Origin of the sequence: Bradyrhizobium pachyrhizi (assembly GCF_029714545.1) — a bacterium.
Taxonomy (GTDB): Bacteria; Pseudomonadota; Alphaproteobacteria; order Rhizobiales; family Xanthobacteraceae; genus Bradyrhizobium; species Bradyrhizobium pachyrhizi.
On record NZ_CP121667.1, the window covers coordinates 1,591,214 to 1,701,377 of the forward strand.

General features: G+C 65.4%; 111 protein-coding genes, 1 pseudogene and 1 riboswitch (2 of these 113 cut by a window edge). Of the genes and pseudogenes, 49 read left to right on the plus strand and 63 right to left on the minus strand.

Features of this window, described 5'->3' with window-relative positions; genetic code table 11:
* Positions 1-699, plus strand: the 3' end of a protein-coding gene (locus tag QA639_RS07195; RefSeq protein ID WP_028333008.1) for an FAD-linked oxidase C-terminal domain-containing protein. Its footprint begins 795 nt before the window's first position; 699 of the gene's 1,494 nt are visible here — the last part of the coding sequence; the start codon falls outside the window, past its left edge; its stop codon occupies positions 697-699.
* On the opposite strand, the gene QA639_RS07200 is transcribed toward QA639_RS07195, so the two are convergent.
* Positions 696-1,109 carry a hypothetical protein gene (locus tag QA639_RS07200; protein ID WP_157344550.1) on the minus strand — a complete coding sequence of 138 codons (414 nt, stop codon included), beginning with the start codon at positions 1,107-1,109 and terminating at the stop codon, positions 696-698. The two genes, QA639_RS07195 and QA639_RS07200, sit on opposite strands and share 4 nt — an antisense overlap.
* Before the next feature lie 319 nt (positions 1,110-1,428).
* On the opposite strand from QA639_RS07200, the gene QA639_RS07205 reads away from it, so the two are divergent.
* On the plus strand, positions 1,429-2,574 hold the full coding sequence (locus tag QA639_RS07205; protein WP_244978567.1) for an acyltransferase family protein: 1,146 nt from the start codon (positions 1,429-1,431) through the stop codon (positions 2,572-2,574).
* A gap of 46 nt (positions 2,575-2,620) precedes the next feature.
* Here QA639_RS07205 and QA639_RS07210 read toward each other — a convergent pair whose 3' ends face one another.
* Positions 2,621-3,103: a putative quinol monooxygenase gene (locus tag QA639_RS07210; RefSeq protein WP_225162242.1), complete on the minus strand. Its 483-nt coding sequence runs from the start codon at positions 3,101-3,103 to the stop codon at positions 2,621-2,623.
* A gap of 198 nt (positions 3,104-3,301) precedes the next feature.
* Between QA639_RS07210 and QA639_RS07215 the strand changes: the two genes are divergently transcribed.
* From QA639_RS07215 to QA639_RS07235, 5 genes are all read left to right on the plus strand, one after another.
* A complete protein-coding gene (locus tag QA639_RS07215) occupies positions 3,302-3,991 on the plus strand; it encodes an ArsR/SmtB family transcription factor (protein ID WP_050384237.1) in 690 nt (229 codons plus the stop codon).
* A gap of 32 nt (positions 3,992-4,023) precedes the next feature.
* Complete coding sequence (locus tag QA639_RS07220) at positions 4,024-5,262, plus strand: FAD-binding protein (protein ID WP_283089444.1); 1,239 nt, start codon at positions 4,024-4,026, stop codon at positions 5,260-5,262.
* Positions 5,259-6,575 (plus strand): glycolate oxidase subunit GlcF, encoded by a 1,317-nt coding sequence (gene glcF, locus QA639_RS07225; protein WP_028333014.1) that lies wholly within the window; start codon positions 5,259-5,261, stop codon positions 6,573-6,575. Before QA639_RS07220 ends, glcF begins: the two co-directional genes overlap by 4 nt.
* Before the next feature lie 215 nt (positions 6,576-6,790).
* The gene (locus QA639_RS07230; protein WP_028333015.1) at positions 6,791-7,219 is read left to right on the plus strand and encodes a hypothetical protein; all 429 of its coding nucleotides are present in this window, start codon (positions 6,791-6,793) and stop codon (positions 7,217-7,219) included.
* Between the two features lie 393 nt (positions 7,220-7,612).
* Positions 7,613-8,608, plus strand: a complete 996-nt coding sequence (locus QA639_RS07235; RefSeq protein ID WP_283089445.1) for a TorF family putative porin — start codon at positions 7,613-7,615, stop codon at positions 8,606-8,608.
* Between the two features lie 164 nt (positions 8,609-8,772).
* Here QA639_RS07235 and QA639_RS07240 read toward each other — a convergent pair whose 3' ends face one another.
* Positions 8,773-10,518 carry an ABC transporter ATP-binding protein/permease gene (locus QA639_RS07240; protein ID WP_028333017.1) on the minus strand — a complete coding sequence of 582 codons (1,746 nt, stop codon included), beginning with the start codon at positions 10,516-10,518 and terminating at the stop codon, positions 8,773-8,775.
* A 310-nt stretch (positions 10,519-10,828) separates the two neighbouring features.
* On the opposite strand from QA639_RS07240, the gene QA639_RS07245 reads away from it, so the two are divergent.
* Positions 10,829-12,499 (plus strand): L-lactate permease, encoded by a 1,671-nt coding sequence (locus QA639_RS07245; RefSeq protein ID WP_028333018.1) that lies wholly within the window; start codon positions 10,829-10,831, stop codon positions 12,497-12,499.
* A gap of 156 nt (positions 12,500-12,655) precedes the next feature.
* On the plus strand, positions 12,656-13,072 hold the full coding sequence (locus tag QA639_RS07250) for an META domain-containing protein (protein WP_028333019.1): 417 nt from the start codon (positions 12,656-12,658) through the stop codon (positions 13,070-13,072).
* Between the two features lie 60 nt (positions 13,073-13,132).
* Here the strand turns inward: QA639_RS07250 and QA639_RS07255 are convergent, their stop codons facing one another.
* Positions 13,133-13,759: a hypothetical protein gene (locus QA639_RS07255; protein WP_283089446.1), complete on the minus strand. Its 627-nt coding sequence runs from the start codon at positions 13,757-13,759 to the stop codon at positions 13,133-13,135.
* Positions 13,760-14,014: 255 nt separating this feature from the next.
* On the opposite strand from QA639_RS07255, the gene QA639_RS07260 reads away from it, so the two are divergent.
* Together QA639_RS07260 and QA639_RS07265 are read left to right on the plus strand one after the other, a co-directional pair.
* Positions 14,015-14,590, plus strand: a complete 576-nt coding sequence (locus tag QA639_RS07260; protein WP_050384269.1) for a bifunctional transcriptional activator/DNA repair enzyme AdaA — start codon at positions 14,015-14,017, stop codon at positions 14,588-14,590.
* A 19-nt stretch (positions 14,591-14,609) separates the two neighbouring features.
* Positions 14,610-15,077 (plus strand): PaaI family thioesterase, encoded by a 468-nt coding sequence (locus tag QA639_RS07265; protein WP_028333022.1) that lies wholly within the window; start codon positions 14,610-14,612, stop codon positions 15,075-15,077.
* 193 nt (positions 15,078-15,270) lie between these two features.
* Here the strand turns inward: QA639_RS07265 and QA639_RS07270 are convergent, their stop codons facing one another.
* Positions 15,271-15,735 carry an ester cyclase gene (locus QA639_RS07270; protein ID WP_028333023.1) on the minus strand — a complete coding sequence of 155 codons (465 nt, stop codon included), beginning with the start codon at positions 15,733-15,735 and terminating at the stop codon, positions 15,271-15,273.
* A gap of 248 nt (positions 15,736-15,983) precedes the next feature.
* Between QA639_RS07270 and QA639_RS07275 the strand changes: the two genes are divergently transcribed.
* Entirely contained in the window at positions 15,984-16,181 is a 198-nt protein-coding gene (locus QA639_RS07275) for a hypothetical protein (RefSeq protein ID WP_028333024.1), read from the plus strand.
* Between the two features lie 17 nt (positions 16,182-16,198).
* Here QA639_RS07275 and QA639_RS07280 read toward each other — a convergent pair whose 3' ends face one another.
* Both QA639_RS07280 and QA639_RS07285 read right to left on the minus strand, forming a co-directional pair.
* Entirely contained in the window at positions 16,199-17,398 is a 1,200-nt protein-coding gene (locus tag QA639_RS07280) for a hypothetical protein (RefSeq protein WP_283089447.1), read from the minus strand.
* Between the two features lie 108 nt (positions 17,399-17,506).
* Positions 17,507-17,983: a MarR family winged helix-turn-helix transcriptional regulator gene (locus QA639_RS07285; RefSeq protein ID WP_283089448.1), complete on the minus strand. Its 477-nt coding sequence runs from the start codon at positions 17,981-17,983 to the stop codon at positions 17,507-17,509.
* Positions 17,984-18,082: 99 nt separating this feature from the next.
* Here QA639_RS07285 and QA639_RS07290 point away from each other — a divergent pair, with 99 nt between their 5' ends.
* Positions 18,083-18,451: an antibiotic biosynthesis monooxygenase family protein gene (locus tag QA639_RS07290; RefSeq protein WP_283089449.1), complete on the plus strand. Its 369-nt coding sequence runs from the start codon at positions 18,083-18,085 to the stop codon at positions 18,449-18,451.
* A 31-nt stretch (positions 18,452-18,482) separates the two neighbouring features.
* Here QA639_RS07290 and QA639_RS07295 read toward each other — a convergent pair whose 3' ends face one another.
* The 3 genes from QA639_RS07295 to QA639_RS07305 form a co-directional block, all read right to left on the minus strand.
* The gene (locus tag QA639_RS07295; protein WP_028333028.1) at positions 18,483-18,773 is read right to left on the minus strand and encodes a hypothetical protein; all 291 of its coding nucleotides are present in this window, start codon (positions 18,771-18,773) and stop codon (positions 18,483-18,485) included.
* 92 nt (positions 18,774-18,865) lie between these two features.
* Complete coding sequence (groL, locus tag QA639_RS07300) at positions 18,866-20,512, minus strand: chaperonin GroEL (protein WP_050384228.1); 1,647 nt, start codon at positions 20,510-20,512, stop codon at positions 18,866-18,868.
* A gap of 176 nt (positions 20,513-20,688) precedes the next feature.
* Complete coding sequence (locus tag QA639_RS07305; RefSeq protein ID WP_018269780.1) at positions 20,689-20,985, minus strand: co-chaperone GroES; 297 nt, start codon at positions 20,983-20,985, stop codon at positions 20,689-20,691.
* Between the two features lie 318 nt (positions 20,986-21,303).
* Between QA639_RS07305 and QA639_RS07310 the strand changes: the two genes are divergently transcribed.
* Entirely contained in the window at positions 21,304-21,822 is a 519-nt protein-coding gene (locus QA639_RS07310) for a hypothetical protein (RefSeq protein WP_026192247.1), read from the plus strand.
* Between the two features lie 236 nt (positions 21,823-22,058).
* Here the strand turns inward: QA639_RS07310 and QA639_RS07315 are convergent, their stop codons facing one another.
* The 3 genes from QA639_RS07315 to QA639_RS07325 all read right to left on the minus strand — a co-directional run bounded on the left by QA639_RS07315 (position 22,059) and on the right by QA639_RS07325 (position 24,289).
* Positions 22,059-22,337, minus strand: a complete 279-nt coding sequence (locus QA639_RS07315) for a hypothetical protein (RefSeq protein ID WP_244978575.1) — start codon at positions 22,335-22,337, stop codon at positions 22,059-22,061.
* A 187-nt stretch (positions 22,338-22,524) separates the two neighbouring features.
* Positions 22,525-23,004, minus strand: coding sequence for a hypothetical protein (locus tag QA639_RS07320; protein ID WP_244978569.1), 480 nt, complete (start codon positions 23,002-23,004; stop codon positions 22,525-22,527).
* Positions 23,005-23,512: 508 nt separating this feature from the next.
* Positions 23,513-24,289: a protein phosphatase CheZ gene (locus QA639_RS07325; RefSeq protein WP_157344565.1), complete on the minus strand. Its 777-nt coding sequence runs from the start codon at positions 24,287-24,289 to the stop codon at positions 23,513-23,515.
* A 309-nt stretch (positions 24,290-24,598) separates the two neighbouring features.
* On the opposite strand from QA639_RS07325, the gene QA639_RS07330 reads away from it, so the two are divergent.
* Entirely contained in the window at positions 24,599-25,405 is an 807-nt protein-coding gene (locus QA639_RS07330) for a L,D-transpeptidase family protein (RefSeq protein ID WP_050384226.1), read from the plus strand.
* Between the two features lie 229 nt (positions 25,406-25,634).
* Here the strand turns inward: QA639_RS07330 and QA639_RS07335 are convergent, their stop codons facing one another.
* The 5 genes from QA639_RS07335 to QA639_RS07355 all read right to left on the minus strand — a co-directional run bounded on the left by QA639_RS07335 (position 25,635) and on the right by QA639_RS07355 (position 30,892).
* The gene (locus QA639_RS07335; protein WP_283089450.1) at positions 25,635-26,516 is read right to left on the minus strand and encodes a DUF2076 domain-containing protein; all 882 of its coding nucleotides are present in this window, start codon (positions 26,514-26,516) and stop codon (positions 25,635-25,637) included.
* 205 nt (positions 26,517-26,721) lie between these two features.
* On the minus strand, positions 26,722-27,567 hold the full coding sequence (locus QA639_RS07340) for a ChbG/HpnK family deacetylase (protein ID WP_283089451.1): 846 nt from the start codon (positions 27,565-27,567) through the stop codon (positions 26,722-26,724).
* Positions 27,564-28,610: a glycosyltransferase family 2 protein gene (locus QA639_RS07345; RefSeq protein WP_016848036.1), complete on the minus strand. Its 1,047-nt coding sequence runs from the start codon at positions 28,608-28,610 to the stop codon at positions 27,564-27,566. The genes QA639_RS07340 and QA639_RS07345 overlap by 4 nt, the downstream gene beginning before the upstream one ends.
* Before the next feature lie 141 nt (positions 28,611-28,751).
* Complete coding sequence (gene hisG / locus QA639_RS07350; protein WP_028333035.1) at positions 28,752-29,729, minus strand: ATP phosphoribosyltransferase; 978 nt, start codon at positions 29,727-29,729, stop codon at positions 28,752-28,754.
* Positions 29,726-30,892 carry an ATP phosphoribosyltransferase regulatory subunit gene (locus tag QA639_RS07355; protein ID WP_028333036.1) on the minus strand — a complete coding sequence of 389 codons (1,167 nt, stop codon included), beginning with the start codon at positions 30,890-30,892 and terminating at the stop codon, positions 29,726-29,728. The genes hisG and QA639_RS07355 overlap by 4 nt, the downstream gene beginning before the upstream one ends.
* A gap of 170 nt (positions 30,893-31,062) precedes the next feature.
* On the opposite strand from QA639_RS07355, the gene QA639_RS07360 reads away from it, so the two are divergent.
* Entirely contained in the window at positions 31,063-31,380 is a 318-nt protein-coding gene (locus QA639_RS07360) for a type II toxin-antitoxin system ParD family antitoxin (RefSeq protein ID WP_283089452.1), read from the plus strand.
* A gap of 61 nt (positions 31,381-31,441) precedes the next feature.
* Positions 31,442-31,684 carry a type II toxin-antitoxin system RelE/ParE family toxin gene (locus QA639_RS07365; protein ID WP_283090549.1) on the plus strand — a complete coding sequence of 81 codons (243 nt, stop codon included), beginning with the start codon at positions 31,442-31,444 and terminating at the stop codon, positions 31,682-31,684.
* Between the two features lie 142 nt (positions 31,685-31,826).
* Here QA639_RS07365 and QA639_RS41845 read toward each other — a convergent pair.
* A pseudogene (locus QA639_RS41845) lies at positions 31,827-32,590 on the minus strand (IS5 family transposase).
* Between the two features lie 68 nt (positions 32,591-32,658).
* The gene (locus QA639_RS07380; RefSeq protein WP_283089453.1) at positions 32,659-33,411 is read right to left on the minus strand and encodes a 16S rRNA (uracil(1498)-N(3))-methyltransferase; all 753 of its coding nucleotides are present in this window, start codon (positions 33,409-33,411) and stop codon (positions 32,659-32,661) included.
* Between the two features lie 449 nt (positions 33,412-33,860).
* On the opposite strand from QA639_RS07380, the gene QA639_RS07385 reads away from it, so the two are divergent.
* Entirely contained in the window at positions 33,861-34,592 is a 732-nt protein-coding gene (locus QA639_RS07385; protein WP_283089454.1) for a hypothetical protein, read from the plus strand.
* A gap of 10 nt (positions 34,593-34,602) precedes the next feature.
* Positions 34,603-35,535 carry a 4-hydroxybenzoate octaprenyltransferase gene (gene ubiA, locus QA639_RS07390; protein WP_028333041.1) on the plus strand — a complete coding sequence of 311 codons (933 nt, stop codon included), beginning with the start codon at positions 34,603-34,605 and terminating at the stop codon, positions 35,533-35,535.
* Between the two features lie 351 nt (positions 35,536-35,886).
* On the opposite strand, the gene QA639_RS07395 is transcribed toward ubiA, so the two are convergent.
* Positions 35,887-36,411, minus strand: coding sequence for a DUF6101 family protein (locus tag QA639_RS07395; protein ID WP_283089455.1), 525 nt, complete (start codon positions 36,409-36,411; stop codon positions 35,887-35,889).
* A gap of 274 nt (positions 36,412-36,685) precedes the next feature.
* On the opposite strand from QA639_RS07395, the gene QA639_RS07400 reads away from it, so the two are divergent.
* The 6 genes from QA639_RS07400 (at position 36,686) to lpxK (ending at position 42,301) form a co-directional block, all read left to right on the plus strand.
* The gene (locus QA639_RS07400; RefSeq protein WP_028333043.1) at positions 36,686-38,074 is read left to right on the plus strand and encodes a TldD/PmbA family protein; all 1,389 of its coding nucleotides are present in this window, start codon (positions 36,686-36,688) and stop codon (positions 38,072-38,074) included.
* Positions 38,061-38,870, plus strand: a complete 810-nt coding sequence (locus QA639_RS07405) for a 3'(2'),5'-bisphosphate nucleotidase CysQ (RefSeq protein ID WP_028333044.1) — start codon at positions 38,061-38,063, stop codon at positions 38,868-38,870. The genes QA639_RS07400 and QA639_RS07405 overlap by 14 nt, the downstream gene beginning before the upstream one ends.
* 160 nt (positions 38,871-39,030) lie before the next feature.
* Complete coding sequence (locus tag QA639_RS07410; protein WP_016848023.1) at positions 39,031-39,279, plus strand: DUF4170 domain-containing protein; 249 nt, start codon at positions 39,031-39,033, stop codon at positions 39,277-39,279.
* The gene (locus QA639_RS07415) at positions 39,276-39,989 is read left to right on the plus strand and encodes a lysophospholipid acyltransferase family protein (protein WP_016848022.1); all 714 of its coding nucleotides are present in this window, start codon (positions 39,276-39,278) and stop codon (positions 39,987-39,989) included. Before QA639_RS07410 ends, QA639_RS07415 begins: the two co-directional genes overlap by 4 nt.
* A complete protein-coding gene (locus QA639_RS07420; RefSeq protein WP_283090552.1) occupies positions 39,952-41,286 on the plus strand; it encodes a 3-deoxy-D-manno-octulosonic acid transferase in 1,335 nt (444 codons plus the stop codon). Before QA639_RS07415 ends, QA639_RS07420 begins: the two co-directional genes overlap by 38 nt.
* Positions 41,279-42,301 (plus strand): tetraacyldisaccharide 4'-kinase, encoded by a 1,023-nt coding sequence (gene lpxK / locus QA639_RS07425; RefSeq protein WP_283089456.1) that lies wholly within the window; start codon positions 41,279-41,281, stop codon positions 42,299-42,301. Before QA639_RS07420 ends, lpxK begins: the two co-directional genes overlap by 8 nt.
* A gap of 14 nt (positions 42,302-42,315) precedes the next feature.
* Here the strand turns inward: lpxK and QA639_RS07430 are convergent, their stop codons facing one another.
* Entirely contained in the window at positions 42,316-42,543 is a 228-nt protein-coding gene (locus tag QA639_RS07430; protein WP_016848019.1) for a DUF2093 domain-containing protein, read from the minus strand.
* 207 nt (positions 42,544-42,750) lie between these two features.
* Between QA639_RS07430 and QA639_RS07435 the strand changes: the two genes are divergently transcribed.
* Entirely contained in the window at positions 42,751-43,560 is an 810-nt protein-coding gene (locus QA639_RS07435; RefSeq protein WP_428841170.1) for a dienelactone hydrolase family protein, read from the plus strand.
* Here QA639_RS07435 and xseA read toward each other — a convergent pair.
* Positions 43,557-45,179 carry an exodeoxyribonuclease VII large subunit gene (gene xseA, locus QA639_RS07440; protein WP_283089458.1) on the minus strand — a complete coding sequence of 541 codons (1,623 nt, stop codon included), beginning with the start codon at positions 45,177-45,179 and terminating at the stop codon, positions 43,557-43,559. The genes QA639_RS07435 and xseA overlap by 4 nt on opposite strands.
* A gap of 165 nt (positions 45,180-45,344) precedes the next feature.
* Between xseA and purD the strand changes: the two genes are divergently transcribed.
* Both purD and QA639_RS07450 read left to right on the plus strand, forming a co-directional pair.
* A complete protein-coding gene (gene purD / locus QA639_RS07445; RefSeq protein ID WP_050384214.1) occupies positions 45,345-46,622 on the plus strand; it encodes a phosphoribosylamine--glycine ligase in 1,278 nt (425 codons plus the stop codon).
* A gap of 46 nt (positions 46,623-46,668) precedes the next feature.
* Positions 46,669-47,994, plus strand: a complete 1,326-nt coding sequence (locus QA639_RS07450) for an adenylate/guanylate cyclase domain-containing protein (RefSeq protein WP_050384213.1) — start codon at positions 46,669-46,671, stop codon at positions 47,992-47,994.
* Between the two features lie 134 nt (positions 47,995-48,128).
* On the opposite strand, the gene QA639_RS07455 is transcribed toward QA639_RS07450, so the two are convergent.
* Positions 48,129-49,361 carry an acyl-CoA dehydrogenase family protein gene (locus tag QA639_RS07455; protein ID WP_038388024.1) on the minus strand — a complete coding sequence of 411 codons (1,233 nt, stop codon included), beginning with the start codon at positions 49,359-49,361 and terminating at the stop codon, positions 48,129-48,131.
* Positions 49,362-49,483: 122 nt separating this feature from the next.
* Here QA639_RS07455 and QA639_RS07460 point away from each other — a divergent pair, with 122 nt between their 5' ends.
* The gene (locus QA639_RS07460) at positions 49,484-50,389 is read left to right on the plus strand and encodes an alpha/beta fold hydrolase (RefSeq protein WP_028333052.1); all 906 of its coding nucleotides are present in this window, start codon (positions 49,484-49,486) and stop codon (positions 50,387-50,389) included.
* 139 nt (positions 50,390-50,528) lie between these two features.
* Here QA639_RS07460 and QA639_RS07465 read toward each other — a convergent pair whose 3' ends face one another.
* On the minus strand, positions 50,529-50,975 hold the full coding sequence (locus QA639_RS07465) for a nucleoside deaminase (RefSeq protein ID WP_283089459.1): 447 nt from the start codon (positions 50,973-50,975) through the stop codon (positions 50,529-50,531).
* Positions 50,976-51,115: 140 nt separating this feature from the next.
* Here QA639_RS07465 and QA639_RS07470 point away from each other — a divergent pair, with 140 nt between their 5' ends.
* Positions 51,116-53,134, plus strand: a complete 2,019-nt coding sequence (locus tag QA639_RS07470) for a pseudouridine synthase (protein WP_028333054.1) — start codon at positions 51,116-51,118, stop codon at positions 53,132-53,134.
* Positions 53,135-53,140: 6 nt separating this feature from the next.
* Positions 53,141-53,704 carry a 16S rRNA (guanine(966)-N(2))-methyltransferase RsmD gene (rsmD, locus tag QA639_RS07475; protein ID WP_283089460.1) on the plus strand — a complete coding sequence of 188 codons (564 nt, stop codon included), beginning with the start codon at positions 53,141-53,143 and terminating at the stop codon, positions 53,702-53,704.
* A 199-nt stretch (positions 53,705-53,903) separates the two neighbouring features.
* On the opposite strand, the gene mutL is transcribed toward rsmD, so the two are convergent.
* Complete coding sequence (mutL, locus tag QA639_RS07480; protein ID WP_283089461.1) at positions 53,904-55,721, minus strand: DNA mismatch repair endonuclease MutL; 1,818 nt, start codon at positions 55,719-55,721, stop codon at positions 53,904-53,906.
* 232 nt (positions 55,722-55,953) lie between these two features.
* Between mutL and QA639_RS07485 the strand changes: the two genes are divergently transcribed.
* The gene (locus tag QA639_RS07485; RefSeq protein ID WP_016848007.1) at positions 55,954-56,274 is read left to right on the plus strand and encodes a ribbon-helix-helix domain-containing protein; all 321 of its coding nucleotides are present in this window, start codon (positions 55,954-55,956) and stop codon (positions 56,272-56,274) included.
* A gap of 277 nt (positions 56,275-56,551) precedes the next feature.
* On the opposite strand, the gene QA639_RS07490 is transcribed toward QA639_RS07485, so the two are convergent.
* From QA639_RS07490 to QA639_RS07505, 4 genes are read right to left on the minus strand one after another with little or no spacing between them, the layout of a single operon-like run.
* A complete protein-coding gene (locus QA639_RS07490; RefSeq protein ID WP_283089462.1) occupies positions 56,552-58,120 on the minus strand; it encodes a GMC family oxidoreductase in 1,569 nt (522 codons plus the stop codon).
* 18 nt (positions 58,121-58,138) lie between these two features.
* On the minus strand, positions 58,139-58,687 hold the full coding sequence (locus QA639_RS07495) for a gluconate 2-dehydrogenase subunit 3 family protein (RefSeq protein ID WP_283089463.1): 549 nt from the start codon (positions 58,685-58,687) through the stop codon (positions 58,139-58,141).
* A gap of 53 nt (positions 58,688-58,740) precedes the next feature.
* Positions 58,741-59,136 carry a VOC family protein gene (locus tag QA639_RS07500; protein ID WP_050384205.1) on the minus strand — a complete coding sequence of 132 codons (396 nt, stop codon included), beginning with the start codon at positions 59,134-59,136 and terminating at the stop codon, positions 58,741-58,743.
* A complete protein-coding gene (locus tag QA639_RS07505; RefSeq protein ID WP_050384266.1) occupies positions 59,137-59,457 on the minus strand; it encodes a c-type cytochrome in 321 nt (106 codons plus the stop codon).
* A gap of 390 nt (positions 59,458-59,847) precedes the next feature.
* Between QA639_RS07505 and QA639_RS07510 the strand changes: the two genes are divergently transcribed.
* Positions 59,848-60,153, plus strand: a complete 306-nt coding sequence (locus tag QA639_RS07510) for a hypothetical protein (RefSeq protein ID WP_157346834.1) — start codon at positions 59,848-59,850, stop codon at positions 60,151-60,153.
* 163 nt (positions 60,154-60,316) lie between these two features.
* On the opposite strand, the gene arfB is transcribed toward QA639_RS07510, so the two are convergent.
* The 8 genes from arfB to QA639_RS07550 all read right to left on the minus strand — a co-directional run bounded on the left by arfB (position 60,317) and on the right by QA639_RS07550 (position 70,105).
* The gene (gene arfB, locus QA639_RS07515) at positions 60,317-60,736 is read right to left on the minus strand and encodes an alternative ribosome rescue aminoacyl-tRNA hydrolase ArfB (RefSeq protein ID WP_050384204.1); all 420 of its coding nucleotides are present in this window, start codon (positions 60,734-60,736) and stop codon (positions 60,317-60,319) included.
* A 228-nt stretch (positions 60,737-60,964) separates the two neighbouring features.
* Positions 60,965-62,329 (minus strand): M16 family metallopeptidase, encoded by a 1,365-nt coding sequence (locus tag QA639_RS07520; RefSeq protein ID WP_428841142.1) that lies wholly within the window; start codon positions 62,327-62,329, stop codon positions 60,965-60,967.
* Positions 62,326-63,717 (minus strand): M16 family metallopeptidase, encoded by a 1,392-nt coding sequence (locus tag QA639_RS07525; protein ID WP_028333064.1) that lies wholly within the window; start codon positions 63,715-63,717, stop codon positions 62,326-62,328. The genes QA639_RS07520 and QA639_RS07525 overlap by 4 nt, the downstream gene beginning before the upstream one ends.
* 151 nt (positions 63,718-63,868) lie before the next feature.
* Complete coding sequence (locus tag QA639_RS07530; RefSeq protein WP_028333065.1) at positions 63,869-64,600, minus strand: hypothetical protein; 732 nt, start codon at positions 64,598-64,600, stop codon at positions 63,869-63,871.
* A gap of 101 nt (positions 64,601-64,701) precedes the next feature.
* Complete coding sequence (gene lspA / locus QA639_RS07535; protein WP_028333066.1) at positions 64,702-65,199, minus strand: signal peptidase II; 498 nt, start codon at positions 65,197-65,199, stop codon at positions 64,702-64,704.
* A gap of 161 nt (positions 65,200-65,360) precedes the next feature.
* Positions 65,361-68,375, minus strand: a complete 3,015-nt coding sequence (ileS, locus tag QA639_RS07540) for an isoleucine--tRNA ligase (protein ID WP_157346828.1) — start codon at positions 68,373-68,375, stop codon at positions 65,361-65,363.
* Between the two features lie 210 nt (positions 68,376-68,585).
* Positions 68,586-69,137 (minus strand): sugar O-acetyltransferase, encoded by a 552-nt coding sequence (locus QA639_RS07545; RefSeq protein WP_198400249.1) that lies wholly within the window; start codon positions 69,135-69,137, stop codon positions 68,586-68,588.
* Positions 69,134-70,105, minus strand: coding sequence for a bifunctional riboflavin kinase/FAD synthetase (locus tag QA639_RS07550; RefSeq protein ID WP_050384202.1), 972 nt, complete (start codon positions 70,103-70,105; stop codon positions 69,134-69,136). The genes QA639_RS07545 and QA639_RS07550 overlap by 4 nt, the downstream gene beginning before the upstream one ends.
* A gap of 213 nt (positions 70,106-70,318) precedes the next feature.
* On the opposite strand from QA639_RS07550, the gene QA639_RS07555 reads away from it, so the two are divergent.
* Positions 70,319-70,714 carry a response regulator gene (locus QA639_RS07555; protein WP_016844467.1) on the plus strand — a complete coding sequence of 132 codons (396 nt, stop codon included), beginning with the start codon at positions 70,319-70,321 and terminating at the stop codon, positions 70,712-70,714.
* 450 nt (positions 70,715-71,164) lie between these two features.
* Here QA639_RS07555 and QA639_RS07560 read toward each other — a convergent pair whose 3' ends face one another.
* From QA639_RS07560 to uvrC, 7 genes are all read right to left on the minus strand, one after another.
* The gene (locus tag QA639_RS07560; RefSeq protein ID WP_050384201.1) at positions 71,165-72,019 is read right to left on the minus strand and encodes a TIGR01459 family HAD-type hydrolase; all 855 of its coding nucleotides are present in this window, start codon (positions 72,017-72,019) and stop codon (positions 71,165-71,167) included.
* 15 nt (positions 72,020-72,034) lie between these two features.
* Positions 72,035-73,447, minus strand: coding sequence for an EAL domain-containing protein (locus tag QA639_RS07565; protein WP_050384200.1), 1,413 nt, complete (start codon positions 73,445-73,447; stop codon positions 72,035-72,037).
* Between the two features lie 165 nt (positions 73,448-73,612).
* Positions 73,613-74,572: a 50S ribosomal protein L3 N(5)-glutamine methyltransferase gene (prmB, locus tag QA639_RS07570; protein ID WP_283089464.1), complete on the minus strand. Its 960-nt coding sequence runs from the start codon at positions 74,570-74,572 to the stop codon at positions 73,613-73,615.
* Entirely contained in the window at positions 74,572-75,039 is a 468-nt protein-coding gene (locus tag QA639_RS07575) for a molybdenum cofactor biosynthesis protein MoaE (protein ID WP_028333073.1), read from the minus strand. The genes prmB and QA639_RS07575 overlap by 1 nt, the downstream gene beginning before the upstream one ends.
* An 8-nt stretch (positions 75,040-75,047) precedes the next feature.
* Positions 75,048-75,299 (minus strand): molybdopterin converting factor subunit 1, encoded by a 252-nt coding sequence (gene moaD, locus QA639_RS07580; protein WP_028333074.1) that lies wholly within the window; start codon positions 75,297-75,299, stop codon positions 75,048-75,050.
* Positions 75,296-75,910 (minus strand): CDP-diacylglycerol--glycerol-3-phosphate 3-phosphatidyltransferase, encoded by a 615-nt coding sequence (pgsA, locus tag QA639_RS07585; protein WP_016844474.1) that lies wholly within the window; start codon positions 75,908-75,910, stop codon positions 75,296-75,298. The genes moaD and pgsA overlap by 4 nt, the downstream gene beginning before the upstream one ends.
* A gap of 193 nt (positions 75,911-76,103) precedes the next feature.
* The gene (gene uvrC / locus QA639_RS07590; RefSeq protein ID WP_028333076.1) at positions 76,104-78,203 is read right to left on the minus strand and encodes an excinuclease ABC subunit UvrC; all 2,100 of its coding nucleotides are present in this window, start codon (positions 78,201-78,203) and stop codon (positions 76,104-76,106) included.
* 266 nt (positions 78,204-78,469) lie between these two features.
* Here uvrC and QA639_RS07595 point away from each other — a divergent pair, with 266 nt between their 5' ends.
* A complete protein-coding gene (locus QA639_RS07595; RefSeq protein ID WP_016844476.1) occupies positions 78,470-79,093 on the plus strand; it encodes an outer membrane protein in 624 nt (207 codons plus the stop codon).
* Positions 79,094-79,368: 275 nt separating this feature from the next.
* On the opposite strand, the gene QA639_RS07600 is transcribed toward QA639_RS07595, so the two are convergent.
* The 4 genes from QA639_RS07600 to QA639_RS07615 form a co-directional block, all read right to left on the minus strand.
* Positions 79,369-79,581 carry a cold-shock protein gene (locus QA639_RS07600; protein ID WP_016844477.1) on the minus strand — a complete coding sequence of 71 codons (213 nt, stop codon included), beginning with the start codon at positions 79,579-79,581 and terminating at the stop codon, positions 79,369-79,371.
* A 261-nt stretch (positions 79,582-79,842) separates the two neighbouring features.
* Positions 79,843-80,703 carry a 23S rRNA (adenine(2030)-N(6))-methyltransferase RlmJ gene (locus QA639_RS07605; protein ID WP_157346823.1) on the minus strand — a complete coding sequence of 287 codons (861 nt, stop codon included), beginning with the start codon at positions 80,701-80,703 and terminating at the stop codon, positions 79,843-79,845.
* A 223-nt stretch (positions 80,704-80,926) separates the two neighbouring features.
* Complete coding sequence (locus tag QA639_RS07610; RefSeq protein ID WP_038377299.1) at positions 80,927-81,613, minus strand: ribonuclease T2 family protein; 687 nt, start codon at positions 81,611-81,613, stop codon at positions 80,927-80,929.
* 114 nt (positions 81,614-81,727) lie between these two features.
* Positions 81,728-82,204 carry a hypothetical protein gene (locus QA639_RS07615; RefSeq protein ID WP_028333079.1) on the minus strand — a complete coding sequence of 159 codons (477 nt, stop codon included), beginning with the start codon at positions 82,202-82,204 and terminating at the stop codon, positions 81,728-81,730.
* A gap of 166 nt (positions 82,205-82,370) precedes the next feature.
* On the opposite strand from QA639_RS07615, the gene QA639_RS07620 reads away from it, so the two are divergent.
* From QA639_RS07620 to QA639_RS07630, 3 genes are all read left to right on the plus strand, one after another.
* The gene (locus QA639_RS07620; protein ID WP_028333080.1) at positions 82,371-82,670 is read left to right on the plus strand and encodes a hypothetical protein; all 300 of its coding nucleotides are present in this window, start codon (positions 82,371-82,373) and stop codon (positions 82,668-82,670) included.
* Positions 82,671-82,713: 43 nt separating this feature from the next.
* Positions 82,714-83,244, plus strand: coding sequence for a DUF3617 domain-containing protein (locus QA639_RS07625; RefSeq protein ID WP_028333081.1), 531 nt, complete (start codon positions 82,714-82,716; stop codon positions 83,242-83,244).
* An 828-nt stretch (positions 83,245-84,072) separates the two neighbouring features.
* Positions 84,073-86,052, plus strand: coding sequence for a TonB-dependent siderophore receptor (locus tag QA639_RS07630; RefSeq protein WP_283089465.1), 1,980 nt, complete (start codon positions 84,073-84,075; stop codon positions 86,050-86,052).
* A 169-nt stretch (positions 86,053-86,221) separates the two neighbouring features.
* On the opposite strand, the gene QA639_RS07635 is transcribed toward QA639_RS07630, so the two are convergent.
* From QA639_RS07635 to QA639_RS07645, 3 genes are read right to left on the minus strand one after another with little or no spacing between them, the layout of a single operon-like run.
* A complete protein-coding gene (locus QA639_RS07635) occupies positions 86,222-87,607 on the minus strand; it encodes an ATP-binding protein (protein WP_028333083.1) in 1,386 nt (461 codons plus the stop codon).
* 9 nt (positions 87,608-87,616) lie between these two features.
* A complete protein-coding gene (locus QA639_RS07640; protein ID WP_038377300.1) occupies positions 87,617-88,321 on the minus strand; it encodes a response regulator in 705 nt (234 codons plus the stop codon).
* Between the two features lie 19 nt (positions 88,322-88,340).
* Entirely contained in the window at positions 88,341-88,886 is a 546-nt protein-coding gene (locus QA639_RS07645; RefSeq protein WP_028333084.1) for a MarR family winged helix-turn-helix transcriptional regulator, read from the minus strand.
* A gap of 330 nt (positions 88,887-89,216) precedes the next feature.
* On the opposite strand from QA639_RS07645, the gene QA639_RS07650 reads away from it, so the two are divergent.
* From QA639_RS07650 to QA639_RS07665, 4 genes are all read left to right on the plus strand, one after another.
* Positions 89,217-90,296, plus strand: a complete 1,080-nt coding sequence (locus tag QA639_RS07650; RefSeq protein ID WP_028333085.1) for a branched-chain amino acid aminotransferase — start codon at positions 89,217-89,219, stop codon at positions 90,294-90,296.
* A 107-nt stretch (positions 90,297-90,403) separates the two neighbouring features.
* Positions 90,404-91,918 carry a histidine--tRNA ligase gene (gene hisS / locus QA639_RS07655; protein ID WP_283089466.1) on the plus strand — a complete coding sequence of 505 codons (1,515 nt, stop codon included), beginning with the start codon at positions 90,404-90,406 and terminating at the stop codon, positions 91,916-91,918.
* A gap of 119 nt (positions 91,919-92,037) precedes the next feature.
* On the plus strand, positions 92,038-92,241 hold the full coding sequence (locus tag QA639_RS07660) for a tautomerase family protein (protein WP_018269806.1): 204 nt from the start codon (positions 92,038-92,040) through the stop codon (positions 92,239-92,241).
* A 116-nt stretch (positions 92,242-92,357) separates the two neighbouring features.
* Positions 92,358-92,768, plus strand: a complete 411-nt coding sequence (locus QA639_RS07665) for a thioesterase family protein (RefSeq protein WP_283089467.1) — start codon at positions 92,358-92,360, stop codon at positions 92,766-92,768.
* A gap of 122 nt (positions 92,769-92,890) precedes the next feature.
* On the opposite strand, the gene proC is transcribed toward QA639_RS07665, so the two are convergent.
* Positions 92,891-93,769, minus strand: coding sequence for a pyrroline-5-carboxylate reductase (gene proC, locus QA639_RS07670; protein ID WP_283089468.1), 879 nt, complete (start codon positions 93,767-93,769; stop codon positions 92,891-92,893).
* A gap of 130 nt (positions 93,770-93,899) precedes the next feature.
* Positions 93,900-94,400, minus strand: coding sequence for a type III secretion system chaperone family protein (locus QA639_RS07675; RefSeq protein WP_028333089.1), 501 nt, complete (start codon positions 94,398-94,400; stop codon positions 93,900-93,902).
* A 441-nt stretch (positions 94,401-94,841) separates the two neighbouring features.
* Positions 94,842-94,995: riboswitch (FMN riboswitch) on the plus strand.
* Positions 94,996-95,073: 78 nt separating this feature from the next.
* Here QA639_RS07675 and QA639_RS07680 point away from each other — a divergent pair.
* Both QA639_RS07680 and QA639_RS07685 read left to right on the plus strand, forming a co-directional pair.
* Entirely contained in the window at positions 95,074-95,655 is a 582-nt protein-coding gene (locus tag QA639_RS07680) for a 6,7-dimethyl-8-ribityllumazine synthase (RefSeq protein ID WP_050384190.1), read from the plus strand.
* A 104-nt stretch (positions 95,656-95,759) separates the two neighbouring features.
* Positions 95,760-96,566, plus strand: coding sequence for an SDR family NAD(P)-dependent oxidoreductase (locus tag QA639_RS07685; RefSeq protein ID WP_283089469.1), 807 nt, complete (start codon positions 95,760-95,762; stop codon positions 96,564-96,566).
* Positions 96,567-96,724: 158 nt separating this feature from the next.
* Here QA639_RS07685 and QA639_RS07690 read toward each other — a convergent pair whose 3' ends face one another.
* From QA639_RS07690 to QA639_RS07720, 7 genes are all read right to left on the minus strand, one after another.
* A complete protein-coding gene (locus tag QA639_RS07690; protein WP_198400248.1) occupies positions 96,725-97,678 on the minus strand; it encodes a ribose-phosphate pyrophosphokinase in 954 nt (317 codons plus the stop codon).
* 179 nt (positions 97,679-97,857) lie between these two features.
* Entirely contained in the window at positions 97,858-98,466 is a 609-nt protein-coding gene (locus QA639_RS07695; protein ID WP_283089470.1) for a hypothetical protein, read from the minus strand.
* Between the two features lie 102 nt (positions 98,467-98,568).
* Positions 98,569-99,501: a MerR family transcriptional regulator gene (locus tag QA639_RS07700; protein WP_283089471.1), complete on the minus strand. Its 933-nt coding sequence runs from the start codon at positions 99,499-99,501 to the stop codon at positions 98,569-98,571.
* 136 nt (positions 99,502-99,637) lie between these two features.
* A complete protein-coding gene (pgeF, locus tag QA639_RS07705; protein ID WP_157346813.1) occupies positions 99,638-100,405 on the minus strand; it encodes a peptidoglycan editing factor PgeF in 768 nt (255 codons plus the stop codon).
* Positions 100,402-101,460: a class I SAM-dependent methyltransferase gene (locus QA639_RS07710; protein ID WP_050384262.1), complete on the minus strand. Its 1,059-nt coding sequence runs from the start codon at positions 101,458-101,460 to the stop codon at positions 100,402-100,404. The genes pgeF and QA639_RS07710 overlap by 4 nt, the downstream gene beginning before the upstream one ends.
* A 99-nt stretch (positions 101,461-101,559) precedes the next feature.
* Positions 101,560-102,402, minus strand: coding sequence for a prolipoprotein diacylglyceryl transferase (lgt, locus tag QA639_RS07715; RefSeq protein WP_157346811.1), 843 nt, complete (start codon positions 102,400-102,402; stop codon positions 101,560-101,562).
* 15 nt (positions 102,403-102,417) lie between these two features.
* Complete coding sequence (locus QA639_RS07720; protein WP_157346809.1) at positions 102,418-103,152, minus strand: dienelactone hydrolase family protein; 735 nt, start codon at positions 103,150-103,152, stop codon at positions 102,418-102,420.
* 177 nt (positions 103,153-103,329) lie between these two features.
* Between QA639_RS07720 and QA639_RS07725 the strand changes: the two genes are divergently transcribed.
* The 4 genes from QA639_RS07725 (at position 103,330) to ychF (ending at position 106,535) form a co-directional block, all read left to right on the plus strand.
* A complete protein-coding gene (locus QA639_RS07725; protein WP_028333099.1) occupies positions 103,330-103,590 on the plus strand; it encodes an accessory factor UbiK family protein in 261 nt (86 codons plus the stop codon).
* A gap of 331 nt (positions 103,591-103,921) precedes the next feature.
* Entirely contained in the window at positions 103,922-104,644 is a 723-nt protein-coding gene (locus QA639_RS07730) for a 50S ribosomal protein L25/general stress protein Ctc (RefSeq protein ID WP_028333100.1), read from the plus strand.
* Between the two features lie 55 nt (positions 104,645-104,699).
* On the plus strand, positions 104,700-105,314 hold the full coding sequence (pth, locus tag QA639_RS07735; protein WP_283089472.1) for an aminoacyl-tRNA hydrolase: 615 nt from the start codon (positions 104,700-104,702) through the stop codon (positions 105,312-105,314).
* Between the two features lie 123 nt (positions 105,315-105,437).
* Positions 105,438-106,535 carry a redox-regulated ATPase YchF gene (gene ychF, locus QA639_RS07740; protein ID WP_028333102.1) on the plus strand — a complete coding sequence of 366 codons (1,098 nt, stop codon included), beginning with the start codon at positions 105,438-105,440 and terminating at the stop codon, positions 106,533-106,535.
* Between the two features lie 212 nt (positions 106,536-106,747).
* Here the strand turns inward: ychF and QA639_RS07745 are convergent, their stop codons facing one another.
* On the minus strand, positions 106,748-107,023 hold the full coding sequence (locus QA639_RS07745; protein WP_018269815.1) for a metal-sensitive transcriptional regulator: 276 nt from the start codon (positions 107,021-107,023) through the stop codon (positions 106,748-106,750).
* Positions 107,024-107,088: 65 nt separating this feature from the next.
* Here QA639_RS07745 and QA639_RS07750 point away from each other — a divergent pair, with 65 nt between their 5' ends.
* Complete coding sequence (locus QA639_RS07750) at positions 107,089-109,482, plus strand: heavy metal translocating P-type ATPase (protein ID WP_283089473.1); 2,394 nt, start codon at positions 107,089-107,091, stop codon at positions 109,480-109,482.
* Positions 109,483-109,646: 164 nt separating this feature from the next.
* On the opposite strand, the gene QA639_RS07755 is transcribed toward QA639_RS07750, so the two are convergent.
* Positions 109,647-110,164 carry the 3' portion of a 4-hydroxy-tetrahydrodipicolinate synthase family protein gene (locus QA639_RS07755; RefSeq protein ID WP_283089474.1) on the minus strand. It continues 397 nt past the right edge of the window, so only the last 518 of its 915 coding nucleotides appear in the window; the start codon falls outside the window, past its right edge; the stop codon is at positions 109,647-109,649.

The following is a 110,164-nucleotide window of genomic DNA, read 5'->3' on the forward strand; positions in this document are numbered from 1 at the left end:
GACAAGCCCGCGATCCACGCCGCGGAGGCGTTCGTTCACGCCGGTTATCCGCTGGACGTCGAGGCGCTGTTGATCATCGAGCTCGACGGCCCCCAGGTCGAGGTCGACGAGCTGATCAAGCGGGTCGAGGCGATCGCGCAGGGCTGCGGCTCGACCTCCTGCCAGATCTCGACTTCGGAGGCCGAGCGCAATCTGTTCTGGGCCGGCCGCAAGGCGGCGTTCCCCGCGGTCGGCCGCATCTCGCCGGACTATCTGTGCATGGACGGCACCATCCCGCGCGGCGCCTTGCCGAAGGCCTTGGCGCGGATCCGCGACCTCTCGGAGAAATACGGCCTCGGCGTCGCCAACGTGTTCCACGCCGGCGACGGCAATCTGCACCCCTTGATCCTCTATGATGCCAACAAGCCGGGCGAGATCGAGAAGGCGGAGGCGTTCGGCGCCGACATCCTGCGCTGCTGCGTCGAGCTCGGCGGCGTGCTCACCGGCGAGCACGGGGTCGGCATCGAGAAGCGCGACCTGATGCCGGACATGTTCACCGAGATCGACCTCAACCAGCAGCAGCGGCTGAAATGCGCCTTCGATGCCGGGGGCCTGCTCAACCCCGGCAAGGTGTTTCCGACCCTGCACCGCTGCGCCGAGCTCGGCCGCGTGCATGTCCACGCCGGCAAGCTGGCGTTCCCGGACATCCCGCGGTTCTAGTATTGTCTGAGCAGCCCCGACGCCGTGCCGCTATCGCCATAGGCGGCGCAGGCCCCTTCCGGGTCTCTGATCAACGCCGTCCGGACGCGCATGAAGGTCCTGCCGGCCGCTTCGGACACCTCGGGGCGGAATTTGCGCGGATCGTAGTCATTGCCGTCGTGAGCCTTGATGGCCGCGTCGAACGCATTGATCATCGCCATCGCGGCGTCGGGGCTGCCGAGAAGTCTGGCGCCCGTTTGAACGCCGCCGGCACCATTGGCCTCATAGCCGGTGCATCGTTGTTCGAGCACCGCGGCTGCGGTAGCGAGCTGGTCGAGGAACGACGCCTCGGCGTCGCTGAGCATGGCGGCACCCGCCTGTCCCGGCGCGATCACGGCGAGCAGCGCGATGGCTGTCAGTTTGATGTGCATCGTGGTGGTTCCTCCTGGCGGAGCCGCGATCAAAGCAACGGTTGCCGAATGACGATACCAAGTCTGCTTCTAGGGCATCAGGAGCCACGCCAGCTATTGGCCCCGACGCCAACATACGTGAGCGTGCGCCCAGGGCCACCAACGCGCGAGGACCAGTCGATACAATTCGACGCATCGCCCTAGCCGGCCGATAACCTTAACCGATCCTTGCGCGGTGGCCGCCGTCGCGCGTCGCTGCAATTACAGCGCGGACCCATTTACACGGCCTTAGACTGTTGCTCGGTATTTTCCGCAGATGCATGTCTTCGGGAGCACATCGATGCCCAGCCTGGCCGATCAGCTGGCGCTTTCGCGCAATCGGCCCGCGGGTTTCGACTACATGCGGATCGCGCTGGCGGCGTCGATCATTGGCCTGCACAGCACGAACGTGACGCTCGGGCTCGGCCGCGCGCTGGAAATCCAGAGCACGCTGCGCATCGGCGTCGCGATGATCCTTGCGCTGTTCTTTGCCCTGAGCGGCTTTTTGGTGACCGCAAGCCTGCTCCGGTGCAAGAGCCTGATTTCCTTCCTCGGCCTGCGCGTGCTGCGGATCGGGCCGGCGCTCGCGGTCGAAACCACGCTATCGGCAATCATCATCGGCTCGGTCTTCACCGAGCTGCCGTTGACGCAATATGTCGCCGATCCGAAATTCCACGCCTATTTTCTCAATATCGTCGGCGACATCCATTACGAGCTGCCGGGCGTGTTCCTGCACAATCCGCTGCCGGATCTGGTGAACGCCCAGCTCTGGACCGTGCCGTATGAGCTGTGGTGCTACGTCATCCTGGCGCTGCTCGCCGTGCTCACGATTTGCTTCAACCGGGTGGCGTTCCTGGGCTTCATGGTGATCGCCCAGATCGGGCTCATCGCCTACGACATCTGGCGCTGGGACGAGGTACCGATCCAGCTTCGCCCGCACCTTCTGGTGTTCTGCTTCCTTGCCGGCGTCGGCTTCTACCTCTGGCGCGACAGGGTGCCGTTCAACCGCACTGTGTGCCTGCTGGCGCTGGTGCTGTGCGCCGCCGGCATGGCGACCGGACGCGGCGACGCGCTGGCTCCCGTGCCGGCCGCCTACGTCGCCTGCTATCTCGGCCTGATGAACCCGCGGCGGAGCTGGATTGTCTCGTCAGGCGATTACTCCTACGGGCTTTATCTCTACGGCTTCGTCATCCAGCAATGCGTCGCCACCTTCGGCCCGCCGGTTCAGCACTGGTATCTGAACCTCCTGATCAGCCTGCCGCTCGCCTTCGGCGTTGCCGTCGCGTCGTGGCATCTCGTCGAGAAACGCGCGCTTCGGCTCCGAACCCGGGTCGAGAGCCTCGAGGCGGCGGTGCTGTCGCGGATCTCGATCGTCGGGTTCTGGCGCAGGCCGCCCGAGCGGGCCGGCTTGCGCGCAACGCTCGGCAACAGCGGCGCGTCGATCTGACCCGCGCCGGCGGGAAGGATTTGCATCCTCCCCGCCGCGCTTTTCTTCACAGCAGCGCGTATTGCGACCGCTCGCGCTTGGCGAGCAGCGGCAGCGCTTGCTCCGCGATGTAGGTCTTGAAAGCCGCGCTGTCCTGATGTGCCTTGAACGCGGCTTCATCCTGGAACAATTCGTAGAACAGGAATTGCGCCGGATTGTCCTTGCCGCGGCCGATCAGGAACAGCTTGGTGCCGGGGTCCTTCTGCGCCTCTGGCAGGAAGCCGTCGAGGATTTCCGCGACCTTGTCGGCCTGTCCCTCCTTGGCTTCCCATTGCGCCACAACCAGAAGGCCTGATGTGTTGATCGCGTCGCTGATGGTTCTCGTGCTCATCGCATAGTGCTTCATTGGCATTCCTCCGTTGCTGTGCTCCGATCGAGCTTGCGATCCGGCCCAGGGCGAGACGCCGGCGATCGCCATGATCGCGAACGAGCCGATGGCCGATCGTCGGGTGAGGATCATCGTCGTGGTCGAAACTTCCGAACGTTTCATGTTCGCCTCCAGATGATTCGTGCCAACCGTCCTGCCGGCCGAACCGCAACGCGAGAGATAGTCGATCGTTCGGCGAACTCGGTTAGGCGACGATCGAAGTGTCGATGTCGTGAACATTTCGATCATGATCGAAGCGTTGCAGCGGCGTGACGTGCGACAAGTGCAAGGGGCATATTTCGGTCGATAGCGGAGCCGGCCATGCAGACCATCGCACCGGAGCTTGCCGAACTCGCCGGGCTGATCGCCGATCCCGGCCGCGCCAGCATCCTGTCGCGGCTGATGGACGGGCGGGCGCAGACTGCGAGCGAGCTGGCGCTGGTCGCGGGCGTGACGCCGCAGACGGCGAGCTGGCACCTTTCGCGGCTTGTCGAACGGGCGCTGCTCAAGGTCGAGCGGCGCGGCCCGCGGCGCTTCTACCGGCTGGCCACCCCGCTGGTTGCGCAGATGCTCGAGGGCATGATGACGGTTGCCGCGATCGATCCGGACCCGTCCCGGCCACCGCCGCGCATCGATCCCGAGATGCGCCGGGCCCGGACCTGCTACGACCACCTTGCCGGCGAGCTCGGCGTCGCCGTCACCGACGCGATGCTGGACCGTGGCCATCTCAATCTCGACCAGGAGGCCGGCGAGCTGACTGCTTCCGGCCGTGCTTTTCTCGGCGATCTCGGCATCGACCTGCGTTCGCCGGCGCGGAGCCGGCGGGTCCTGTGCCGGCCGTGTCTCGACTGGAGCGAGCGGCGTCCGCATCTGGCCGGGCGGGCAGGGGCAGCGGTTGCCGACCTTGCATTGCAACGGGACTGGATCCGGCGCCGGCCGCAGGGCCGCTCCGTCGAAATCACCGACGCCGGACTCCTCGCATTCAGAAATTTGTTCGGCGCGCGCATTTGATTTCGGAGCCGAATTTGGCTACCGGCTAGGGCGTGGATACGCTCAAGGTCAGAGACGCAAAAGACGTCGAGGAAGTGGTGCGCGCGGCGGTCGCCGGCGAGCAGCCGCTTGAGGTCATTGGACATGGATCGAAGCGCGCCATCGGCCATCCGATGGCAACCAATGCGCTGCTCGACGTCTCGGCGCTGAATGCGGTCACCTCCTATGAGCCGAACGAGCTGATCATCACCGTACAGGCCGGCGCGCCGCTCGCCGATGTGCAATCCCTGATCGATGCCAAGAACCAGCAATTCGCCTTCGAGCCGATGGACACGTCTGTGCTGTTCGGCACCGCGGGTGCCGGCACGATCGGCGGCATGATCGGCGCCGGACTGGCCGGTCCCCGCCGCATCAAGGCCGGCGGTATCAGGGATCATCTGCTCGGGGCGCACGCAGTGTCCGGGTTCGGCGACAGCTTCAAGACCGGCGGGCGGGTGGTGAAGAACGTCACCGGCTACGATCTCTGCAAGCTGCTGACGGGTTCCTGGGGCACGCTCGCGGTCATGACCGAGGTCACGCTTAAGGTCATGCCGAAGCCGGAAGCCGAGCGGACGCTGCTGCTGCGCGGGCTCGACGACGTCACCGCCAACAAGGCGATGACGGCGGCGCTGGGTTCGCCCTTCGACGTCTCCGGCGCCGCGCATCTGCCGGGTTCGGCGTTGCGGTCCGGGGGCGGTGCGCTGGCCGGCCTCGCAGCCTCAGGCCAGCCGGTCACGCTGGTGCGGCTCGAGGGGATTTCGGCGTCGGCGGCACATCGGGCGGCCTCGCTGAGCCAGACGCTCTCGTCCTATGGCACGGTCGACAGCCTCGCCGACGATGCGTCGGCCGCAATCTGGAGCGCGCTGCGCGACGTGGTGTCGTTCGCGGCGAACGGCGCGCTCGGGGCCTGGCCGGTGTGGCGTATCGTTTGCCCGCCGGCCTCTGGCGGCACGCTGGGCCAGGCGTTGTCGCGCGCCACCGGTGGCGACGTGATCTACGATTGGGGCGGGGGGCTGATCTGGGCCGCGGTGCCGCCGGGCGCCGACGCCCAGGCCACGCTGGTCCGCGGCCAGGTCGAGGCGATCGGCGGGCACGCTACCCTGATCCGCGCCACCGAGGATGTGCGCCGGGCGGTCGATGTGTTCCAGCCGCAGGCGGCCGGGCTTGCCGCGCTCGGTGAACGGGTCCGGGCGAGCTTCGATCCGAGGTCCGTCCTCAACCGCGGCCGGATGATGCGAGGCGGGGCTGCATGAAGACCGAGTTTTCCCTGGCGCAGCTCGCCGATCCCGACATCAAGGAAGCCGACAAGATCCTGCGCGCCTGCGTGCATTGCGGCTTCTGCACCGCGACCTGCCCGACCTATGTGCTGCTCGGCGACGAGCTCGATAGCCCGCGCGGCCGCATCTACCTGATCAAGGAGATGCTGGAGAAGGACAAGCCGCCGACGGCCGACGTGGTCAAGCATATCGACCGCTGCCTGTCGTGCCTTGCCTGCATGACCACCTGTCCGTCGGGCGTGAACTACATGCACCTCGTCGACCAGGCCCGGGTCCGGATCGAGCGGGATTACCGGAGACCGCTGACCGAGCGGCTGCTGCGGTCGGTTCTCGCCCTTGTGCTGCCGCGGCCGGGCCTGTTCCGAATCAGCATGATCCTGGCCGGGCTCGCACGTCCGTTCGCCGCACTGCTGCCGACGCCGTCGGTCGGAGCGTCGAGTCCGGGTCTGCTGCGGCGGATCAAGGCGATGCTGGCGCTCGCGCCGCGCGGCCTGCCGCAGCCGGGGCCGGCTGCGGGAACCGTGTTTGCGCCGATCGGCCGGCGGCGCGGCAGGGTCGCGCTGCTGCAGGGCTGCGCCCAGCAGGTGCTGGCGCCACGCATCAATCAGGCCGCGATCAATGTCCTGACCAGGCACGGCGTCGAGGTGGTGCTGGTCAAGGACGAGCAATGCTGCGGCGCGTTGACCCATCACATGGGACAGGACGGCGACGCGCTGGCGCGCGCGCGGGCCAACATCACGGTGTGGCAAAGGGAAGCGGACAGAGAAGGGCTCGACGCCATCCTGGTGACGACCTCGGGCTGTGGGACAGTTGTCAAAGACTACGGCTACCTGCTGCGCGAGGACAAAACATTCGCGGAGCCGGCCAAGCGAATCTCGGCGCTGGCAAAGGATATCACCGAGTATCTTGCTGGCCTCGAGCTCGCGCCTTCAACGCAGAAAGGCGACATCACCGTCGCCTATCACTCCGCTTGTTCGTTGCAGCATGGACAGAAAATCACTCAACTTCCGAAAGAATTGCTTTCCAAGAATGGATTCGTGGTGAAAGATGTGCCCGAGAGCCATTTGTGTTGCGGTTCGGCGGGGACCTACAACATTCTCCAGCCCGACATTGCGAGCAGATTGCGCGATCGCAAGGTCGCCAATATTGCGCTTGTCAAACCGGACATGATCGCTGCGGGCAATATTGGCTGCATGGTTCAGATTGCCGGCGGTACGTCAGTTCCTGTGGTGCACACGATTGAGCTTCTCGATTGGGCGACAGGAGGTCCCCGGCCAGGATTGAATTGATCGACTGCCACTCGAGCATGATCCGGACCTCAGCCTTGCCCTGACGCAACGTGAAAGGACCGGCGCTTCCTTGCCACAGACGCGAAGCGATCGCGCGGCCATCATGCCCGACAAGCGAAGTGGAGAGTGCCTCTCCTCGAGGTGCAGCCAACGTCCGGCAAGCGATCAGTTCAATACGCCCGGTGGACTCAGATAGCGGCAACAGGAGGACCACGATGGCGAAGTCGAAGAAGGCGAAGAAAAGCAAGAAGGCCAAAAAGGCCAAGAAGGTGGTAGCGGCGAAGAAGAGGTCCGCGAAGAAGTCGGCCAAGAAGGCTGCGAAGAAATCCGCCAGGAAGACTGCAAAGAAATCGGCGAAGAAGTCGGCCAAGAAAGCTGCAAAGAAAACGGCAAAGAAAGCTGCCAAGAAGGCTGCACCGAAGAAGGCCGCCAAGAGGGCTGCCAAGAAAGCCGCCGCCAAGAAGAGCGCGCCGAAGAAGGCCGCTGCTCCGAAGAAGGCTGCTGCGTCGAAGCCGGCTGCCCCGGTCGCGGCACCCCCGGCGCCCGAGCCCGAGCCGCAGCCGGCTCCGAGCTGGGCCACACCGAGCCACGAACCGGCGCCGGGCTGGATTGCCGGGTCGGCCGACGGGGGCGAGCACCACTAAGCCGCTGCCACATTGCCGAGGTTCAACTGATCGAAGCCGCAGCGCGCCACGCTGCGGCTTCTTCCGTAGATGCGATGACCATCCGTGCTTTTGCGGGCACGGCGATTCGCGCCGATGCTCTTCCGCCGAGCCGACTGTTGCTGTTTCCCTGTCCTGGTGACCCATTCAACCGGTGCGGGAGCAGAGGTCTTGTGGTGCAAATGCAACACCCGCAAATCAACATGCGGCAATATGGCTAGAACGCCTAAAAAGGCGGCACATGCATGTCTTTTTGGCTTCACGGTACCGTGCACGAGCCTCAGATTGGCCACACGCGATTTAGTTGCAGTCCGTTATCGCGCGCCCTGGGGGCCACCGGAGCCGGGCTGTCTGAACAAGTAGATGGGGATCGTCATGAAGAAACTGGCTTTGTTAGCAACGGCGCTAGCAATGATTTCGAGCTCGGCAATGGCAGCTGACATGGCGGTGAAGGCCGTCAAGGCGCCGCCGCCGGCTCCCTTCGATCCCTGGGATGTCGCCTTCGGCAGCGCCATCATGAGCGACTACATCTTCCGCGGCGTCACCCAGTCCAACCACAATCCTTCGGTCTCGGCCTATTTCGAGCCGCGCTACAACGTCAACAAGGACCTGCAGCTCTATGTCGGCGTGGCCGGCGAGAGCATTTCGTTCCCGAACCGCGCCGCGGCCGAAATCGACGTCTACGGCGGTATCCGCCCGACCTTCGGCGCGTTCGCCTTCGACATCGGTGTCTGGGGCTACCTGTATCCGGGCGGAACCTGCTACTACGGCGGCGGTGCGGTGGCCGACTTCGCCGGCAATCCGCTGAGCTCGGACTGCCAGGCCAACACCCTGACCAACCTCAACGTGATGAAGAAGGACGTCTCGTTCTTCGAAGTCTACGGCAAGGTGACCTACACCGTGAACGACAACTGGGCGTTCACCCTGAACGAGTACTACTCGCCGAACTTCCTCAACACCGGCGCCTGGGGCAACTACTCCTCGATCATCGGCAAGTACACCGCGCCGAGCACCGTGTTCGGCACCAGCGGCGTCGGCATGTACGTGTCGGGCGAGTTCGGCCGGCAGTGGTTCGGCACCTCGGACAGCTTCTACGGCGTTCCGGCATTCCCGGGCGGCATCAAATATGCCGACTACAACACCTGGAACATCGGCATCGGCTTCACCTACAAGGTGTTCACGCTCGATCTGCGCTACTCCGACACGGATATGTCGAAGGGTGATTGCAACGCCTTCACCAGCGACTACACCGCGGGCGGGACCGCCAATGTCACCCCGATCAATCCGTCGGGCCTCGGCTCCAACTGGTGCGGCGCGGCCGGCATCGCCAAGCTCTCGGTCGACCTGACCGCGATGTCCAACCTGAAGTAATCTCTCCTTCCGGGGATCGAGGGGCGGTAGAGCAATCTGCCGCCCCTTTTGTTTTTGCGGATAGGTCTGATCGGCGCAGAGCAGACAATAGCGAAAGGCGTTCGCGAAACCTGTGCCCCCGCCGGGGTCAGCCGCAAGCCGTGGCGGCTGACCTGTCATGCTGCTTACGACGCGGCGACCTTGGCCGCGTCGCGCAGGGTGAAGCGGTCGCCGTCGCGGACCAGCGTGACATTGCGCTGATGGAAGGTGTCGAGCGTCGAGCGGTGGCCGATCGAAACCACCGTGGTGCCGGGCAGCTTCTCGGCAATCAGCCTGTACAGCGCGGCTTCCGACGGCTCGTCGAGCGAGGCCGTCGCCTCGTCCAGGAACAGGAACTGCGGCGCATGCAGCAGCGCCCGCGCGATGCCGAGCCGCTGCTGCTCGCCGAGCGACAGCATCCGGTTCCAATGCGCCTGCTCCTCGAGCCGCGACGCAAGCTGCGGCAATCCGACGGCGGTGAGAACCTCGCGGACCCGTCCCGCATCGAATTGCGTGGCCTCGCCCGGATAGACGACGGCGTCATGCAGCGAGCCGATCGGCAGATAGGGACGTTGCGGCAGCATCATCAGGCTGGCATTGGCCGGGATATCGACCGCGCCGTCGCCGAACGGCCAGATGCCGGCGATCGCGCGGAATAGCGTCGACTTGCCGGCGCCGGAGGGGCCGGTCATCAGCGTGCGCTCGCCCTTGCGGAAGCCGAACCGGTCCGCGTTCAGCAGCGGCGTGCCGTCCGGCAGCCGCAGCACCAGATCCTGCAGGCTGACGGCGCCGTCGCCCGGCGTCGCCGTGACATGAATTCGGTCGTCGCGTTTGGCGAGCTTTGATGCCGCCGCGATCCCTGCCTCGAATCCATCGAGCCGGTTCACCACCGCCTGCCATTCGGCCAGTTGACGATAGATGGTGACGAAGTACGAGAACGCGCCCTGGACGTTCGAAAACGCCGATGCGGTCTGCATCATGCCGCCGAGCTGGATCTTTTGCGCAAAGTAGGCCGGCGCCACCAGCACATAGGGGAAGATCACCGAGGCCTGATTATAGCTCGCCGTGAACGCCGTGATCTTCTTGGTCCGGTTCATGAGGGCGATCCAGTTCTCCACCACGCGTCCGAAGCGAACGCGCAGGCGCTCGCGCTCGGCCGGTTCGCCCTGCAGCAGCGCGATCTGCTCGGAGTTTTCCCGCACGCGCACCAGGTTGAAGCGGAAATCGGCCTCGTATTGCTGCTGCTTGAAATCGATGCCGACCAGCGGCCAGCCGATCAGATGGGTCAGCACGGTGCCGAGCACCGAGTAGATCAGCGCGCACCAGACAAGGTAGCCGGGAATTGAATATTCCGTGCCGAACAAATGCAGCGGTGCCTCATTGGAAAGGCCCCACAACAGGGTGAGAAAAGACGCCAGCGTGACGACCGAGCTCAACAGGCCGAGGCCGAGCGTGAGCGTGCGATCGACGAACAGCTTGACGTCGTCGGTCATGCGCTGGTCGGGGTTGTCGGCAGCGTCGCCCTGGAGCTGCATCCTGTAGTGATTGGCCTGATGCAGCCAGTCCCCGAGATAGTGTGTCGTCATCCATTGCCGCCAGCGGATCTGCAGCCATTGATTGAGGTAGAGCTGGTAGACCGCCAGCAGGATGAAGAACGCGACGACGACGCAGAAATAGATGATCTCGCTGACGAAGGAGTCCCAATTGCGTTCCTGCAGCGCGTTGTAGAAGCGGTTGTTCCACTGCGTGATCAGAACGTTGATGCCCACGATCGCCAGTTCGATCGCGATGACCGCCGCAAGCAGCCCGCGGCCCGCCCATTTGTCCTCGGAGTTGAAGTAAGGCGAGGCGATGCGCCACACCGTCGCGAGCGTCGAGCGAATGTTGTTCACAGATTATCGTCTCCGGGGAAGGGGCCGCAAAGGCCTGAAGAATCGGGACAATCGGGGTAATCCTCGACTAAAGTCGTAGGTCTGGCATGCAAGCGTTGGCTTGTCCCGGCAATCGAGTCAACCCTAGCATGAGGACAACGGCGAGGGGCGGGGGACCTTCGATTTTTCGCGAGGATGTGAGCGATCCTTACCGATCGTTCATTCGCGAGCCGGGGCTGCAGCTTTTCCGACGGACTCCCGCAATCGCACCAGTCGCGCCTGCCCGCATGCAGGCCGGCGCGCTGCATAAAAATGTGGGAAGGATCCCGAGATGAACACCTGGAATCAAATCTACAACCCGCTGGGCAATGCGGCGCTGTCGACGGTCGCGGCTGCCATTCCCGTGGTCACGCTGCTGGTGCTGATCGCCAGCGGCAAGGTGAAGGCGCACATTGCGGCCATCATCGCCGTGATCGTGACCAACCTGATCACGATCTTCGTCTTCACCATGCCGGCCAACATGTCGATCCGCGCCACCCTGCTCGGCGTGATCACCGGGTTCTTCCCGATCGGCTGGATCGTGCTCAACGTCATCTTCCTCTACCAGGTCACGGTGAGGTGCGGGAAGTTCGAGCTGCTCAAGCGCGCGGTCGGCGGCGTCACCGAGGACCGGCGGTTGCAGCTGCTGTTGATCGCGTTCTCGTTCGGCGCCTTCTTCGAGGGCGCCTCGGGCTTCGGCACGCCGGTCGCGATCACCGGCGCGGTGCTGATCGGGCTCGGCTTCTCGCCGCTCGCCGCTTCCGGCCTGTCGCTGATCGCCAACACGGCACCCGTTGCCTACGGTGCGCTCGGCACGCCGATCCAGGGCCTCGCCTCGGTCACCGGGCTCGACCCCTATATCCTCGGCGCGATGGTCGGCCGGCAGCTGCCGCTGTTCTCGCTGATCGTGCCGTTCTGGGTGGTGTGGGCGTTTGCCGGCTGGCGCGGCATGAAGGAGGTGTGGCCGGCGATCCTGGTCACCGGCGTGTCGTTTGCGGTCCCGCAATTCGTGATCTCGAACTACATCAACCCCTGGATCGTCGACATCGGCGCCTCGCTGATCTCGATGGGCGCGCTGATCCTGTTCCTGAAGGTCTGGCAGCCGCGGCAGCTCTGGCTGTCGCCGGCGCTGCGCGGCCGCGATGAATCGGCGGCGACGATGGCCGCCGCACCGCCGCTCGACAAGACGCCGCTGACCCAGGGCGAAATGTGGAGCGCGCTGCTGCCGTGGATCATCGTCTGCATCCTGATGCTGATCTGGGGCAACGGTGCCTTCAAGGCTTGGGCGAACGCCAACTTCGTCTGGAACTATCCGGTCCCCGAGCTCGACAAGCTGATCTTCAAGGTGCCGCCGGTGGCCGCCAAGCCGACGCCGGAAGGCGCCGTGTTCGGCTTCACCTATCTGTCGTTCACCGGCACCGGCATGCTGATCGCCGCGATCATCTCGGGTTTGTTGATGGGCTTCTCGCCGCTCAAGCTGATCGCCGAGTATGGCCGTACCATCCGCATCTGCGCGATCTCGCTGATCACGATCTCGGCGATGCTGGCGATCGGCACGCTGACCCGGCTGTCCGGCGTCGACGCCACGCTCGGCCTCGCCTTCGCGGCGACCGGCGTGCTCTATCCGTTCTTCGGCACCTTGCTCGGCTGGCTGGGCGTGGCGCTGACCGGATCGGATACCGCGTCGAACGTGCTGTTCGGCAATCTGCAGAAGATCACCTCCGAGCAGCTCGGCCTGTCGCCGATCCTGATGGCGGCGGCGAACTCCTCGGGCGGCGTGATGGGCAAGATGATCGACGCGCAATCGATCGTGGTCGCCTCGACCGCGACCAACTGGTACGGCCACGAGGGCTCGATCCTGCGCTACGTGTTCCTGCACTCGATCGTGCTGGCGTGTCTGGTCGGCCTGTTCGTGACCCTGCAGGCCTATGTCTATCCGTTCACGACGATGGTGCTGAAATAGCGCCACGACGTGTCCGTCGAACCAGGGATCCCCGCGGGCGAACGGCTCGCGGGGATTTGCTTTTCAAGCCCATTTTCCGGCGATGCCAATCTGGCCAATCGAGTGCTGTTCCCATAGAAGGGGCCCGCAGTTGCGCGTCGCATTTCGAGGATTGGCATGATTTCGATGAGGCGAAATTGGAACGGCGGCATCGCCGCGTTGACGCTGGTTGCCGCGACTCTCGGCGCGGATGCGGCGCGGGCCCAGGAGGAATTCCCGTTCGGCTTCGTGATGACGCTCGATGCCGCGCGCATGCCGGGCTCCAAGCGGATTCCTTCGATCGAGGTCGGCGACAATGGCGAGGTGATCCTCGAGCTGTGGTGCGACGGCGGCAAGGGCCAGTTCTCGGTGGCCGGCAACACCATCGTCTTCGTTCCCGGCGCGATGGAGAATCGCACCTGCACGCCGGAGCGGGCGCAAGCGGACAAGGATCTGCTGGCGGCGCTCGGCGACGTGACGAGCTGGCGGCGGCACGGTGACGAGGTGACCTTCACCGGCAGCAAGTCGCTGCGTTTCGTGATCAACAGCAACTAAAGCGTTATCGAGCGAAGCAGACGGCGGTTCGCGTCAAGGAAACGCGTCAAGACAAAACGCTCAGGGCGTTGCGACCAACCCGCTCGCGGTGGCAACGATCCAGCGGTTGCCCCAGCGCACGATGGAATCGACCCGTCCAAGGCCGGGCACGACGTCGCCGCGCGCGGCCATCTTGACGCCCTCCGGCCCCTCGAGCACGGCGGTGCCGTCGCGGACTTCGACCACCGACCATCCCGGGATGGTGCTCGGCCGCGTTTCCGGCGCCGCCGCCGGCGGCTGCTTCGGCCCCAATGCGGCGGCCTGTGCATTCAAGGTCGTCGGCGCGGCGCCCAGGGCGAGCGGGCGCGGGCTGGCCAGCGCGGTCCTCGGAATGCTGCCGGTGACGAGGGGGTCGGCGTTGGACGCGGCCCGGCGCGGGCTCTCCTTTCGGCTCGGCGCCACCTCCGCAATGTGCGGGGCCGGCGCTTCCTTCTGGGCCACCGGGACCGGGGCGGGAGCTGCAAGGTCGTGCCAGTTGGCTCCGCCGGTCCATCCCAGTACGAAGCTTGCGGCGAGTGCGGTCGCTGCCAGGAGCGCGGTGCCGATGCGGTCGGCAAACGGCTCCCGCAGCAGCAGGGCGGCGTCGTGGTTCTCGCCGGTGACATCCCAGAGGTCCGCCGTCTGTGCCGGCGAATGACCCTCCGTCACATCTGTCGGCCAGATGCTCGCAGCGTTGATCGGCTCGCGGTCTTGCATGGCGTGACCTGTGTTCGATGGCGCGAAGCATGATCCTCGAAACTAAATCGAGCCTTAATTTTCGGTGACCGAACTGCGGCGGCACGAAGTCTTTTGGTCGCAGGCCCCCGTAGATGCCCGGGTATCTTCCGCATGCAGCGGTCGTTTCCGGACGTCGTCTCCGCAAAGCGGGTCGTCGCGGCGCGCGGGCGGGGCTATAGCGGTCGCATGCTCGATTTCGCCGCACAATATGCAGCCTTTCAGCGCCGCGACCCGGCCTGGGACGGCGTCGTGTTCGTCGCGGTCAAGACCACCGGCGTGTATTGCCGCCCGGTCTGCCGGGCGCGCACGCCGCTCGCGCGCAATGTGCGGTTCTATGGCAGCGCGGCGTCGGCCGAGCGTGCTGGCTTCAGGCCCTGCCTGCGCTGCCGTCCCGAGGCGGCGCCGTTCTGCCCGGCCTGGAAAGGCACCAGGACGACCGTCGAGCGCGCCCTGGCGCTGATCGAGGAAGGCGCGCTCGACCGCGGCAATGTCGAAGCGTTGGCGGTGCGGCTCGGCGTCGGCGCGCGGCATCTGTCGCGTCTGTTCGCCGAGCATCTCGATGCCTCGCCGCTCCAGGTCGCGCTGTCGCTGCGCGTGCAGCGCGCCAAGCGCCTGATCGACGGCAGCGAGCTGCCGCTTGCGTTGGTGGCGCGGCACGCCGGCTTCTCCAGCGCGCGGCGCATGAATGCCGCATTCGCAAAACTCTACGGTCGCTCCGCCGCGTCGCTGCGGCGCAAGCGGCCAACCGTCGCGATGCAATAAACCCCGATGGAGATCGGCAATGGCCAAGAGCTACGGCACCGTCAGTGCGGAACAGAAGCTTAAGATGAGCGGCCTCGCATTCGTGCAGGGCCTCGCCAGCGGCGCATTGCCGCTCAACACGATCGCGCGGACACTCGGTTATGACGTCACCGAAGCCGAGCGCGGCCGCGTCGTCGTCACGCTGGTGCCGACCGACGCGCATCTCAATCCGGCAGGCACCGTGCATGGCGGCCTCACCGCGACGCTGCTCGATAGCTGCATGGGGCTTGCGGTGCAGTCGACGCTTGATGCCGGCACCAGCCAGACAACTCTCGAGTTCAAGATCTCGCTGGTGCGTCCGATCACGCCCGACACTGGTCCGATCAGGGCCGAGGGCCAGGTGCTCAATTGCGGCCGCCGCATCGGCACCGCCGAAGGCAGGGTCACCGACGGGAAGGGAAGATTGCTCGCGCACGGCACGACGACGTGCCTGATCTTTCCGGCTTGATACTGAGTTGCTGTGGAGAGAATCCGCCGGCACCGCCTCGCGAGATGCCGTGCGGGCGCGGCTACATTGGAATCTGTCCAGCGAGCCTGCGCGTTAGAGAGCTTCGATTTCACTGAGCTGTTCGATTGCGTTACCCGAACGCACGAAACGTGCGTTCGGGTAGCCGTGATGCGATCGTCGATGAAGCCGCCGGTCAACCGGCGTAGCCGCTCTGTTCAGGCAAGCGAATGAGGCCGAGCTGAAACATGGCGGTCAGCGCATCTTCCTGGCCGAGCTCCTCGGCGATCCGTCCGTCCCGCACGCGTAGCACGGTGGTGCCGGCGAACGTCATCTTGCGTCCGGAGGCCGCCGGCAGCGAGCCGAGCCGGAAGTCGCTGAACGCAGGCCCGGTGTGGGTGCCGCCGCCTTCCCAGCGGCCGACCACGAGGTCGCCTTCCGCGACGAGATCGCCGACGCCCCAGAAATTCAGATCCGGAAACGCCTCGCGAAACTCGGTGATGAATTGCGTGACCGCGGCGCGGCCCTTCTTCGGTTCATGCATCGGGTAGTGCACGACAATGTCTGGCGTCGCGAGCTCTTCGATGATGCGCGGATTCCACGGGTTTCCCCAAAAGCCCTCGAACCAGCGGCCTACAACCTTCTTGTTTTCCTCTGACATCTCTTCGTCTCCATTTGCATGTTGCCGGCATCGCGACCGGCGTTGTGTCGATGCGCGCATTAGGCATTTTGAGACGCGTGTCGGACCACCCGATTCCAGATCGGGCGTGCAGCCGGCTTTCGGACGAGATTCCGCTTTGTCGATATGGCGCTTAGCGCCGCTTCTCGAACGTCGTCGCGCTATCGGGAAGCGGGTGGCCCGCGCAACACGCTCGCGAAAACCTGTTCGCGATCACACAGGAGACCATCATGCGCAACTTCGATGCGATCGCCGCGCTGCGCGGTGACGGGCTTCGTCCCGAGCTGCGGGCGTTGCTCGATCGTGCCGCGACCGATCCTCGTTCCGAATTGTTCGTCAGAAGCGACGGGATGCTTCAGTCCGGCCCGGACGCAGCTCCACAGCCGGTGCGCGACAACGTCGTGCTGCTGAAGACGAGGGCTGCCTAATCAGGAGAGCGGCGGCCTTACCGCCACACCGACTTGTCGGCGTCCCAGCGCTGGCCCTTGAATTCCTTGAGCAGCGCGTCGATCGCGCCATTGTCGTCCCTGGTCTCGCTGCCTTCCTCGTCGCTGCTGGAATCGTCGGACAGGTTCAGCTTGGCGCCGGCGCTGTCGTCCGATGTCGAGACGGTGGGGCTCGAGACCCACAGCATCAGCCGGTCAGAGCTTCCGGGCTTGTCGGGCGAGACCAGGGCAGTGACCTCGTAATTCTGGGTGAGGCCGAGTGCCGGGTAGATCGTGCTGGGCCGCTTCAGCACCAGCTTGAGCTTGCCGGTGTTCGCGTTCCATGTCGCCGAGCCGGGCTTTGCGGCAAGCGTCTTCGCCAGCACGCCCGCGATCGCCGATGCCAGCTTGTCCTTGTTGATCTTGTCGCCCTCGCGCCAATCGGCGGCGGCAAAGCGGATGGTGCGGTCCATCTCGACCACGCCGCTGGTCCAGCCGGCAGCGGTGACGCCGGGCGCCGATTTCGCCTTGGCGAGCAGCGCGCCGGCGCGCTCGGGATCGACGGTGAGGTTGATGGTCTGCTCGCCGGAGCGCATCGCATCGCAGGTCACCGCGAGGCTGGAGGTGCCGATCTCGACGGCCTCGCCCTTCAGGCTCTTGAGGAAATCCGCCGCCGCATCGAGCTTCACCCGCACACCGATCGATTCCGGCGAAACGTCGGTGAAATCCTTCGGCTGCGGAGTGATGCCGTCCTCGGTGGCCTGGTTGTCCTGGAATTCCTTCTCGCTGAGATCGGAATTGTCCGTCGAGGCGACCTCGGTCACGGTCTGGCCGATCGTGATCTGGCCGCGGAACTCAAAGCCGTCGCCGGTTTGCTTGCGGTTCAGTTTGACGGTGACCGGCTGCTTGTCGGCGACGCTCTGGGCGGTGCCGGAAAGCGTCTGGCCGCTGACGGTCAAGTTGGCGACGAAGCGGTCTTTGCGGTCGGAGCTCTTGTCGGCGGGATAGCAGACGTCGAGCACGGCCGCGGTCACGGTCTTGCCCTGGCGGGTTTCCTTCAGGACGACGTCGGCATTGCCGTCCATCAGGCCGTCGATCGAGGTGAAATAGCGCGTCTCGGGGCCGCTGGCGGGCGCCGCCTTCGATTGCAGCTTCATCTGGGCGAAAGCAGGCGCCGAGGCGACAGCAAGGCCGAGCAGCAGGAGCGGGAGCGCGCGCATACGATAAGTCCTCGAAGGGCAGAATCGGTTCCGTCGTAACTAGCAAACCTCCATGTCATTGGCCAAAAAAGAAGGCCGCCTAACGGCGGCCTCGCGCCGCGATCGCGGTCATGTGCGTTGGTCAGGTTCCTCGCCGCTCTCCAGCCGGCCGCGCAGCACCGTCACGACCCGGCTCACGGTTTCGAGGTCCTTCATCGACAGCCCGTCGGCGAGGCCGTTCACCCAGGGCAGCTGCAGGCGCATGGCCGCGTCGAAGCTTTGCCGCCCCTTGGCGGTCAGCACCACGAGCTGGGCACGGCGGTGATGCGGGTTGGTCTCGAAGGCGACGAGCCCGTCCCGTTCGAGGTCGTTGACGATCCGCTGCACGTTCTGTCTGGCCGCGCCAAGGTCGCGTGCCAGCCAGGCGACCGGCTGTGGGCGCTCGGCGGCGACGATCGCGCCGAGGATCTGCCAGCGCGCGCTGGTCAGCCCGAGCCCGGCCACCAGCCGGTCGCCTGATGTGAACAGCAGGCTGTTGAGCCTGAACAGGTCGGGAATCAGGGAGCTCAGGGCTTCGCCCGCCAGCGTTCGTCTTGCATTAGGCATTTGTCACCATGTAAACGTGTTGACATCATAATGTCAATATCTATATGTATCGCATCAGCGCGAAATGACATCATAACACCATATCGAACGGAGCCAACCATGCCGCAGATGCGCCCCCTGGACCCCGCTTTCCCGATCGACCGCCAGCTCGCGGTCGATGCCAGCAACGTCGTGCTCGTCAACCTCTTCACCCTCGATGCGGCCGACGAGGACACCTTTCTCAAGGCCTGGCAGGACGACGCCGCCATCATGAAGCGGCAGCCGGGTTTCATCTCGACCCAGCTGCACCGCGCGATTGGCGACAGCCCGGCCTATCTGAACTACGCGGTCTGGGAATCCACCGCCGCCTTCCGCGCCGCCTTCATGAACCCCGAGTTCAGGGCCAAGCTCTCGGCCTATCCCGCCTCGGCGACGGCCTCGCCGCACCTGTTCCAGAAGGTCGCGGTCCCGGGTGTTTGCGTGGGGTAACAGCCTGTCAGGCCGTCGCGTCAAGGATCGCTCAGCTGCGGACCAGCATGCCGACCCCGAGCGTGGCGGCAGCGGCCAGAAACGAGATGTCCAGAAACCGCAGCGGCGCCTTTGGACGATGACCGACAGAACCGGAAATGACGTAATAGACGCCATAACCCGCGCCGAGGACGGCGAACGTCAACGTTTGCTTGATCCAGAACGTCAGAACGACCGCAAAATCATCGATGCTGTTCGAGGAATAGGTGCCTAACGCAAGCAACGCGCCGATCGCGTAGAACAGCACAAGCGTCAACGTCAGTGATTTGGCGTCGCGGGACATCAGATGATCCTTGCACCCCGATCGTAATCAAACTGCAAAAAAGGCCGCCCGGAGGCGGCCTTCGATTGCGATGCGGATTGCGCGGGTAAGGCTTAGAAGCCGCCCATGCCGCCCATTCCACCCATGCCGCCGCCGCCCGGCATTGCCGGCGCTGCGTCCTTCGGCAGTTCGGCGACCATGGCCTCGGTGGTCACGAGCAGACCGGCCACGGAGGAGGCGTCCTGCAAGGCGGTGCGCACCACCTTGGCGGGGTCGATGATGCCCTTGTCGACCATGTCGACATAGTCCTCGGTCTGCGCGTCGAAGCCGAAGGTCTCCGACTTGTTTTCGAGGATCTTGCCGACCACGATCGAGCCCTCGACACCGGCGTTCTCCGAGATCTGGCGGACCGGAGCTTCGAGCGCCTTGAGCACGATGTTGATGCCGGCTTGGACGTCGGCATTCGGGTTGGTGAGCCGGCCGACCGCCTTCTTGGCGCGCAGCAGCGCGACGCCGCCGCCGGGCACGATGCCTTCCTGCACCGCGGCGCGGGTCGCGTTCAGCGCGTCCTCGACACGGTCCTTCTTCTCCTTGACCTCGACCTCGGTCGCACCGCCGACCTTGATCACCGCAACGCCGCCCGCGAGCTTGGCAAGGCGCTCCTGCAGCTTCTCGCGGTCGTAGTCCGAGGTGGTCTCCTCGATCTGCGCCTTGATCTGGCCAACGCGGGCGTCGATGTCCTTCTTCTTGCCGGCGCCCTTAACGATCGTGGTGTTCTCCTTGTCGATCACGATCTTGCCGGCGCGGCCGAGCATGTTCACCGTGACGTTCTCGAGCTTCATGCCGAGGTCGTCGGAGATCAGCTGACCGCCGGTCAGGATCGCGATGTCCTCCAGCATCGCCTTGCGGCGATCGCCGAAGCCCGGCGCCTTGACGGCGGCGACCTTGAGCCCGCCGCGCAGGCGGTTGACGACCAGGGTCGCCAGCGCCTCGCCCTCGACGTCCTCGGCGAGGATCAAGAGCGGACGGCCCGACTGCACCACGGCTTCCAGCACCGGCAGCATGGCCTGCAGACCGGACAGCTTCTTCTCGTGCAGCAGGATGTAGGCATCCTCGAGTTCGGCAGTCATCTTCTCGGCGTTGGTGATGAAGTAGGGGCTGAGGTAGCCGCGGTCGAACTTCATGCCCTCGACGATATCGACCTCGGTCTCGAGCGACTTGTTCTCCTCGACGGTGATCACGCCCTCGTTGCCGACCTTCTGCATTGCCTGCGCGATCATCTTGCCGATCGCGGCATCGCCATTGGCCGAGATGGTGCCGACCTGGGCGACTTCGGACGAGGAGGCGACCGGCTTGGCGCGCTTCTCGATGTCCTTGATCACGGCCGATACTGCCGTGTCGATGCCGCGCTTGAGGTCCATCGGGTTCATGCCGGCGGCGACCGACTTGGCGCCCTCGCGGACGATGGCCTGCGCCAGCACGGTCGCGGTGGTGGTGCCGTCACCGGCGGTGTCGTTGGTCTTGGAAGCAACCTCGCGCAGCATCTGCGCGCCCATGTTCTCGAACTTGTCGTCGAGCTCGATCTCCTTGGCGACGGTGACGCCGTCCTTGGTGATGCGGGGAGCGCCGAAGCTCTTCTCGATGACGACGTTGCGGCCCTTGGGGCCGAGCGTCACCTTCACGGCGTTGGCGAGCACGTCGACACCGCGCAGCATGCGGTCGCGGGCGTCTCCGGCGAATTTTACGTCCTTGGCAGCCATTGATTTGAACTCCTGGAATGTTTCGGTGCGGGCGCCGGCATCTGCGATCGTCGTTGCCGGGCTTGACCCGGCAATCCATCGTCCTTGCGAGAATCTTGCGAAGATTGATGGATGCCCGGGTCAAGCCCGGGCATGACAGCTAGAGGGTGCGGCGGGTTCTGGAATTGCCGGCCTTATTACGCCAGCACGCCCATGATGTCGGACTCCTTCATGATCAGGAGCTCCTGGTTGTCGAGCTTGACCTCGGTGCCCGACCATTTGCCGAACAGCACGCGGTCGCCGACCTTGAGGTCGATCGGGATCAGCTTGCCGGCCTCGTCGCGGCCACCCGGGCCGACGGCGACGATCTCGCCCTGGGACGGCTTCTCCTTCGCCGAGTCCGGAATGATGATGCCGCCCTTGGATTTCTCCTCGGCATCGATACGCTTGACCACGACGCGGTCGTGCAGGGGGCGGAAGGTGGATTTAGCCATGACGTTCCCTCTTGGAGGCTCGGTTTCAGGTCCGGTTCATCGGGACCGGCGTTGGATGCCGGCCCGGTCGGCGCTGGGCAGGACGCCCGACGCTTTTAGCAATCGTGGTGCAAGAGTGCTAATTGTGGGCCGGGAAATATGGCTTGGCGCAGTTTCTGTCAAGCAAACGGGTTAAGGCCTTGGTGAGGCCAATATAGGATGGTGGACCAGAAACCAAATCGTAGCGATGACGTAATTTTGTCAGACGTCATTGCTCCGTCTTAAGTTTTACGCTTGGCTGCGGGACGGGTGCGGCCGGGACATAGTCGGGGGATGCATATGATCAGGTCATTCAACGCGCGATTGGTCGCACGGTTCGCGGCTGTTTCGGCGCTGACGACACTCTTGGGGGCGTGCGGCAGCATGAGCCTGCCGTCGTTGTCGTCGAACCCTGAGCCGGCGCCAGCCGAGCCGGGGGTCGCCCCCGAAATGCCCGCGAGCATCCGCGCCGACGAGATCGTCGGCCGCTGGGGTCTCGCCTCGTTCCAGAATCCCGCCGATCGCGCCCGCACCGAGGCCGCCGCGCGCGGCCAGTGCAAGCAGCCTTACGTGATCGGCGCCGGCCAGAACGGCGGCGTGATCATGCATCTGGCCGACCAGGCCACCCCGCAGGAACTGCGGCTGAAGGGTTCCCCGAGCGGCAAGAACTATATCGGCCCGCCAGGACCGACGCCCGGCGAGCAGGACCGCGAGATCGTCTCGTTCGACGGCCGCGTCATGATCACCCGCTTCGTCGACAAGGACGCCGGGGTCCGCTACGGCAACATGGTCTATGTCCGCTGCGCCCCGAGGGCGTAAAAGCGAGCAATCAGTTTTTGGCCGATCTTTGACCTGACCGCACAGCGCGGTGCGCCTCTTCCCTTGTGGGAGAGGCCGGATTGCATCGTCAGATGCAAAGCGGGTGAGGGTCTTCCTCCGCGCGTGACCCTCTCTCGTTTGCTGGCTCGCGGATAGAACCCCTCATCCGGCGCGGATTGCGTCCGCGCCACCTTCTCCCACAAGGGGAGAAGGCAAGGAGACCCGCAAACACGGCCTTATCGCCGCACGCCAACCCGATTGACGCCGCCATTCAAATTGCCGCCCGCATTGTGGCGGACCGCAGCGCGCGCCACCGGACGAGGCCTGAGCACAACGCCTGCCCGCGCCACGCAGCCTGCCGGATAACCGACATACGTGCAGTAGATCACCGCGTTGGCCGGTGCTGGACTGAGAGCGGCGCCTGCAAACCCCAACATCAGGCTCGCCGCTATTCCCGCAAACGTCACTGACTTGGTCGAAACAATGTTCGTCCGACGCATGGTGATCCTCCTCATCGCACGTGAACCGAAGGTGATGGAGCCCGCTTCAGATGCGGCCCAAGGTATCGTCAGTGGCAAGGGGGGAGGCGATGTTGACGTAGATCAACGCCGCGCGCGACCCGTCGCCGCGTGAGATCGATCTGCTTCATCGTGAAAGAGGGCGGCTCGTTGAGCCGCCCTCTGCGATGCCGTTGCGCCGACGTCACTGGCAGACGTACATGCGGCCGTCAGACATTTTCGTCATCGTGCCAGGCTCGCAGCCGATACCGTTGGCTGCCTTGTACTCCGTCCATCCGGCATAGCCGTAATACGGACTGATCCTTTGGTAGGCTCGTGCCGGATAGTAGGGCTGGCCAAAGTAGGGATCCGTCTGGGCGGCATACGAATTGGTCCAATCGTTTGTGCCCCAGCCGGAATAGGCCGGCGCAGTAGCGGCAGCCGCAGCGACAGCTGCCGTAGCGGCGACGCCCGCGCCAACCCCGTATCCGTACGCGGCGCGCCGGGTCTGACGACGCGCAACGCCCGCGACGCTCACGGGCGTCAGCGGTCGGCCCACACGCGCCTGGGCGCTTTCGACCGAAGCCGAAATGCCGCCCTGCTCAGACCAGGTGACGGAGAACAGTGTCGCACAAACGAAAGTCGAGAGCGCAATTGCAGTATTCCTGACAATTCCTTGCGTCATGTTCAATCTCCAGTGTTGAGTACTCCAGTGGCTCCCCCCAAAATCAGTGATCCGATAACAAGGCGTACGCGATCAGCGCGAATGAAAGAAATCCGCCGCTGATCGTCACAGCTACAAAAGGCGGCCTCGCGCTTCGGCAGCGTGCGAAAGATGGCAGTCCGCCCTCGTTGGATACGCACGGCGAATGGCTGCGAACCTGCGATTGTGTGATGAGTGGACGTGCAAGCCCCGCGCGGGGACGACCGGATTTACTCCGGAAGTCCCATGCAACCGGCACCCTGTTGGCTCCCGGCATACGCATGACAATTTCCCCTCACGCACAGTATGCGTCAGCGATGCCAAAGCTGCCAGTAACTTTCCAATTGTCGCAATTGGCACAAACTGCATGTGGTGGCCGCAATTTGCGTGGTTCGTCTATCGCCGGTGACCCGCTGCGAGCGCTGGCCCATGGCTCAAACAAAAACGCCGGCCCGAGGGCCGGCGTTTTGTATTCTGCCGATGCGATCGCTCAGTTGAACATCGCGTCGATGTCGTCCTGCGAGGCGTGGCCGGCGTCGCCGTCGAGCTTCGGACCGTTGAGCAGGCGGGCATCGCCCTCGCGGGTGTCGACGATCGCCGGGACGTGGGACTTGATCGCGTCGACGCCGCCCCAGATGTTCATCATCTCGTTGATGTGCTGTTCGATGAACTTCATCGTCTGCATCACCTTGCTGATGCGCTGGCCGGTGAGGTCCTGGAAGTTGCAGGCCTCGAAGATCGAGACCACGCGCTCCTGAATATCTTCGCTGAGCCGCTTTTGCTGGTCGGGCGTGACGTTGTTGGCCAGCGCGGTTGCGGCCTGGTCGATCGCCTCCACCGCCTCGAGGATCTGCTGGGTGGCCTGTTCGGTGCCGCCGACCACGGCGCCGAGCTCGCCATTGACCTTGGCCATCTCCTCGCCGTTGAAGCTCTTGCCGTGCAGCACGGCGATCTCGCGCTTGGTGCGGCTGATCGCGTCGTGGATCAGGTCGAGCTCGACCTTGAGCTTCTCGCACTGTTCGACCTGCGCACGGTAGGTCTCGAGCAGTGCGTGGGTCTCGGCGACTTCGCGGGCGACCGCGGCATCGACGCTGTCGCCGGTGCGCTGTGCCGGTGCTGCGGCCATCTGGGCGCGGATCGAGCGAAGCTCGGCCATGATCTCGCGATGCATCGGACCGAGATCGGGGCCGCTGGAAACATCCTGCTCCGGCATCACCACCTCGCCCATCGCCTGCTCGACACGAAAACGCTTGCGCTTCACTGACATGATTTCATTCCCGCCCCTTCACTGAAGTCCGTTCTAGACGGAGCGGATTTAACGTCAGGTTCACGCCGGAACTGTTGGCGCGGATAGCGCGCAAGCGCGGCGACACCGGCGATTAACCATGTCGCCGCGCCGTTCACGCAAAATAAACGCTGTCGGGGAAAACCGCGCTCCATTGCCGATGTGGTGAATCGAAACGGCCGCTCCGTTTACCAAACCGATGCGGTTTTCATTGCTTATTGACCACGTGCAACGGCGCAAAGTCGGCGCCGCGCGCATCACGTCACGACGAAACCAGTACAGAGTACGTCGATGTTCAGGAAAACCACGCTTGCGCTGCTCGCCGGCGCGTCTTCTCTTATTGCCGTTCCCCATCACGCCATGGCGATCGACGCGGCAGCGCCCGCCGGGCCCGCCGTCATCTACGCCAATCAGGGCGCTCCGCAGCCGCCGATGCGCACCGCCTATGTGCAGCCGCAGCGCCCCAACATGGGCGGCGGCTTCATCGAATTCCTGTTCGGCGATGCGCCGTCGTCGCAGGGTTATTCGCCGCAGCCGATGTATCAGCAGCAGCCCGGCTATTACGGCAACCGTCAGCTGCCGCCGATGGATCCGCAGCAGCAGATGCTCCGGCAGCAGGAGGAGGCCGCGGGCGATCCGGCGCAGCGTCCGTTCGATCCGAGATACGAGAAGCAACTGGTCGACTATAGCGGCAAGGAAAGCGCCGGCACCATCGTCGTCGATACGCCGAACAAGTTTCTCTATCTGGTGCAGGGCGACGGCCGCGCGCTGCGCTACGGCATCGGCGTCGGACGGCCCGGCTTCACCTGGGCGGGCGTGAAGACGATCTCGGCCAAGAAGGAGTGGCCGGCCTGGACGCCGCCGCCGGAAATGCTGGCGCGCCGTCCCGACCTGCCGCGGCACATGGAAGGCGGCCCGGAAAATCCGCTCGGCGCCCGCGCGATGTATCTGGGCTCCTCGCTCTACCGCATACACGGCTCCAACGAGCCCTGGACGATCGGCACCAACGTCTCGTCCGGCTGCATCCGGATGCGCAACGAGGACGTCATCGACCTCTACGGCCGCGTCAATGTCGGCGCCAGGGTTGTCGTGATGTGAAGTTGTAGCCGAGCGCGAAGCGGGTACGACGATTACGAAATCTGCGTCGTCCCGGCGCAGGCCGGACCCATACGCCGCGGCTTCTCGGTTCGAGGCGGTGTGGGTTGCCGATCGTGCGCAACAATCGAGATCGGTGGTTATGGGTCCCGGCCTGCGCCGGGACGACGTCGGAATCAAAACGGCCGCTCGGTGAGAGCGGCCGTTTGTCGTTCAGGCGACACGCCTGCGCTTACGCGTAATTGCTGTCGTCACCGTCTCCGCCGCCGTCGAAGCCGCCGTCATCGTCATCATTATCGAAGTCGTCGGAATCGTGGTCGTTGTCGTTGTTGTTGTCGTTGTTGTTGTTCTCATTGTTGTTGTTCGACGCCTGGTCGAACAGGCCGGAGCGCGAGCCGCTATCGCGGTTGGAGCCGATGTCGTTGACCCCGGCGTCACGCGCGAGGTCGCTGGACGACTGGTCGCCGCCCCAAGGACGCGACCCGCCACCGAGGCCGCTGGAATCGGCCAGCGACTGGTGGCTTCCGCCACCCATCATGCCGCGGATGCTGGAGAGCAACAGTCCGCCGCCGACCACGCCGGCGGCGGCCGCCGCCGCGGTGCCGAGGAACGAGCCGCCACCGCCGCCCGGCGCGCCGCCGAACGCCGGCGGCTGCGGGCCGCCATAGCCCTGGCCGTAGGGTTGCGCGGGCTGGCCGTAAGGCTGGCCGTAGCCGCCGCCGGCCTGTTGCATCGCCTGGCCCGAGTTCCAGACCGGGCGGCTGCCCGGATCGCGGCCGCCCATGTCGGGCGCCCGCACCGGCGGCACCGAACCATGCTGCTGGCCCTGTCCGCCGAAGATCGCATCGCGCATCGAGTCGAGGAAACCGCCGCCCTGCTGCTGGGCTCCCTGCTGCTGGCCGACCGCGGCCTCGAGTTCCTGGATCCGGTCGTGGGCGCGCTTCAGCGCCTCGTCCTGCACCAGCGCGGTCTGCACCAGCGCGTAGACCGCATTCGGCGCGCTGCGCAGGCCCTGTATGATCGCGGACATGGCCTCGCCGTCGCGCGGGGCATTCTCCAGCTTGGCGAGCCGGTCGAAGAGATCGTCGATCAGTTGGCGTTCTTGCGGTGTCATGGCGTTCTCCATCGCGTCGATCGAATCGGCGCGTCCGAGATGTAGGACGGGGTTTGTGGCGCAAGGAGTGGGGGCCAGAATTAAATTTATGTATGCGACAATACGACCGGCGGCTTTTCGTGAACCTTAAAGCGTTTTCGAGCGAAGCGGGGGCCGGTTCGCGTGAAGAAAACGCGTCAAAAACAAGGGTCAGGCAAGTGTAACTTTATTCGAGTGTAACTTTATTCAGGGCCAGCAGGGCGGCGAAATCGTCGCCTGCCAGATAGGCATGCTCGGTCTCGCGCTGCGTCGTCAGAGGGTCGAGGCTCTTCAGCGTTTCATCGACGAAACCGGGATGGCACATCACGAGCCCGTCCTCCGGCATGCCGTCGAGGAAGCCCTGCATCAGCGCCGCGAAATCATTGCCGCGCGTAAAATCATAGGCGCCGGCGAAGGCCGGATTGAACCGCAGGCTTGCGCGCTGCGCCTTGATCCGGAACTGCGTGCTGAGCACGTTCAGCACCAGCGCCTTCGGCGCCGCCGCCAGCTGGCGCGCCAGCGGGCCTTCGCGGCCGCACTGCCGCACCCAGGCGTTGGGCGCGCGCTCCTTCACGGCGCGCAGGAAGCCGTCGCGCACCTGCGGGAACAGCTGCGCGTGCTGATGACCGTCGACGAAGTCGGGTGCGCGGCCGAACAGATCGTGGAAGGCGTCGAGCTGCGCCAGCACCTCGGCATGGACCAGTTCGGCGTCGAGCCGATGCATCAGCCCGGCGCGCAGCAGCCGCGGGAAGGGCAGGAACATGTCGCCGTCGAGCGGGCGGAAATGCATCGTCAGCGGCCGGAACGGTGCGGTCAATGTCACATGCAGCCCGATCGCGCAACGCGGGCTGCTCGCCACCGATGCCGTGAGTGCGCTGGCCGCATCGCGGCCGATCGCCGGCGTCACGGTCATCACCGATGTCGCATTGAGGCGGCCGCGCTCGATCAGGTCGCGGATCGCGCGGTTGACGCCGTCGCTTAAGCCATAATCGTCAGCACACAGCCAGATCCGGCGCGGCGTATCGGTGTTCATTCCGCGGCGGTCCGCTCGGAGGCATTTTGCGCCGCGCCGCCGTCGGCGTGCTTCTCGGTGTGCTCGGCGACGAAGTAGATCGGCCGCGCCTTCAGCTCGGAGAGGATCTTGCCGATATATTCGCCGACGATGCCGATCATGATCAGCTGCACGCCGCCGATCGTCATCATGCCGATCATCAGCGACGGATAGCCGGGGACCTGCTTGCCGGTGGTCAGCACTTCCCACAGGATCGAGAGGCCGAACAGGAACGCCGCGCCGGCGAGCAGCGCGCCGAGCAGGCTGGCAAAGCGCAGCGGTGCCACCGAGAACGAGGTCAGGCCCTCGATCGACAGGCCGATCAGCCGGCCGGCGTTGAAGGTGGTGACGCCGTGCGCGCGCGGCGCGGGCTCGTAGTCGACGCGGATCTGCCTGAAGCCGATCCAGCTGGCGAGGCCCTTGAAGAAGCGGTTGCGCTCAGGCAATTGCCGCAGGGCCGCGGCCGCGCGCGGCGACAGCAGGCGGAAGTCGCCGGCATCCTCCGGGATCTGCTGCCGGGCGCCCCAGTTGATCAGCGCGTAGAAGCCCCGCACGGCCAGCCGCCGCGCGGCCGATTCATTGTCGCGATGCGCCTTCGCCGTGTAGACCACGTCGTAGCCGTCATCGATCCAGTGCGCGACCAGTTGCTCCACCAGCGTCGGCGGATGCTGGCCGTCGCCATCCATGAACAGCACCGCGCCGCGGCGGGCGTGGTCGAGGCCGGCCATCAGCGCCGCCTCCTTGCCGAAATTGCGCGACAGCGACACCACCTGCAGGTCGAGTCCGTCGGCGGGCAGGCCGCGCGCGATCATCAGCGTGTTGTCGGCGCTGCCGTCATCGACATAGATCACCTCGCAGGCGAGGCCATAGCGGGCGCGCAGCGTCTTGGCGAGGTTGATCAGCCGCTCATGCAACGCAGCAAGCCCGGCCGCCTCGTTGTAGACGGGCACGACGATCGACAGACCCTGCCCGGCGGCGGTCTTGGCGGTCGTGGTCAGGCTGGAAACGTCAGAGCCCAGCATCATCGGTCAGGTTCCAGATCTAGAGCGTTTTCGAGCGAAATGGCCTTCCGCCTCGCACGAAGACACCGCGTCAAAACGAGAGATCCCTCGAACACAATATGGTACCGCAGGGCAGCTGTCGCCAACATGAACGGCGTGGCCGCCTCATTGTCGCAGGAACGCCTCGAGCCTGGCGAACAGCGGGTTCTCGCGGTCGAACACATAGTCCAGCGACACCACCGACACGGTTTCGGCGCCGTGCTCGCGCAGGAAGCTGCCGAGCGCGTAGAGCTTGCCCGGTGGGCAGTGCAGCGTAAGCATGCCCGACGAGGTCGGGCCGCCGAACGGGGCGACCACGCCGAAGCGGTTATGCGCCTCCGACAGCAGTGCATCGTTGCAGCCGGCGAAGCGGGTGCGGACCTCGCGATACTTGCTGGCACGGGCGCGCGCCGCGATATGGTCGAGGATCACGCGCGCGGTCTCGCGGGCGCCCTTCGACCAGTCGGCATCCTTCGACGCCACCAGATTGGCCTGGCTGCGCAGCATGACGCCGTCGTCGAGCACCTTGAGCCCGTTGGCGGCGAGCGTCGCCCCGGTGGTCGTGATATCGACGATCAGTTCGGCGGTTCCGGCGGCGGGCGCACCCTCGGTGGCGCCGGCGCTTTCGACGATGCGGTAGTCGCCGACGCCGTGTTTGGCAAAGAAGCCGCGCGTCAGATTGATGTATTTGGTCGCCACCCGCATGCGGTGATTGTGCTGCTCGCGGAAGCCCGATGCGACGTCATCGAGGTCGGCCATGGTGCGCACGTCGATCCAGGCCTGGGGCACCGCGACCACGACATTGGCATAGCCGAAGCCGAGGCCTTCGATCATCAGCACGCGCTTGTCGGCATCGGGAATGCTCTCGCGCACCAGGTCCTCGCCGGTGACACCGAGATGCACCGAGCCGCGGGCCAGATTGGCTGCGATCTCGCTCGCCGAGAGATAGGCGATCTCGACATTGTCGACGCCGGCGATGGTGCCGCGATAGTCGCGGGCGCCGCCGGCCTTCGACAAGGTCAGCCCGGCGCGGGCGAAGAAGCTTTCGGCGTTTTCCTGCAGCCGCCCCTTGGAGGGAACGGCGACGACGAAGGGCGTGCTCATTGGGCGGCTCCGAAGGAGGTGGCCTGGCCATGCCGGGTCATCGCCTCGATCCAGACCGAGAAGCCGACCGCAGGGATCGGGGCCGCCGAGCCGAGCTGCGTCATCAGCCCGTCATAGCGGCCGCCGGCGACCAGCGGTTCGGCGCCGTTGCCCTTGGCGTGCAGCTCGAACTCGAAGCCGGTGTAGTAGTCGAGGCCGCGGCCGAACGCGGTGGAGAACCGGGTCTTTCGGATGTCGATGCCGCGCGCGGCCATGAAGCCGATCCGGCTCTCGAGCTGGTCGATCGCGGCGGCAAGGTTCAGCTTGGCCTCGCCAGCTAGCGCGCGCAGCTGCGCGACCGCGTCGTCGGGATCGCCGGTGATCGCCAGGAAGCGCTTGATGGTCGCGACCGCATCGCGCGGCAGCGCGCCGCCCTTCAGCGTCGATTGCTCGAGGAAACGGTCGGCGATCTCGGCGACCGTGCGGCCGCCGACATTGGTGGTGCCGGCGATCGACATCAGATCGGTGACCAGCGCCAGCGCCGCCTTGCGGTCGGAGCCGGCCAGCGCAGCGAGCACGCCCTCATATTCGTTGCGGCCCGGTGCGGTCTTGAGCGTCAGCTGCTCGATGTCGTCGGTCAGCGAGACCTTGCGGTTGAAGTCCTTGATCAACCGGCGCCGCCACACCGGATAGAGGTCGAGCGCATCGATCAGCGCGTTGAACAGCGCGACGTCGCCGGTGCGGATCTCGACGTCCTTCAACCCGAACGCCGTGGTTGCCTCCAGCGCCAGCGCCAGCATCTCGGCATCGGCCGCGGCGCGGTCCTGCCGCCCGAACGATTCGATGCCGGCCTGCAGGAACTGGCTCGGCGCACCGCCGCGATAACGGAACACGGGTCCGAGATAGCTGAAGCCGGCCGGCTGGCCGGCGCGGGCAGAGGCGAGGTAGTCGCGCGCCACCGGGATCGTGAGGTCCGGGCGCAGGCAGAGCTCCTCGCCGCTCGGGTCCGTCGTCAGGTAAAGGCTCTTGCGGATGTCCTCGCCGGAGAGATCAAGGAACGGCTCGGCCGGCTGCAGGATCGTCGGCTCGGACCTTTGATAGCCGGCCTGCGCGAACGAGGCCAGCAGCGCATCCGCCCAAACGGCGGATCCGGCGGCGGATCGTGGTGCGGCAGCTTCGGTCATCTCGACGTCCAATAGGTCCGGACCAGGTTCCGGCGCGGGTTCCAAGGGTGGTTCGGGGCAGCCCTTACCATGGCCGGATCGGGGTTTCGACCGCGATCGGCCAAGTGGCTTAATGATTGCGTGCGTTAACGATTTTACGACGGCTTGGCTAGGCGAAACCGGAACGTTCGATGCTGATGGCAAGTATTGCTAAAGTCTGTGGTCGTTCCCATAATTGGGGTAGGGAGAGTTCCACCATGAACATGAACGTCTCATTGACCGATGAGCTGAGCGAGTTCGTCAAAACCAAGGTTGCGAGCGGCCGCTACACCTCGGCAAGCGAGGTCGTGCGGGAGGCGCTGCGGATCATGGAGCAGACGGAAGAGGCGCGATTGGCGTTCCTTCGCAATGCCTGGGCGGCGGGACAGGCAAGTGGCGACGCTGGACCGGCTGATTTTGCCGAGATCAAGGCGCAGGGGCGAGCCCGGTTGAAGGCAGCGGGCAAGTAAATTGGGAGAGGTTCGCCTTTCCCGGCTCGCGTAGAGCGATCTCGTCGAAATCTGGCTTCTCATCGCATCCGACAAGGGGCCCGCGACGGCAGACCATTGGATCGATCGTATTGAAGCGCGGTGTGGTCAGTTGGCGCAATTCCCTGAATCGGGGCCGGCGCGTCCCGACATCGCCGATGGTGCGAGGATGCTGGTGATTTCGCGCTGGCTGGTGCTGTACGAGATGGTGCCAGGCGGCGTGCGCATCATGCGCGTCATCGATGCCGCGCGGTCTCTTGGGGAGCTGGATTTGTCCGGCGAATAGACGGATTGCGGACCGCCATTCCGGCTAAAGCGCGATGAGATTAGGTTGAATCGTCATCGCGCCTTAGCTCTTTGTTTGAGCATGATCTTTCCGGAAAACCGCTTCGCACTTTTCCGGATCATGCTTTAGGTGGTGTTGACACTTATCGCATCCATAGGACGATTGCAGCGAGCGTGACGATGGCTCGGTAATTTCGGGCGGTCTTTTCGAAGCGGGTTGCGACGCGACGGAACTGCTTGAGCTTGCTGAAGCAGCATTCCACGAGGTGGCGCTGGACATAGAGATGCTTGTCGAGCGGATGTTTGAGGGCTCGCGAGGGGTTGTTGGGGATGACGGCGATCGCGCCTTTGGCTGCGATGGCCTGGCGCAAATGATCGGCGTCATAGGCTGCATCGGCCATGACGACCTCGGCGGGCAATCCCTCGATCAACGTGGCGGCTTGCGGGGCATCGCCCTTCTGGCCTGCGGTGAGGGTGAACCGCACGGGACATCCCAAACCTCGAACGGCCATATGTATCTTGGTGCTCAAGCCGCCGCGCGAGCGCCCGATCGCTTGATCTTCAGACCCCCTTTTTTTGCCCCGGCGGCGTGCTGATGCGCCCGGACGATGGTGGAATCGACGATCAAATATTCGAAGTCCGGATCATCGGACATCGCCTCGAAGATCCGCAACCAGACACCCTTGGTGCTCCATCGACTGAAGCGCCGGAACACGCTGTTCCAATCCCCAAACGCCTCCGGAAGATCACGCCAGGGAGAGCCCGTGCGAACGATCCAGAGCACCCCTTCCACGAACATCCGGTTGTCGCGTCCGGTCGAACCTTTCTGGTCGGGCCGGCCAATGATGAGCGGCGCCATGCGCTCCCAAGCCGCGTCGCTCAACACCAAACGATCCATCACACCCAAGGCCGCCTCCCAAAAGAAGCCTTGAATCTGATTTGGCCTCAAAAGGGAATCCCTAGAGTCCACACCGCCTAGCCGTTACCTCTCCAGTCCCCCAGTGCGGCCTGCACCAGCGCGAGCGCGGCGACCGCGGCGGTGTCGGCGCGCAGGATGCGCGGGCCGAGGGCGAGGCGGAGGATGGTGGGCTGGCGCAGCAGCAGCGCGCGCTCCTCCTCGGCGAAGCCGCCTTCCGGGCCGATCAGGACATCGATCCCGGCATTCGCGGCCTTGGCTCCCTGCAGCGCCTGCACCGGGCTTTCGACCTCGGCCGCCTCATCGCAAAACACCAGCAGCCGCGCCGGGTCGCGGCCCGCCAGGAAACGTTCGAGGGGCAGGGGGTCGGCGACCTCGGCGAGCGAGATGATCCCGCATTGCTCGGCGGCCTCGACCACATTGGCGCGCATCCGCTCGCCGTTGACCCGCGACACCTGGGTGAAACGCGTCAGCACCGGCACCAGCCGCGCGGCGCCCATCTCGACCGCCTTCTGCACCATGTAATCGAGCCGCGCATGCTTCAGCGGCGCGAACACATAGGTGACGTCGGGCAGACGGTCCTGTGCGCGGGTCTGTGCCGCGACCGTCAGCGTGTCGGGGCGCTTGCGGCCGGAAATCCCGGCGCGCCATTCGCCGTCACGCCCGTTGAACACCAGCACGCTGTCGCCGGCGCCGAGCCGCAGCACGTTGCCGAGATAGTTGCTCTGATCGCGTTCGAGCGGAACGGTTGCGCCGGCGCCGAGCGGGGCGTCGACAAACAGGCGGGGGCTGCGGAAATCGAGTCCAGGCATGTCCGAGGCGGCTTCATTGCGGTGTGGCAAGTTTACCAAACTGCGCGACACCGTAATCCCGCGGACTCCTCAGGAACTCGCCAGCCAGGTAATATTGAGCGTCGATATATTGCTTCTGTCACCAAGTCATTTCTTTAGTCCAAGGGGCCGCTTGCACGCGGTCCCTTTTGCATTTCGGTCGCCCGCGGCGTGGGCCCATAAATCCAAACCGGGGCCTTGCCGAAAATCCTGTTCAGGCAAATTTGATGGTCCATTTTACCGCCGTTCGTAGCCTAAAGGCTTAGAATCGGGGAACAATTTAATGTGGCCAGTGTGGCCCTACGCCGCGCTGTCGCCCAAATCCACGGGTTGTTAAGGCCTCACAGGAATCGTAAAACGCCCCCAAAATTGGTTGCTTCGTTTTTGTTGCGCTGGGGTTGCCTGGACCTTTTGCCGGAGAAACACCCTCGATGATCCGCCGACTGATCGTGCTGACCGTTGCCGCGACCGTCCTGTCCGTGGGGCAGGCCGCTGCGCAGAGCGCCTTTCCGGCCCCGTTGCCCAATCAGCAAGGGAAGGCCGGCACCGCCTCGGATCCCGCGTTTCCGCCGGTCAATGGTATGCGTCCAAGCCAGGCCGGAACCGCCTCCGATTCCGCATTCCCGCCGGTCAACGGCGCGCCGGCGGCCAGGGTCGGTGCCACGCCCTCGGCATTTCCGAGCAATGGCGCGGCCCCCATCGCCGGTGGCGGGCTGTCGTCGCCGCCCCCGCCGGGTGCAGCTGGTGGTGCCGGCGATGCCTGCATGAAGAATTTCACTCCGCTGCGTGAGGATGCGGAGAAGCGCGGCAAGGCGATCAAGGCGGCGAGCGATCGCCACGCCAGCCCCCAGGAGGCCTGCAAGCTGATCGGCAATTACAGCCAGGCCGAGATCAAGATGATCAAATATGTCGACACCAACGCGGCGAAGTGCGGAATTCCGCCGCAGATCGCCGACCAGCTCAAGGCCGGGCACAAGAATACCGAAGCGCTGCTGAAGAAGGTCTGCAACGTCGCGGAGCAGGCGGCGGCGCAGCCGCGTGGGCCTGCTGGGCCGACCTTGAGCGACGTGCTCGGTTCGTCCGCCTCGCTGCCGGAAGCGACGCCGACCAAGAAGGGCGGCAGCACCTTCGATACGCTGAACGGCAACGTCCTCACCCGTTGATGGATCACCCATGAGCGATGTCTCCACCCGCGTTGCCGACTCCACAGGCAACTGGGTGGATACCCATGCGCCGGTCTGGACGCGGCCCTATCTGCGGCTTGCGCGCTACGACCGGCCGATCGGCTCCTGGCTGCTGCTGATGCCGTGCTGGTGGTCGGCGGCGCTTGCCGCCGGTGTCGCGCACGATGTGCGCTCGCTGCCGCTCGTGGTCCTGCTGTTCTTCATCGGCGCCTTTGTGATGCGCGGCGCCGGCTGCACCTGGAACGACATCACCGATCGCGATCTCGACGCCAAGGTCGAACGCACGCGGTCGCGGCCGATCCCCGCCGGGCAGGTCACGGTGACGCAGGCGGTGGTCTTCATGGTCCTGCAGGCGCTGATCGGGCTTCTCGTGCTGCTGCAGTTCAACCGCTTCGCGGTGTTGACCGGCATCGCCTCGCTTCTGATCGTCGCGATCTACCCGTTCATGAAGCGGATTACCTGGTGGCCGCAGGTCGTGCTCGGCCTTGCCTTCTCCTACGGCGCGCTGATGGGATTTGCGGTGACGCTCGAGCGCATCGATGCGACCGCGATTGCGCTCTACGCCGGATCGATCGCCTGGGTGATCGCCTACGACACCATCTACGCCCATCAGGACGCCGAGGATGATGCGCTGATCGGCGTCAAATCCACCGCGCGCCTGTTCGGTGCACGCACCCATCGTGCGCTCGTGATCTTCTATGGTCTCGCCGTGCTCTTGATCGGCGTGGCGTTCGCACTCGCGGGGGCGCGCTGGCCGGCCTGGATCGGGCTAGCGGCGTTTGCGATGCATCTCGCCTGGCAGGTCCGGCGGCTCGACACCAGCGATGGCGCGCTCTGCCTGCGCATCTTCAAGTCCAACCGCGACGCCGGCTTGATCCTGTTCGCGAGCCTGGTCGTCGACGCGGTGCTGCGCGCGGCGTGATGACTTCGCAGGATGGGTGGAGCGGAGCGATACCCATCATTCTCGCCGCAGGACAAGAGTTGATGGGTTTCGCTTCGCTCTACCCATCCTACGCAGCTCGAAAATGACGGCGAGAGGTGCGACAAATCACGCATGCGCGGATGATGACACCGCGTGGTGTGAGACGATGAATCGAGACCCATCCTCATCGTCGTCCCTGCGAAAGCAGGGACCCATAACCACAAATGGTTATTGGTTGACGATGCCGGAACGACGAGTCCCTTCAACAACGAAAGCCGCGGCGTATGGGTCCCTGCTTTCGCGGGGACGACAGCCGTTGTGAGGCAAGCTGCGTGCGAAGAAACGCCGAACTCAATCCCGCGCGATGATCTCGCGTTCGCCGCGATGTGCGCTGGTGCCGTTACGGCTGACGCCGGCGCGGCGGCGGACCAGGAATTTCGGCCTCCGTGCGCGGATCGCGTTGCGGCGACGGCGGCGCGGGGAGGGCGTCCGCGGCGCCGGCTCGGTCAGTTGCGGGAGACGGAAGATGTCGCTCCACATCTGCCAGGCGGAGCTGATCTCCTCGGCGTCAGAACTGGAGCCGAGCGGAACGCTGAGCGCGGGATCGCGGTGAACCAGCACCAGCATCTGCGCGTCGTCGATGCCGCGCACCGCGACGCCGAGAAAGTCGCTGACGCGAACATTGACCGCCATCCGCATGCCGAGAACGGCACGGCGCAGCACGACATGTTCGCGATGAAGCTCGACCTGCCGCACGCCGCCATCCGCGCGCGCATCCTGCGCGTGGAAGCTGAGCGGAAGGGAAAGAGGGTCGAGCCGCAATGCGCAGCTCGACCCGGCGGAATTGATTCCGCTTGTTGGTGTTTGACGCCTCAAAGCTCTGTCTCCCCGCCGGGATTTTGTTCCCGGTCGTTGGGTGAGAGCCTAGCCGAGCGATGTCCGTTCCCCCTTAAAAAGCCTGGTTAATCCCTCCTCACCTCGTGCCATGATTGACAAGAGGTTGGCCCGCATGATTGACGAAGCCTTGCCCCGATCACTCAAATCTTTGTTGCCTGCCGGCGCAAAGTGCTTGAAATCCCTGTGAAACCGGCACATCTGGTGGATCTGTCGACCTCGTTCCGGGCCCCCCTCAATCCGCAGGAATTCGTTCGTGAACTCTTCACCATCTGCATCGCGACACGGCGATAGCTCCGATCTGTTCGACCAATCGGGCCTGAGCGACCTTGCACAGCGCCTGGTCGATGCCGCAAAGCGCGCGGGGGCCGATGCGGCCGATGCCATCGCGGTGCGCGGCGTCTCGCAGGGCGTCGAGGTGCGCGACGGCCGCGTCGAGGAAACTGAGCGCTCGGAAGGCGATGACGTCGGCCTGCGGGTGTTCGTCGGACACCGCCAGGCGGTGGTGTCGACCAATGACGTCAGCGGCGACGGGGTCGCCAAGCTTGCCGAGCGTGCGGTCGCGATGGCGCGCGTGGCGCCGGACGACAAATATGTCGGTCTTGCCGATCCGGCGCTCCACGCCCACGATTTCCCCGATCTCGATCTGCTCGATCGCAAGGTTCCGAGCACGGCCGAACTGGAGCAGCGCGCGATCGAAGCGGAGGCTGCGGCGCTCGCGGTCAAGGGTGTCACCAAGTCCGGCGGCGCGTCGGCCTCGACCGGCATCGGCGGCATGGTGCTGGTGACGTCGACCGGCTTCCACGGTTCTTATCTGCGCTCCAGCCACGGCATCTCGACGACGGCGATTTCCGGTGAGGGCACCGGCATGGAGCGCGACTATGATTTCACCAGCGCGCCGCATGCCTCCGATCTCGATTCACCTGCTACCGTTGGTCGCAAGGCCGGCGAGCGCGCAGTGGCGCGGGCCAATCCGCGCAAGGTCGAGACCTGCAAGGTGCCGGTGGTGTTCGATCCACGGGTCGCCGGCTCGATCGTCGGCCATCTGGTCGGCGCCATCAACGGCGCCTCGATCGCCCGCAAGACCAGCTTCCTGAAGGACAAGCTCGGCGAGCAGCTGTTCTCCAGGGATATCCGCATCATCGACGATCCCTTGCGCGTGCGCGGCCTGCGCTCGCAGACCTTCGATGCCGAGGGCGTCAGGGTAAAGAAGACGGCGCTGATCGATGCGGGCGTGCTCACCACCTGGGTGCTGGATTCTGCGACCGCACGCGAGCTCGGGCTTGTTACGACTGGTCATGCGCATCGCGGCGTGTCGTCCTCGCCGTCGCCCGGAACCTATAATCTGCATCTCGAGCCGGGTGCGATGACGCCGAAGGAGCTGATCTCCGACATCAAGCAGGGCTTCTATGTCACCGACCTGATCGGCTCCGGCGTCAACGGCGTGACCGGCGATTACAGCCGCGGCGCGTCCGGCTTCTGGATCGAGAACGGCGAGATCACCTATCCGGTCAGCGAAGTGACCATCGCCGGCCATCTGCTGCCGATGTTCAAGTCGCTGGTCGCAGCCAACGATCTGGAATTCCGCTACGGCGTCAATTCGCCGACGCTGCGCATCGAGGGCCTGACGCTTGGCGGACGCTGATACGGACGACTGGACCAAGGCGCGCGATGCCGCCTTGCTGACCAGATCGGTGCAGGAAGCGGGCCGGCTCGCATCGTCGCTGTTCCGCACCGAATTGAAGAACTGGATCAAGGGCGCGTCCTCGCCGGTCTCCGAGGCCGACATCGCGGTCAACGACCTGCTGGAGCAGCAGCTGCGTGCGGCAACGCCCGGCTACGGCTGGCTGTCGGAAGAGAGCGCAGACAACGACGCCCGCCTCGGCAGGCGCTTCACCTGGATCGTCGATCCGATCGACGGCACCCGCGCCTATCTCGCCGGCCGCGAGGACTGGTGCGTCAGTGTGGCGCTGGTTGAAAATGCATCGCCGGTGCTCGCGGCAGTGTATGCGCCGGTCAGCGAGGAATTCTTCTTCGCCGCCCGCGGACAGGGCGCCACCCTGAACGACGGCGCGGTGCATGCAACCGCAGGCAGCGATTTCAACTTTCCGCGGATGGCGGGACCGAAGCCGCTGGTGCAGCGGCTCAGCCCGACGCCGGACGAGATCACGCTCTATCCGCGGATCGGATCGCTGGCGCTGCGGCTGTGCCGTGTAGCACAAGGTCGACTTGACGCGGCCTTTGCAGGCGGGCAAAGCCGCGACTGGGATCTTGCCGCCGCGAATTTGATCGTGCAGGAAGCGGGTGGTAGGATGACTGCGCTCTCGGGGGACGCGATTGAGTACAATCGCCGGGAGGTGACGCATGGGGTGCTGGTGGCAGCAGGACGCGAACGTCATGCACGCATTGTCGAGCATTTTCGCAGCCGTCCTTTGCCGTGAGGCCTCGCCGATCCGCGCCGCGTTTCCGATTGTGACGACCAGACCTGTTGCGACAGCCTTGTGACGACCAGCCTTGTGACGACCAGCCTTGTGACGACCAGACCTGTGACGACCACGACTTCATTTGTTTGCCGGGCATCTCGTTAGGAAAAGCACCATCATGTCAGACAATGCCCAGCCCCAGCTGCTTCACCTCGTGATCGGCGGCGAGTTGACCGATCTCGAGCACAACACCTTCAAGAATCTGGACGAAGTCGAGATCGTCGGCGTCTACCCGAACTATGCGACCGCCTATGCAGCCTGGAAGGCGAAGGCGCAGCAGACCGTGGACAACGCCCAGATGCGCTATTTCGTCGTTCATCTCCACCGGTTGCTCGATCCTGAGCAGGACACAAAGCATTCCCATTGAAACGACTTTTTCGCGATCTGCTGCGCAGCGGCTTCGTGCAGCGCGCGCTGGGTGTGCTTGCGGCCGAGTATCTGCGGCTGGTGTGGTACACCAACCGCTTCAGCTACCAGCCGCATGACGTGTACGGGATCGTCGAGCCCCTGATGCCGGCGATCTTCGTGTTCTGGCACGGCCAGCACTTCATGACGCCGTTCATCAAGACCAAGGAGAGCTACCGCGCCAAGGTGCTGATCTCCCGCCACCGCGACGGCGAGTTCAACGCCCTCGCGGTGGAGCGGCTCGGCATCGGCACCATCAGAGGTTCCGGCGATCACTCCGGCGCGTTCCATCGCAAGGGCGGTGTCGGCGCCTTCCTGGAGATGGTTCGGGCGCTGGAAGACGGCTGCAACATGGCCACCACGGCCGACGTGCCGAAGCGGGCGCGGGTGGCGGGCCTCGGGGCCATCATGCTGGCGCGGGAAACCGGCCGGCCGATCGTCCCCTTTGCGATGGTCACCAGCCGATTCATCCGGTTGAAAAACTGGGATTCGACCACCATCAATTTGCCATTCGGGCGCGGCGCAGTGGTAGGTATTGAGCCGGTCTATGTGCCGCCCGACGCCGACGCCGCGACGATGGAAAAGCTTCGGCAGCACGTGGAGGAACTTCTCAACGAAGCGACCCGACGTGCCTATGCAGCGGTCGGGCGGCCGGAGGCAGCGCTTGGCTAGCTCGCTACCGATGACGTTGCGTGTGTACCGCAAGCTGTCGTCCGCGATGGTGCCGCTTGCGCCTGCCCTGATCAAGCGGCGGCTCAAGCTCGGCAAGGAAGATCCCGAACGCGTCGGCGAGCGGCGCGGCGTGAGCGCCGATACCAGGCCGCAGGGCCCGCTGGTGTGGATTCACGGCGCCAGCGTCGGCGAGGTGCTGGCGGCGGCCGGGCTGATCGAGCGGCTGCGCGCGCTCAATTTGCGCATCCTGCTCACCTCGGGCACGGTGACCTCGGCGGCGATCGTCGCCAAGCGCTTCCCGCCCGACGTCATCCATCAATACGTGCCGTACGATTCGCTGCGTTATGTGACGCGCTTCCTCGATCACTGGCATCCGTCGCTGGCGCTGTTCATCGAATCCGATTTGTGGCCGAACCTGATCCTGTCGAGCGCCGCGCGGCGGCTGCCGATGGTGCTGATCAACGGGCGGATGTCGCAGCGCTCCTTCCCGCGCTGGCGCCGGGTCTCCAACACCATCGGCGCGTTGCTCGGCCGGTTCGACATCTGCCTCGCGCAGTCGAATACCGACGCCGAACGCTTTGCCGCGCTCGGCAGCCACAACGTCGTCGTCACCGGCAACCTCAAGCTCGACGTCGCGGCGCCGCCGGCCGATCCGGCCAAGCTGGAGCGGCTGATGTCGGTGACGCGCGGCCGCGCCATCGTGGTTGCCGCGTCGACCCATCCCGGCGAGGAAGAGATCCTGATCGAGGCGCACAAGTCGCTCGCGGGTTTCTTCCCCGGCCTGCTGACGGTGATCGTGCCGCGGCATGCCGCGCGCGGCGAGGCGGTGGCGCGGCTGGTGACGGAGGCCGGCCTGCGCCCCGGCCTGCGCTCGCACGAGGATCTGCCGGTCGCGACAACAGATATCTATGTCGCCGATACGATGGGCGAACTCGGCCTGTTCTATCGCCTCGCGCCGATCGTGTTCATGGGCGGCTCGCTGGTTGCGCATGGTGGCCAGAATCCGATCGAGGCGATCAAGCTTGGCGCGGCCATCGTGCACGGCCCGCACGTGTTCAACTTCACCGATGTCTATGAGGCGCTCGATCGCGCCGGCGGCGCGCGCCGCGCCGATGACCGGGAGGCGCTGGTCAAGCAGCTCGGCCAGTTCCTCGCGGATTCCGCGGCACGCGACAATTCGCTGGCGGCCTCCGAGCGCGTCGTCGAACAGCTCGGTGGCGCGCTGGAGCGCACGGTGACCGCTCTCGAGCCCTATCTGTTGCAATTGCGGCTCGAGATGGGAGCCGCCAATGCGTGAGCCGGCCTTCTGGCACCGGCCGTCGTCTTGGACATCGCAACTGCTCCAACCGCTTGCCGCGCTTTACGGCGCGGTCGCCGCACGGCGGATGCGGCAATCCGGCGTCGACGCCGGCATTCCCGTGATCTGCGTCGGCAATTACCATGTCGGCGGCGCCGGCAAGACGCCAACGGTGCTGGCGCTGGCAAAATTGCTGCGCGAAATTGACGAGCGGCCGGTGGTGCTCAGCCGCGGCTATGGCGGCGGGCTCGCTGGCCCGGTCAAGGTCGATCGCGACAGCCACACGGCGGCCGATGTCGGCGACGAGCCGCTGATGATGGCGGCGTGCTTGCCGGTCGTGGTGTCGCGCGACCGCGCCGCAGGCCTGGCGCTGGCGCGCGCGCAGGACGCAAGCGTGATCCTGATGGATGACGGCTTCCAGAATCCCTCGGTGGCGAAGGATGCCTGCCTGATCGTGATCGACGGCACGCGCGGCGTCGGCAGTGGCCGCGTGATTCCGGCGGGACCGTTGCGCGCGCCGCTGGTGCCGCAGCTGGAACGGACCGACGCGCTGATCGTGGTCGGCGAGGGGAGCGCGGCGCAAAGGATTGCGGCCGATCTGGCGTCCCGCGGCAAGCCGGTGCTGTCGGCGCATCTGAAGCCGGACCAGGCTTCGCTGGCGGCGCTGAGCGGAACGCGTGCGCTCGCCTTTGCCGGCATCGGCGATCCCGCGCGCTTCTTCAACACGTTGCGCTCAAGCGGCGTCGACGTCGTGCGCAGCAAGGCTTTCGCCGATCATCACGCCTTCACGAAGGAGGAGATCGAAGCGCTCGTTGCCGAGGCGCGTGGCGACGGACTGACGCTGGTGACGACGGAAAAGGATCTCGCGCGGTTGCGTGGTCCGGACGGGATGCCGGCCTGGGCGCAGGCGATCGTGCCGTTCGCGGTGACGCTGCAATTCGACGATGGCGACGCGCTGCGGCGCCTGGTGGCCGATCAGCTGTTCAGGGCGCGGGACAGGAGGCTGCGCAAATGAACCCGGCGTCGAGCCTAGGCCTGCGGCTTGAGGACGCCGGGATGGTGGCGCTGCAGCACGGCCGTCGGGGTGGCGTAGGCTTCCTGCAGATCGACGCTCCAGTACTTCAGCTCGTCGAGCGGAATCCGGACGTCGGTGATGGCACAGCGCACAAAGGTGCCGGGCGAGATCACGCGGAAATCGCCGTCGAGATATTGCACCTGCGCTTCGCCATGGCCCGAGGGACCGAACTTGTTCAGCACGATTGAGCTCTCCGCCTTGCCTCCGACGAGGCCATCTGGATGTCGATGAAACCGTCTATCACAGATAGGGTGTCATGTCCGCCCGTTAAACCACCGACTTGTGATGATTTGGCGGCAGACGCGCATGGTAGCCTTGCGGCCGTGGTCCGCTATGTTTGCGGCGCCATAACGAGCCGGCCGGATCGGATGCGCCTCAAGCCAGTTTTCATGTGCCTCGCCATGCTTGCCGTGCCGGCCGCGGCCGCTTCGCCACTCCCGGCCCCGCATCAGGTCGAGATCCCCGAAGGCAATATCACGCTGCACGCGCAGCTCTACCGGCCCGATGGCGACGGCCCGTTCCCGACCGTGATCGCGCTGCATGGCTGCGGCGGTCTCGCCGGCCGTTCCGAACCGGTCCTGCCGCGCTATCGCGACTGGGCCGAGCAATTGCTGACCACCGGCCATGCGGTGCTGCTGCCGGACAGCTACGGCTCGCGCGAGCTGGGCCCGCAGTGCCGCATCAGGGAGCATCAGGTCCAGACCCGCCGCGCACGGGTCGCCGACATCAACGCGGCGCGGCAGTGGCTGGTCCAGCAGAAATGGGTGGCGAAGCGCCGCATCAGCCTGATCGGCTGGGGCAACGGCGCCGCCGCTTTGCTGTGGGCGGTGCGGCCGCAGTTGTGGTCGCGCAACATCGAGCCGGATTTTCGCTCGGCGGTCGCATTCTATCCGGATTGCCGCGCCTCGTTCGGCCTCGGCTGGAGCGCGCGGGTGCCGACGTTGGTCCTGATCGGCGCGCGCGACGACGTGACATCGTCATCGGCCTGCCACCAGATGGTCGACGGCGCCCGCGGCCGCAGCGCGCTGGCGCGGATCGTGGTCTATCCCGAGGCCTATCACGACTTCGACCGGCCCAACCTGCCGCTGCACGCGGTCGCGGCCTCCGATGCCGAGATCGCCGAGCGTGGTCACATCGGCACCGATACCGGCGCGCGCAAGGATGCGCAAAAGCAAGTCGCCGAGTGGCTGTCGCGCTAGAACAGACTGCCCTGGTCGACCGGCTTGGTGACGCGCTTCGGCGCCGCGGGTTTCGCCTCGCGCGGCTGAGGCTTCGGCTGGCTCTCGGGCGCTAGCGTTGCCGGGGGCTGATCGGCGTCAGCGGTGGCGGCGACGCGGCCATCGGCGAACTCGATCGACAGGCCGGCGTTCGGGCCGACCGCCGCGGCGGAGTGCAGGGCGTGGCCGTGCGCGTCGCGCACCAGCGCAAAGCCGCGCGCCAGCACGCCGCGATAGGACAGCGCCGACAGCAGTTGTCCGCTATGGGCGACACGTGCCTCGAGCCGCTGCATCGTCGTCACCAGCGCGCGGCGGGCGCGCTCGGCGAGGCGGTGGGTGCGTTCGAGATCGCGGGCGATGGCGTTGCGCTGGGCCTTGGCGTTGGCGAGCTTCGAGGCCTTGAGCCGGATCTCGAGCCCGCTGAAGCGCTCGCGGCGGCGATGCAGCAGCGCGCGCGCCGATAGCGTGATGCGCTCGCCGGATGCGGTGAGCCGCTGCCGCGCATGCGCGATCTGGCCGCGGAGCACGCCGATGGTGAGGCGCGAACTGCTGGCGGCAAAGCGGCGGAAATGTGCGTGCGTATTGGCCTTCAGCCCGCGCGGCAATCCCGCTGCGAGATGATCGAGCCGCTGCCGCGGGATCGCCAGCAGCTCGTGCGCCGCCGGCAGCGCCCGCGCCGCGGCACGCAGCTCGTTGCGGCGGGCCTCCTGGGCGCGCTGCCAGCACACCATGGTGCGGCGGGCGAGCGCCTGAACCTCGACGAACAGCTCGCTGCGCACCGGCACCGCCATCTCGGCGGCAGCGGTCGGCGTCGGTGCGCGCTTGTCGGCGACGAAGTCGATCAGCGTGATGTCGGTCTCATGGCCGACCGCGGAGATCAGCGGGATATGGCTTTCGGCCGCGGCGCGGACCACGATCTCCTCGTTGAACGACCACAGGTCCTCCAGCGAACCGCCGCCGCGCGCGACGATCAAGAGATCGGGCCGCGGGATCCGGCCGCCCTCCGGCAGCGCGTTGAAGCCGCGGATCGCGGCCGCCACCTGTTCGGCCGAACCGTCGCCCTGCACCTTGACCGGCCAGACCAGCACGCGGCGGGGGAAGCGGTCCTCCAGCCGGTGCAGAATGTCGCGGATCACGGCGCCGGTCGGCGAGGTGACGACGCCGATCACCTCGGGCAGCCAGGGCAAAAGCTGCTTGCGGGCCTCGTCGAACAGGCCCTCGGCGGCGAGCTTCTTCTTGCGCTCCTCCATCAGCGCCATCAGCGCGCCGACGCCGGCGGGCTCCAGCGAATCGATGACGATCTGGTACTTCGAGGAGTTCGGATAGGTGGTCAGCTTGCCGGTGGCGATGACCTCGAGGCCCTCTTGCGGCTTGAAGCGCATCCGGGCGTGGGCGAACTTCCAGATCACGGCCTCGATCTTGGCGCTCTCGTCCTTCAGGGCGAAATAGCAGTGGCCGGAGGAATGCGGGCCGCGAAAGCCGGAAATCTCGCCGCGGACACGGACATGGCCGAAGCGGTCCTCCACCGTCCGCTTCAGGGCGGAAGAGAGTTCCGAGACGGTGAATTCAGGCGCGTTGACGAGATTCGGAGCAGCGGTCATCTGATCTATAGAATCGGGGTTTTCGACCCCGTGTGCAAGGTCCGGACGCCGCGTTTCAGGCGTCGAATCACATATCCACATCTGATCGAACCGCGTGTTGCTGCGGTTCGGGAGCGTGCTAAACCGGACGAAATGGCGTTACAACCCCTCTGATCGGCGACACAGATGAACATCCTCCTGCTCGGTTCCGGTGGCCGCGAACATGCGCTGGCGTGGAAGATCGCCGCATCCCCGCTGGTGACGAAACTCTGGTGCGCGCCGGGCAATGCCGGGATCGCGCGCGAGGCCGAATGCGTTGCGCTCGATGTCGCCGACCATGCCGCGGTGATCGAATTCTGCCGGGGCAATGCGGTCGAACTGGTGGTGGTCGGTCCGGAGACGCCGCTCGCCGCCGGGATCGTCGACGACCTCGTCGCGGTCGGCATCAAGGCGTTCGGGCCGAGCAGGCAGGCCGCCCAGCTCGAGGGCTCCAAGGGCTTCACCAAGGACCTCTGCAGCGAGTTCGACATTCCGACCGGCGCCTATCGCCGCTTCGACAATGCGAAGGACGCGGTGGCCTATGTCCGCGCCCAGGGCGCACCGATCGTGGTCAAGGCCGACGGGCTTGCGGCCGGCAAGGGCGTCGTGGTGGCGCAGACGCTGCCCGAGGCCGAGGCCGCGATTGCGATGATGTTCGAGGGTGCGTTCGGCTCGGCCGGCGCCGAGGTCGTGATCGAGGAATTTTTGTCGGGCCGCGAGATCAGCTTCTTCGCGCTGTGTGACGGCGAGACCGCAATTCCGCTGGCCTCGGCGCAGGACCACAAGCGGGTGTTCGATCACGACAAGGGGCCGAACACCGGCGGCATGGGCGCCTATTCGCCGACGCCGTTCGTGACGCCTGAGGTGCACGACCAGATCATGGCGCGGATCATCCTGCCGACGGTTGCCGGGATGAAGAGCCGCGGCACGCCGTTCAAGGGAGTGCTCTATGCCGGCGTGATGCTGACCGCGCAGGGCCCAAAACTGTTCGAATACAATGTCCGCTTCGGCGATCCCGAGTGCCAGGTGCTGATGCTGCGGATGATGTCGGACATCGTGCCGGCCTTCCTCGCCTCGATCGACGGGCAGTTGAAGAATTTCGACCTGCGCTGGTATCCGGACCCGGCGCTGACGGTGGTGATGGCGGCGAAGGGCTATCCCGGCGACTACATCAAGGGCACGCGGATCGGCGGCCTCGATGACGCGGCCAAGGTCGAGGGCGTCGAGATCTTCCACGCCGGCACGGTGGCGAAGGATGGCGCAATCATCGCCAATGGCGGCCGGGTGCTGAACGTGTGTGCGATGGGCAAGACGGTCACCGAGGCGCGCGACCGCGCCTATCAGGCGATCGATCGCATCAAATGGCCGGACGGATTCTGCCGTCGCGACATCGCCTGGCAGGCGGTCGAGGTGGAGAAGGGTTGATCGATCCGGCCTCAGCGGCGACAATGGCGCGCCCCGGGGCCTTCGAATGACCGATTTCAGACTGCCCGAGACGCACTACGCGCAAAGCGCCGACGCGAGCATCGCCTATCAGGTGATGGGCGATGGCCCTGTCGACATCATCCTTGTCCCCGGCCTGTTCTCGCACATCGAGTTCATGCACGAGATGCCCGGCTACACCGCCGTACTGCGCCGCCTGTCGCGTTTCGCCCGGGTCGTGACCTTCGACAAACGCGGACAGGGATTGTCGGATCGGATGACCGGCGCGCCCTCCCTCGAGCAGCGCATGGACGACGTCCGGGCCATCATGGATGCCATAGGCTCCGCGAAGGCGGTGTTGTTCGGCTTCTCCGAGGGCTGTCCGATGAGTGTGCTGTTTGCAGCAACCTATCCGGACCGCGTTTCGCATCTCGTTCTGCTCGGCAGTTTTGCCCGCTCGAAGGACCGCCAGCCGGACGACGTGTGGCAGCAGCGCTGCGACGAGATCGTGCAGAACTGGGGTTCTGGCGACACGGTCAAGACTGTCGCGCCGAGCCAGGCAACGAATGCAGAAGTGATCGCGCAGATCGCGAAATTCGAGCGGCTGTCGAGCAGTCCGGGAGCGTTGCGGACGCTGCTCGTTCTCAATCGCGCGATCGACGTCACGACGATCCTGCCGATGCTCCAGACTCCGACGCTTGTCCTGCATCGGACCGGCGATGCCCGCGTTCCCGTGGCGCTCGGCCGTGCCGTCGCGCGCTCGATCCCCGGCGCGAAATACGTGGAATATCCCGGCTGCGATCACTACTACTGGGTCGGCGAGACCGAGGCGATGCTCGGCGATGTCGAGGAATTCGTCACCGGCCATCGCGATGGTGGTGATGCCGAACTCGACCGAGTGCTTGCGACCGTGCTGTTCACCGATATCGTCGATTCGACCCGCAGCGCCGCGACGATGGGAGATCATCGTTGGCGACGTCTGCTCGACGATCACGATCAACTCGCGCAGCAGATGGTCGGCCGCCATCGCGGCCATCTGGTGAAGAGCACCGGCGACGGCATTCTGGCGACCTTCGACGGTCCCGGCCGCGCCGTACGCTGTGCGCTGGCGTTCGGCTCGGCCGCGCGGCAGATCGGCTTGCCGGTGCGAGCGGGCCTGCACACCGGCGAGATCGAGGTGAGGGGGGCGGATATCGGCGGCATAGCGGTCCACGCCGCGGCGCGCGTGATGTCGCAGTGTGGCTCGAACGAGGTGCTGGTGTCGCGCGTGGTGACCGATCTGGTCGCGGGCGCCGGGTTGAAATTCGCCGAGCGCGGCGCGTTCGAGCTGAAGGGACTGCCCGGGACATGGGAGCTGTTTGCGGCGAGCGGCTAGGTTCGCCTTACGCGGTCATTCCGGATGACGCGCATCGCGCGTCGATCCGGAATCTCGATGTTGTGGGCGCCTTCTCACCTCATCTCGAGATTCCGGGTTCGGCGCGTTGCGCCGCCCCGGAATGACGAAGTGGGTCAGAGCAGATCCCCGCCCGCCGCTGACGCCGTGGTGCCGTGCTCGCGGAACGCCTTGATGACGTTCTTGCCGATCTTCCACTTGTGCACCTCGTCGGGCCCGTCGACCAAGCGCTGCGAGCGCACCTGGGTGTACCATTTCGCCAGCGGCGTATCCTGGCTGAAGCCGAGCGCGCCGTGCAGCTGGATCGCGGTGTCGATCACCTTGTGCACCATGTGGGCGTGGAAGATCTTGGCGATCGAGTTCTCCTGGCGGATGTCGAGGCCCTTCTCGGCCTTGTAGGCGATGTGCAGCAGCATCAGCCGGCCGATATAGAGCTCGCTCGCGCAGTCGGCGAGCATGAACTGCACCGCCTGGCGGTCGGCCAGCAACTGGCCGAAGGTCGAGCGCTTTGTCACGTGAGCGGCCGCCATGTCGAGCGCGCGTTGTGCCTTGGCGACGTTGTGCATGCCGTGGCGCAGCCGGCCGTAGGCGAGGCGGTGCTGGCCCATGTTGAAGCCGTTGCCTTCGCCGCCGAGCAGATTGTCGGCCGGCACCTTCAGGTCCTTGATCTCGATCTCGGAGTGGCCGCCGTGGATCACGTCGTCATGCGGACCCTCGATCGCCATGTTGGCGACGTTGCGCTTGATGCGGTAGCCGGGGTTGGGCAGCTCGACGATGAAGGTCGAGTATTGCTTGTGGCGCGGCGCGTTCGGATCGGTCTTCGCCATGACCAGCGCGAGGTCGGCGACGCTCGCCGACGAGGAGAACCATTTCTCGCCGTTGAGGATGTAGTTCTCGTTGCCGTCCTTCACCGCCGTGGTCTGCATGCCGGTGGCATCGGCGCCGGCGGCCTTTTCCGTCATTGAAAAGCAGATGCGCTTTTCGCCGTTCAGCAGGGGCTTGAGGAATTTTTCCTTCTGGTACTCGGTGCCATGCGCCAGGATCGTCATCATCGAGGCGTCGTCCGGCCCCTGCGTGTTCATCGAGAGCGCGCCGAGCATGCTCTCGCCCAGCTCCATCTGCACCAGGGCGTTGGCGAGCGGGCCGAGGCCCATACCGCCATACTCCTTCGGCACGAACGGGCACCACAGGCCCTGCGCGCGGGCCTTCTTCCGCAGCGGTCCCAGCACCTCGGCAAGCGGCTTGGTGTCGAGTTCCTTTTCCGCCGGAATGCATTCGTCGTGGACGAATTTGCGAACCTTCTCGCGGATCGCCTTGGCTTCGGCGGGAATTTCGAAATCGATCGACATGGCACTTCCTCGTTTCATGTTGTTGTTGGCAGGACTTGAGGATGGCATAAACCTGGCCTGAGCCAGCAGCAACGCCGAACAAAGTTTGAAGCAGCGCGGCCGCGACAGGGAAGGAGCTACCGATGCCTGATCTCGCCGATCTTTTTCCCGGCTATGCGTCCGAATGGATCAACACCTCGCAGGGCCGCATCTTCGCCCGCGTCGGCGGCAAGGGCCCGCCCTTGCTGCTGCTGCACGGCTTCTCCTCGACGCATGTGATGTGGCACACGGTCGCGCCGAAACTCGACGACAGCTTCACGCTGATCATCGCCGACCTGCCGGGCTACGGCTGGTCCGATATGCCCGACAGCGACAAGGACCATACGCCCTACACCAAGCGGGCGTGGGCGAAGACCATGGTCGAGGTGATGGAGCAGCTCGGGCACGTTCATTTCGCGCTCGCCGGCCACGATCGCGGCGGCCGGGTGTCGTACCGGCTCGCGCTCGATCATCCCGGCCGGCTGTCGAAGCTTGCGGTGCTCGATATCGCACCGACCTATGATTACTGGCAGAAGCTCAATCGCCTGTCGGCGCTGAAGATCTACCACTGGGCGTTCCTGGCGCAGCCCTATCCGCTGCCGGAGACGCTGATCTCCAACAATGGTGAATTCTTCCTCAAGGAAAAGATGGCGAGCCAGACCAGGAGCAAGACGCTGGAGGCGATCGATCCGCGCGCGCTCGAACACTACCTGGCGCCATTCCGCGATCCCGCGCGCATCCACGCGATGTGCGAGGACTATCGCGCCGGCGCCTATGCCGATTACGAGATCGACAAGGCCGATGTCGACGCCGGCAAGAAGATCACGATCCCGATGCTGGCGTTGTGGGGCGATGCCGGGGTTGCCAGCGCGGCAACGACGCCGCTCGACACCTGGAAGACCTGGGCCACCAATGTCAGCGGCGCGCCGGTGGCGTCGGGGCATTTCCTGCCCGAGGAGGCCCCGGAGGCGACCGCGAAGCTGCTGCGGGAGTTTTTCCTGGCGGGGTAGTCACAAGAGAAACTCGTCTCACCCGCGAATGCGGGTATCCAGTACGCCGCGTCCTATCGAGCGATCATGGCCGTCTCTGGAATACTGGATCATCCGCTTTCGCGGACGATGACAGCGGTGGGGTCCGCGATCGCGTCACTTACCGTCGCTCCCTGAAGAACTCGCGCAGCAGGCGCGCGGACTCGGTCTCGCCGACCGCGCCATAGACCTCCGGCACATGGTGGCAGGTCGGCTGCGCGAAGAATCGCACGCCGGACTCGGCCGCGCCGCCCTTGGGGTCGGCGGCGCCGTAATAGAGCCGGCGGATGCGGGCAAAGGAGATTGCCCCGGCGCACATGGTGCAGGGCTCCAGCGTCACGTAGAGGTCGCAATCGACCAGTCGCTCGGTGCCGATGGCCTCGGCGGCCTGCCGGATCGCCAGGATCTCCGCATGGGCCGTCGGATCGCGGTCGGTCAGGGTACGGTTGCCGGCGGTCGCGATCACCTCGTAGCCCCGCACGATCACGCATCCGATCGGAACCTCGCCAGCTTTTCCGGCATTTTCCGCGGTTTTTAGCGCCAAATCCATGAAAGAAGGGGCAGACATGCCTCGTATCATCGGAAGAAACCTGCTAGTAGCGTCGCCTTCAGCAGAAGTGGATGCCGGTTTTGCGCCAGTCGCGCCCAGATGGCGCGCGTATCGCCGGTTGCCCTGCGCCCCAATTGAACCTCCAGGCGAGAACATTCATGCCCCGCGACAGCGACAAAAACAACGATTCCCCGCGCGGCCGGCGGGACCGGGGGGCGCCCGGGAAGGGCCGTTCCGGCGGCTCCCGCGGATCGGACAAGCCGTTCGGCAAGCGCAGCTTCGGCGGCAAAGGTGGTGATCGCGACAAGCGCTCGTTCGGCGACAAGGGCGAGGGCCGCTCGTTCCGCCGCCGCGAGGACGGCGATGCGCCGCGCCGCGATTACGGCGACCGGCCGCGCTTCAAGCGCGACGACCGCGGCGGCGAGGGGGGCGGAAAGCGCCCGTTCAAACCGCGCGGCGAGCGCCGGGACTTTGATGCGGGCGATCGTCCGCAGCGGAGTGGCGCGCGTTCGGAGGGCCGGTCATCCGACCGCAAATTCGGCGAGAAGCGCCCCTACACGCCGCGTGGCGAGCGTGACGGCGAGAAGCGGACCTTTGCGCCGCGCGGCGAGCGCGCCGAGCGCAAATTCGACGACCGGAAGTTTTCGCGCGGCGATCGCGACAAGGGTTCGTTCCGCGACAAGGGCGAAGGCCGCCCGTTCCGCCGCCGCGAAGACGGCGATGCGCCGCGCCGCGATTTCGGCGATCGGCCGCGCTTCAAGCGCGACCGCGACTTCGAAGGCCGCGACCGCAGCGACGAGAAGCCCTGGCAAAAGCGGGATCGCAAACCGCGCGACGACCGCGGCGGCGATGAGCGCCCGCGCTTTTCGCGGTCGCGCGACGATCGCGGTGGTAGCGAACGTCCGCGATTCTCCAGGTCCCGCGACGACCGCGAGCAGGGTGATCGTCCGAAGTTCGGCCGGCCGCGCTGGGATCGTCATGATGAAGATGGTGGCCGCGACAGCCGGCGCCGCGAACGGCCCGAAGGTCGCACCGACTGGCAGGAGCACCCGCGCAGCGAGGGCCGCTTCTCCGACCGGCCGCGCCGCGACAATGAGGACGACAGCAGGATCTTTGCGAAGCGCCCGGCCTTCGGCGGCCGCGGCGCCTATCGCGAACGCGCCACCGACGATCGGCGCGAGCGTCCCGAGCCGAAGCCGAAGAAGACAGGCGAACGCATCGCCAAGGTACTGGCGCGCGCCGGTCTCGCCTCGCGCCGCGATGCCGAGGAGATCGTCACGCAAGGGCGCGTCACCGTCAACGGACGCGTGATCAACTCGCCGGCGCTCGATATCACCGACAACGATGTCGTGGCGGTCGACGGCAAGCCGTTGCCGCCGCGCGAGCGGACCCGGCTGTTCATGTATCACAAACCGCGCGGGCTGATGACGACGCATGCCGATCCCGAGGGGCGGCCGACCGTGTTCGACAATCTGCCCGAGGGTCTGCCGCGGCTGATCTCGATCGGCCGGCTGGATTTCAACACCGAGGGCCTGTTGCTGCTGACCAATGACGGCGGCCTGGCGCGGACGCTGGAGCATCCCGACACCGGATGGCTGCGCCGGTACCGCGTGCGCGCGCATGGCGAGGTGACGCAGGGCCAGCTCGACCAGCTCAAGGGTGGCGTCGAGGTCGACGGCGTCAAATACGGACCGATCGACGCGACGCTGGAACGCGACCAGAGCGCCAATGTGTGGGTGGTGTTCGCGATCCGCGAGGGCAAGAACCGCGAGGTGCGCAACGTGATGGCGCATCTCGGGCTCGAGGTGAACCGCCTGATCCGGATCTCCTACGGCCCGTTCCAGCTCGGCGAGCTCGAGGAGGGCAAGGTCGAGGAGGTCAAGACGCGGGTGCTGCGCGAGCAGCTCGGCGAGAAGATCGCCAAGATCGCGGGTGCCGACTTCACGCGGCCGGAGCAGCGTGACGCAGCCGACGGCGACGAGGCGCCCGCGAGGAAGCCGAAGCCCAGCAAGCGCGAAACCATCAACGATCGCAAGGGCCGCCGCGTGCTGGTGCAGCGCACCGGCAGCGAGGAAGCCCGTGCCCGCAATGAAGACGAAGCGAACGGCTACGGCCCGCCGCGCCGTCCCAAGCGCGGCTATCACGGCAAGCGCGATCTCAAGCCGCGGGACGAGTAACGGTCAATGCGCGTCGTCGGGGGCAGGCTGAAGGGCCGCAATCTCGCTTCGCCTGCGGGCCGCGAGATTCGTCCGACCGCGGACCGCCTGCGCGAGTCCGTGTTCAACATTCTGATCCACGCCTACGACAATCCGGTTGAGGACGCGCGCGTGCTCGACCTGTTTGCCGGCACCGGCGCGCTCGGCATCGAGGCGGTCTCGCGCGGCGCCAAGTTCACGCTGTTCGTCGACAATGGCGCCGAGGCGCGGGCGCTGCTGCGCAACAATGTCGAGTCGCTCGGCCTCGGCGGCACGACCAAGGTCTATCGCCGCGACGCCACCGATCTCGGACCGGTACATCCGGTCGAGCCGTTCTCGCTGGTGTTTCTCGATCCGCCCTATGGCAAGGGGTTGGCCGACAAGGCGCTCGCCTCGCTGCGCGACGGCGGCTGGCTGACGCCAGGCGCGCTGCTCGTGGTGGAGGAGGCAAAGGCCGCGGCGTTCACGGCACCCGAGGGCTTCGAGGAGCTCGAGCGGCGCGCCTATGACGACACGGAGTTCGTGTTTTTGCGAGCTGTCGCCGCAATCTAGTCTGTCGTCCCTGCGAAAGCAGGGACCCATAACCACGAAAGTGTGTTGTGAAGGCTCGCTGGGGCCCCAGCCTTCGTCAACGGAGGCATTTGTGGTTATGGGTCCCGGGTCGCGCGGAGCCGGGTCGCGCGGAGCCTGTCATCGGGCGGCGCTTTGCGCCGACCCGTTGGCTTGCCCGGGACGACGGAATGTGTGGCCACTACCGCCGCCCGAACAGCTTCTCGATATCGCTCAGCTTCAATTCGACATAGGTCGGGCGGCCGTGGTTGCACTGGCCGGAGTTCGGCGTGTCTTCCATCTCGCGGAGCAGCGCGTTCATCTCTTCCGGCTTGAGGCGGCGGCCGGCGCGGACCGAGCCGTGGCAGGCCATGGTGGCGGCGACGTGCATCAGCCGGCGCTCCAGCGGCAGCGCCTCGTCCCACTCGGCCATGTGCTCGGCGAGGTCGCGCAACAGGCCCGCCGCATTGGCCTTGCCGAGCAGCGAGGGCGTCTCGCGCACGGCGACGGCGCCGGGGCCGAAGGATTCGATCGCGAGCCCGAATGACGCCAGCTCCTCGGCGCGGTCGAGCAGCTTCTCGACGGTCGCTTCATCGAGCTCGACGATCTCGGGGATCAAGAGGATCTGCCGCTGCACGCCGTTCTTCGCCAGCGAGGCCTTCAGCTTCTCATAGACGATGCGCTCATGCGCCGCGTGCTGGTCGACCACGATGAGGCCGTCGCGGGTCTGCGAGACGATGTAGGTCTCGTGGATCTGGGTGCGCGCGGCGCCGAGCGGCCGGTCGAGCAGGTCGGGCGCGGGCGCGGCCTCGAAGCGCACATCGGCGGTCGGCGTGCCGACGTCGAAGGCGGCCTGTCCGGGCTCGGCGAAGGCGGCCGCCGCCGCGCCGTCGAAGGCGCGCATCGGGCCAGCCGGATAGGACGGCGAGCCGCGCCAGTCCCAATTGCCCGGGCGGGGCGGCGTGAAGGCCGGGCGGAAGGCCGAGAGCGCGGCGCCATCGGCGGTATTGGCCGCGGTGCGCCTGCCTTCGCGCGCGAGGCCTTCCTTCAAGGCGTGCACGATGAGCGCGCGGACCAGGCCGGCATTGCGGAAGCGCACCTCGGTCTTGGCCGGATGCACATTGGCATCGACCTCCTGCGGGTCGCAGGTCACGAACAGCGCCACGACGGGATGGCGGTCGCGTGGCAGGTAGTCGGAATAGGCCGCGCGCACGGCACCGAGGATCAGCTTGTCGCGCACCGGGCGGCCGTTGACGAACAGATATTGCCCGAGCGCATTGGCGCGGGTCAGCGACGGCGCGGCGGCAAAGCCTTCCACCACGACGCCCTCGCGCTCGGCGCGCACCTCGATCGCACAGCTACGAAAATCCGCACCCAGGATATCGCCGAGCCGGGTCAGCCGGCCCGCGGCGCCGGGCAGCGCTGCGGCCCAGGTGACCGGCGCGCGCTCTTCGCCGGCCAGCGTGAAGGCGATGTCCGGGCGCGCCATGCCGAGGCGGCGCACCACCTCGCGGATCGCCTCGGCCTCGGTGCGGTCGGTCTTGAGGAATTTCAGCCGCGCCGGCGTGGCGTAGAAGAGTTCGTTGACCTCGACGCGGGTGCCCTGGCCGAGCGCGGCCGGCATGACCTCCGACTTCTCGCCGCCTTCGACCGATAGCGACCAGGCATGCGGCTCGCTGGCATGGCGCGTGGTGATGCCGAGCTTTGCGACCGCGCCGATCGAGGGCAGCGCCTCGCCGCGGAACCCGAGCGTGCGGATGCGCAGCAGGTCTTCGTCGTCGAGCTTGGATGTGGCGTGACGGTCGACCGCAAGCGCGAGGTCGGCGCGGGTCATGCCGCCGCCGTCGTCGGTGATGCCGATCCGGCGCCGCCCGCCGCCATCGGTGAAAACGTCGATCCGGCTGGCGCCGGCGTCGATCGCGTTCTCGACCAGTTCCTTGACCACGCTCGCGGGGCGTTCGACCACTTCGCCGGCGGCGATGCGGTTGACGAGCTGTTCGGGAAGCTGGCGGACGGGCATGGATTGGACGTTCGGAGAGCGATTCGAGGCTGGCCGTTACTATAAATCGCCGCTCCGGCAAATGCATGGGACCGATCTGGCGGCCGCAAGCAGGTTGGGGATGATTCCAGCCTATCGCCTTGAAGACGCTTGGCTTCGGCGGCCGGCGCGTTACGCCCTACGTCCCGATTGTGGCGCCGCGCGCACAGGTATATCGTTTAGAAAAATTATAAGTTCTCGCCGGAGGAACGCCATGTGCCATCTTTTCGCGCATCAGCCGCAACGCGACTATGAATCGCAGACCCGATCGTTGCGGATCGACGGCCATTGCACCTCGATCCGGCTGGAGATGTCGTTCTGGGATACGCTGGAGGAGATCGCGGCCAAGGAAGGCATGACGCTGGCCAAGTTCCTCACCACCCTGCACAACGAGGTGCTCGATCATCACGGCGAGGTGAACAATTTCGCGTCGCTGCTGCGCTGCTCCTGCCTGATCTACCGCGCCAAGGCGAATGCGCCGGCGGTCGTTCCCGACTATCGCGGGGCGGCGGCGATCATGGATGCCGCGGAATAGGCTTCGCGCAAGTCCATCGCGCAAAAGAAAGCGGCCTTGTCCTGTTGGGCAAGGCCGCTTCAGTGAGAGGGAATCCGGAACACACTCCGCTTCACCTCGCCCCGCTTGCGGGGAGAGGTCGGAACGCATCGTTAGATGCGTTCCGGGTGAGGGGGAGTCTCCGCAAACGCAGCTACCGCCGAATACGCGGAGACGGCCCCTCACCCCAGCCTCTCCCCGTAGGAACGGGGAGAGGGAGCGCAGGGTCGTCGCGGCCGCTATTCGACCGAATCTCGCTTCAGATCTCCTTGCGCTGCATCGCGCCGGCGATGTGGTCGGCCTGGCGGATCGCCAGCGATACGATCGTCAGCGTCGGGTTGCAGGCCGCTCCGCTCGTGAATTGGCTGCCGTCGGAGACGAACAGGTTCTTGATGTCGTGGGTCTGGCCGAACTTGTTGACCACGCCGTCCCGCGGCTTCTCGCTCATCCGGTTGGTGCCCATGTTGTGGGTCGAGGGATAGGGCGGCGTCGGGTAGGTGACGGTGGCGCCGACCGCCTCATAGACCGCGGAGCCCTGCTTGTAGGCGTGATCGCGCATCGCGACGTCGTTTGGATGATCGTCGAAATGCACGCTGGCGACCGGCATGCCGAACTTGTCCTTGATCTTCGGATCCAGCGTGATGCGGTTGGTCTCCTGCGGCATGTCCTCGCCGACCAGCCACATGCCGGCCATCCGCGGATAGCCCTCGATCGCGCTGGTGAAGCTGCGTCCCCAGGCGCCGGGATTGAGGAACGCGGCCATGAAGGGCAGGCCGAGCGACAGCGTTTCCATCTCGTAGCCGCCGACGAAGCCGCGCTTCGGATCATTCTTGGCCTCGTCGCGGATGATGCCGGCCATCGTGGTGCCGCGATACATGTGCACCGATTTCTCGAAGCTCGCATACACGCTGCCGGTCATGTGCCGCATGTAGTTGCGGCCGACCTGGCCGGATGAATTGGCGAGCCCGTCCGGGAACATGCTGGAGGCGCTGTTGAGCAAGAGCCGCGGGCTCTCGATCGAGTTGCCGGCGACCGCGACCACGCGGGCCTTCTGGCGCTGCATCGCGCCGGTCGCATCGGCATAGACCACGCCGGTGACTTTGCCGGACTGGTCGTGCTCTATCTTGATCACCATGCTGCCGGGGCGCACTTCGAGATTGCCGGTGGCTTCGCCCTTCGGGATCTCGGTGTAGAGCGTCGACCATTTGGCGCCCGACTTGCAACCCTGGAAGCAGAAGCCGATCTGCTGGCAGGAGCCGCGGCCGTCGCGCGGCTCGCTGTTGATCGCCATCCGCCCGGTGTGCACCTCCTTGTAGCCGAGCTTCCTGGCGCCGGCTTCCATCACCTTGAAGTTGTTGTTGCCGGGAAGCCCGGGAATGCCGTTGGTGCGGGTGACGCCCATCTTGTCCTCGGCCTTGGCGTACCACGGCTCCATCTCGGCGAGCGTGATCGGCCAGTCCAGCAGGTTGGCGCCGGGCATGTTGCCATAGGCCGACTTGATCTTGAACTCGTGCTCGTCGAAGCGCAGCGAGGCGCCGGCCCAATGCGTGGTCGAGCCGCCGACCGCCTTCACGATCCAGGCCGGCAGGCCCGGAAAGTCCTGGTGGACACGCCAGCTGCCCGACGTCGAGCGCGCGTCGGACCAGGCGAGCTGGGTGAAGCTGTCCCATTCATCGTTGATGAAGTCCTGGTTCTCGATGCGCGGGCCGGCTTCGAGGATCACGACCTTGACGCCCTTCTGCGCCAGTTCATTGCCGAGCGTTCCGCCGCCGGCACCGGAGCCGACGATCACCACAACGCCGCTGTCATTCAGATCGAATTTTGCCATTGTTTCCTCCCGACCCGTTCAGACCTTCGGCAGCCAGTCGATATCGGCGAAGCCGCGCTTGATGTAGCCGCCATGCTCGGCCGAGGAGCCCTCGTAGCCGAACCGCGGCCACACCTCCTTGTTGTTGTAGATGGAGACGATGAGATCGCCGCGGATCTTCTGGAAGAACGCGCTCTGCTCGATCTGCTGCAGCAGCGCGACGCGGTCGTTTTCCCAGGCGACCTGGACATAAGGCATCTTGTGACGGTCGTTGGCCGCCTGATCGAGCCTCGTGACGCCGTCATTGATCAGCGATTTGACCGCCGGATCTTTCGCGGCCTTCTCATCATACGGCTTGACCGCCGCTATGTAGTAGCTGTCGCCGAGGAAATCGTGCGGATAGATGTCGCGCGCCATCTTGAGCAGCGTCTTCAGCGTGGCCGGCGTCAGCGTCGTGGTGCCTTCGGCCCACGCATCGGTGATGCCGAGCCCCGTCGAGGTCGCGATCGCGACTGCGGGTGCGGTAACGGCCGCGCCTTTGAGAAAGACACGCCGGTCATATCTGCTGCGTCGATCGATTTCTCTCATGGGGTCCTCCGTCAATTTTTATTTGTGCAATTGCCTTGTTGTTCGAGCATGCTCTAGCCGAAGCGCCCGCCGCGCTGGATCACCTCGATCTTGTAGCCGTCGGGATCGGAGACGAAGAAGAAGCGCGCCAGCGTCTTGCCGTCATGCTTGAAGTCGCGCAGCGGCCCGGGCGACAGTTTCTCCTTTTCGAAGCGCGCGTGCTCGGCATCGACGTCATCGACGATGACGGCGAGATGGCCGTAGCCGTCGCCGAGCGTGTAGGGTTCCTTGCGATCGAAATTGACCGTGAGCTCGACCTCGAAGGGCGAGGAGGGATGGCGCAGATAGATCAGCGCGAAATCGGGAAATCTCAGATTGTCCGTGATCTCGAGGCCGAACGCGCGCTGGTAGAAGTCGAGCGCTCTGGCTTCGTCGAGCACGCGGATCATCGAATGCACGGGTTTCGCCATTCAGTTCAGCTCCTTCAGATAGGCGATGATCATGGCGCGGGTTTCCGGCTTGGCCTGCCGGTAGGCCATCACGGCGCCGGGGATCACCTCCTGCGGATTGGTCAGCCAGGCATCGAGCCTGGCGTCGTCCCAGACGAAGTCGGCCTTGCTGAAGCCCGCGGAATATTTGAAGCCGTCGGCCTTGCCGGCGTGGCGGCCGACGATCCTGTAGAGCGACGGGCCTTGCCGGACGGCATCCGACGTGTTTGACGTGTGGCAGGTCGCGCATTGCTGCTTGAACAGCGTCGCCCCATCGGGCGGCCTGGCGGCAGGCAGGGGCATCTGCGCAGCCGTCATTTGCACTGCAAGCATTGCGCTGCAAAATCCCAGCCCCAACGACCACCCTGCGCGCAGCTTTGCCATCTACATCACCGCCTCTGTGCGGTGACTGTAGGAGGCTGAAATCCGCCGTTGGTAGTAGCGGGCTGTTTCACAGCAGAACAAAGCTGGGCGGTGATCTGGCGCGGAACCGTTGGTTGCCGCATATGCGGACGACAATTTCGCAAAATGACCGCGAAATCCCTGCACGATCACCACACGACGCAGCTTGCATCTCGCGTGCGCCGTTTGCGGAAAATTCAGTCTCGCGCGATGGGGTTCAGGGTCGGCGCTGCAAACGGCGCACCACCTGCGCCGCTCCTCCATCGTCAATTAAAGTCCCAGGAGAAATGGATGACGTTTGCAAAAACCAGCGTGCTCGCCCTTGCCATCTCGGCCGCGATGGCCGGCCCCGTCCTGGCACAGGGAACGACTGCACCTGATACCCAGCTTCGCGGCGGTGCGCAGGGCAGAGGTACCATGCAGCAGGGCGGCGGCATGTCCGGCAGCGGCGACGAGGAAATGGCGGCGCAACCTGGCGCGACGACGCAGAAGAGCGGTGCCGCCGCCAAGTCAGGCAGCAAGGGAACGGTCGGCAGCGGACGCACGGCACCGAAGTCGGGTGGTTCCGAGATGGCGCCCCCAACCAAGAAGTACTGAAGTACGAGAGCCTTCCCGGTTCTGATCTATCAGAACCAAGGCTCAGGCTTCCTGTTCTGACGCGTTCCTTCGCGCGAACCGACATCCGCTTCGCGCGAAAACGCTTTTGGTTAGGCTGACCGGATCCCGGATGCAGTGCCGCGTGCGCTGCGTCCGGCGTTCCCTAATCGTCGAAACGGCGCGCGCCGCGCCCCGCCTTGATGTCGCTGCGGCGCTTCTTGCCCTCGAGCCGGCGCTGCTTGGAGCCGAGTGTCGGCTTGGTCGGCCGCCGCGGTGTCGGCCGCACCATCGCCTCCCTCAACATCTCGAGCAGCCGGTCGATCGCATCGGTGCGATTGCGTTCCTGGGTGCGAAAGCGGAAGGCGTGGATCACGATCACGCCGTCCTTGGTCATACGGCTGCCGGCGAGCCGTGCCAGCCGCTGCGCGGCGTCCGCCGGCAATGCAATCTTGTTGGTATCGAAGCGAAGCTGCGCCGCGGTCGAGACCTTGTTGACATTCTGTCCGCCCGGGCCGGAGGCACGGACAAAGACGACCTCAATGTCGTTCTCGTCGATCGTAAGGTCGCGGGACACCCGCAGCATGACATCACCCGTGGAGGCAAGAATCGGCCGCCGCAGAATAGCGGGTTTGATCGTGCTTGGGTGGTGCTGATGCAGTGGTCGTTACGCCGGAGGTCGGAGTTCTTGGCTGACCCCTCTCCCCAACCTCGAGAGCGAGCTTCGCTCGCCTCGGACCCCCACACGGGGGGTGGAGAGAGGTGTGGCCACAACGGTAGTGCGTATGAAGGGAAGGTGGCGCGCCGGAACGCGTCAGTTCGCCTTCGGCGGCGCCGACACCGGCTGCGCCGCGGCCTGCGGGGCGCGGCCGACGATTGCGGTGAGCAGGCCGTTGCCCCAGAGCCTCCTGGCGACCCGCTTGGCGTCGTCGAGCGTCACCGCGTCGACGATGGCGTTGCGCTTCTCGATGTAGTCGATCGGCAGCTTGTCGAGCTGGTATTGCAGCATCGCCTGCGCGAGCTTGGAGGAGGTGTCGAGCGCCAGCATCTGCGAGCCCTTCAGGTAGGACTTCGCCTCGTCGAGCTCCTTCTGCGTCGGACCTTCCTCGGCGATGCGGCGGACTTCCGCTTCGATCGCATCGACGGTCTCGCCGGCGCGGTCGGCGCGGGTGCCGGTGTTGCCGATGAACAGCGCGGAGTGATCCATCCAGACCAGCGCTTCATAGATCGAGTAGGCCAGCCCGCGCTTCTCGCGCACTTCCTTGTAGAGCCGCGACGACAATCCGCCGCCGCCGAGAATGTGGTTCACCACATAGGCCGCCATGAAGTCCGGGTCGTGCCTGGCGATGCCGGGGCCGCCGAAGGTGACGACGGTCTGCGGCACGTCGAGCGGGACGAAGGCGCGCTGCGGCGGCCTGGTCGCCACGACGTCGGGGACCGCCGTCAATTCGGCTTTCGCCGGCAGGCCGCCAAAGGTCTTGTCCAGCAGCTTGCCGAGCGTGTCGGGATCGACGTCGCCGACCACGGCAACGCGCAGCGTATCCTTGGCGATGATGCGGCGGGTGTAGTCCTTGAGGTCCGGGATCTGGATGGCCGGCACGCTCTCCAGCGTGCCGGTGGCCGTCCTGGCATAGGGATGATCGCCGAAGGCGAGCTCGAGGAACTTGCGGCCGGCGAGCGAGGACGGATTGGTCGATTCGCGGCGCAGATTGGCGATCACCTGGGCGCGGATCCGTTCGACGTCCTTCGGCTCGAAGTGCGGCGAGGTCAGCGCCATCCGCAGCAGGTCGTAGGCTTCGTCCTTGTTGTCCTTGAGCATGCGCAGCGAGCCGCGGAATTGATCGCGGTTCGACTGGAAGCTGAGCTCGATGGCGCGGCGCTCGAGCCGCTCATGATAGGTTTTGGAATCGAGATCGCCGGAACCCTCGTCGAGCAGGTCGGCGACCAGATTGCCGACGCCGGGCTTGCCGGGCGGATCCTGGCTGGCGCCGCCGCTGAAGGCATATTCCATCGCGATCAGCGGCACGGTCGCGTCCTGCACGAACCACGCCTCGATGCCGCCGGGCGATACCAGCCGCTGGATCTTGGCCGCGGCCTGCGAGGGCGCCGACGTCAGCGTCAGCAGCGCGGCGCAGGCGCCGCCGATCAGGGCCGCACGGCGGGTGAGGAAATAGATCACGAGCGCTTCTCCTCGCGTTTCGGCGCAGTATCCTTGATCAGGTAGCCGGTCACCGACCGCTTCTTGTCGAGCCAGCTGGCGGCAGCAGTGCGCACCTGCTCGGCGGTGACGGCGCGGATGCGGTCCGGCCAGCTGCGGATATCCTCGATGCTGAGCCCGGTGGTCAGCGCGCCGCCATACCAGCGCGCCAGCGTCGCCTGGTTGTCCTGGGCGTAGATCGCCTCCGCGATGAGCTGGGTCTTGACCCGTTCGAGATCCTCGGCGCGCGCCGGGTTCTGCGCGAGGTCGGCGATCACCTTGTCGATCGCGTCCTCGATCTGCGCGAACTCGACGCCGGGTTTCGGCGTCACCGAGATCGAGAATTGCGACGGATCGAGCGAGGTGCCCTGGTAGCCGGCGCCGGCCGAGATCGCGAGGCCCTTGTCGATCACCAGCGAGCGATAGAGATAGGAGTTGGCGCCGCCGCCCATCAACTGCGCGAGCACATCGAGCGCCTGGCTCTCGCCTGCAGCGGCGGTTGTCGCCGAGGGCACCAGGTAATAGCGACGCAGGCTCGGTTGTTCGACGCGCGGATCCGACAGCGTCACGGTGCGCGGCGCGGCAGGTGTGGGCTCCTGCGGCCTGACCCGCTTCTCGGGGATCGCATGCTGTGCCGGGATCGGGCCGAAATTCTTCTCGACCAGCGGGCGGATATCCTTGACGTCGACGTCGCCGGCGATGACCAGGATCGCGTTGTTCGGTGCGTAGAAGCGACGGTAGAAGGCGAGCGCATCCTCGCGGTCGAGCTTCTCGATCTCCTGGTGCCAGCCGATCACCGGCCGGCCATAGGGATGGTTGAGATAAAGCGCGGCCATGATCTGCTCGCTCAGCCTTGCATCCGGGTTGTTGGCAACCCGCATGTTGAACTCCTCGAGGACGACGTCGCGCTCGGGCAGCACGTTCTCGTCCTTGAGGATCAGGCCGGTCATGCGGTCGGCCTCGAACTCCATCATGGTCGGCAGCTGCTCGCGCGGCACGCGCTGGAAGTAGCCGGTGTAGTCAACCGAGGTGAAGGCGTTCTCATTGCCGCCGACGCGCAGCACGGTCTGCGAGAACTCGCCGGCCGGATGCTTGGCGGTGCCCTTGAACATCAGATGCTCGAGGAAATGCGCGAGGCCCGATTTGCCGGGCGTCTCGTCGGCCGAGCCGACCTTGTACCAGATCATCTGCGTGACCACCGGCGTGCGGTGGTCGGGGATCACCACGACCTGCAGGCCGTTGTCGAGCGTGAAACTGGCGGGGCGTTCCGAGGTGACGGTGGTCTGGGCGCGGAGGCTGGCACCCGGCAGCGGGATGGTGGAAACGAATGCGGCAGCGAACAGGGCGATCGATCGGCGAGAGCGCATCATGGTCCTTATGAAAGCCCGGACCCACGGCCGGGGCGCGAAAGCAAGCCATCGTACACGGTCGTTCCCGTGCCGACGGTCACGAAGCGGAGAGACACCCGCCGCCCCGCATTAAGCTTTGCTCATGTCAGCCTTCGCCCGAGCAGGCCAAGCGTCACTGTACCGGTTTTCCGGACATGACGTCGTACTGGCCCTCGTTCACCTTCGGCGCCTGCGGCCCCGTGCCATAGGCATAGCCCGAGGACGGGGTCTGGTAGCCCGGCGGCGGCTCGGTCAGGGATTCGCGCGTCGGCTCACCCTTGAACGGTTTGGACTCGCTGCTGTTCCCCTTGAACATGCCGAGCAGGCCGCCGGTGTAACCGAGCTGGCTCGGCATCAGCGATGGATTGGTGCTCACGCCGGGCTCCAGCGGCTCCTTGCGGCCATCGGTGGCCGTCTGCTGCTTGCGGCCGGCCTCGATCTCGGCCGGCGTCAACGCCACCGCCGACTGCCACGGCTCCTTCTTGACGTCCTTCTTGCGCGCCGCGATCGCAGCCTTGCGCGCGGCGATATCAGGGTCCTTCGGCCAGTTCGGCGCGTTGACCTGGGCGGTCGATGCCGGCGGGGGCAAATCGAGCTTCGGCGGCACCACCAGCGGCGAGCGCTCGCGGTAGTCGATGCCCTTGCTGGCCGCGCTCTTGGCGCCGAGCCCGGTCATCAGATTGTCGACGATCCGCTCTTCGAAGGTCAGGCCATCGTCGCCGTCATCCTCATCGTCGCCGGCGCGCACCGGGCCGGCCGTCATGACAAGGCCGATCCCGGCTGCGACGAACGCCAGGCGCAGGCCGCGCATCAGCGGCAGCCGGGACGTCTCGATCAGGTAACCGCGGGCTTTGGTGTTGCGCATTGCGCCATTCCCATCTCAAATTTCGCCAAAGCGATCACTGGCTTAGGCACAGTTCCGCTTGATACAGGTGTGGGCCGCTGACCGGCTCGTATCGGCCGGGATCAGGGCGCTTTTACGGCGGGGGTCCCCACCACGGAATCATACAATAGGGCTGCCACGCCAGCAACGATCGCTACGTCGGCGAGGTTGAAGATGTACCAATTGAAGGTTTTTCCCCCGATCTCGGCATGAAGCAGGGCAAAATCGACCACCGCGCCATAGGCGAAGCGGTCGATGCCGTTCCCGATGGCGCCGCCGATGATCAGGCCGAGCGACACCGTCGCGAGCCAGGTCCGCGACCGCGCCATCCAGATCGCCAGCGCGATCACGGCCGCTGCCTTGATCACCATCAGCAGAATCTGGGCCGCCGGGGTCTCGCTCTGGAACCAGCCGAAACTGATCCCCGGATTCCAGGCCAGCACCAGGTCGAAGAACGGCGTCACCCGCACCGGGGCGTGATGCACGATGTCGAGGACATGGAGCAGCCAGAGCTTCGAGGCCTGGTCGGCGATCAGGGTGATCACCGCCGCAAGCACACCGGCGCGAACAGCAGAGGTCATCGGCTTGCCGCCCAAGGCGTCGTCCCGGCCGAGTGCGCTGTTGCGCACGCAGCCGGGACCCATACGCCGTGCCGGGTATTGTTTGAATGACTCGGGGTCATCAGCCTTCGCCCATTCGAGACAGCGGTGGTTATGGGTCCCTGCTTTCGCAGGGACGACGGTTAGGCCGTGCCCCCCAGCGCCTTCCATTCGCGCAGCGCTTGCGCGTCGCGCGGCGACACGTCGGGATATTCGGGGTCCTCGCCCACATCAGGCAGGATCTTCCACGAACGGGCGCATTTGGTGCCGACCGCCTTCTCGACCACGACCGCAACGCCGGGCACGGCGTCGAGGCGGAAGGCTGTGGCCGGCGCCTCGCCCTCGCGCACCTCATAGTTCGAAGTGATGCAGACTTCGGCGAGATCGATGTCGAACAGTGTGGCCAGCATCTCGCGGTCGGCGATGTAGATCACCGGCGATGCCTCGAGCGACGAGCCGATCCGCTTGGCGGCGCGTTCGAGCTCGAGCGCGCCGGTGACGACGCGGCGGACGTTGCGGATCGTCTCCCACTTCGCGGCAAGCGCGTCGTCGCGGAATTGCTCGAGACCTTCGGGGAACAGCGTCAGGTGCACCGACGGCTCGGCGTTCGGCCGATACATCCGCCAGGCTTCGTCGGTGGTGAAGCTGAGGATCGGCGCCAGCCATTTCAGGATCGCGTCGCAGAGCATATCGATCGTGGTCAGCGCCGCCTTGCGCGCCACCGAGGACGGCGGATCGCAATACAGCGTGTCCTTGCGGATATCGAAGTAGAACGCCGACAGCTCGGAGTTCATGAAGGCGGCGAGGCTTGCGACCACGGTCTTGTAGTCGAAGTCGGCATAGGCCTTGCGGATGGTCTCGGTGTGGCCGGCGAGCTCGTGCAGCATCAGCCGCTCGAGCTCGGGCATCTCGGCAAAGGCGACCTTCTCGCTCGGCTTGAAATGATGCAGCGTGCCGAGCATCCAGCGGATCGAGTTGCGCAGCTTGCGGTAGGTCTCGATGGTGTTCTTGAGGATCTCCGGGCCGATGCGCTGGTCGTCGGCATAGTCGGTGGCGCACACCCACAGGCGCAGGATATCCGCGCCGGAATCCTTGATCACCTTCTGCGGCTCGACGGTGTTGCCGAGCGATTTCGACATCTTGCGGCCGTTCTCGTCGAGCGTGAAGCCATGGGTCAGCACGATGTCATAGGGTGCGCGTCCGCGCGTGCCGGCGCTTTCCAATAGCGACGAGTGGAACCAGCCGCGATGCTGGTCGCTGCCTTCGAGATACATCACGGTGTCGTTGCCGCCATCGACCTTGCGGACGATGTTGCCGAGCTGCGGAAAGTTCTGGCGGTCTTCCAGCACGAAGGCGTGTGTGGAGCCGGAATCGAACCAGACGTCGCAGATGTCGTCGACCTTCTTCCAGTTCTCGGACGCGCGGCTGCCAAGGAAGCGCTCGCGGGCGCCGTCCATGTACCAGGCGTCGGCGCCTTCCTCCATGAACGCCTCGGTGATGCGCTGGTTGACGACCTCGTCCTGCAGGATCTCGGCCGAGCCGTCAGCGTTCTCGCGCACGAACACGGCGATCGGCACGCCCCAGGCGCGCTGGCGCGAGATCACCCAGTCGGGACGGTTGGCGATCATGCCGTTGATGCGGTTCTCGCCGGCTGGCGGCACCCATTGCGTGACCGAGATTGCGTGCAGCGCGCGGGCGCGCAGCGTGTCGCCCTTCTTCGCATGGCCATTCTCGGCGATGGGCTTGTCCATCGCGATGAACCATTGCGGCGTGTTGCGGAAGATCACCGGCTTCTTGGAGCGCCAGGAGTGCGGATACTGGTGCTTGAGGCGGCCGCGCGCGAGCAGCTTGCCGGCCTCGATCAGCGCCTTGATCACGGCCTCGTTGGCATCGCCCTTCTCGCCCTTGTCGTTGAGCACGCGCTTGCCGGTGAAGCCCGGAGCCTGCGCGGTATAGGCGCCGTTCTCGTCGACCGTATACGGGATCGCCGTCGGGATGCCGCGCGCATCGAGCTCACGGGTGTTGGCCGTCCAGACGTCGAAGTCCTCGCGGCCGTGGCTCGGCGCGGTGTGCACGAAGCCGGTGCCGGTGTCGTCGGTGACATGCTCGCCGGCGAGCAGCGGCACGATGAATTCGTAGCCGCCACCGAAGCCGCGCAGCGGATGGGCGCATTCGACGGCGTCCAGCGTGTCGCCGGGAATATCGCGGACCTTCTCATAGGACGTGACGCGCGCCTGCTTGAACACCTCGGCGGCAAGCGCGTCGGCCAGGATCAACAGATCGCCGGTCTTCGCCCAATTGTCCGCCGGCGCATCCGTTACCTTGTAGAGGCCATAGGCGATCTTCGGCGAGAACGAGATGGCGCGGTTGCCGGGCAGCGTCCACGGCGTGGTGGTCCAGATCACGACCGAGGCATTGGCCAGCGCGCCATGTGCCGGCGAGGTGACCGGGAATTTCACCCACACCATGTCGGAGGTGTAGTCCTCGTATTCGACCTCGGCTTCGGCAAGCGCGGTCTTCTCGACCACGCTCCACATCACCGGCTTCGAGCCGCGATAGAGCGTGCCGTTGGCGGCGAACTTCATCAGCTCGCGGGCGATCTGGGCTTCGGCCGGGTAGCTCATCGTCTGGTAGGGATGATCCCAGTCGCCGATGATGCCGAGCCGCTTGAACTCCTCGCGCTGCACGTTGATCCAGTGCGTCGCATAGGCACGGCATTCCTTGCGGAACGCGACCATCGCCGCCGAGTCGCGGAAGTCCGGCTTCTGCTTGCCCTTGGAGCGGTAGTTCTCCTCCTCGATCTTCCATTCGATCGGCAGGCCGTGGCAGTCCCAGCCCGGCACGTAGTTGGAGTCGAAGCCGAGCATCTGCTGGCTCTTGGTCACGACGTCCTTGAGGATCTTGTTCAGCGCGTGCCCGATATGGATGTTGCCGTTGGCGTAGGGCGGACCGTCATGCAGCACGAATTTGGCGCGGCCCTCGGCTTCCTGGCGGAGCTTGGTGTAGAGGCCGATCTCGTTCCAGTATTTCAGGATTTCCGGCTCGCGCTGGGGCAGGCCGGCGCGCATCGGGAATTCCGTCTGCGGCAGGTAAAGGGTCTTGGAATAGTCCCTAACGTCAGTCTTTTGGGCGTCGGTCTTTTGCGGCTTGTCGGACATGAAAGCTCTGATTTGGCAGGTGCGGGCGCGGATACGCGATCAATCGCGGGTGAAACGGCGAAGTCCCGGTCTTGCGCCGAGCCTTCAGGCTCAGGCGGAAGCCGGGCCGCTAATCCGTATGATGCGCCGCGAAAACATGGGGTTTCCATAGCAGCCGGACGGGGAAATCGCAAAGCCCCCGGTGGCCGGCAAGGCCGCGCATGGCGCGGCTCAGGCCGGCCGTGCCCGGGCCGGATTTCCCGCCACGATCGCGCCGGGGGCGACGTTCCGTGTGACTACGCTGCCGGCCCCGACCAGGGCGCCGTCGCCGATCGTGATGCCGGGCAGGATGATGGCACCCCCGCCGATCCAGACGTCGCTTCCGATCCGGATCGGGCGGCCGGATTCCAGCCCGGCGCGGCGGGTTTCGGCATCGCGCGGGTGGTCGGCGGTATAGATCTGCACCGCTGGGCCGATCTGGGTCCGATCGCCGATCACGACCTCGACGACGTCGAGGATCACGCAATTGAAGTTGAGGAACACGCCGTCGCCGAGGCTGATATTGCTGCCGTAGTCGCAGAAGAACGGCGGGCGGATCACGGCATCCCTGCCGACCTTGCGGAAGCGCTCGCCGAGCAGCGCGTGCAGCTCGGCCGCGGACGATGCGCCCGACGCGTTGTAGCGCGCCATCCATTGTTCCGCCGCGGTATGGTCGGCGGCGAGCTCTGCATCCGGGCGATACAGCTCGCCCGCTTGCATTTTTTGCTTTTCAGTCCTGTTCAACCAATCACTCCGAGCTGCGGGAACGCGTCGGGCGCCGCGGCCAGCACCGCGCGCGCCTTGGCGCTGTCGTCATCCATCTGGCGTATCAACGCCTCGATGGTGTCGAATTTCAGCTCTTCGCGAATGAAACCGATGAATGCGACATCAAGGACCGCGTCGTACAGATCGCCCTTGAAGTCGAACAGGAACACCTCGAGCAGCGGCGCGCCGTTGTCGAAGGTCGGCCGGCGCCCGAAGCTTGCGACACCGTCGAACCGTTGCGAGCCCTTGCCAACCCGCACCGCGTAGATGCCGTGCTTCAGGCCGCAATGCTTGTCGAGGCGGACATTGGCGGTGGGGTAACCGAGATCGCGGCCGCGCTTCTCGCCGTGGATCACCTTGCCGGTGACGAACCACGGTCCGCCCAGCATCGTGGTTGCATCCGCGATCTCGCCCTCGGCGAGCGCCATGCGGATGGCACTGGAGGAAACCGGGCGCTCCTCGATGTCGACATGGGCTTGCACATCGACCTCGATGCCGAGCCGCGGTGCTTCGCTGACCAGCAGGCTCGGCGAGCCGACCCGGCCCTTGCCGAAATGGAAGTCGTAACCGACTGCGATCCCGCTGATGCCGAGCCGGCCGATCAGGTCATGGTGAATGAAATCCTGTGCCGAGGTCCCGGCGCGCGCCTTGTCGAAGGTCATCACGACGGCACCGGCGAGCCCGGTGGCCGCGAGCAGCCGCAGCTTGTTGGTCTCGTCCGTGAGACGGAATTGCGGGGTGTTCGGGCTGAAGAAGCTGCGCGGATGCGGCTCGAAGGTCACGGCGAGCGCGGGCACGCCGCGCGCTCTGCCCATCGCAAGCGCCGCGCCGATCACGGCGCGGTGACCGAGATGGACGCCATCGAAATTCCCCATCGCGACCACGGCGCCTTTCGGAATGGCGCTTGCGGGGGTGTTGTCGCGGATAACAGTAAAGCCGGTGCTCATGAGTGGTATTCTTCAAGGATTCTTAAGCATGATGGTGCGCGCCGGACCGTGACGCGGCGGCGGCGTGGAAGTCAAGGCTAACGAAAATCGCGTCAAATCCGTAACAATCCGGATTCAGCCGGTTAACGCGCTGTTTAACGCCTGCTGTTAGTCGTTGGCGGAAAGCTGCGTTTGTGCAGAAGCCAAGTTGCGTTTGTGGTTTTGGGGGGAAAGATGGCGGTTGATTTGTCCATGCCGGTTCTGGTGGTTGATGATTACAGCACCATGATCCGCATCATCCGGAATCTTCTCAAGCAGCTTGGATTTGAAAATATCGACGATGCCTCCGACGGCTCCGCAGCGCTGAACAAGATGCGCGGCAAGAAGTACGGCCTGGTGATTTCCGACTGGAACATGGAGCCGATGACCGGCTACGACCTGCTCAAGGAAGTCCGCGCCGATCCCAACCTTGCGACCACGCCCTTCATCATGATCACGGCGGAGTCCAAGACCGAGAACGTGATCGCGGCCAAGAAGGCCGGCGTGAACAACTACATCGTCAAGCCGTTCAATGCGGCCACGCTGAAGACCAAGATCGAGGCGGTGTTCCCGGATATGGCGACGGCGTAACCGCCCACATCGATCGCATCAACTGAAATTCGCGTCATGCCCGGGCAGAAGCGCGTTTTCGCGCTAGATGTCCCGGGCATTTGCATTTGATCACGCTTCCCTTCACCCCGCCCCGCTTGCAGGACGAGGGGAGGGTGGTTGCGCGATTTCGGAATATTAGAAGAATATCGGTGAGTTGCCCGACGTGTCAAGTCGGCTGTCGAACGTCGGCCGCCGCCGGCTACTTTGCATGGGGTTGTTTTCGATATTTTTGGCGGCGCGCCCCTTTACCTCGCCCCGCTTGCGGGGGGAGGTGGGATTGCATCGAGAGATGCAATCCGGGTGAGGGGGGACAGGTCTCTCGGCATCCAGCGCTTGGGGAGGCAGCCGCTCACCCAACCCTCCAAGAGGGAGCTTCGCTCGTCTCGACCCCGCACAAGAGCGGGGCGAGGGAGTCCGATGACCTTTTGGCTACCACTTCAGCTCGCGCATCAGCGCGCGCGGCGGATGGCCGAACAATTCCTTGATCGAGGCCGCATCGAGCTGTTCGATGCCTTCGAACTGTTCGGAATGGATGCCGCGGGTGACGAACAACAGATCGATGCCGAAGCCAAGGGCGCCGGTGAGATCGGTGCGCACGGAATCGCCGATCGCGAGCACCCGGCTGAGCTCGGTCGGACGCCCGCGGCGCTCGGTGGCCAGTGCCATGGCGCGCTCATAGATCGGCCGGTGCGGCTTGCCGTAGAAGATCACCTCGCCGCCGAGCTCGCGATAGAGTTCGGCGACCGCCCCGGCGCAGTAGATCAGCCGGTCGCCGCGCTCGACCACGATATCGGGATTGGCGCAGACCAGCGTGAGCTTGCGCTCGAGCGCCTTCAGCAGCGTGTCGCGATAATCTTCGGCCGACTCGGTCTCGTCGTCGAACAGGCCGGTGCAGATGATGTAGTCGGCCTGCTCCAGCGGCACCAGCGTGGCGTCGAGGCCGCGGTGGATCGAGCTGTCGCGCTCCGGGCCGATCCAGAAGATTTTCTGGCCGGGATGATCGGCCACGAAGTGGCGCGTCAGGTCACCTGAGGAGACGATCGCATCATAGGTCTCGTCGGCGACGCCGAGCTTGCGCAGTTGTCGCTGCACGGAATCGGCCGGTCGCGGCGCGTTGGTGATCAGGATGACCGTGCCGCCTCTCTGGCGGAACGTATGCAGCGCCTCGCAGGCCTCGGGAAAGGACTCGAGCCCGTTGTGCACGACGCCCCAGATGTCCGACAGCACCACATCGACGCCGCCGACGAGGTCGCGCAGCTGTTCCACGAAACGCAGTGAGGTCATGATGCGAATTGCCGGCTAATTTGGACCGAGGGCGCGGCGCGCCAGCGCGGCGCTGCCGGTTGCGCGCGGCGGAGCTGCGGGGCTGGAGACAGGGGCTGAAGTGCTGGCGCCATTAAGATCCTGGGGGTTGGTCTGCGGAGCCTCGGCGGTAGCAGATGCCCCCTCCGGCCGCAACGGCCGCGGCGGAGCGAACAGGAACCCCTGGCCGAACCGGACATCGTAATCGAGCAGGTCGACCACCGAGCGTTCGCCCTCGATCCGTTCGGCGATCAGGTCGATGCCGTAGCGGCCGAGCAGGTCGGACAGATCGGAAGGATGGATATCGGTGCTCGCGATCTGCTTGGCGTCGAGCAGCAGCGCCGCCGGCACCTTGATAAAGCGGACGCCGCGATCGGCGAGCTCGCGCGGCTCGAGGCGAAGGTCGCTGACATGGTCGATCGAGAACCGGTAGCCGCGCTGTGCCAGCGCCGCGAGGTTTTCGCTCTCGGTCGGGCCGAGATGGCGGAAGGTCGCCTGCTTGAACTCGAGCACGAAGGACGGCGCCAGCGCGCGGTTGGCCTCCAGGAAGTCGAGACATTGGGTGAAGTGCGCCGGGCTCGACAGCGTCGCCGCCGAGACGTTGCAGAACACGCCGACATCCTTGCTGCGGATCATCAGGCGGCGCAGCACCTGAACGCAGCGAAGCATCACCATGTGATCGATGCGGCCGATCAGGCCGCCGGCCTCGGCCGCCTCGATGAAATCCTCGGCGGCCAGCACCTGGTCGCGCTCGTCGCGCAGCCGCGTCACCGCCTCGTAGTAGCGCACCTTGCGCTGCGGCAGCGTCACCATCGGCTGCAGGTAGATGTCGAGGCGGTTCTCGTCGATGGCCTGCTTGATCGCGCCGATCAGCTGGGTCTGGCTGCGCGAGACCTCCGGCGGAGCCGCAGGTGTCGGCTGAGGCGCAACCACGACCGTCGGCGCCGGCGCAACCCGTTGCAGCACATCGTCGCGCGGGGAGGTGACCGGCTGCATCGCCGGAGCCGCTGCCAGCAGATCCTCATGATGGGCGACGGATGCCGCAAGCTGCCGCACCAGTCCGCCGAGCTCGCTGATCTCGCCGGCCATGCCCTGCATCCGGTCGGCGCCGGTGGAGTTGGCCGAGGCGACGCGGCCTTCGACTGCGGCCAGCCGGCGGCCGAATTCGGCGACCTGGCGGGCAAGGTCGGCGGTGCCGCGCGACAGATCCGCGATCTGGCCGCCGACGTCGCTGCGGTCGCGCAGCCGCATCGAGACGGCGTTGTAGAGGATCAGGCAGGTGAGGGCGGCGAGCGCCACGATCGCCGATTCCGATCCGCTGATGCCCGCCACCGAATACAGCACGAAGCCGAGCGAGGCTGCGACCAGCACCATGCAGATGGCGATGAAGATCGTCGAAATGCGAATCATGTCGCGCGCCCGCGCCCTCTGTCCGAACGTCCCCCGGACTGCGACCTTAGCACCATTGTTGATTCGACGGGCCAGCGATCTTCGGAACCGGCTGGAACTGCGCACGATTTTCGTTTCGCCCGGATCGGGCTTCGTAAATCGCCGGAGCCGGCGGCGGCACGCCGGTCAGAGGTCCGTGGCGGCGATCCAGAACACCTCGCCCTCGGAGTCCTCGGTGTCGAGCCAGAGCAGCGGCAGGTTCGGATAGGCGGCCTCGAGATTGTCGCGGCCGCGGCCGATCTCGCAGAGCAGCCCGCCCTGCGGGGTCAGATGCTGCTTCGCCTCATCGAGCAGGCGGCGGACGATGTCGAGCCCGTCGGCGCCGCCGTCGAACGCGATCTTCGGCTCGGCACGGCACTCGCGCGGCAGCGCCGCCATGCCTTCGGCGTCGACATAGGGCGGGTTCGAGATGATGAGATCGTATCTGTTGTCGCCGAGCGGCCTGAACAGGTCGCCGCGATGCAGCGTCAGGCGATCGTCGAGGCCCTGGTCGGCGACGTTGCGCGCGGCGACCTCCAGCGCGTCCTTTGAAATATCGACGGCATCGACCGCGGCGTTGGGGAAATGCCGGGCCGCCAGGATCGCGAGGCAGCCGGAGCCGGTGCAGAGATCGAGCACGCGTTCGACCTCGTCGGGATCGCCGACCAGCGAGGTGCCCTCCTCGTCACCGCCGAAATGCGAATCCAGCAATTCGCCGATGAAGGAGCGCGGCACGATGGTGCGCTCGTCGACATAGAACGGCAGGCCGCGCATATAGACCTTGTTGACGAGATAGGCGGCCGGCTTCCGCGTCGCGATCCGGCGCTCGATCAGGTCGAGGATCTGCTTGCCCTCGGCAATCGTGACGCGCGCGGTGGCAAAGTTCTCGAACTGGTCGGGATGCAGGTGCAGCGTCTCGCAGATCAGGAACGCGGCCTCGGCCACCGGATCGGTGGTGCCGTGCGCGAACACGAGCTTGGCCGCGTTGAATCGGCTCGTCGCATAGCGCAGGAAGTCAAACAGGGTGCGAAGCTCGCCGGCGCCGACTTTCGGCGCTTTCGGCACGGCGGGGCTGCGTCTGGCCGGCACTTTGCTGCGCTGGGCCATCAGGATTTGGTCCAGCGCGCGGCGGCCGCGTCGTCGTGGTCCTGCGCCTCGATCCAGCTCGCGCCGCGCGCGCTTTCCTCGCGCTTCCAGAACGGTGCGTTGGTCTTCAGATAGTCCATCAGAAACTCGGCGGCCTCGAACGCGGCCTGCCGGTGCGCCGAGGCGGTCACGACCAGCACGATGTTCTCGCCCGGCGTGATACGGCCGAAGCGATGGATGATGGTGAGGCCCTGCAACGGCCAGCGCGACAGCGCCTCGTCGGCGTGGCGTCCAATCTCCGCTTCCGCCATTTCAGGATAATGTTCGAGCGTCAGCGCCGCGATCGGCTCGCCCTGCTCGCTGCCGCGGCAGATGCCGCTGAAGCTGACGACCGCGCCGACATCGGTGCGGCCTCGGCTTAAGGCCGCGATCTCCTGCGCGACGTCGAAGTCGGCTTGCTGGATACGGATGGTCGCTGCGACGGTCATGTCGGGATTTAGCCGCCGGTCATCGGCGGAAAGAACGCGATCTCGCGGGCGCCGGAGATCGCCGCGTCCGATTTGACATGGGCGTGGTCGATCGCGGCGCGGATCACTGTCGGCTTCTCGAAGGCATAGGCATAGGCATCGTCGCGCGCGGCAAGCCAGCCGATCAGGTCGCCGACGGTGCGCACCTCGGCCGGCGGCTCGACGATCTCTTCAGCCTTGCCGACGCGTTCACGCACCCAGGCGAAATATTTCAGCTTCATCCCTCATCCTCCTTGATGAGGTGATGGATGCCGGCACGGAAGTAATCCCAGCCGGTGTAGATCGTGAAGATCGCCGACATCCAGAGCAGCACGATGCCGATCAGGGTGGTGGCCGGGAAGACCTGCTCGCCCGCTTCGCCGGCGATCAGAAAGCCGATCGCCACCAGCTGGATCGTCGTCTTCCATTTCGCCAGCTTGGTGACGGGAACGCTGACCCTGAGCCCTGCGAGATATTCGCGCAGGCCCGAGACCAGGATCTCGCGGCACAGGATCACGATCGCCGCCCACAGCGTCCAGCCATGGATCGAATTGTCGGCGGCCAGCATCAGAAGGCTGGAGGCGACCAGCAGCTTGTCGGCGATCGGATCGAGCATCCGGCCGAAGGCGGACTGCTGGTCCCACATCCGGGCATAATAGCCGTCGAGATAGTCGGTGATCCCCGCCGCAATGAACACAGCCAGCGCCACCCAGCGCAGCCACAACGGGCCGTCCAGGATCGATTGCCAGTAGACGCAGCCGATCACCACCGGGATCGCGGCGATCCGGGCGTAGGTCAGGATATTCGGGAGGGACATGGTCTTGGTCTGTCCCCGGGTCGTGGCGATGTTCATCCGTTCTACCAATACCGCTGAAGCGAGAAGGTCAACCGTGCGGACGCGCAAAGCGCGACCAGATTGCGCTGCATCGTCATAGCGCCTTAGCTCGTTGTTTAAGCATGATCTTTTCGGATAACTGCCTCACACTTTTCCGCATCATGCCCTAGATGCCCTGTCGCAGGCGACGCCGTGATGACTCGCCTTTGGTTTAACCCGGCTGGGCGTGGAAAAACTCGAAAATCTTGCGGGCACTCTCGGCGCTGACGCCGGGAACCTTGCCGAGGTCGGCGATCGAGGCCCGCTCGATCTCCTTGAGCGTTCCGAAGTGGTGCAGCAAGGCACGCTTGCGGGACGGGCCGATGCCCGGGATCTCCTGCAGGCCGGCCTCGCGGATGTCTTTTTTGCGCAGCTTGCGGTGCGAGCCGATCACGAAGCGATGGGCCTCGTCGCGCAGCCGCTGGATGAAATAGAGCACCGGGTCGCGCGGCTCCAGCTTGATGGCCTCGCGGTCGGGCATGAACAGGGTTTCGCGCCCGGCATCGCGCTCCGGACCCTTGGCCACCGCCATCAGCGAGACCTCGGTCAGTCCGAGATTCTGGAAAATCTCCCGGACCGCGTTGAGCTGGCCGCGGCCGCCGTCGATGATGACGAGATCGGGCCATTGCGGAAACGAATCGTCATCCGCTTTCGTCTTGGCAGCGGCCTCGCCCTCCGGCGGCTTCAGCAGCCGCTTGAAGCGGCGTTCCAGCACCTCGCGCATCATTCCGTAATCGTCGCCGGGCGTCAGCCCTTCGGACTTGATGTTGAACTTGCGGTACTGGTTTTTCATGAACCCGTCGGGTCCCGCCACGATCATCGCGCCGACCGCGTTGGTGCCCTGGATGTGGCTGTTGTCGTAGACCTCGATCCGCTTGGGCGTGTGCGGCAGGCCGAGCGTCGAGACCATGCCCTCCAGCAGCCGGCTTTGCGTCGCGGTATCGGCGAGCTTGCGGCCGAGTGCCTCGCGCGCGTTGGTGAGCGCGTGGCCGATCAGCTCTTTCTTCTCGCCGCGCTTCGGCACGGAGACCTCGACCTTGGATCCGGCCTTGACCGACAGCGCGTCGGCGAGCAACGCGCTTTCCTCGATCTCGTGCGACAGCAGAATCAGCTTCGGCGGCGGCTTGTCGTCGTAGAATTGCGCAAGGAACGAGGACAGCACCTCCTCGGGCGTGAAGCTCTTCTCGGCCTTCGGGAAATAGGCGCGGTTGCCCCAGTTCTGGCCGGTGCGGAAGAAGAACACCTCGACGCAGGAATAGCCGCCCTCCTGGTGGATCGCGAACACATCGGCCTCTTCGACCGTGCGCGGATTGATGCCCTGCTGCGACTGGATCGCCGACAGCGCTGCGAGACGATCGCGGTACAGCGCCGCGGTTTCGAACTCGAGCTCGCCGGAGGCCTTCTCCATCTCGGCCGCGAGCAGCTCCTTCACGGCGTGACTGCGGCCGGAGAGGAATTCGGTCGCCTCGCGCACCAGTTCGCTATAGCCGGGGAAGTCGATCTCGCGCGTGCAGGGACCGGCGCAGCGCTTGATCTGATAGAGCAGGCAGGGCCGGCTGCGGCTTTCGAAGAAGCCGTCGGTGCAGGAGCGGATCAGGAACGCGCGCTGCAGCGCCGTGATGGTGCGGTTGACCGCGCCTGCATTGGCGAACGGGCCGAAATAGCGGCCCGGCCGCGACTGCGCGCCGCGATGCTTGAGGATCTGCGGCGCCCAATGGTCGCCGGTGATCAGAATATAGGGAAACGACTTGTCGTCGCGCAGCTGCACATTGAAGCGCGGACGGAGCTGCTTGATCAGATTGGCTTCGAGCAGCAGCGCCTCGGTCTCGGTCATGGTCGAGACGATCTCGACATGCGTGGTCGCCGCGATCATGCGCAGGATGCGCGCCGGCAGCGGCGCGTTGGCCCGCGCATAGGACGACAGCCGCTTTTTGACGTTCTTCGCCTTGCCGACATAGAGCACGTCGTTGGCGGCGTTGAGCATGCGGTAGACGCCGGGCGAGGTCGGGGCGAGGCGGACCGCGTTCTCGATCGCGGCATGTCCGACCGAGAGCGTGCCCTCGGCGACCGCCTCGGCGGCGTCCTCCGAAGCCTCGGGCAGGCGTGCCTCGTCCTCCTCCTCGGCGGCGGAGGTTTCGGGATCGACGTCGCTTGTATCGAGCGCCAGATCGTCCTGTGGCAGGTCGGACTTTGAACCGCGCCGTGGCTTGGGGTCAGCCTTGGAGTCAACCTTGGGGGCCGGCGTCGGGCGCTCGGGAGAATCGTGAACCATGGGCCGTAAACTAAGTGCTTGGGCGACCGGTCGCCAGCGCTGACGGCACCAACAAAAAGCACCTCGATTGCAGGAGGTTACCGGCCCCGCGCGGGCGCCGGGAGGGGGTGCGTAACACCTTGTTAAGACTGATGAGCGGGCCGGTAACCGGGCTTAACAGCCCTTTAACTTAAAACTCTCGATAAACCTTAGCGAAAAGAGTGGAATTCCGTAACCACGCCGGCCCTGGCCGGCGGGCTGCGGCAGTTGCGTGGTGGAGAGTACCAATGACCCGGTTTGTTGCGCGTGCGCTGGCACTGATCGTTGCAGGCTGGACGACCTCGGCCGCGTCGGCCGACCTCAACTACGGATCGCCCTATACCGTCTATCAGCCGCTCAATGCCTATAGCTGGGCCGGCCCCTACCTTGGCGGCAATGTCGGCTATGGCTGGGGCTCGGTCGAGAACAACCCGACCAAGCCGTCCGGTTTCGTCGGCGGTGTGCAGGCCGGCTACAACTTCCAGAACGGCTCCCCCTGGGTGTTCGGTATCGAGGCCGATATCCAGGGCACCACTGCCGACGACCGCTTCGCGCCGTGGAAGTTCTCCAACCCGTGGTTCGGCACGGTGCGCGGCCGCGCCGGCTATGCGGTCAACAACGTGCTGTTCTACGCGACCGGCGGTCTCGCCTTCGGCGAACTGCGCGGCGAGACATTCGGCATCACGGAGAGCCACACCAATGCGGGCTTCACCGTCGGTGCCGGCGCCGAGATGGGCTTTGCCCCGCACTGGAGCGCCAAGATCGAGTATCTTTACGTCGACCTTGCCAACAGCAATTTCACGATCACCGGTGGCGTGTCGAACGGCTACAGCTTCAGCCTGGTTCGCGCCGGCATCAACTATCACTTCTGAGAACAAGAAAACGTCGACCATTAACTCCCGGCCGCGCCTTGCGCGGCCGGGTTTTTCTTTGTGTTAATGATCTCAACGTCGCGCACGGCCATATACACGCCGCGGCGTCCGCGAATCCAATCGGTGGGCCGCACGTGTGGGATATGCGGCACCGCCAGTCGCGTCCGCATCATGCAGGTGGTCATCCAGCGAGCGCCAGCCACGCGCTCGGCAGTCAGCTCACACGCAACGCCTCATTCGGTGTTCATCCCGAGCCCGCGCATCGCGAGCGCTCGTCATGAGACCACCAGGTTGACCGCCTTCGGGCCCTTGCCCTTCTTGTCGGGCTCAACCTCGAACGTAATGCGTTGTCCTTCAGTCAGGTCCTTCAATCCTGCACGCTCGACAGCTGTGATGTGAACGAACACATCGCGGCCGCCATCATCAGGCTTGATGAAGCCGTAGCCACGCTCTCCGTTGAAGAACTTGACTGTCCCAGTCATGGCCATCGGGAAACTCCTCCCCCGTATTGCTCCACCGCCACGCGCACGCCGCGTAGCGGTTGACCGACATTCGCTTGTCGGAAGCTTGGCCACCTGAACAGCCCGGCGTCACGCCGCCGGTCTGCCTGGATTTTATTTCGGCCTTGTCACTCCGCCGCAACCATTCGCGGAAGCGGAACGTAAAGCCAGTCGTAACAGGATGAGCATAATACGGTTCCGCGCAAATTGCCTATGCTCAAAATTGAACTTTTCAGTAGGAGGTGTCGATCATGGTTTGGGCGTCTCGAGTCTGAAGCGTCCCGCGCCGCCTTGACCGAGCGGCTTCTCGAGTTCGGGCAGGATGATCTTCAACTCATTCGCCAGCGTCCACGGCGGATTCACCAGCAAAAGACCTGTGGAAACGAGGCCTGCGCCTGCTTCTTGCGGTGCCACACTGAATTCCAATCGCAGGCATTTGCCGGCAGGCCGGCTGCTTGCTGCTGCAGCAGCCACACTGCGCGCTAGCTCATCGGTGGCTCTCCGGGTTTTTACGGGGTACCACAAAAGATACGAGCCGGTCGGCCACTTCGCGTACGCTTCCGTGAAAGCACTGGCCAGCCGCTCGAACTCGTCCTTCGCTTCGAACGGCGGATCGATCAGCACCAGGCCGCGCCGTTCGTTCGGCGGCACGAATGCGGGCAGCGCCATCCAGCCGTCGAGATCGACGACGCGCGCTTGCGCGTCGCGTCGCAGCGCGTCGATCAGTTGTTTGCGCGCCGTCGGTTCGATCTCGCAGGCGGTGAGGCGATCTTGCGGACGCAGCAGCGCCCGCGCGATCAACGGCGAACCGGGATAGGCTTTCAGCTCGCCTTTCGGATTGAATGCTCTGACGATGTCGAGATAGGGCGCGATCAGCGGCAATGCCTTGTCGGAGAGCCGCGCCTGCATCAGCCGCGCGATGCCGGTGAGCCATTCGCCGCCGCGCTGCGCTTCGCTCGACGTCAAATCATAGAGACCGGCGCCGGCATGGGTGTCGATGACGCGGAACGGCGCCGGCTTGTCCTGCAGATAGGTGAGCATGCGCACCAGCACGATGTGCTTGATGACGTCGGCAAAGCTGCCGGCATGAAAGGCGTGACGGTAGTTCATGTGATGATCGTGCCGCGCTCCCAAAGGGTGCGCATGTTGTACTCGTCATGCCCGGGCTTGTCCCGGCCTTCGCTAAAGCTTCGGCGGGGTTAACGTCCGAGCTCGGCGAAGCCCGGCTCCCGGGCATCTGCGCCTTATCTGGCTTGTTTCGCGATGGCGCAGGTGGCCGGGACGTTCTGCGCGACGACGCGCGGCGCGGGTCTGCCGGCCATGACACAGAGCGTCAGCCGCCGCGAACCGGCGGCATCAGCACCTGATCGCGGCGGCAGGCGCGGCGATCGATTTCCTCGCAGGAGCGGAATTGCAGATCCTTGCTGAGGCAGATCCGCACCTCGCTGAGCCGCTTGCTGTCGCAGGTCACCGAGATCGCGGAGTTGCTGAGGCCCGGATTGACCTTGATGAACGCCGTCTCCAGCTCGTCGGGCGCGACCGTCTTCGGCTCCGACAATTGCAGGAATTCCTCGGGGATCTTCACCGTGGCGCGAGCCTTGCGGATGGCTTCGAAATAGGCGCGCTCGCCGAGACCGGAGCAGGTGCCGTGCTTGTCCCACTCGTTGTAGATCAGCCCGGGCGCCGGCATCAGGTCGAGCATCGAGCTCATGATGCTGCGGGCGAGTCGCGGCGAGGGCCGCTGGCAGTATTCCGGAAAGCCCCGCTCATATTGCGGCCACAGGCCGTGCACCACGAAGGAATAGGGCCGTCCGCCGCACTGTGCCTGCGTGCCGCGGCCGTTGTTGCCGCGCTCGCTCGCCGCCTCGCAGAACGAGGGCGACCACGACAGCGACAGCACATAGAAATCGAACTCACCGGGCGCATTCTGGCGGCGATCCTGGGCCGAGGCTCCAACCGCACTGCACAGAATAATGGCAACCGAAATCAAAAATCGGGAAATTGTGTCCAACCGAGGCATCAACCCGCTCCCTCACTCGACCGCCCGGAGCCTAGCAGGCCGCGAGAACATTTCAAGAACAAAAAGCCGCCGTCCAAATGGCGGCGGCTCCTGCTTTAGCAATCTGGTCGGAGATCAGGGCCGCGCGGCCTTGCAGGACGGGTTATAGGCCCAGTTGCGGTCGAGCCCCGCGACGCACCATTCGACGCCCTGATTGATGCTGGCAAAGCCGCCGTCCTCGATGATCGAATAGTGCACCTTGCGCACCTTGCCGTCGCTCAGCATCGCCTCGCCCGTGCAATAACGGCGCGGAATATTGTCGGACTGCCAGGGACGGAAGGCGGTTTCGTGAATCCCGTTGAAGCCGGTGATCACGAGCGGCGAATTCCAGAAGGTGGCTTCCTTTTCCTGGAATTGCGTGCTGATGACCGTCAGGGCCTTCTCGCATGGGGCCACATTGCCGTCATAGCGCGGGCCGGACAGCCAGAAGTTCATTTCGAGCGGATTGGCGGCCTGGGCCGTACCCCCGAAAGCCAGCAGGCTGACCACGAGTGCGGCGCCGAGGCCGAGCTTGCGGCCGAGTTTATTGCGGGAGTTGAACAGGTTGCGCATGGGAATCCACCCGATTATCCGATGCCGCGGACGGTGCCGTGAAGCCCCGGCTAGGTCAAGTGCAGGGCGGCAACACCTGCGGAGAAGTCCACTTTGGGGAGCCGGCTCGTTCTTTTCACGGTCGCCGGCGCACTCTATGTTGGCTCGAAGCGAAATGGAGTCTGCGATGCGAAGGAAATTGGCCGCGTGCCTGGTTGCCGTTTGCGGGATGCTGGCCGTTGTGCCGGCGCGAGCGGATTGGATGCAGCCGGTGCCGCCGTTCAAGGGCAACGATACCGGCGGTATCATCGCCTATACGCTGGCGACCCAGAGCGACGCCCGGCAGCTCGCCGTCGATCATTGCGCCTCCTACGGCAAGGTGGCCAAGTTCCTTGCGATGCAGAACTATCCGGGCGGCTACATCTCTTTCGCCTGTCGCTGGGTGCCCTATGGCGCGGCCCAGAGGCCGCTGCGCACGCTCTACTGAGCGCGTACCAGATCTTTCGATCGTTCAGCCGGGAGCCGACCGCATGACCCGACAGCTTGCCTTGTTTGGTTCGGCTGTGTGCCTTGTCCTGTCCGCTGGCGCCGCAAGTGCCGTCGACCTGCCGATCCGCAAGGCCGGTCTGTGGGAGATGAAGATGGTGCGCACCGGCGGGCCGATGCCGGAAATCACCATGCAGCACTGCACCGACGAGACCACCGACAAGGAGATGAGCGCGGCGGCCTCGCCGATGGCCAAGGAAGTCTGCTCCAAGCAGGATATCCAGAAGACCGCGACCGGCTATGTCAGCGACAGCGTCTGCAGCGTCGCCGGCATGACGATGCAGAGCCATGCCGAGATCGTCGGCGATTTCAATTCCGCCTACACGGTGAAGAGCACCTCGCATGCCGAGGGCGGCGCGGCCGGCTCGCGCGATACCACGATGACCATCGAGGCGAAATGGCTCGGCGCCTGCAAGAGCGACCAGAAGGCCGGTGACATCATCATGCCCGGCGGCATGAAGATGAACGTCAAGGACATGGAAAAGCTGAAGGGCCTCCTGCCCAAGCAGAAGTAGCGCGCAGCGCATTCGGCCGTTGCGGCGCGCCTGAATGCATCGCCTCTCATGCTGAGAGTCTGTGACACTTCGCATCACCGTCATTGCGAGCAGTTCGCGACGAAAATGCGGAGCAATCTTGCGCCGAGGCGATGTGCAATCCATCCGATCCCTCCGCGTCACTGCGTTCGTGTGCTCCTCGGCGCGCGATGACGTCGACGGGATGCAACATCACTGAATGATCGCCGCGTGCCTCGCGTTCGAGACTCTCTGCGAGAGACGACGCGCATCGCCTTCGTCGTGTCGAACGCCTGACGCGCCAACATGTCGTTTTGAATCGTTCCAGCGTTGCGCATCTTGAATCACTCCAGTGTTGCGCTTCGTTGCTGCTTCCATCGATTCTATTTTGCACGTGTGGAATTTCGATCATCCCGCCGATAGAAGTCCGCCCCAATCGATGTCGGCCTTGTCGCAAACGCGGCTCGATCGATGTCGGCGCAAGGCAATGCGGGGATTTGTTCGGTGGGAATGGCTTCGTTGCGGAGCAAGCGCGGCTTGCTTGCATCAACGGCTGCGATCAACGCAGCGCTACTCGGTTCGGTCATACTTGTGCCAATGGGCACAGACGTCGCCTACGCTCAGGCGCAGACAAGTCCTCCGCAGAACAATGTCAGCGAACTTCCCGCAGTGACGGTGGATGAACCTGGCGCCGCAAAGAAGCGCGGTGCCGTCGTTTCAACTCAGAACACCAGGACTTCGCGCGCGGTCGCGGCGAACCGGCGCCGCAATGCGACTGCGCCCGCCCAGAGTCAGGCTCCGCGGTCGCAAGGCACAGGTGGCGCGATCGGTATGACGACCGGTTACGTCGCGACCGCCAGCACTGCCGGCACCAAGACCAGCACAGCGCTGATCGAAACGCCGCAGTCGCTTTCGGTCGTCACGCAAAAGGAGCTAAGGGATCGCAACGTTCAGACGCTCAAGGACGCCGTCAGCTATACGCCGGGCGTGACGACCACGGCGTTCGGCTATGATCCAAGGTTCGACAGTTTCTACATCCGCGGCTTCGATGCGACCTATACAGGCATCTATCGCGACGGCCTGCGTCAGGGCGGCGGCAACTTCGCCATTCCCAAGATCGAACCCTACGGTCTCGACAGCGTGTCGATCCTGCGCGGACCAGCCTCGGGCCTCTATGGCCTCGGCTCTCCGGGAGGCATCGTGGATGTCACGACCAAGCGGCCGCCGTTGACGGCATTCGATGAGGTGCAGCTGCAGGGCGGCACCTACGACCGTTACCAGGGCAGTTTCGATGTCGGTGGTCCGGTGCCCGGCAGCGATCAGCTGTACTACCGGCTGACGGGTCTGCTTCGCGACGCAAAGACCTGGTATCCGGGCAACGACGACGATCGCGCCTATATCGCGCCGGCGCTGACCTGGCGGCCGGACGCCGACACGTCCTTCACCATCCTGAGCGAATATCAAAGCAACCGAACCGCCGCGAGCATCGGCAATTTCCGCACGCCCGACGGACAATTGACCAACATCTACTCGAATGATCCGGCGTTCAGCGCCATGGATCAGAAGCAATATCGCATCGGCTACGCGTTCGAGCACAATGTCGACGATGTGTGGACGGTGCGGCAGAACTTCCGCTTCTACCAGGTCGACGTCGACGCGAAATACACCCAGATCGATTCGATCGACAGCGGCACCAATCTGGCGTCGCGGTCCGCCTGGCGGATCCTGGACAGCTTCAACACGGTGACGCTCGACAATCAGGCCGAGGCCAAGTTCATGCTCGGCGCGATCAAGAATACCGTGCTGCTCGGCGTCGACTACGGCCACTCCTACTACAACGACAAGATCGGCTACGGGCCGGCGCCCGATCTCAATCTCCAGACCATGAACTACGGCGCCCAGGCGATCGCGACGCCGGCATTCTCGATCTTCAACAAGCAGTCGACCGACGAGGTCGGTGTCTATGCGCAGGACCAGGCCAAGCTCGGCGGCTTCATTCTGACGCTCAACGGCCGCCAGAGCTGGGTGTCGCAGACGACGACCGCGGGTCTCGACGGCGTGCCGTCAACGCAGAAAGCGACTGACTTCACGGGCCGTGCGGGCCTGAGCTACGTCTTCGACAACGGCATTGCACCCTATATCAGCTACGCGACGGCATTCGCCCCGCAGGTCGGCGTCGACGCATCCGGACTGCCGTTCAAGCCGACCACCGGCGAGCAGAAGGAAGTGGGCATCAAGTACCAAATGCCGCAGATTGCGGTGCTGTTGACCGCCGCGGTGTTCGACATCACGCAGGACAACGTGCTGCGCACCGATCCGAACAACATGGCGTTCCAGGCAGCGACCGGGCAGGTCGAATCCAAGGGCGTGGAGCTCGAGGCGAAGCTGGCGCTCAAGCAGGGATTTGATCTCACCGCCGCCTACACCCATCTCAACGTCGTGATCACGCAGGGCAATCCCGATACGACCGGCAATCAGCTTTCCGGCATTCCGAGCAATTCCTTCGCCGCCTTCGGCAAATATACGTTCCAGTCCGGCGTGCCCGTCGAAGGGCTCGGGCTTGGTCTCGGCGTGCGTTATATCGGCACGAACTTCGGCAACGACCAGAACACGTTCCAGAACGCGGCGACGACGTTGTTCGATGCGGTGATCGATTACGATCTGGGCAGGCTGGACCGGCGCTTCCTCGGCGCCACCATGCGCGTCAACGCCACCAATCTGTTCGACACGCACTACCAGACCTGCCAGTCCGGTTACTGCTATGCCGGCGAGCGGCGGCAGGTCATCGGGACCTTGTCCTATCGCTGGTAGCTCGAATTTGTTGTTTAAAGCATGATCCGGAAAAGTGCGAAGCGGTTTTCCGAAAAGATCATGCTCAAACAAAGAGCTAAGGCGCGATGACGATTCAACCTAATCTCATCGCGCTTTAGACGCGTTTTCTTCACGCGAACCGGCGTCCACTTCGCTCGAAAACGCTATGTCACACCGGCACCCGCACGACGGCCCGCAGGCCGCCCATCGGGCTTTCGCTGAGCATGATGTCGCCGCCATGCGAGCGGGCGATGTCGCGAGCGATCGCAAGCCCGAGCCCGGTGCCGCCTTCGTCCTGGTTGCGGGCATCGTCGAGCCGCAGGAACGGCTTGAACACTTCCTCGCGCATGTCAGCGGGGATGCCCGGCCCGTCGTCGTCGACCGTGACGTTGAGATAGCGGTGATCGCGATGGCCGGTGATCGAGATCGTGTTGGCGTGGCGCGCCGCGTTGGAGACGAGGTTGGCGAGGCAGCGCTTGAACGAGGCCGGCTTCACCGTGACGACGGGCAGGCCGTGGAACGCAACGGTCGCGGTATGGCCGTGGCGTTCGGCGTCGCTGCGCAATTCCTCCAGCGCCAACGCCATGTCGGTCGGCTGCGCGACCTCGCCGGAATCGCCGCGGGCGAAGGCGAGATAATCCTCCAGCATCATCGACATCTCGTCGACGTCCTTGCGCATCGCGTCGATCTCGGGGCCTTCGCCGATCAGGGCAAGCTCGAGCTTGAACCGGGTCAGGATGGTGCGCAGGTCATGCGACACGCCGGCGAGCATCGCGGTGCGCTGCTCGATCGAACGTTCGACGCGCGCCTTCATCTCGATGAAGGCCTGCGCCGCGCGCCGCACCTCGCGCGCGCCGCGTGGCCGGAAGTTCGGCGCCTCGCGGCCCTTGCCGAAACTTTCGGCGGCGTCGGCCAGCCGCAGGATCGGCTTGATCTGGTTGCGCAGGAACAGCACGGCGACGATCAGGAGGATTGTCGAGGTGCCGAGCATCCAGAAGATGAAGATCTCCGAATTGGAGGCGTAGGCCGCGCTGCGCTGGGCGAAGATCCGCATCACCGAATCGTCGAGCTGCACGCGGATCTCGACCAGATTGGATTTGCCGACGGTGTCGATCCAGAACGGACGGCTGATCTGGCGGCCGAGCTGCACCGACAGGGTCTGGTCGAGCAGCGAGAAGAACGGCTTCGGCCCCGGCGGCGGCATGTCGCCGGCGGGAAGGAAGTCGACCACCAGCTGCAGTTTCTGGGCGATGCGGCGAAGCTGCGCGCGGTCCTTGTCCTGCGGGTAGCTCTTGTAGACGTCGATCAGCGCGGCGATATCGGAGACCACCGCGGCCGACAGGCGCCGCGTCACCGTGTTCCAGTGCCGCTCCATGAACACGAACGCCACCACGGTCTGCAGGATCACCATCGGCACGATCATGATCAGCAGCGCGCGGGCATAGAGGCCGGTCGGCATCCAGCTCTTGAACGCATTGCCCATCCAGCCGTTCGCCTTCGAGACGCGCTGCGAGGCGTTGCGGATCAGGGTCAGGCCGGAGTCGAGCGTGCTCATGGCAGCATCTTATGGCGAGGCGACCAGGCGATAGCCGATGCCGCGCACCGCCTGCAGGAACAGCGGATTGGCGGGATCGTGCTCGATCTTGCGGCGCAGGCGGTTGATCTGCACGTCGACCGCGCGCTCATTGACGGTGCCGCCGGAGGTCAACTCGGCGCGCGGCACGGTCTCGCCGGGCGCGCTGGCGAGGATGCGCAGCATCTCGCGCTCGCGATCGGTGAGATGGATGATCTCTTCACCCTGGCGCAGTTCGCTGCGCTCGATGTGGAAGATATAGGGGCCGAACGCGATCTGCTCGACGACTGCGACCTGCGGCGGCGCGGTGCGCTTGAGGATATTGCCGATCCGGAGCACCAGCTCGCGCGGCTCGAACGGCTTGGCGACATAATCGTCGGCGCCGATCTGCAGGCCCTCGATGCGGGCTTCCGCCTCGTGGCGCGCGGTCAGCATGATGATCGGCACCGTCGAGGAGCTGCGGATGAAGCGGGCGAGGTCGAAGCCGTTCTCGCCGGGCATCATCACGTCGAGGATCAGCAGGTCGAAATGCAGCCCGAGCAGCTTGGCGCGCGCATCGGTGGCGCTCATTGCCGTGGTGACCCGGTAGCCTTCGCCGGAGAGAAAGCGCGACAGCAGGTCGCGAATGCGGCGGTCGTCGTCGACCAGCAGAAGATGCGGCGCGTCGTCTGCCGGCTCGACCGGCGCGCGCATCATGGTTGCAGCCTGCACCGATTCACTCCCTCGTTTTTCTGCCGCCGCCGAAGATCGCTTCGAGCACCTTGTCGGGATCGTCGCGGTCGATCATCGCGCGGAGGAATTGGCGAACCGTCTCGACGCCGGCCGGATCGATGCCGGCGACCGCCCGGTTGATGCGGTCGGTCTGCAGCCCCGCGAGCTTGGCGACCAGCGCCTCGCCCTTCGGGGTGGCGTAGAGCAGGCGCTGCCGGCGGTCGTTGTTGCCGGTCTTCTGAACGATGTAGCCCTCGTCCAAGAGCTGCTTGAGCACGCGCCCGAGCGACTGCTTGGTGATGCGCAGGACGTCGAGCAGATCGGCGACCTTCAGCCCCGGATAGCGGGTGACGAAGTGGATGACGCGGTGGTGGGCGCGGCCGAAGCCGAACGCCTCCAGCTCCTGGTCGGCGTCGCCGACAAAGTCGCGGTAGGCGAAGAACAACAGCTCGATGATGTCCCAGCGCAGGTCGCGCCCCGCCCCCGGAGCGTGGTCGTCTCCCTGCGAATCGGGGTTGGCAGCCATGCCTGAGAAATTTATGTCAGTCATATTGACGTATCTTGGGTTCAATGTTACAAAACTGCCTGTCACGACGAAACATTAGGTCGTTTTGTCCTCGACAGCGTTTAAGGCGGCCTGAACGAGCCTGTGAGGCGGTTTGGGCCGCAAATTGGACTACCGTGCGATTGTCGAGCGGCATTTCGGCAAACATACTGGACTTCAGCATTCCGCAAAAGCATGTCTAAACGGCATGTTGGCGATGGAAGCTGCCGGCGCGGCCGGCGGTGGTGAAGTTCGGGCCAGCCGAGCCGGAAGGCTCCGGGGGAAACAGGCCGGCGCCGGGTATCGCGCCGGTTCCGACAGCGGAAAGCAAGAAAAATGACTTTGAAATTTGACATCCAGCCTTCGCCGAATGCGACGTCCGACAAGGATCGCGCGGCGAAGCTCGTGGACCCCGGCTTCGGCCGGGTCTTTACCGATCACATGGCGATCGTCCGCTACAGTCAGGGCAAGGGCTGGCACAGCGCCCGCGTCGAGGCCCGCGCGAATTTTCCGCTCGATCCGGCCGGCGCGGTGCTGCACTACGCCCAGGAAATTTTCGAAGGTCTCAAGGCCTACAAGCGCGACGACGGCGGCGTGAACCTGTTTCGGCCGGACGCCAATGCCCGCCGCTTCCATGATTCGGCCGAGCGCATGGCGATGGCGCCGTTGCCCGAGGATTTGTTCATCGATGCGGTCGAGCAGCTGGTGCGGATCGATCGCGCCTGGATCCCGGGCGGCGAGGGCAGTCTCTATCTGCGGCCCTTCATGATCGCGAGCGAGATCTTCCTCGGCGTGAAGCCGTCGGCCGAATACATCTTCTCGGTCATCGCCTCGCCGGTCGGCTCCTATTTCAAGGGCGGCCCTGCGCCGGTGTCGATCTGGGTGTCGGAGAATTACACGCGCGCCGCGATCGGCGGCACCGGCGCCGTCAAGTGCGGCGGCAACTACGCCGCCAGCCTGCGCGCGCAGGCCGAGGCGATCGAACGGGGCTGCGACCAGGTCGTGTTCCTCGATGCGGTCGAACGCCGCTACATCGAGGAGCTCGGTGGCATGAACGTGTTCTTCGCGTTCGACGACGGCTCGCTGCTGACGCCGCCGCTCGGCACCATCCTGCCCGGCATCACCCGCGACTCGATCATCGCGCTTGCCAAGGATGCCGGCACGCGCGTGCGCGAGGAGCCCTATACGATCCAGCAATGGCGCGCTGACGCCGCCAGCGGCAAGCTGAAAGAGGCGTTCGCCTGCGGCACCGCGGCCGTCATCTCGCCGATCGGCAAGGTGTGCTCGGCGAGCGGCGATTTCCAGATCAGCGGCGGCGTGGCCGGCCCGGTCGCCATGGGCCTGCGCAAGAAGCTGGTCGACATCCAGTACGGTCGCACCAACGACCCGCATAACTGGATTAGGAACGTCGAGTGACGGACGCAACGTGATTCCGGGTTCGCGTCTTTGACGCGCCCCGGAATGACAGCCGGAAGCCGATGGCGGCGGTTGCCGCCTTGCGCGTCCACTGGTAAACGCCGCCAATGGCCGAGAAACCCAAAAAACCCCAGAAACTGAAGGCGCGCCTGCCGCGCGGGCTGGAAGATCGCGGCCCGGCCGCGATCAATGCCACGCGGGCGATGGTCGAGAAGATCCGCGCCGTCTACGAGCTCTACGGCTTCGAGCCGGTGGAGACGCCGGCGATGGAATACACCGACGCGCTCGGCAAGTTCCTGCCCGACCAGGACCGTCCCAACGAGGGCGTGTTCTCGTTCCAGGACGATGACGAGCAGTGGATCTCGCTGCGCTACGACCTCACCGCGCCGCTGGCGCGCTACGTCGCGGAAAACTTCGACGCGCTGCCGAAGCCGTATCGGTCCTATCGCTTCGGTTACGTCTTCCGCAACGAGAAGCCGGGTCCCGGCCGCTTCCGCCAGTTCATGCAGTTCGACGCCGACACGGTCGGCTCGGCGACGCCGGCGGCCGACGCCGAGATCTGCATGATGGCGGCCGACACGATGGAAGCACTCGGCATTCCGCGCGGCTCCTATGTCGTGAAGGTGAACAACCGCAAGGTGCTCGACGGCGTGCTCGAGGCGATCGGCCTCGGCGGCGACGACAATGCTGGCCGCCGCCTCACCGTGCTGCGCGCGATCGACAAGCTCGACAAATTTCCAGCCGATGAGGTCCGCAAGCTGCTTGGTCCCGGACGATGGGATGGCGGCGAAGAGGGCAAGGGCGACTTTACCAAGGGCGCCGACCTGAGCCCCGCGGATGCCGATATCGTCCTGGCCGTCACGCGGCAGCGCGACGATTGGCGAGAGGCGATTGCTGCGGCGGAGGCCTATCTGGCGAAGAGCGAAGTTGGTCAGGCCGGCGTGAGCGAGCTCGAGGAGATCGCCAAGCTGGTCGCGGCGTCCGGCTATGGCGCGGATCGCATCCGCATCGATCCCACCGTTGTTCGCGGTCTCGAATATTACACCGGCCCGGTCTACGAGGTTGAGCTGCTGCTCGACACCAAGGACGAGAAAGGCCGCCCGGTGCGGTTCGGCTCGGTCGGTGGCGGCGGCCGCTACGACGGCCTGGTCTCGCGCTTCCGCGGCGAGCCGGTGCCGGCGACCGGTTTCTCGATCGGCGTGTCGCGCCTGCAGGCCGCACTGACGATGCTCGGCCAGCTCGACGCGCGGGCCGAGTTCGGTCCCGTCGTCGTCACCGTGTTCGACCGCGACCGTGTCGCCGACTACCAGAAGATGGTCGCGCAGTTGCGCCAGGCCGGCATCCGGGCCGAGCTCTATCTCGGCAATCCGAAGAACATGGGCAATCAGCTCAAATATGCCGACCGCCGCAACTCGCCCTGCGTGATCATCCAGGGCTCGGACGAGAAGGCGCGCGGCGAGGTGCAGATCAAGGATTTGATCGAGGGCGCCAAGGCCGCCGCTGCGATTGCCTCCAACCAGGAATGGCGTGAGACGCGTCCGGCGCAGTTCTCCTGCGCAGAGGCCGATCTCGTCGCCCGGGTCCGCGAGGTCCTGGCGCGGCATGACGTGGCGTGGGGATAGCCATTCGCTTGTGACGTCATGCGCGGCCTTGTGCCGGGCATCCACCTCTTGTTTGATGCGCGGCGACGTGAATGACCGGGAGGAGCCCGGCCATGGCGACAACAACAGGGAGAGCAACGATGCCTGAGATCACCGTGAGCATGGCCGCCGGCCGCACCGACGAGCAGAAGCTCGGCATGATGCGCGACATCACCCAGGCGCTGGTGAAGAATCTCGGCGTCGATGCCGACGCGGTCGTGATCCAGATCAACGAAGCGCCGCTGCATCACAAGATGAAGGGCGGCAAGTCGTTCGTCGAGCGCGCGGCCGCCGCGAAGAAGTGACGCGCGAAAGCGCGTCATCCCGGGGCGCGCATTAGCGCGAACCCGGGATCTCGATCAACAATCTCCAGATTCCGGGTTCACGCTTCGCGTGCCCCGGAATGACGAGCAAGGCGCCAATGGACGCACGCGACTTCATCAGGATCGGTATGAGCGCCGAGCGCATGCTCGTGGTGCCGCCGGAGCGCACCGTCGGGCATTTCGTGCCCGGCATGCCGATGGTCTATGCGACGCCGATGATGATCCTCGAAATGGAGATGGCGTCGGGCGATGCCATCCGCGCCGCGCTGCAGCCCGGCTGGGTCACGGTCGGGACCGAGGTCGATATCCGCCATCTCGCGGCTGCGCTGGTCGGCGCCACCGTGCGGACGACCTCAAGAGTGATCGCGGTCGAGCGCCGCGTGATCCGCTTCGAGGTCGAGGCCTTTGAGGGCACGCGCAAGCTCGGCGAAGGCCGCCACGCCCGCGGTCTGATCAATGTCGAGAGCTTCAACAAGCGGCTGGCCGGGACGTCGGGTTCGGCGCAGTAGGCGGCCTGTGTCGTTGGTCCGGCGAACTCGTCATGCGCGGGCCTGACCCGCACATCCATCAAGGAAGAAGTGTCCTTGTTCGATGGATTGCCGGGTCAAGCCCGGCAATGAGTGTGCATGCGCTACTTCGCCAATTCCCTTGAGCGCCTTGTCGCGGCGGCGATCGCGCGGGTCATCAGCAGCTGCATGCCGTCATTGGCCATCAGCACCTCGAGCGCCGCAGCGGTGGTGCCGCCGGGCGAGGTGACGTTCTGCCGCAGGGTCGCCGACGGCAGATCCGAGCGATGCAGCAACTCGCCGGAGCCGGCGACGGTCGCCCGCGCCAGCGTGGTCGCGAGCTGCTCCGGCAGGCCGGCCGCAACGCCGGCGCGCGCCAGCTCCTCGGCGAGCAGGAACACATAGGCCGGACCGGAGCCGGAGACCGCCGTCACCGCGTCCATCAGGCTCTCATCGTCGACCCATTCGACGGGCCCGGTCGCTTTCAGCAGCGCATCGGTCATCGCGCGCTGCGCAGCGGTGACGCGCTTCGACGGCACCGCGACGGTGATGCCGCGGCCGATCGCCGCCGGCGTGTTCGGCATCGCGCGCACCACGGCGCCGCCGACAACCTCTTCCAGCGCGGACATGGTCGTGCCGGCCATGATCGAGACGACGAGCGTCGAGGGGCCGACGAAGGATTTCAGCGCGGCGCCGGCGTCGCGGAACGATTGCGGCTTCACCGCGACGACAAGCGTGTCGACCGTGCCGAGATCCTTCGCTTGCGGATTGAGCCGCACGCCCTTTGCGGCAAGCGCGGAGATTTCCGGCGAGAGATGCGGATCGATCACCGCGACGCGCTCGGGGGCAAGGCCCTGCGCGAGCCAGCCGGTCAGCATGGCGCCGCCCATCTTGCCCGCGCCCGCGAGCGCAATGGTGCCGGAAGTGTTCGTCAATGCGCTGCTGGATGTGCTCACAGGTGGCTCCGCAAACTCTGTGTCGTCCCTGCGAAAGCAGGGACCCATAACCACAAGCGGTTCTAGTGAAGCGAGAAGCGAGCCACAAGCAGTTTGCTCAACCACTGGGGCCGCGGAGTATGGGTCCCTGCTTTCGCAGGGACGACGCTGAGGGCGGGGATGGACCGAAACGAAACCCTTACGCCTCGCCCTCGGTATCGAACATCGCCGCGGCCATCGCCTCGGCGGTCGACTTGCCGGCCCACACCACGAACTGGAACGCCGGGTAGTAGCGCTCGCAGGCGTGGATCGCGTTGACCACCATGGCCTCGCACTGCGCGGTGGAGGCGGTGAGACCGCCGGGCAGCACCAGCGCCTGACGATGCATCACCATGCCGGTATGGGTCCACAGATCGAAATGGCCGACCCACAATTGTTCGTTGATCGCGGCGACCAGCCGCTGCACCTCGGCGCGGCGCGCCTGCGGCATCTTCATGTCGAAGGCGCAGGCGAGATGCAGCGCCTCGATCTCGCCCATCCAGGTGAACGAGAGCTGATAATCGATCCAGTCTCCCTTGGAGACGATCGTCACCTCGTCTTCGCCGGAACGCTCGAACGCCCAGTTGTTGTCGGTGGCGATATCCTCGACCACCGCAAGCGGGTTGTTCCGGGAATCGATAATGCTTTCGACGAGGGACATGCCGTCTCGGACCTTGTTCTTATGATCGCTTGATACGCACACGGAAGCCGGCACTTGCGACATACTGCGTCGTGGCCGAGTGCAGTTCCTTGACCGGGCTTCCGGATGCCCCTGGACCTGACGCCGATGAAGTGATGTGATTTGCGGAATCCGCGCAACCGCACGCCGAGTCCGTCCACAGCCAAAGCGCGCATCGTCCACAGCTGATCTCCGCCACATCTGTGATTTTGAGAACAAATCGGAATCTAAGCGTTCGCGTAACGCTTTGTTAACCATTTGCCGGCGCTTCGCCGCGCCTGTGAATCAGCCTCCGGGCGCTCACATCAACCTCGCAGAGCCGCAACGCGCTCATGGGGACATGCCGTTTCCCCATGCCAAAGGCCTTGCCCGGCTGTCGCGCTTTGGTCATATTTCGCCTCAGGTACGTCCATTCCGGGCGTGCCGAGTTCTCAGGGCGGGGTGAAAATCCCCACCGGCGGTAAGGGTGATGAGCCCAAGCCCGCGAGCGCCTTCCTTCGCGAAGCCGGCGGAAGGGTCAGCAGATTCGGTGCAATTCCGAAGCCGACGGTTACAGTCCGGATGAAAGAGAACGGTTGCGGCGGCCAACGCGATTTTCGCGTGGGCTCGTGTCGTTGTCCGTGTGCCCTGATTCTGGTCCTGAAAGAGGAAAGCCATGAATCAGATGTTGCAAGACCAAGACGTTCAAGCTTCTCAAATCCAAACCTCCCAAGCAGAAAGCGCTCCCGATACGCCGGCCGTTCCGCCGACGCCGGAGCATCCGCACTTCGCAAAGCCGCAGCGCGTTGCCTTTGTGCAGTCGTCCTGGCACCGCGAGGTGGTGGAAGAGTGCCGCATCTCCTTCCTGAAGGAGATCGAGGCGAGGCACATCACCAATGTCGACGTGTTCGAGGTGCCGGGCTCGTTCGAGATCCCGCTGCATGCGCAGCTGTTGGCGAAGACCCGCCGCTACACCGCGATCGTCGCGGCCGGGCTCGTTGTCGATGGCGGCATCTACCGCCACGAATTCGTCGCCGACACCGTGATCAAGGCGCTGATGGATGTGCAATTGCGCACCGAGGTGCCGGTGTTCTCGGCGGTGCTGACGCCGCAGCAATTCCACGAGACGGAGGTGCATTACGAGTTCTTCCGCAAGCACTTCGTCATCAAGGGGACCGAGGTTGCGGAAGCCTGCGCCAACACGCTGCTCAGCCTCGAGCGTCTGCGCGGCCAGGTCGCGGCGGGAATCCCGGGCTAGCATCGGCGGAAAAGCGATTCCGGCATGCGTGCCGGGATCGCTCTCGCCTGCGGCGCGTTCGGTTATGCTTGCGGCATAAAACCAAAACGCGCGGGAGGCACCCCATGACCGAACAACATTCCTCCGACTGGCTCGGCCTGTCGGGCCGCGTTGCCGTCGTCACCGGCGGAGGCGGCGGTATCGGCCGCGCCACCGCGGTCAGTTTCGCGCGGGCCGGCGCCAGGGTCGCCGCGCTCGATCGCGACGAGCGCTCCCTTGCGGAGACCAAGGCAGAGCTTCGCGAATTCGGCGACGGTCATCTCGTCGCGACCTGCGATACGACCAGCGAGGACAATGTCGCGGCAGCCGCCGATGCCGTCGCGCGCACGCTCGGCGCTTGCGACATCCTCGTCAACACCGCGGCGGTGCTGCGCCCGGGCGGGCTCGATACGCTGCCGCTCGCGGAATGGAATGCGGTGCTGGCGGTCAATCTCACCGGCTATTTCATCTGCGCGCAGGCGTTCGGCCGCCAGATGCGCAAGGCCGGACGCGGCAGCCTCATCCACGTCGCCTCGATCGCCGCCAGCAATGCGCAGGGGCAGAGCGGCGCCTACAGCGTCAGCAAGGCTGGCGTCGTGATGCTCTCGCAGCAACTCGCAGCCGAATGGGGGCCGCATGGCATCCGCAGCAATGTGGTGAGCCCCGGCCTTGTCGTGACACCGATGAGCCAGGCCTTCTACGATACGCCTGGCGTCACCGAACGGCGCACCGCGGTGGTGCCGATGCGCCGGATCGGCGCATCGCAGGACATGGCGGACGCGACCCTGTTCCTGGCGAGCGATCGCTCGTCATACGTCAATGGTGAGGAGATCATGGTCGATGGCGGCTATGCGCGGACGCTGATGAGCCACGTGCCACGGCCGGGGTTTTAGCGAGGTGGCTGCAGCATACTCGGTGTCGTCCCGGCCTTGAGCCAGGACCCATAACCACCAATGCGAATTGATTGACAACGCTGGAGCCACAGCCTTCGCAACATCAAGGCCTGTGGTTATGGGTCCCTGCTTTCGCAGGGACGACAGCAAATATCGATTTAATCGAACAGGCTGGAAACCGACTCTTCCGCCGCGGTGCGGCCGATCGCTTCGGCGATCAGGCCGGCGATCGAGATCTGGCGGATGTTCGGCGCCTTGTTGACGGCCTCGGTCGGCAGGATCGAGTCGGTGATGACCAGTTCCTTCAGCCGCGACGAGGCGATGCGCGCGGCGGCGCCGCCGGACAGCACGCCGTGGGTGATATAGGCCGAGACTTCCTTGGCGCCGTGCGCGATCAGCGCCTCGGCCGCATTCACCAGCGTGCCGCCGGAATCGACGATGTCGTCGACCAGGATGCAATTGTAGCCGGCGACGTCGCCGATCACGTTCATCACCTCGGACTCGCCGGGGCGCTCGCGGCGCTTGTCGACGATCGCAAGCGGGGTGTTGATGCGCTTGGCGAGGCCGCGGGCACGCGCCACGCCGCCGACGTCGGGCGATACCACCATCACCTTGGCGAGGTCGAATTTCTCTTTGATGTCGCGCACCATCAGGGGCGCCGCGAACAGGTTGTCGGTCGGGATGTCGAAGAAGCCCTGGATCTGGCCGGCATGCAGGTCGAGCGTCATGACGCGGTCGACGCCGGCGTGCGAGATCAGGTTGGCGACGAGCTTGGCCGAGATCGGCGTACGCGAGCCGGACCTGCGATCCTGCCTGGCATAGCCGAAATAGGGCACCACCGCGGTGATGCGGCGCGCCGAGGAACGGCGCAGCGCGTCGGTGATGATCAACAGTTCCATCAGATTGTCGTTGGCCGGAAACGACGTCGACTGCAGGATGAACATGTCCGAGCCGCGGACGTTCTCCTGGATCTCGACGAAGATCTCCATGTCGGCGAAGCGCCGGACCACGGCCTTGGTCAGTTCGATGCCAAGTCCCTTGGCGATCTCCTGCGCCAGCGCAGGATTGGAGTTACCGGCGACGAGTTTGATTGATCCGTTCTTTGCCGACATCGATGCTTCCCCCCGCGCCTTGCTGGATACGACGTTCAGCATCTCAAGTCCTTACAGAACCGGCGGGTTTTCGGTGCGCGAGGGAATATCAGGCAGGCGCATCCGATGGCAACCCATTAGCCGGCTTTGGCCGCCGTTTTCCTGGGCAAAAAACGCATTTCCCCGGGCGATAACGGGGTTTAGTCGGCGGAATAGCCGAGCGCCACGGTCTCGGGCGCGGCGGGGGCCGGGGCGCTTGCCACCGTGGGCCCGCGGAGGTCCGGTGCCGGGGCGGGCGTGGGGCCGCCATTGATCATGCCGGACAGGCCACTGAGCCCGGCCTGGGCGATCTTGCGCAGCACCAGGTCGTCGGCGGCGGCCCAGGCGTCGCGGCCGGCCTTGCCGGCGGGCTCCTCGCCGGAGAGCCGCAGCGCGCGTTGCTGGTTGCTGTCGTAGACGTCCCACACCCACGCGATCATGGTGCGGCCGCGCACCACCTGTGCCGAAAGATAGCTGCGCACGCGATAGGCGGCAGCGCCCTGGCGCGACACGATCGACAGGCTGCGCAGCTTGGACTCGCTGTCGAGCACGCCGACCATGCGGTCGAACACCTGGGGCGGCGGGCCGTCGATCGATTCGAATGCAACTGTTGCGCCGCTGCTTGCCGGCGTGGCCATGGCGTAGGAGTCGGCCACGTTGCCGCCGGCCGCGCAGCCGCCAAGCGCGCACGCGATCGCAAGCCACGAGCATGCGATCGCGGCACGCACGGCTGTCCCAGTTTGAAACTGGCGGTTCGACGCTTCCCTCATTGCGTCCTGCGATATCGTTAAAACGGCTTAACGTCTAGGGCAGGACGGCCACAGCACTTAACCGATCCGGGCGGCGCGCCGCGAGGTTTCGGATTTCCCTGCTCAGTCAGAGAGATGGTGCCGCATGGCTGCGGTGATCCAGGTCCATTCGCGGTTCGGGCTCGCGTCCGTCGATTGCCCGCGCATGATGGCGACGAGCTCCCAATAGCGCGCCGCACGGGCGTCGTGCAGGGCATATTTGCCGCGGATCCAGTTGCGGAATTCCAGATCAGGTTTTCGCTTCAGCAATCGCGCCGATGTTTCCAGCCAGTCGCGCGCCAGCGCCTGGCCGGCCTCCGACGTCGGGCCGAGGTCGCGCGCGATGATCTCCTTGGCTCTCGCCAGCACGGTTTGGTTGGCCGCCTGCCAGGCGGCGAGATCCAGCACGTGGTGATTCCAGACGTCCTCCGCGTTGGCGCGGATGTTGGCGACGAGGGAAGGGTCGTTGAGCATCTCCGAAAGCTCGATCCAGGCATCGCACTGCTCCGGCGTCGGCTCGTCCGGCAATTCGGGCACGCTGGTCTCGATCATCTGCCGGATCCATTTCCGGTCAATGTTGATGCCGTCGGACACCTTCTCGAAAAAGCGTTCGACGACGTTGCGGCGCTCGGCGCGGGACAGCTGCGTCATGGTCAAAAATCTCCTCAAATCTGCTTCGGTGAGTTGCGGTGAACGCAACGCAGCCCGCAGGGCCGAGGCGACGCGGCGCTGTGCCGCGATCTCCGCTTCCAGCGTCTCGAGGCGAAGCTGCAGCGCCTCGACCAGCGAGAGTTCCTTGGTCAGGACCTCGCGGATGGCGTCGAGACCGAGGCCCGCATCGCGCAGGCAGCGGATCAGGTCGAGGCGAATCAGTTCGTCGTCGGTGAAGACGCGATAGCCGCTCGCGGTGCGGCCGGCCGGCGGCAGCAACCCCTGGTCCGAATAGAAGCGGAGCTTGCGGACGGAAATTCCGCTGAGCCGCGCCGCCTCGCCGATGCTGTAGGTGCGTTGTGTCATGCGCCGCTTGTCCGGTCTCCAGCAGGTGGAGAGTCAAGACGCTTGTCGCACAAAAATCGCCCGATTTTATTCTGACGCGTTTCCCTCACCGCGAACCGGTATCCACTTCGCGGGAAAACGCTCTGGATGCCCGGCGTCAGCCTTCCAGCGCGATGGCGTGAACGAGCCGGCCGTAATCGGCTTCCTTGCGGTGCACGGAGCGGCGGTAGCTGAAGCAGCGCTCGTCGGAATAGGTGTCTATGCCGAGATCGTCGATCATCAGCACGCCGGCATTTTCCAGCCGCATGCGGATGAAGCCGGCAAGATCGAACATCGCGTGTCCGTCGCGTTCGGCGGGCATGAAGAACATGCCGTTCTCCGCATCGGCCTCGATGAAGCGTTCGACGAATTCGTTGCCGACCTCGTAGGACTCCTTGCGGATCAGCGGGCCGATGGCGGCGACGATGCCGCCGCGCTCCGCACCGAGCTTCTCCATCGCGTCGATGGTCGATTCCAGCACGCCGGTCAGCGCGCCCTTCCAGCCGGCATGCGCCGCGCCGATCACGCGCGCATTGGGATCGACCAACAGGATCGGGCCGCAGTCGGCCGTCGTGACCGATATCGCAAGGCCTTCGGTGCGGGTGACGAGCGCGTCCGCCTTCGGGCGCGCGCCGCCATTCCATGGACCGGTCACGGCCACGACGTCAGGCGAGTGAATCTGGTGCACGCTGACGAGGTGATCGAGCGGCACGCCGAGCTGCGCCGCCATCCGCCGCCGGTTCTCCGCGACCTTGGCCGGATCGTCGCGCGAGCCCAGCCCGCCATTGAGGGCGGCATAGATGCCCTCCGACACGCCGCCTTCACGCGAGAAGAAGGCATGGCGCAGGCCCGGAATGGCCGACAGCAGCGGTGATCCCAATGTCATTGTTCGGTCTCGTCAGGCTGATCGCTCAATCCGGCGATCGAGGTGAGGCGTGGGTCGGAGATGGCCATGACCTTGAACATCGAGCCCATCCCGCCGCGTCCGGAATCGGTCAGCCGCTTCAGCGCACCGGCAACGTCGGCGGAGACTTCGGGGCTTGCTTTCGCCATCAGCCCGGCCGCACGGGCCTCGACGCCGAGACGCTTGAGGAAGTCGCCCTGCGTCACCGGTCCGTGGACGAGCGCGCCGACATCCTCGGCGGCCCGCGCCATGGCCTGGAAATCGACATGTGCGGTCACATCGGCCTGTCCCGGGTTCTTCAGCGGGTCGGCGAAGCTGTGGCGTGCGATCGCCTGGAAAGTGTCGCCGGCGTCGCTGCGCAGATGACCGTAATCGATGATCAGCGCGGCGCCGTCCTGGTCGCGCAGCCGCGTAGCGAGCTTCATGATCTCGTTGTCGGGCCGCCATTCGAACACCGCGCCGAGCGGCGCGGCGCGCACCAGCGGCGGCAGCAGCACCTCGAAATGCGGCACAGGCTCTGGCGCGGGAGCGAAATACAAGTTGCCATTGGCATCCATCCCGACCGTCCGCTCGTGCCAGCCGGTCTCGCGCCGGACCATCTGGTGGATCGGCAGCACGTCGAAATATTCGTTGGCGAGGATCACCGCCGGTCCCTCGGGCACGTCGTCGATGCTGTCGTGCCAGGTGACGTTGCGCACGCCCGCCAGCGTGGCGTACTGCTTCTCGCGCAGCACCGGGTTGACCTCGACGAGGTGGATGCTGAGCGACTGGTAGAGCGGCGGCAGCACGCGTAGCGCACGCAGCGCGTCGGACATCATGGTGCCGCGGCCCGGGCCGAGCTCGATCAGGCGAAGCGTCGCCGGCGAGCCGATCGCGCGCCAGATCGAGGCGCTCCACAGCCCGAGCAGCTCGCCGAACATCTGGCTGACCTCGGGCGCCGTGGTGAAATCGCCCTCGCGGCCGAGCGGATCGCGCGACAAATAGTAGCCGTACCGCGGATGCATCAGGCACAATTCCATGTAGCGCCAGACCGGCATCGGCCCGGACAGCTTGATCAGCTTCCTGATCTCATCCAGCAGCGGGGAGGGTTCGTTCACGGCCTTCCTTGGATTGCACTTGCTTTGGATTGAACTTGTTCAGGTTGAACTCGGCGCCGGGCCGTTCGCCCGGCGGCGAACGGCGGTCGTGATGATGATAACGCCCACAATGATCATTGGCACCGACAGCAGCATGCCCATGGTTAGTCCGCCCCACAGGAATCCGAGTTGCGGGTCGGGCTCCCTGAAGTGCTCGCCGATGATTCGGGCAACGCCGTAGATCGTGATGAAGCTGCCGAGGATCAGGCCGGGACGCTTCAGCGCGCCCATCCGGATCATGATCGCCAGCGCCGCAAACAGCACGATGCCCTCGAGCCCGGCCTCGTAGAGCTGGCTCGGATGCCGCGGCAGCGGCCCGCCATTGGGGAAGATCATGGCCCAGGGCAGGTCCGGATCGGCGTGACGGCCCCACAACTCGCTGTTGATGAAATTGGCGAGCCGGCCGAGGAACAGCCCGATCGGCGCGACCGCGGTGGTGATGTCGCCGAGCGACAGGATCGGGATGTTGTTGCGGCGGGCAAACAGCATCACCGCTGCGACGCAGCCGAGGAAGCCGCCGTGGAACGACATGCCGCCCTTCCACAATTCCAGGATTTCGCCCGGATGCGCGATGAAGAAGGGCAAATTGTAGAACAGCACGTAGCCGGTGCGGCCGCCGACGATGATGCCGATGGTGATCCAGAGGATGAAATCGTCGAGCTGCGGCAGCGTGATCGGTGCCGGGCCGCCCCACAGCCGCTCCTTCTTGATCAGCGAGCGGGCGTAGATCCAGCCCAGCACGATGCCGACGATATAGGCCAGCGCATACCACCGGATCACGATCGGCCCGAGCGAGAGCGCTACGGGATTGAACACCGGAAAGTCGATCAGCAGGAACGGCATCGTTCGTCTTGAGACTCAGCTCACGAGGTTGCGCCGGTAAAGCGCGAGTAGCCGCTCCCAATGGCGTTCGGCGGCGTCGCGGTCATAGACCGGACGCTTGGGGAACGCAAAGCCGTGATGTGTGCCGGGATAGATCTCGACCTCGTTGTTCGATCCCTTCATGCCGGCCTTCACCTGCTCGATGATGTCCTGGGGCGCGTAGATATCGGTCTCGGCGCAGGCGAAATAGAGTTCGGCCTTTGTCTTTTGCGCGGCAAGATGCGGACTGTCGGGCTGGTCGGTCGCCAGATGCGTGCCGTAGACCGAGGCGGCGGCCTTGACGAGATCGCCGAAATGCGTCGCGGCGTTCACCGCATAGCGGCCGCTCATGCAATAGCCGACAGTGCCGATGATCGCGGTGTTGGCCGCCTTCTGCGTCTCGGCATAGGCGAGCAGGCCTTTGGTGTCCTCCATGACCAGCGGAATGTTGAGCGAGTGCATCAGCTCGAACATGCGCTTGCGCTCGGGCGATTCCGGATCGGGATTGATCGGGCCGAGCTCCATCACGCCGGCGCGGTAATACATGTTGGGCAGCATCACATAATAGCCTGACGTGCCGAGCCGGCGCGCCATGTCGCGCAGCTCCTCGCGGATCGCCGGCGCGTCCATGTAGAAGATGACGACGGGGAAGGGGCCGCCGCGCTCGGGATGGGTGATGAAGGTGGTGGTCTTGCCGTCCTTGGTCGGGATCTCGACGGTCTGGTCCATCATGGCGTTTCTGCTCGCGTTATGTGTGCGATTTCTGTTGTGAGTTCACACGATTGCAAGGAAACCGGAGCATGACAAGGCAAGCCTCTGGAGGCCTGCCATTCGCGGCGGACTTGAACCGGATGGCTGAGATCGCCATTGTCTTTGGCGCGAGGCAGTGAACGCGGAGAGTTTTGCGAGATGACCCAGACCAGCAACCGGTTTTTCGATGAGATCGGCCGTCTGATGAACGATGCCGCCGGCGCCGCCCAGGGCGTCAAGCGCGAGGTCGACACGGTCATGCGCAACCAGGCGGAACGGATCCTGCGCGACCTCGACGTCGTCAAGCGCGAGGAATTCGACGCGGTCAAGGACATGGCCCGCCTGGCGCGCGAGGAGAACGAGGCGCTGAAGGCGCGGATCGCGGCGCTGGAAGCCAAGCTCGGCGGTACGGTCGGCTGATCTTCCACCCTCCCCTGGAGGGGGAGGGTCGGCTCACATGGCGCGCAGCGAAATGTGAGCCGGGGTGGGGTGACGGTCCCTCCACCTGAACTGTGCCCGTGTTGAGAGATCACCCCACCCGACCCGCATTCCGCTTCGCTGCATGCGGTCCGACCCTCCCCCTCCAGGGGAGGGTGAAGCAAGAAAATTTCCTTCATTTCCTTGTCATTTCGGCCCTTTGGGGCTAAAAGCCCGCCACGTCCGCGGCCCCCGCACCCCTGGAGGCTTGCTGTGGACCTGAGCATGGGCCGCGCTGCGGCCTTTAACTTTTTAAATACAAGGACTTAACGTTATGGCGACCGTCAAGGAATTGAAGGCGACCGCGCGTCCGAAGAGCGGCAAGGGGGCCGCCCGGGCAGAGCGTCGCGCCGGGAGAGTTCCCGGAGTGATCTACGGAGACAACCAGCCCCCCGTGACCATCTCGGTCGACGATCGTGAACTGCGCCAGCGCATCCTGGCGGGCCGGTTCCTCACCACGCTGTTCGACATCGATCTCGAGGGCAAGAAGCATCGCGTGATTCCGCGCGACTACCACCTCGACCCGGTGAAGGACTTCCCGCTCCATGTCGACTTCATGCGGCTCGGTGAAGGCGCCACCATCCGCGTCAGCGTGCCGCTGCACATCGTGAACGGCGAAACCTCGCCTGGCGTCAAGCGCGGCGGCACCGTGAACATCGTCACCCACACGCTCGAGCTCGAATGCGCGGTCGACAACATCCCGCAATATATCGAAGCCGACGTGGGCAGCCTCGAGATCAGCTATTCGCTGCATCTCTCCGACGTCAAGTTGCCGAAGGGCGTGAAGTCGCTGACCCGCGAGGACGCGACCCTGGTCACCATCGTGCCGCCGTCCGGCTACGCCGAAGAGCAGAAGGCCGCGGCTGCGGCTGCTGCCGGTGGCGCTGCTCCGGCCGCGGGTGCTGCAGCTCCGGCCGCTGCGGCGGCTCCGGCTGCGGGTGCTGCGGCTCCGGCCGCGGGTGCCAAGGCTCCCGCCGGTGGCGACAAGAAGAAGTAATCGATCAGGTCGGCGCGCGATCGTCTGATGGCGCGCCGACGCGGGATGCCGCGCCATGCGCCTTTTTGTCGGTCTCGGTAATCCCGGCGCGAAATACGCCAGTAACCGGCACAATATCGGTTTCCTGGCGGTCGATGAGATTGCACGGCGTCATGGTTTCGCACCATGGCGCCGTCGCTTTCAGGGCGAGGCCTCCGAGGGCGTCGTCGATCGCGAGAAGGTCGTGCTGCTGAAGCCGACCACCTACATGAACGAGTCCGGGCGCGCGGTGCAGGAAGCGGCGAACTTCTTCAAGCTGACGCCCTCCGACGTCACCGTGTTCCAGGACGAGCTCGAACTGCCGCCGGCCAAGGTGCGGGTCAAGATCGGCGGCGGGATCGCCGGCCATAACGGGCTGCGCTCGATCTCCGCGCATATCGGCAACGAGTATCGGCGGGTGCGGCTCGGGATCGGTCATCCCGGCGTCAAGGAGCTCGTGCACAGCCACGTGCTGTCGGACTTCGCCAAGAGCGACCGGGCGTGGGTGGAGGCCCTGTGCCAGGCCGTCGCCGACAATGCCGGCCTGCTGGCGACGGGCCACGACGCGTCGTTCGCCAACAAGGTGCATCTGACGATGCAAGCCAAGGGGTTTTTCGACAAGGGTGAGAACGGCGGCGAGAAGCCGGCCTGACCTCCTTTGTCGTCATGCCCGGTCTTGTGCCGGGCATCCACGTCTTACGTGCCGCGTGCACCGTAAGACGTGGATGGCCGGGACGAGCCCGGCCATGACAGATCAGAGAATGTTGAGGAAGACATGGGATTCAAATGCGGGATCGTCGGGCTGCCTAACGTCGGCAAGTCGACGCTGTTCAATGCGCTGACCGAAACGGCGGCCGCCCAGGCGGCGAACTATCCGTTCTGCACCATCGAGCCGAATGTCGGCGAGGTCGCGGTGCCCGATCCGCGGCTGGAAAAGCTCGCGGCTGTCGCGAAGTCCGCGCAGATCATTCCGACCCGGCTGACCTTCGTCGACATCGCGGGCCTCGTCCGCGGCGCGTCGCAGGGCGAAGGTCTCGGTAACCAGTTCCTCGCCAACATCCGCGAGGTCGACGCCATCGCCCACGTGGTGCGCTGCTTCGAGGATTCCGACATCACCCATGTCGAGGGCAAGATCGCGCCGCTCGCCGACATCGAGACCATCGAGACCGAGCTGATGCTGTCCGACCTCGACAGCCTGGAGAAGCGCGTCGACAACCTCTCGAAGAAGGCCAAGGGCAACGACAAGGAAGCCAAGGAGCAGCTCGAGCTCGTCAACCGCGCCCTGGTGCTGCTGCGCGACGGCAAGCCGGCGCGTGCGCTGGAGCGCAAGCCGGAGGAGGAGCGCGCGTTCCGCATGCTCGGGCTCCTGACCTCGAAGCCCGTGCTCTATGTCTGCAACGTCGAGGAAGCCTCGGCCAAGGACGGCAACAATTTTTCCAAGGCGGTGTTCGAGCGCGCCAAGGAGGAGGGCGCGGTCGCGGTCGTGATCTCGGCTAAGATCGAATCCGAAATCGCGACGCTGTCGCGCGAGGAACGCACTGACTTCCTGGAGACACTGGGTCTGGAGGAGGCTGGGCTCGATCGGCTGATCCGCGCCGGCTACCGGCTGCTCGATCTCATCACCTATTTCACCGTCGGCCCGAAGGAAGCACGCGCCTGGACCATCGACCGCGGCACCAAGGCGCCTGCCGCCGCCGGCGTGATCCATACCGATTTCGAGAAGGGCTTCATCCGCGCCGAGACCATCGCCTATGCCGATTACATCGCCGGCAACGGCGAGGCCGGCGCACGCGATGCCGGCAAGCTGCGGCTTGAAGGCAAGGAGTACGTCGTCGCCGACGGCGACGTCATGCATTTCCGCTTCAACACCTGATCGCGCTGTTCAGCCGCGCATGAAGCGGCAGCGAATTCGGCACCGCTCTATCCCCACGTCGTCCCGGGCAAGCGAAGCGCGACCCGGGACCCATAACCACCAATTTTCGTGATCAATGGGGCTGTGGCCCCAGCGTCCTTTCACAACAGGCTGCTGTGGTTATGGGTCCCTGCTTTCGCAGGGACGACATCGCGTATGGGGCGGCGCTCGCCTCACCGATCCGCACGCCCGATCACGTCCATCAGCTCGGCGATCTTGCGCCGCTGGTCGGCCTTGTCGCCGGACGAGATCGCATGCTCGACGCAATGCGCCACATGATCGCGCAGCACCTCTTCCTCGACGCGGCGCAGCGCCGCGCGCGCGGCCGCGATCTGCGTCACCACGTCGATGCAATAGCGGTCGTCCTCGACCATGGCGGCCAACCCGCGGATCTGACCTTCGATCCGTTTGAGCCGTTTTAAGCAGGATGTCTTGACCTCGTCTCTCATAGACCTCATATACCCCCCTAGGGTATACAAATCAAGGGGCCGGGTTAGCGGCCGGGAAGAGTTTCGTGGCACACGCAACACACGACCATTCGCACGCGGATCATCACCACAATGGCGCGGCCGCGCATTCCTGCTGCGGCGGCAAGCATGGTCACGACACGCCGCCGGCCGAGGCGGCGTTCGCGATCGATCCGGTCTGCGGCATGAAGGTCAACCCGGCGACCGCCAAGCACCGCTTCAGCTACCAGGGCGAGGAGTACCTGTTCTGCAGCAGCCGCTGCCGCGAGCGTTTCGAGACCGACCCTGAGAAGTATCTCAAGCCGCGTGAACCCGAGCCGCCGGCGCCCGCGGGCACCATCTACACCTGCCCGATGCATCCCGAGGTGCGTCAGGTCGGTCCGGGCAGCTGCCCGATCTGCGGCATGGCGCTGGAGCCCGAGCAGGTCTCGCTCGACGACGGTCCCGATCCCGAACTGATCGACATGACGCGGCGGTTCTGGATCGGCCTCGCGCTGACCGTGCCGGTGTTCGTGCTCGAGATGGGCAGCCATCTCGGGCTGATGCAGCTGGTGCCGCAGCACTGGTCGAACTGGGTCTCACTCGTGCTGGCGACGCCGGTCGTGCTGTGGGCCGGCGCGCCGTTCTTCGTGCGCGGCTGGCAGTCGCTGGTCACCCGCAATCTCAACATGTTCACGTTGATCGCGATGGGCACCGGCGTCGCCTATGTCTACAGCGTGGTCGCGACGCTGGCGCCGCAGCTGTTCCCGCCCGCGTTCCGCGACATGCATGGCGCGGTCGCGGTGTATTTCGAGGCGGCGGCCGTGATCACGGTGCTGGTGCTGCTCGGCCAGGTGCTGGAATTGCGCGCCCGCGCGCAGACCTCGGGCGCGATCCGCGCGCTGCTCGGCCTCGCGCCGAAGACCGCGCGGCGCATCACCGAACATGGCGACGAGGACATCGACATCGACGCGATCAAGGTCGGCGACCGCCTGCGCGTGCGGCCGGGCGAGAAGGTGCCGGTCGACGGCGTCGTCGTCGAGGGCAGTGCGGTCATTGACGAGTCCATGGTCACAGGCGAGTCGATGCCGGTCACGAAGGCCGAAGGCCAGAACGTGATCGGCGGCACCGTCAACCAGAGCGGCGGCCTCGTGATGCGCGCCGAGAAGATCGGCCGCGACACCATGCTGTCGCGGATCGTCGACATGGTGGCGAAGGCGCAGCGCTCACGCGCGCCGATCCAGCGGCTCGCCGATCGCGTCGCCGGCTGGTTCGTGCCGGCGGTGATCGCCGCCGCCGTGCTCGCCTTTATCGCCTGGACGGTGTTCGGCCCCGAGCCGCGCCTGACCTTCGCGCTGGTCGCCGCCGTCACGGTGCTGATCATCGCCTGCCCGTGCGCGCTGGGATTGGCGACGCCGATGTCGATCATGGTCGGCGTCGGCCGCGGCGCGCATTCCGGCATCCTGATCCGCGACGCGCAGGCGCTGGAGCGGATGGAGGCGATCGACACGCTGGTCATCGACAAGACCGGTACGCTCACCGAGGGCAAGCCGAAGGTCGTGCACGTCATTGCCGCCGAAGGACTCGACGAGAGCGATCTGCTGCGCCTGGCGGCCAGTGTCGAGCAGGGCAGCGAGCACCCGCTGGCACAGGCGATTATCGCCGCTGCCAGGGAGCGCAAGCTCGCATCCGCCGCCGTCAGCAATTTCGCCTCGCCTTCCGGCAAGGGCGCGACCGGCACCGTCGAGAGCAGGCAAGTTGCGCTCGGCAACGCGGTGCTGATGGCCGAGCTGAAGATCGCGACGGCAGCGCTCGACGAGGCGGCCGAGGCGGCGCGGCGGGACGGCGCGACGGCCATCTATGTCGCGGTCGATGGCCGCGTCGTCGGGGTGATCGCGATAGCCGATCCGGTCAAGCCGTCTGCGACGAGCGCGCTGCAGGCGCTGCGCGCCGAGGGCCTGCGCATCGTGATGCTGACCGGCGACAACGAGACCACCGCGCGGGCGGTGGCGAAGACGCTCGGCATCGACGAGGTCGAGGCCGGCGTTCTGCCGGAGCGCAAGAGCGAGGTGGTGCAGCGGCTGCGCGGCGAGGGGCGCACCGTCGCGATGGCCGGCGACGGCGTCAATGACGCGCCGGCGCTCGCCGCTGCCGATGTCGGCATCGCGATGGGCGGCGGCACCGACGTCGCGATCGAGAGCGCCGGCGTCACGCTGCTCACGGGCGATCTGATGGGCCTCGTGCGCGCGCGGCGGCTGTCGGTCGCGACCATGCGCAACATCCGCCAGAACCTGGCGTTCGCGTTCGTCTACAACGCCGCCGGGGTGCCGATCGCAGCCGGCGTGCTGTATCCGCTGTTCGGCATCCTGCTGTCGCCGATGGTCGGCGCCGCCGCGATGGCGCTTTCCTCGGTCAGCGTGATCGGCAATGCGCTTAGGCTCGGCAGGGTGAAGCTGGACTAGACGTTTCTTACCTCGCCCCGCGTGCGGAGAGAGGTCGGATCGCATCGCAAGATGCGATCCGGGTGAGGGGGACACTCCACGAGTCTGTCTCTCGCCTTTTGTGCGGAAGCAGCCCCTCACCCCAGCCCTCTCCCCGTAAAAACGGTGAGAGGGAGAAAGCGCGATCACGCCGGCAACAGCCGCTGTTCGCGGCGCTCCATCTCGGCATCGAGCCAGGTTGCGAGATCCTCGCTGACCGCGACCATCGGCAGCCGCACCTCGGGGCTGTCGATCAGCCCCTGCCGCCACAGCCAGTGCTTGGCCGGCGCGGGGCTTGGTTCGGCGAACAACAGCCTCGTCAGGCCGACGACGCTCTGCCAGGCGGCCAGCGCCGTGTCGCGCTGGCCCTGCTGCAGCAGCGTGCGGATCGCAGCGAAGGTGTTTGTTTCCAGATGTGCGGACAGCAGGATCGCGCCGTCGGCGCCGTCCGAGAGCGCATCGAAGGTTTGCGCATCCTCGCCGGTCAGCACGCGGAAGCCGGCCGGCCGGCGGTTGAGGAAGTCGATCGACTGCGCGCGGTCGGCGCAGCAATCCTTCATGCCGGCGATGTTCGGATGGTCCGCGAGCGCCAGCAACGTTTCGTTGGTCAGGTTCACCGCCGTGCGATAGGGGATGTTGTAAAGCACGATCGGCCACGACGCGT

What these genes read in the sequence shown, in the direction of transcription:
- QA639_RS07200 (WP_157344550.1), bottom strand. Translation starts at nt 1,109, where the DNA reads ATGCACATCAAACTGACAGCCATCGCGCTGCTCGCCGTGATCGCGCCG.
- QA639_RS07205 (WP_244978567.1), top strand. Translation starts at nt 1,429, where the DNA reads ATGCCCAGCCTGGCCGATCAGCTGGCGCTTTCGCGCAATCGGCCCGCG.
- QA639_RS07210 (WP_225162242.1), bottom strand. Translation starts at nt 3,103, where the DNA reads ATGAAACGTTCGGAAGTTTCGACCACGACGATGATCCTCACCCGACGA.
- QA639_RS07215 (WP_050384237.1), top strand. Translation starts at nt 3,302, where the DNA reads ATGCAGACCATCGCACCGGAGCTTGCCGAACTCGCCGGGCTGATCGCC.
- glcF (WP_028333014.1), top strand. Translation starts at nt 5,259, where the DNA reads ATGAAGACCGAGTTTTCCCTGGCGCAGCTCGCCGATCCCGACATCAAG.
- QA639_RS07230 (WP_028333015.1), top strand. Translation starts at nt 6,791, where the DNA reads ATGGCGAAGTCGAAGAAGGCGAAGAAAAGCAAGAAGGCCAAAAAGGCC.
- QA639_RS07235 (WP_283089445.1), top strand. Translation starts at nt 7,613, where the DNA reads ATGAAGAAACTGGCTTTGTTAGCAACGGCGCTAGCAATGATTTCGAGC.
- QA639_RS07245 (WP_028333018.1), top strand. Translation starts at nt 10,829, where the DNA reads ATGAACACCTGGAATCAAATCTACAACCCGCTGGGCAATGCGGCGCTG.
- QA639_RS07250 (WP_028333019.1), top strand. Translation starts at nt 12,656, where the DNA reads ATGATTTCGATGAGGCGAAATTGGAACGGCGGCATCGCCGCGTTGACG.
- QA639_RS07260 (WP_050384269.1), top strand. Translation starts at nt 14,015, where the DNA reads ATGCTCGATTTCGCCGCACAATATGCAGCCTTTCAGCGCCGCGACCCG.
- QA639_RS07265 (WP_028333022.1), top strand. Translation starts at nt 14,610, where the DNA reads ATGGCCAAGAGCTACGGCACCGTCAGTGCGGAACAGAAGCTTAAGATG.
- QA639_RS07270 (WP_028333023.1), bottom strand. Translation starts at nt 15,735, where the DNA reads ATGTCAGAGGAAAACAAGAAGGTTGTAGGCCGCTGGTTCGAGGGCTTT.
- QA639_RS07275 (WP_028333024.1), top strand. Translation starts at nt 15,984, where the DNA reads ATGCGCAACTTCGATGCGATCGCCGCGCTGCGCGGTGACGGGCTTCGT.
- QA639_RS07280 (WP_283089447.1), bottom strand. Translation starts at nt 17,398, where the DNA reads ATGCGCGCGCTCCCGCTCCTGCTGCTCGGCCTTGCTGTCGCCTCGGCG.
- QA639_RS07285 (WP_283089448.1), bottom strand. Translation starts at nt 17,983, where the DNA reads ATGCCTAATGCAAGACGAACGCTGGCGGGCGAAGCCCTGAGCTCCCTG.
- QA639_RS07290 (WP_283089449.1), top strand. Translation starts at nt 18,083, where the DNA reads ATGCCGCAGATGCGCCCCCTGGACCCCGCTTTCCCGATCGACCGCCAG.
- QA639_RS07295 (WP_028333028.1), bottom strand. Translation starts at nt 18,773, where the DNA reads ATGTCCCGCGACGCCAAATCACTGACGTTGACGCTTGTGCTGTTCTAC.
- groL (WP_050384228.1), bottom strand. Translation starts at nt 20,512, where the DNA reads ATGGCTGCCAAGGACGTAAAATTCGCCGGAGACGCCCGCGACCGCATG.
- QA639_RS07305 (WP_018269780.1), bottom strand. Translation starts at nt 20,985, where the DNA reads ATGGCTAAATCCACCTTCCGCCCCCTGCACGACCGCGTCGTGGTCAAG.
- QA639_RS07310 (WP_026192247.1), top strand. Translation starts at nt 21,304, where the DNA reads ATGATCAGGTCATTCAACGCGCGATTGGTCGCACGGTTCGCGGCTGTT.
- QA639_RS07315 (WP_244978575.1), bottom strand. Translation starts at nt 22,337, where the DNA reads ATGAGGAGGATCACCATGCGTCGGACGAACATTGTTTCGACCAAGTCA.
- QA639_RS07320 (WP_244978569.1), bottom strand. Translation starts at nt 23,004, where the DNA reads ATGACGCAAGGAATTGTCAGGAATACTGCAATTGCGCTCTCGACTTTC.
- QA639_RS07325 (WP_157344565.1), bottom strand. Translation starts at nt 24,289, where the DNA reads ATGTCAGTGAAGCGCAAGCGTTTTCGTGTCGAGCAGGCGATGGGCGAG.
- QA639_RS07330 (WP_050384226.1), top strand. Translation starts at nt 24,599, where the DNA reads ATGTTCAGGAAAACCACGCTTGCGCTGCTCGCCGGCGCGTCTTCTCTT.
- QA639_RS07335 (WP_283089450.1), bottom strand. Translation starts at nt 26,516, where the DNA reads ATGACACCGCAAGAACGCCAACTGATCGACGATCTCTTCGACCGGCTC.
- QA639_RS07340 (WP_283089451.1), bottom strand. Translation starts at nt 27,567, where the DNA reads ATGAACACCGATACGCCGCGCCGGATCTGGCTGTGTGCTGACGATTAT.
- QA639_RS07345 (WP_016848036.1), bottom strand. Translation starts at nt 28,610, where the DNA reads ATGATGCTGGGCTCTGACGTTTCCAGCCTGACCACGACCGCCAAGACC.
- hisG (WP_028333035.1), bottom strand. Translation starts at nt 29,729, where the DNA reads ATGAGCACGCCCTTCGTCGTCGCCGTTCCCTCCAAGGGGCGGCTGCAG.
- QA639_RS07355 (WP_028333036.1), bottom strand. Translation starts at nt 30,892, where the DNA reads ATGACCGAAGCTGCCGCACCACGATCCGCCGCCGGATCCGCCGTTTGG.
- QA639_RS07360 (WP_283089452.1), top strand. Translation starts at nt 31,063, where the DNA reads ATGCTGATGGCAAGTATTGCTAAAGTCTGTGGTCGTTCCCATAATTGG.
- QA639_RS07380 (WP_283089453.1), bottom strand. Translation starts at nt 33,411, where the DNA reads ATGCCTGGACTCGATTTCCGCAGCCCCCGCCTGTTTGTCGACGCCCCG.
- QA639_RS07385 (WP_283089454.1), top strand. Translation starts at nt 33,861, where the DNA reads ATGATCCGCCGACTGATCGTGCTGACCGTTGCCGCGACCGTCCTGTCC.
- ubiA (WP_028333041.1), top strand. Translation starts at nt 34,603, where the DNA reads ATGAGCGATGTCTCCACCCGCGTTGCCGACTCCACAGGCAACTGGGTG.
- QA639_RS07410 (WP_016848023.1), top strand. Translation starts at nt 39,031, where the DNA reads ATGTCAGACAATGCCCAGCCCCAGCTGCTTCACCTCGTGATCGGCGGC.
- QA639_RS07420 (WP_283090552.1), top strand. Translation starts at nt 39,952, where the DNA reads ATGCAGCGGTCGGGCGGCCGGAGGCAGCGCTTGGCTAGCTCGCTACCG.
- lpxK (WP_283089456.1), top strand. Translation starts at nt 41,279, where the DNA reads ATGCGTGAGCCGGCCTTCTGGCACCGGCCGTCGTCTTGGACATCGCAA.
- QA639_RS07435 (WP_428841170.1), top strand. Translation starts at nt 42,751, where the DNA reads ATGTGCCTCGCCATGCTTGCCGTGCCGGCCGCGGCCGCTTCGCCACTC.
- xseA (WP_283089458.1), bottom strand. Translation starts at nt 45,179, where the DNA reads ATGACCGCTGCTCCGAATCTCGTCAACGCGCCTGAATTCACCGTCTCG.
- purD (WP_050384214.1), top strand. Translation starts at nt 45,345, where the DNA reads ATGAACATCCTCCTGCTCGGTTCCGGTGGCCGCGAACATGCGCTGGCG.
- QA639_RS07450 (WP_050384213.1), top strand. Translation starts at nt 46,669, where the DNA reads ATGACCGATTTCAGACTGCCCGAGACGCACTACGCGCAAAGCGCCGAC.
- QA639_RS07455 (WP_038388024.1), bottom strand. Translation starts at nt 49,361, where the DNA reads ATGTCGATCGATTTCGAAATTCCCGCCGAAGCCAAGGCGATCCGCGAG.
- QA639_RS07460 (WP_028333052.1), top strand. Translation starts at nt 49,484, where the DNA reads ATGCCTGATCTCGCCGATCTTTTTCCCGGCTATGCGTCCGAATGGATC.
- QA639_RS07465 (WP_283089459.1), bottom strand. Translation starts at nt 50,975, where the DNA reads ATGTCTGCCCCTTCTTTCATGGATTTGGCGCTAAAAACCGCGGAAAAT.
- QA639_RS07470 (WP_028333054.1), top strand. Translation starts at nt 51,116, where the DNA reads ATGCCCCGCGACAGCGACAAAAACAACGATTCCCCGCGCGGCCGGCGG.
- rsmD (WP_283089460.1), top strand. Translation starts at nt 53,141, where the DNA reads ATGCGCGTCGTCGGGGGCAGGCTGAAGGGCCGCAATCTCGCTTCGCCT.
- mutL (WP_283089461.1), bottom strand. Translation starts at nt 55,721, where the DNA reads ATGCCCGTCCGCCAGCTTCCCGAACAGCTCGTCAACCGCATCGCCGCC.
- QA639_RS07485 (WP_016848007.1), top strand. Translation starts at nt 55,954, where the DNA reads ATGTGCCATCTTTTCGCGCATCAGCCGCAACGCGACTATGAATCGCAG.
- QA639_RS07490 (WP_283089462.1), bottom strand. Translation starts at nt 58,120, where the DNA reads ATGGCAAAATTCGATCTGAATGACAGCGGCGTTGTGGTGATCGTCGGC.
- QA639_RS07495 (WP_283089463.1), bottom strand. Translation starts at nt 58,687, where the DNA reads ATGAGAGAAATCGATCGACGCAGCAGATATGACCGGCGTGTCTTTCTC.
- QA639_RS07500 (WP_050384205.1), bottom strand. Translation starts at nt 59,136, where the DNA reads ATGGCGAAACCCGTGCATTCGATGATCCGCGTGCTCGACGAAGCCAGA.
- QA639_RS07505 (WP_050384266.1), bottom strand. Translation starts at nt 59,457, where the DNA reads ATGCCCCTGCCTGCCGCCAGGCCGCCCGATGGGGCGACGCTGTTCAAG.
- QA639_RS07510 (WP_157346834.1), top strand. Translation starts at nt 59,848, where the DNA reads ATGACGTTTGCAAAAACCAGCGTGCTCGCCCTTGCCATCTCGGCCGCG.
- arfB (WP_050384204.1), bottom strand. Translation starts at nt 60,736, where the DNA reads ATGCTGCGGGTGTCCCGCGACCTTACGATCGACGAGAACGACATTGAG.
- QA639_RS07525 (WP_028333064.1), bottom strand. Translation starts at nt 63,717, where the DNA reads ATGATGCGCTCTCGCCGATCGATCGCCCTGTTCGCTGCCGCATTCGTT.
- QA639_RS07530 (WP_028333065.1), bottom strand. Translation starts at nt 64,600, where the DNA reads ATGCGCAACACCAAAGCCCGCGGTTACCTGATCGAGACGTCCCGGCTG.
- lspA (WP_028333066.1), bottom strand. Translation starts at nt 65,199, where the DNA reads ATGACCTCTGCTGTTCGCGCCGGTGTGCTTGCGGCGGTGATCACCCTG.
- ileS (WP_157346828.1), bottom strand. Translation starts at nt 68,375, where the DNA reads ATGTCCGACAAGCCGCAAAAGACCGACGCCCAAAAGACTGACGTTAGG.
- QA639_RS07550 (WP_050384202.1), bottom strand. Translation starts at nt 70,105, where the DNA reads ATGAGCACCGGCTTTACTGTTATCCGCGACAACACCCCCGCAAGCGCC.
- QA639_RS07555 (WP_016844467.1), top strand. Translation starts at nt 70,319, where the DNA reads ATGGCGGTTGATTTGTCCATGCCGGTTCTGGTGGTTGATGATTACAGC.
- QA639_RS07560 (WP_050384201.1), bottom strand. Translation starts at nt 72,019, where the DNA reads ATGACCTCACTGCGTTTCGTGGAACAGCTGCGCGACCTCGTCGGCGGC.
- QA639_RS07565 (WP_050384200.1), bottom strand. Translation starts at nt 73,447, where the DNA reads ATGATTCGCATTTCGACGATCTTCATCGCCATCTGCATGGTGCTGGTC.
- prmB (WP_283089464.1), bottom strand. Translation starts at nt 74,572, where the DNA reads ATGGCCCAGCGCAGCAAAGTGCCGGCCAGACGCAGCCCCGCCGTGCCG.
- QA639_RS07575 (WP_028333073.1), bottom strand. Translation starts at nt 75,039, where the DNA reads ATGACCGTCGCAGCGACCATCCGTATCCAGCAAGCCGACTTCGACGTC.
- moaD (WP_028333074.1), bottom strand. Translation starts at nt 75,299, where the DNA reads ATGAAGCTGAAATATTTCGCCTGGGTGCGTGAACGCGTCGGCAAGGCT.
- pgsA (WP_016844474.1), bottom strand. Translation starts at nt 75,910, where the DNA reads ATGAACATCGCCACGACCCGGGGACAGACCAAGACCATGTCCCTCCCG.
- uvrC (WP_028333076.1), bottom strand. Translation starts at nt 78,203, where the DNA reads ATGGTTCACGATTCTCCCGAGCGCCCGACGCCGGCCCCCAAGGTTGAC.
- QA639_RS07595 (WP_016844476.1), top strand. Translation starts at nt 78,470, where the DNA reads ATGACCCGGTTTGTTGCGCGTGCGCTGGCACTGATCGTTGCAGGCTGG.
- QA639_RS07600 (WP_016844477.1), bottom strand. Translation starts at nt 79,581, where the DNA reads ATGGCCATGACTGGGACAGTCAAGTTCTTCAACGGAGAGCGTGGCTAC.
- QA639_RS07605 (WP_157346823.1), bottom strand. Translation starts at nt 80,703, where the DNA reads ATGAACTACCGTCACGCCTTTCATGCCGGCAGCTTTGCCGACGTCATC.
- QA639_RS07610 (WP_038377299.1), bottom strand. Translation starts at nt 81,613, where the DNA reads ATGCCTCGGTTGGACACAATTTCCCGATTTTTGATTTCGGTTGCCATT.
- QA639_RS07615 (WP_028333079.1), bottom strand. Translation starts at nt 82,204, where the DNA reads ATGCGCAACCTGTTCAACTCCCGCAATAAACTCGGCCGCAAGCTCGGC.
- QA639_RS07620 (WP_028333080.1), top strand. Translation starts at nt 82,371, where the DNA reads ATGCGAAGGAAATTGGCCGCGTGCCTGGTTGCCGTTTGCGGGATGCTG.
- QA639_RS07625 (WP_028333081.1), top strand. Translation starts at nt 82,714, where the DNA reads ATGACCCGACAGCTTGCCTTGTTTGGTTCGGCTGTGTGCCTTGTCCTG.
- QA639_RS07630 (WP_283089465.1), top strand. Translation starts at nt 84,073, where the DNA reads ATGACGACCGGTTACGTCGCGACCGCCAGCACTGCCGGCACCAAGACC.
- QA639_RS07635 (WP_028333083.1), bottom strand. Translation starts at nt 87,607, where the DNA reads ATGAGCACGCTCGACTCCGGCCTGACCCTGATCCGCAACGCCTCGCAG.
- QA639_RS07640 (WP_038377300.1), bottom strand. Translation starts at nt 88,321, where the DNA reads ATGATGCGCGCGCCGGTCGAGCCGGCAGACGACGCGCCGCATCTTCTG.
- QA639_RS07645 (WP_028333084.1), bottom strand. Translation starts at nt 88,886, where the DNA reads ATGACTGACATAAATTTCTCAGGCATGGCTGCCAACCCCGATTCGCAG.
- QA639_RS07650 (WP_028333085.1), top strand. Translation starts at nt 89,217, where the DNA reads ATGACTTTGAAATTTGACATCCAGCCTTCGCCGAATGCGACGTCCGAC.
- hisS (WP_283089466.1), top strand. Translation starts at nt 90,404, where the DNA reads ATGGCCGAGAAACCCAAAAAACCCCAGAAACTGAAGGCGCGCCTGCCG.
- QA639_RS07660 (WP_018269806.1), top strand. Translation starts at nt 92,038, where the DNA reads ATGCCTGAGATCACCGTGAGCATGGCCGCCGGCCGCACCGACGAGCAG.
- QA639_RS07665 (WP_283089467.1), top strand. Translation starts at nt 92,358, where the DNA reads ATGGACGCACGCGACTTCATCAGGATCGGTATGAGCGCCGAGCGCATG.
- proC (WP_283089468.1), bottom strand. Translation starts at nt 93,769, where the DNA reads ATGGGTCCCTGCTTTCGCAGGGACGACACAGAGTTTGCGGAGCCACCT.
- QA639_RS07675 (WP_028333089.1), bottom strand. Translation starts at nt 94,400, where the DNA reads ATGTCCCTCGTCGAAAGCATTATCGATTCCCGGAACAACCCGCTTGCG.
- QA639_RS07680 (WP_050384190.1), top strand. Translation starts at nt 95,074, where the DNA reads ATGAATCAGATGTTGCAAGACCAAGACGTTCAAGCTTCTCAAATCCAA.
- QA639_RS07685 (WP_283089469.1), top strand. Translation starts at nt 95,760, where the DNA reads ATGACCGAACAACATTCCTCCGACTGGCTCGGCCTGTCGGGCCGCGTT.
- QA639_RS07690 (WP_198400248.1), bottom strand. Translation starts at nt 97,678, where the DNA reads ATGTCGGCAAAGAACGGATCAATCAAACTCGTCGCCGGTAACTCCAAT.
- QA639_RS07695 (WP_283089470.1), bottom strand. Translation starts at nt 98,466, where the DNA reads ATGAGGGAAGCGTCGAACCGCCAGTTTCAAACTGGGACAGCCGTGCGT.
- QA639_RS07700 (WP_283089471.1), bottom strand. Translation starts at nt 99,501, where the DNA reads ATGACACAACGCACCTACAGCATCGGCGAGGCGGCGCGGCTCAGCGGA.
- pgeF (WP_157346813.1), bottom strand. Translation starts at nt 100,405, where the DNA reads ATGACATTGGGATCACCGCTGCTGTCGGCCATTCCGGGCCTGCGCCAT.
- QA639_RS07710 (WP_050384262.1), bottom strand. Translation starts at nt 101,460, where the DNA reads ATGCCGGTCTGGCGCTACATGGAATTGTGCCTGATGCATCCGCGGTAC.
- lgt (WP_157346811.1), bottom strand. Translation starts at nt 102,402, where the DNA reads ATGCCGTTCCTGCTGATCGACTTTCCGGTGTTCAATCCCGTAGCGCTC.
- QA639_RS07720 (WP_157346809.1), bottom strand. Translation starts at nt 103,152, where the DNA reads ATGATGGACCAGACCGTCGAGATCCCGACCAAGGACGGCAAGACCACC.
- QA639_RS07725 (WP_028333099.1), top strand. Translation starts at nt 103,330, where the DNA reads ATGACCCAGACCAGCAACCGGTTTTTCGATGAGATCGGCCGTCTGATG.
- QA639_RS07730 (WP_028333100.1), top strand. Translation starts at nt 103,922, where the DNA reads ATGGCGACCGTCAAGGAATTGAAGGCGACCGCGCGTCCGAAGAGCGGC.
- pth (WP_283089472.1), top strand. Translation starts at nt 104,700, where the DNA reads ATGCGCCTTTTTGTCGGTCTCGGTAATCCCGGCGCGAAATACGCCAGT.
- ychF (WP_028333102.1), top strand. Translation starts at nt 105,438, where the DNA reads ATGGGATTCAAATGCGGGATCGTCGGGCTGCCTAACGTCGGCAAGTCG.
- QA639_RS07745 (WP_018269815.1), bottom strand. Translation starts at nt 107,023, where the DNA reads ATGAGAGACGAGGTCAAGACATCCTGCTTAAAACGGCTCAAACGGATC.